This window comes from Streptomyces sp. BL1 (genome assembly GCF_057628045.1).
In genome coordinates this window covers 4521086-4635993 of the sequence record NZ_JBXYWZ010000002.1, presented here as the reverse complement: position 1 = coordinate 4635993, position 114908 = coordinate 4521086, and the positions used below count along the sequence as shown (strand labels likewise).

The 114908-nt window shown below is 71.6% G+C and carries 98 protein-coding genes, 2 tRNA genes and 1 riboswitch (2 of these 101 running past the window's edge); of the genes, 45 read left to right on the top strand and 55 right to left on the bottom strand.

Annotation, left to right across the window (positions count from 1 at the left end):
- A protein-coding gene (locus tag AC3AGO_RS20460) for a beta-galactosidase (RefSeq protein ID WP_487821671.1) crosses the window boundary here: on the top strand, window positions 1-1521 show its 3' portion. The gene continues 489 nt to the left of window position 1, outside the view; only the last 1521 of its 2010 coding nucleotides appear in the window; the start codon falls outside the window, past its left edge; its stop codon occupies window positions 1519-1521.
- A gap of 246 nt (window positions 1522-1767) precedes the next feature.
- Here the strand turns inward: AC3AGO_RS20460 and AC3AGO_RS20455 are convergent, their stop codons facing one another.
- The 4 genes from AC3AGO_RS20455 to galT form a co-directional block, all read right to left on the bottom strand.
- Entirely contained in the window at window positions 1768-2631 is an 864-nt protein-coding gene (locus tag AC3AGO_RS20455; RefSeq protein ID WP_487821670.1) for a LuxR C-terminal-related transcriptional regulator, read from the bottom strand.
- Between the two features lie 308 nt (window positions 2632-2939).
- The gene (galK, locus tag AC3AGO_RS20450) at window positions 2940-4115 is read right to left on the bottom strand and encodes a galactokinase (protein WP_487821669.1); all 1176 of its coding nucleotides are present in this window, start codon (window positions 4113-4115) and stop codon (window positions 2940-2942) included.
- The gene (gene galE, locus AC3AGO_RS20445) at window positions 4112-5086 is read right to left on the bottom strand and encodes a UDP-glucose 4-epimerase GalE (RefSeq protein WP_487821668.1); all 975 of its coding nucleotides are present in this window, start codon (window positions 5084-5086) and stop codon (window positions 4112-4114) included. The genes galK and galE overlap by 4 nt, the downstream gene beginning before the upstream one ends.
- The gene (gene galT, locus AC3AGO_RS20440) at window positions 5083-6183 is read right to left on the bottom strand and encodes a galactose-1-phosphate uridylyltransferase (RefSeq protein WP_487824731.1); all 1101 of its coding nucleotides are present in this window, start codon (window positions 6181-6183) and stop codon (window positions 5083-5085) included. Before galT ends, galE begins: the two co-directional genes overlap by 4 nt.
- A 336-nt stretch (window positions 6184-6519) precedes the next feature.
- Here galT and AC3AGO_RS20435 point away from each other — a divergent pair, with 336 nt between their 5' ends.
- Both AC3AGO_RS20435 and AC3AGO_RS20430 read left to right on the top strand, forming a co-directional pair.
- On the top strand, window positions 6520-8190 hold the full coding sequence (locus AC3AGO_RS20435; RefSeq protein ID WP_487821667.1) for a sodium:solute symporter family protein: 1671 nt from the start codon (window positions 6520-6522) through the stop codon (window positions 8188-8190).
- A gap of 22 nt (window positions 8191-8212) precedes the next feature.
- A complete protein-coding gene (locus AC3AGO_RS20430; RefSeq protein WP_487821666.1) occupies window positions 8213-8575 on the top strand; it encodes a hypothetical protein in 363 nt (120 codons plus the stop codon).
- Window positions 8576-8770: 195 nt separating this feature from the next.
- On the opposite strand, the gene AC3AGO_RS20425 is transcribed toward AC3AGO_RS20430, so the two are convergent.
- From AC3AGO_RS20425 to AC3AGO_RS20395, 7 genes are all read right to left on the bottom strand, one after another.
- Window positions 8771-9502 (bottom strand): response regulator transcription factor, encoded by a 732-nt coding sequence (locus AC3AGO_RS20425; protein ID WP_487821665.1) that lies wholly within the window; start codon window positions 9500-9502, stop codon window positions 8771-8773.
- Between the two features lie 213 nt (window positions 9503-9715).
- Window positions 9716-11440 (bottom strand): PQQ-binding-like beta-propeller repeat protein, encoded by a 1725-nt coding sequence (locus tag AC3AGO_RS20420; protein ID WP_487821664.1) that lies wholly within the window; start codon window positions 11438-11440, stop codon window positions 9716-9718.
- A 160-nt stretch (window positions 11441-11600) separates the two neighbouring features.
- Entirely contained in the window at window positions 11601-13439 is a 1839-nt protein-coding gene (locus AC3AGO_RS20415) for an ABC-F family ATP-binding cassette domain-containing protein (protein ID WP_487821663.1), read from the bottom strand.
- 156 nt (window positions 13440-13595) lie between these two features.
- The gene (locus AC3AGO_RS20410) at window positions 13596-14447 is read right to left on the bottom strand and encodes an EamA family transporter (protein WP_487821662.1); all 852 of its coding nucleotides are present in this window, start codon (window positions 14445-14447) and stop codon (window positions 13596-13598) included.
- A 7-nt stretch (window positions 14448-14454) separates the two neighbouring features.
- Complete coding sequence (locus AC3AGO_RS20405) at window positions 14455-14931, bottom strand: YbaK/EbsC family protein (protein WP_487821661.1); 477 nt, start codon at window positions 14929-14931, stop codon at window positions 14455-14457.
- Window positions 14932-15096: 165 nt separating this feature from the next.
- Window positions 15097-16755 (bottom strand): penicillin-binding transpeptidase domain-containing protein, encoded by a 1659-nt coding sequence (locus AC3AGO_RS20400; RefSeq protein WP_487821660.1) that lies wholly within the window; start codon window positions 16753-16755, stop codon window positions 15097-15099.
- A gap of 289 nt (window positions 16756-17044) precedes the next feature.
- Window positions 17045-18826, bottom strand: a complete 1782-nt coding sequence (locus AC3AGO_RS20395) for a dolichyl-phosphate-mannose--protein mannosyltransferase (RefSeq protein WP_487821659.1) — start codon at window positions 18824-18826, stop codon at window positions 17045-17047.
- 80 nt (window positions 18827-18906) lie between these two features.
- On the opposite strand from AC3AGO_RS20395, the gene rsmI reads away from it, so the two are divergent.
- From rsmI to AC3AGO_RS20365, 6 genes are all read left to right on the top strand, one after another.
- On the top strand, window positions 18907-19752 hold the full coding sequence (rsmI, locus tag AC3AGO_RS20390; protein WP_487821658.1) for a 16S rRNA (cytidine(1402)-2'-O)-methyltransferase: 846 nt from the start codon (window positions 18907-18909) through the stop codon (window positions 19750-19752).
- Between the two features lie 194 nt (window positions 19753-19946).
- Complete coding sequence (locus AC3AGO_RS20385; protein ID WP_487821657.1) at window positions 19947-20270, top strand: hypothetical protein; 324 nt, start codon at window positions 19947-19949, stop codon at window positions 20268-20270.
- Window positions 20271-20298: 28 nt separating this feature from the next.
- Window positions 20299-21138, top strand: coding sequence for a TatD family hydrolase (locus AC3AGO_RS20380; RefSeq protein WP_487821656.1), 840 nt, complete (start codon window positions 20299-20301; stop codon window positions 21136-21138).
- Window positions 21139-21345: 207 nt separating this feature from the next.
- Window positions 21346-22707: a resuscitation-promoting factor gene (locus AC3AGO_RS20375; protein WP_487824730.1), complete on the top strand. Its 1362-nt coding sequence runs from the start codon at window positions 21346-21348 to the stop codon at window positions 22705-22707.
- The gene (gene rsmA, locus AC3AGO_RS20370) at window positions 22704-23594 is read left to right on the top strand and encodes a 16S rRNA (adenine(1518)-N(6)/adenine(1519)-N(6))-dimethyltransferase RsmA (RefSeq protein WP_487821655.1); all 891 of its coding nucleotides are present in this window, start codon (window positions 22704-22706) and stop codon (window positions 23592-23594) included. Before AC3AGO_RS20375 ends, rsmA begins: the two co-directional genes overlap by 4 nt.
- Window positions 23591-24562, top strand: coding sequence for a 4-(cytidine 5'-diphospho)-2-C-methyl-D-erythritol kinase (locus tag AC3AGO_RS20365; protein ID WP_487821654.1), 972 nt, complete (start codon window positions 23591-23593; stop codon window positions 24560-24562). The genes rsmA and AC3AGO_RS20365 overlap by 4 nt, the downstream gene beginning before the upstream one ends.
- 59 nt (window positions 24563-24621) lie before the next feature.
- Here AC3AGO_RS20365 and AC3AGO_RS20360 read toward each other — a convergent pair whose 3' ends face one another.
- Window positions 24622-25410: an SDR family NAD(P)-dependent oxidoreductase gene (locus AC3AGO_RS20360; protein ID WP_487821653.1), complete on the bottom strand. Its 789-nt coding sequence runs from the start codon at window positions 25408-25410 to the stop codon at window positions 24622-24624.
- Between the two features lie 62 nt (window positions 25411-25472).
- Between AC3AGO_RS20360 and AC3AGO_RS20355 the strand changes: the two genes are divergently transcribed.
- Complete coding sequence (locus AC3AGO_RS20355) at window positions 25473-26309, top strand: arylamine N-acetyltransferase family protein (protein ID WP_487824729.1); 837 nt, start codon at window positions 25473-25475, stop codon at window positions 26307-26309.
- Window positions 26310-26340: 31 nt separating this feature from the next.
- On the opposite strand, the gene AC3AGO_RS20350 is transcribed toward AC3AGO_RS20355, so the two are convergent.
- The 4 genes from AC3AGO_RS20350 to AC3AGO_RS20335 all read right to left on the bottom strand — a co-directional run bounded on the left by AC3AGO_RS20350 (window position 26341) and on the right by AC3AGO_RS20335 (window position 30425).
- A complete protein-coding gene (locus AC3AGO_RS20350; RefSeq protein ID WP_487821652.1) occupies window positions 26341-27621 on the bottom strand; it encodes a serine hydrolase domain-containing protein in 1281 nt (426 codons plus the stop codon).
- Window positions 27622-27704: 83 nt separating this feature from the next.
- Window positions 27705-28508: an energy-coupling factor ABC transporter ATP-binding protein gene (locus tag AC3AGO_RS20345; protein ID WP_487821651.1), complete on the bottom strand. Its 804-nt coding sequence runs from the start codon at window positions 28506-28508 to the stop codon at window positions 27705-27707.
- Window positions 28493-29269: a cobalt ECF transporter T component CbiQ gene (cbiQ, locus tag AC3AGO_RS20340; RefSeq protein WP_487821650.1), complete on the bottom strand. Its 777-nt coding sequence runs from the start codon at window positions 29267-29269 to the stop codon at window positions 28493-28495. Before cbiQ ends, AC3AGO_RS20345 begins: the two co-directional genes overlap by 16 nt.
- A 1-nt stretch (window position 29270) precedes the next feature.
- On the bottom strand, window positions 29271-30425 hold the full coding sequence (locus AC3AGO_RS20335; protein ID WP_487821649.1) for an energy-coupling factor ABC transporter permease: 1155 nt from the start codon (window positions 30423-30425) through the stop codon (window positions 29271-29273).
- A 570-nt stretch (window positions 30426-30995) separates the two neighbouring features.
- On the opposite strand from AC3AGO_RS20335, the gene AC3AGO_RS20330 reads away from it, so the two are divergent.
- From AC3AGO_RS20330 to AC3AGO_RS20320, 3 genes are all read left to right on the top strand, one after another.
- Window positions 30996-31409 carry an SsgA family sporulation/cell division regulator gene (locus AC3AGO_RS20330; protein WP_487821648.1) on the top strand — a complete coding sequence of 138 codons (414 nt, stop codon included), beginning with the start codon at window positions 30996-30998 and terminating at the stop codon, window positions 31407-31409.
- A 302-nt stretch (window positions 31410-31711) separates the two neighbouring features.
- Window positions 31712-34999, top strand: coding sequence for a S41 family peptidase (locus AC3AGO_RS20325; RefSeq protein ID WP_487821647.1), 3288 nt, complete (start codon window positions 31712-31714; stop codon window positions 34997-34999).
- Window positions 35000-35143: 144 nt separating this feature from the next.
- The gene (locus tag AC3AGO_RS20320; protein ID WP_487821646.1) at window positions 35144-35323 is read left to right on the top strand and encodes a hypothetical protein; all 180 of its coding nucleotides are present in this window, start codon (window positions 35144-35146) and stop codon (window positions 35321-35323) included.
- Window positions 35324-35431: 108 nt separating this feature from the next.
- Here the strand turns inward: AC3AGO_RS20320 and AC3AGO_RS20315 are convergent, their stop codons facing one another.
- Genes AC3AGO_RS20315 through AC3AGO_RS20305 form a run of 3 tightly spaced genes read right to left on the bottom strand, consistent with a single transcriptional unit; the run spans window position 35432 to window position 38899 of the window.
- Window positions 35432-36319: an SDR family oxidoreductase gene (locus tag AC3AGO_RS20315; protein ID WP_487821645.1), complete on the bottom strand. Its 888-nt coding sequence runs from the start codon at window positions 36317-36319 to the stop codon at window positions 35432-35434.
- Window positions 36300-37331, bottom strand: coding sequence for an alpha/beta fold hydrolase (locus AC3AGO_RS20310; RefSeq protein ID WP_487821644.1), 1032 nt, complete (start codon window positions 37329-37331; stop codon window positions 36300-36302). Before AC3AGO_RS20310 ends, AC3AGO_RS20315 begins: the two co-directional genes overlap by 20 nt.
- On the bottom strand, window positions 37331-38899 hold the full coding sequence (locus AC3AGO_RS20305; protein WP_487821643.1) for a flavin-containing monooxygenase: 1569 nt from the start codon (window positions 38897-38899) through the stop codon (window positions 37331-37333). The genes AC3AGO_RS20310 and AC3AGO_RS20305 overlap by 1 nt, the downstream gene beginning before the upstream one ends.
- A gap of 261 nt (window positions 38900-39160) precedes the next feature.
- Here AC3AGO_RS20305 and AC3AGO_RS20300 point away from each other — a divergent pair, with 261 nt between their 5' ends.
- Window positions 39161-39964, top strand: a complete 804-nt coding sequence (locus AC3AGO_RS20300) for a MerR family transcriptional regulator (protein WP_487821642.1) — start codon at window positions 39161-39163, stop codon at window positions 39962-39964.
- A gap of 136 nt (window positions 39965-40100) precedes the next feature.
- Entirely contained in the window at window positions 40101-42356 is a 2256-nt protein-coding gene (locus AC3AGO_RS20295) for a glycosyltransferase family 4 protein (protein WP_487821641.1), read from the top strand.
- A 73-nt stretch (window positions 42357-42429) separates the two neighbouring features.
- Here the strand turns inward: AC3AGO_RS20295 and AC3AGO_RS20290 are convergent, their stop codons facing one another.
- On the bottom strand, window positions 42430-43233 hold the full coding sequence (locus tag AC3AGO_RS20290) for an exodeoxyribonuclease III (RefSeq protein ID WP_487821640.1): 804 nt from the start codon (window positions 43231-43233) through the stop codon (window positions 42430-42432).
- A gap of 23 nt (window positions 43234-43256) precedes the next feature.
- Here AC3AGO_RS20290 and AC3AGO_RS20285 point away from each other — a divergent pair, with 23 nt between their 5' ends.
- The gene (locus tag AC3AGO_RS20285; protein WP_487821639.1) at window positions 43257-43736 is read left to right on the top strand and encodes a GNAT family N-acetyltransferase; all 480 of its coding nucleotides are present in this window, start codon (window positions 43257-43259) and stop codon (window positions 43734-43736) included.
- A gap of 36 nt (window positions 43737-43772) precedes the next feature.
- Here AC3AGO_RS20285 and AC3AGO_RS20280 read toward each other — a convergent pair whose 3' ends face one another.
- Window positions 43773-44468 (bottom strand): HdeD family acid-resistance protein, encoded by a 696-nt coding sequence (locus AC3AGO_RS20280; RefSeq protein ID WP_487821638.1) that lies wholly within the window; start codon window positions 44466-44468, stop codon window positions 43773-43775.
- Between the two features lie 110 nt (window positions 44469-44578).
- Here AC3AGO_RS20280 and AC3AGO_RS20275 point away from each other — a divergent pair, with 110 nt between their 5' ends.
- Window positions 44579-45406: an SAM-dependent methyltransferase gene (locus AC3AGO_RS20275; protein WP_487821637.1), complete on the top strand. Its 828-nt coding sequence runs from the start codon at window positions 44579-44581 to the stop codon at window positions 45404-45406.
- Window positions 45407-45440: 34 nt separating this feature from the next.
- Here the strand turns inward: AC3AGO_RS20275 and AC3AGO_RS20270 are convergent, their stop codons facing one another.
- From AC3AGO_RS20270 to galU, 10 genes are all read right to left on the bottom strand, one after another.
- Window positions 45441-46280: a putative RNA methyltransferase gene (locus tag AC3AGO_RS20270; protein WP_487824728.1), complete on the bottom strand. Its 840-nt coding sequence runs from the start codon at window positions 46278-46280 to the stop codon at window positions 45441-45443.
- 142 nt (window positions 46281-46422) lie between these two features.
- Window positions 46423-47745 (bottom strand): amidohydrolase family protein, encoded by a 1323-nt coding sequence (locus AC3AGO_RS20265; RefSeq protein ID WP_487821636.1) that lies wholly within the window; start codon window positions 47743-47745, stop codon window positions 46423-46425.
- Window positions 47746-47844: 99 nt separating this feature from the next.
- Entirely contained in the window at window positions 47845-48570 is a 726-nt protein-coding gene (locus AC3AGO_RS20260; protein ID WP_487821635.1) for a GntR family transcriptional regulator, read from the bottom strand.
- Between the two features lie 271 nt (window positions 48571-48841).
- Window positions 48842-48915, bottom strand: a tRNA-Ala gene (locus AC3AGO_RS20255).
- An 85-nt stretch (window positions 48916-49000) separates the two neighbouring features.
- Window positions 49001-50314 (bottom strand): divisome protein SepX/GlpR, encoded by a 1314-nt coding sequence (gene sepX / locus AC3AGO_RS20250; protein WP_487821634.1) that lies wholly within the window; start codon window positions 50312-50314, stop codon window positions 49001-49003.
- 172 nt (window positions 50315-50486) lie between these two features.
- Window positions 50487-51107 carry a GNAT family N-acetyltransferase gene (locus AC3AGO_RS20245; RefSeq protein WP_487824727.1) on the bottom strand — a complete coding sequence of 207 codons (621 nt, stop codon included), beginning with the start codon at window positions 51105-51107 and terminating at the stop codon, window positions 50487-50489.
- Window positions 51104-51610 carry a MogA/MoaB family molybdenum cofactor biosynthesis protein gene (locus AC3AGO_RS20240; protein WP_487821633.1) on the bottom strand — a complete coding sequence of 169 codons (507 nt, stop codon included), beginning with the start codon at window positions 51608-51610 and terminating at the stop codon, window positions 51104-51106. The genes AC3AGO_RS20245 and AC3AGO_RS20240 overlap by 4 nt, the downstream gene beginning before the upstream one ends.
- On the bottom strand, window positions 51607-52131 hold the full coding sequence (gene moaC, locus AC3AGO_RS20235) for a cyclic pyranopterin monophosphate synthase MoaC (protein WP_487821632.1): 525 nt from the start codon (window positions 52129-52131) through the stop codon (window positions 51607-51609). Before moaC ends, AC3AGO_RS20240 begins: the two co-directional genes overlap by 4 nt.
- Window positions 52132-52236: 105 nt before the next feature.
- The gene (gene glp, locus AC3AGO_RS20230; protein WP_487821631.1) at window positions 52237-53613 is read right to left on the bottom strand and encodes a molybdotransferase-like divisome protein Glp; all 1377 of its coding nucleotides are present in this window, start codon (window positions 53611-53613) and stop codon (window positions 52237-52239) included.
- 4 nt (window positions 53614-53617) lie between these two features.
- Window positions 53618-54520 (bottom strand): UTP--glucose-1-phosphate uridylyltransferase GalU, encoded by a 903-nt coding sequence (gene galU, locus AC3AGO_RS20225; protein ID WP_487821630.1) that lies wholly within the window; start codon window positions 54518-54520, stop codon window positions 53618-53620.
- Window positions 54521-54611: 91 nt separating this feature from the next.
- On the opposite strand from galU, the gene AC3AGO_RS20220 reads away from it, so the two are divergent.
- A complete protein-coding gene (locus AC3AGO_RS20220; RefSeq protein WP_487821629.1) occupies window positions 54612-55214 on the top strand; it encodes a 5-formyltetrahydrofolate cyclo-ligase in 603 nt (200 codons plus the stop codon).
- A 96-nt stretch (window positions 55215-55310) separates the two neighbouring features.
- Here the strand turns inward: AC3AGO_RS20220 and AC3AGO_RS20215 are convergent, their stop codons facing one another.
- Window positions 55311-58016 carry a penicillin acylase family protein gene (locus AC3AGO_RS20215; protein ID WP_487821628.1) on the bottom strand — a complete coding sequence of 902 codons (2706 nt, stop codon included), beginning with the start codon at window positions 58014-58016 and terminating at the stop codon, window positions 55311-55313.
- Window positions 58017-58258: 242 nt separating this feature from the next.
- On the opposite strand from AC3AGO_RS20215, the gene AC3AGO_RS20210 reads away from it, so the two are divergent.
- The 6 genes from AC3AGO_RS20210 (at window position 58259) to AC3AGO_RS20185 (ending at window position 64027) form a co-directional block, all read left to right on the top strand.
- Complete coding sequence (locus tag AC3AGO_RS20210) at window positions 58259-59767, top strand: potassium/proton antiporter (RefSeq protein ID WP_487824726.1); 1509 nt, start codon at window positions 58259-58261, stop codon at window positions 59765-59767.
- Between the two features lie 124 nt (window positions 59768-59891).
- A complete protein-coding gene (locus tag AC3AGO_RS20205) occupies window positions 59892-61259 on the top strand; it encodes an MFS transporter (RefSeq protein ID WP_487824725.1) in 1368 nt (455 codons plus the stop codon).
- A 67-nt stretch (window positions 61260-61326) separates the two neighbouring features.
- Window positions 61327-61704, top strand: coding sequence for an FmdB family zinc ribbon protein (locus AC3AGO_RS20200; protein ID WP_487821627.1), 378 nt, complete (start codon window positions 61327-61329; stop codon window positions 61702-61704).
- A gap of 45 nt (window positions 61705-61749) precedes the next feature.
- A complete protein-coding gene (locus tag AC3AGO_RS20195; RefSeq protein ID WP_487821626.1) occupies window positions 61750-62580 on the top strand; it encodes an S-methyl-5'-thioadenosine phosphorylase in 831 nt (276 codons plus the stop codon).
- Window positions 62581-62779: 199 nt separating this feature from the next.
- Entirely contained in the window at window positions 62780-63382 is a 603-nt protein-coding gene (locus AC3AGO_RS20190) for an RcpC/CpaB family pilus assembly protein (RefSeq protein ID WP_487821625.1), read from the top strand.
- Window positions 63383-63442: 60 nt separating this feature from the next.
- Window positions 63443-64027 carry a large conductance mechanosensitive channel protein MscL gene (locus AC3AGO_RS20185; RefSeq protein WP_487821624.1) on the top strand — a complete coding sequence of 195 codons (585 nt, stop codon included), beginning with the start codon at window positions 63443-63445 and terminating at the stop codon, window positions 64025-64027.
- A gap of 43 nt (window positions 64028-64070) precedes the next feature.
- Here the strand turns inward: AC3AGO_RS20185 and AC3AGO_RS20180 are convergent, their stop codons facing one another.
- Entirely contained in the window at window positions 64071-64277 is a 207-nt protein-coding gene (locus tag AC3AGO_RS20180; protein ID WP_487821623.1) for a hypothetical protein, read from the bottom strand.
- 47 nt (window positions 64278-64324) lie between these two features.
- On the opposite strand from AC3AGO_RS20180, the gene AC3AGO_RS20175 reads away from it, so the two are divergent.
- Window positions 64325-65365: a P1 family peptidase gene (locus AC3AGO_RS20175; protein ID WP_487821622.1), complete on the top strand. Its 1041-nt coding sequence runs from the start codon at window positions 64325-64327 to the stop codon at window positions 65363-65365.
- A 499-nt stretch (window positions 65366-65864) separates the two neighbouring features.
- Here AC3AGO_RS20175 and AC3AGO_RS20170 read toward each other — a convergent pair whose 3' ends face one another.
- The 4 genes from AC3AGO_RS20170 to AC3AGO_RS20155 form a co-directional block, all read right to left on the bottom strand.
- On the bottom strand, window positions 65865-68006 hold the full coding sequence (locus AC3AGO_RS20170) for a PTS fructose transporter subunit IIABC (protein ID WP_487821621.1): 2142 nt from the start codon (window positions 68004-68006) through the stop codon (window positions 65865-65867).
- On the bottom strand, window positions 68003-69031 hold the full coding sequence (pfkB, locus tag AC3AGO_RS20165; protein WP_487821620.1) for a 1-phosphofructokinase: 1029 nt from the start codon (window positions 69029-69031) through the stop codon (window positions 68003-68005). Before pfkB ends, AC3AGO_RS20170 begins: the two co-directional genes overlap by 4 nt.
- Window positions 69032-69036: 5 nt before the next feature.
- Window positions 69037-69822, bottom strand: a complete 786-nt coding sequence (locus AC3AGO_RS20160; RefSeq protein ID WP_487821619.1) for a DeoR/GlpR family DNA-binding transcription regulator — start codon at window positions 69820-69822, stop codon at window positions 69037-69039.
- A gap of 217 nt (window positions 69823-70039) precedes the next feature.
- Window positions 70040-71056: a sigma-70 family RNA polymerase sigma factor gene (locus AC3AGO_RS20155; RefSeq protein ID WP_487821618.1), complete on the bottom strand. Its 1017-nt coding sequence runs from the start codon at window positions 71054-71056 to the stop codon at window positions 70040-70042.
- 171 nt (window positions 71057-71227) lie between these two features.
- Here AC3AGO_RS20155 and AC3AGO_RS20150 point away from each other — a divergent pair, with 171 nt between their 5' ends.
- Window positions 71228-71764 carry an N-acetyltransferase family protein gene (locus AC3AGO_RS20150; RefSeq protein WP_487821617.1) on the top strand — a complete coding sequence of 179 codons (537 nt, stop codon included), beginning with the start codon at window positions 71228-71230 and terminating at the stop codon, window positions 71762-71764.
- A 199-nt stretch (window positions 71765-71963) separates the two neighbouring features.
- Here AC3AGO_RS20150 and AC3AGO_RS20145 read toward each other — a convergent pair whose 3' ends face one another.
- On the bottom strand, window positions 71964-73529 hold the full coding sequence (locus AC3AGO_RS20145) for an MFS transporter (RefSeq protein WP_487821616.1): 1566 nt from the start codon (window positions 73527-73529) through the stop codon (window positions 71964-71966).
- A gap of 303 nt (window positions 73530-73832) precedes the next feature.
- Window positions 73833-74591 carry a TetR family transcriptional regulator gene (locus tag AC3AGO_RS20140; protein ID WP_487821615.1) on the bottom strand — a complete coding sequence of 253 codons (759 nt, stop codon included), beginning with the start codon at window positions 74589-74591 and terminating at the stop codon, window positions 73833-73835.
- Between the two features lie 287 nt (window positions 74592-74878).
- Between AC3AGO_RS20140 and wrbA the strand changes: the two genes are divergently transcribed.
- The 4 genes from wrbA to AC3AGO_RS20120 all read left to right on the top strand — a co-directional run bounded on the left by wrbA (window position 74879) and on the right by AC3AGO_RS20120 (window position 78147).
- Window positions 74879-75502 (top strand): NAD(P)H:quinone oxidoreductase, encoded by a 624-nt coding sequence (wrbA, locus tag AC3AGO_RS20135; RefSeq protein ID WP_487821614.1) that lies wholly within the window; start codon window positions 74879-74881, stop codon window positions 75500-75502.
- 19 nt (window positions 75503-75521) lie between these two features.
- Complete coding sequence (mdlC, locus tag AC3AGO_RS20130; protein ID WP_487821613.1) at window positions 75522-77339, top strand: benzoylformate decarboxylase; 1818 nt, start codon at window positions 75522-75524, stop codon at window positions 77337-77339.
- 150 nt (window positions 77340-77489) lie between these two features.
- A tRNA-Arg gene (locus AC3AGO_RS20125) sits at window positions 77490-77565 on the top strand.
- A gap of 81 nt (window positions 77566-77646) precedes the next feature.
- Window positions 77647-78147 carry a hypothetical protein gene (locus AC3AGO_RS20120; RefSeq protein WP_487821612.1) on the top strand — a complete coding sequence of 167 codons (501 nt, stop codon included), beginning with the start codon at window positions 77647-77649 and terminating at the stop codon, window positions 78145-78147.
- A gap of 84 nt (window positions 78148-78231) precedes the next feature.
- Here the strand turns inward: AC3AGO_RS20120 and AC3AGO_RS20115 are convergent, their stop codons facing one another.
- From AC3AGO_RS20115 to AC3AGO_RS20100, 4 genes are all read right to left on the bottom strand, one after another.
- Window positions 78232-78921, bottom strand: coding sequence for a DUF4232 domain-containing protein (locus tag AC3AGO_RS20115; protein ID WP_487821611.1), 690 nt, complete (start codon window positions 78919-78921; stop codon window positions 78232-78234).
- Between the two features lie 246 nt (window positions 78922-79167).
- Window positions 79168-80286 carry a GNAT family N-acetyltransferase gene (locus AC3AGO_RS20110; RefSeq protein WP_487821610.1) on the bottom strand — a complete coding sequence of 373 codons (1119 nt, stop codon included), beginning with the start codon at window positions 80284-80286 and terminating at the stop codon, window positions 79168-79170.
- A 536-nt stretch (window positions 80287-80822) separates the two neighbouring features.
- On the bottom strand, window positions 80823-81659 hold the full coding sequence (locus tag AC3AGO_RS20105) for a transglycosylase SLT domain-containing protein (protein WP_487821609.1): 837 nt from the start codon (window positions 81657-81659) through the stop codon (window positions 80823-80825).
- A gap of 2 nt (window positions 81660-81661) precedes the next feature.
- A riboswitch (cyclic di-AMP (ydaO/yuaA leader) is annotated at window positions 81662-81825 on the bottom strand.
- Between the two features lie 302 nt (window positions 81826-82127).
- The gene (locus AC3AGO_RS20100; protein WP_487821608.1) at window positions 82128-82622 is read right to left on the bottom strand and encodes a hypothetical protein; all 495 of its coding nucleotides are present in this window, start codon (window positions 82620-82622) and stop codon (window positions 82128-82130) included.
- 208 nt (window positions 82623-82830) lie between these two features.
- On the opposite strand from AC3AGO_RS20100, the gene AC3AGO_RS20095 reads away from it, so the two are divergent.
- The 4 genes from AC3AGO_RS20095 to AC3AGO_RS20080 all read left to right on the top strand — a co-directional run bounded on the left by AC3AGO_RS20095 (window position 82831) and on the right by AC3AGO_RS20080 (window position 85650).
- Window positions 82831-83337, top strand: a complete 507-nt coding sequence (locus AC3AGO_RS20095) for a GNAT family N-acetyltransferase (RefSeq protein WP_487821607.1) — start codon at window positions 82831-82833, stop codon at window positions 83335-83337.
- A gap of 153 nt (window positions 83338-83490) precedes the next feature.
- Window positions 83491-84510 (top strand): sphingomyelin phosphodiesterase, encoded by a 1020-nt coding sequence (gene sph / locus AC3AGO_RS20090; RefSeq protein ID WP_487824724.1) that lies wholly within the window; start codon window positions 83491-83493, stop codon window positions 84508-84510.
- A gap of 121 nt (window positions 84511-84631) precedes the next feature.
- Window positions 84632-85060: a TIGR03668 family PPOX class F420-dependent oxidoreductase gene (locus AC3AGO_RS20085; protein ID WP_487821606.1), complete on the top strand. Its 429-nt coding sequence runs from the start codon at window positions 84632-84634 to the stop codon at window positions 85058-85060.
- 203 nt (window positions 85061-85263) lie between these two features.
- Window positions 85264-85650 (top strand): VOC family protein, encoded by a 387-nt coding sequence (locus AC3AGO_RS20080; protein ID WP_487821605.1) that lies wholly within the window; start codon window positions 85264-85266, stop codon window positions 85648-85650.
- Window positions 85651-85792: 142 nt separating this feature from the next.
- Here AC3AGO_RS20080 and AC3AGO_RS20075 read toward each other — a convergent pair whose 3' ends face one another.
- Window positions 85793-89389 carry a D-alanyl-D-alanine carboxypeptidase gene (locus tag AC3AGO_RS20075; protein ID WP_487821604.1) on the bottom strand — a complete coding sequence of 1199 codons (3597 nt, stop codon included), beginning with the start codon at window positions 89387-89389 and terminating at the stop codon, window positions 85793-85795.
- A 237-nt stretch (window positions 89390-89626) separates the two neighbouring features.
- Between AC3AGO_RS20075 and AC3AGO_RS20070 the strand changes: the two genes are divergently transcribed.
- From AC3AGO_RS20070 to AC3AGO_RS20060, 3 genes are all read left to right on the top strand, one after another.
- Window positions 89627-90424, top strand: a complete 798-nt coding sequence (locus AC3AGO_RS20070; protein WP_487821603.1) for a GOLPH3/VPS74 family protein — start codon at window positions 89627-89629, stop codon at window positions 90422-90424.
- A gap of 382 nt (window positions 90425-90806) precedes the next feature.
- Entirely contained in the window at window positions 90807-91667 is an 861-nt protein-coding gene (locus AC3AGO_RS20065; RefSeq protein WP_487821602.1) for a helix-turn-helix domain-containing protein, read from the top strand.
- A 137-nt stretch (window positions 91668-91804) separates the two neighbouring features.
- The gene (locus tag AC3AGO_RS20060) at window positions 91805-92008 is read left to right on the top strand and encodes a DUF397 domain-containing protein (protein WP_487821601.1); all 204 of its coding nucleotides are present in this window, start codon (window positions 91805-91807) and stop codon (window positions 92006-92008) included.
- A 349-nt stretch (window positions 92009-92357) separates the two neighbouring features.
- On the opposite strand, the gene AC3AGO_RS20055 is transcribed toward AC3AGO_RS20060, so the two are convergent.
- Window positions 92358-93215, bottom strand: a complete 858-nt coding sequence (locus AC3AGO_RS20055; protein ID WP_487821600.1) for a hypothetical protein — start codon at window positions 93213-93215, stop codon at window positions 92358-92360.
- Window positions 93216-93385: 170 nt separating this feature from the next.
- Here AC3AGO_RS20055 and AC3AGO_RS20050 point away from each other — a divergent pair, with 170 nt between their 5' ends.
- On the top strand, window positions 93386-94177 hold the full coding sequence (locus tag AC3AGO_RS20050) for an SDR family oxidoreductase (RefSeq protein WP_487821599.1): 792 nt from the start codon (window positions 93386-93388) through the stop codon (window positions 94175-94177).
- A gap of 488 nt (window positions 94178-94665) precedes the next feature.
- Here AC3AGO_RS20050 and AC3AGO_RS20045 read toward each other — a convergent pair whose 3' ends face one another.
- The 3 genes from AC3AGO_RS20045 to AC3AGO_RS20035 all read right to left on the bottom strand — a co-directional run bounded on the left by AC3AGO_RS20045 (window position 94666) and on the right by AC3AGO_RS20035 (window position 99583).
- Window positions 94666-95784, bottom strand: coding sequence for an ADP-ribosylglycohydrolase family protein (locus tag AC3AGO_RS20045; RefSeq protein ID WP_487821598.1), 1119 nt, complete (start codon window positions 95782-95784; stop codon window positions 94666-94668).
- Window positions 95785-95945: 161 nt separating this feature from the next.
- Window positions 95946-98573, bottom strand: coding sequence for a bifunctional FO biosynthesis protein CofGH (locus AC3AGO_RS20040; protein WP_487821597.1), 2628 nt, complete (start codon window positions 98571-98573; stop codon window positions 95946-95948).
- 173 nt (window positions 98574-98746) lie between these two features.
- Complete coding sequence (locus AC3AGO_RS20035; RefSeq protein WP_487821596.1) at window positions 98747-99583, bottom strand: TIGR03619 family F420-dependent LLM class oxidoreductase; 837 nt, start codon at window positions 99581-99583, stop codon at window positions 98747-98749.
- Window positions 99584-99776: 193 nt separating this feature from the next.
- Between AC3AGO_RS20035 and AC3AGO_RS20030 the strand changes: the two genes are divergently transcribed.
- Entirely contained in the window at window positions 99777-101264 is a 1488-nt protein-coding gene (locus AC3AGO_RS20030; protein ID WP_487824723.1) for a CehA/McbA family metallohydrolase, read from the top strand.
- Window positions 101265-101284: 20 nt separating this feature from the next.
- Here AC3AGO_RS20030 and AC3AGO_RS20025 read toward each other — a convergent pair whose 3' ends face one another.
- Entirely contained in the window at window positions 101285-102220 is a 936-nt protein-coding gene (locus AC3AGO_RS20025) for a helix-turn-helix domain-containing protein (protein WP_487821595.1), read from the bottom strand.
- Between the two features lie 115 nt (window positions 102221-102335).
- On the opposite strand from AC3AGO_RS20025, the gene AC3AGO_RS20020 reads away from it, so the two are divergent.
- On the top strand, window positions 102336-103361 hold the full coding sequence (locus AC3AGO_RS20020; RefSeq protein WP_487821594.1) for an aldo/keto reductase: 1026 nt from the start codon (window positions 102336-102338) through the stop codon (window positions 103359-103361).
- Here AC3AGO_RS20020 and pdxR read toward each other — a convergent pair.
- Complete coding sequence (gene pdxR / locus AC3AGO_RS20015) at window positions 103344-104882, bottom strand: MocR-like pyridoxine biosynthesis transcription factor PdxR (RefSeq protein ID WP_487821593.1); 1539 nt, start codon at window positions 104880-104882, stop codon at window positions 103344-103346. The two genes, AC3AGO_RS20020 and pdxR, sit on opposite strands and share 18 nt — an antisense overlap.
- A gap of 28 nt (window positions 104883-104910) precedes the next feature.
- Between pdxR and AC3AGO_RS20010 the strand changes: the two genes are divergently transcribed.
- From AC3AGO_RS20010 to AC3AGO_RS19995, 4 genes are all read left to right on the top strand, one after another.
- Entirely contained in the window at window positions 104911-105780 is an 870-nt protein-coding gene (locus tag AC3AGO_RS20010; RefSeq protein ID WP_487821592.1) for a methyltransferase domain-containing protein, read from the top strand.
- 82 nt (window positions 105781-105862) lie between these two features.
- Window positions 105863-106048 carry a type II toxin-antitoxin system RelE/ParE family toxin gene (locus tag AC3AGO_RS20005; RefSeq protein ID WP_487821591.1) on the top strand — a complete coding sequence of 62 codons (186 nt, stop codon included), beginning with the start codon at window positions 105863-105865 and terminating at the stop codon, window positions 106046-106048.
- Window positions 106049-106050: 2 nt separating this feature from the next.
- Window positions 106051-106401 carry a helix-turn-helix domain-containing protein gene (locus AC3AGO_RS20000; protein WP_487821590.1) on the top strand — a complete coding sequence of 117 codons (351 nt, stop codon included), beginning with the start codon at window positions 106051-106053 and terminating at the stop codon, window positions 106399-106401.
- A gap of 23 nt (window positions 106402-106424) precedes the next feature.
- Window positions 106425-106745: a hypothetical protein gene (locus AC3AGO_RS19995; protein WP_487821589.1), complete on the top strand. Its 321-nt coding sequence runs from the start codon at window positions 106425-106427 to the stop codon at window positions 106743-106745.
- Between the two features lie 71 nt (window positions 106746-106816).
- Here the strand turns inward: AC3AGO_RS19995 and AC3AGO_RS19990 are convergent, their stop codons facing one another.
- The 5 genes from AC3AGO_RS19990 to AC3AGO_RS19970 all read right to left on the bottom strand — a co-directional run bounded on the left by AC3AGO_RS19990 (window position 106817) and on the right by AC3AGO_RS19970 (window position 112821).
- Window positions 106817-108556, bottom strand: a complete 1740-nt coding sequence (locus AC3AGO_RS19990) for an N-acyl-D-amino-acid deacylase family protein (protein WP_487821588.1) — start codon at window positions 108554-108556, stop codon at window positions 106817-106819.
- A 35-nt stretch (window positions 108557-108591) separates the two neighbouring features.
- On the bottom strand, window positions 108592-109719 hold the full coding sequence (locus AC3AGO_RS19985; RefSeq protein ID WP_487821587.1) for an LLM class flavin-dependent oxidoreductase: 1128 nt from the start codon (window positions 109717-109719) through the stop codon (window positions 108592-108594).
- Between the two features lie 157 nt (window positions 109720-109876).
- Complete coding sequence (locus AC3AGO_RS19980; RefSeq protein WP_487821586.1) at window positions 109877-110665, bottom strand: SDR family NAD(P)-dependent oxidoreductase; 789 nt, start codon at window positions 110663-110665, stop codon at window positions 109877-109879.
- Window positions 110666-111592, bottom strand: coding sequence for a TIGR03619 family F420-dependent LLM class oxidoreductase (locus AC3AGO_RS19975; RefSeq protein ID WP_487821585.1), 927 nt, complete (start codon window positions 111590-111592; stop codon window positions 110666-110668).
- Window positions 111592-112821 carry an amidohydrolase family protein gene (locus AC3AGO_RS19970; protein WP_487821584.1) on the bottom strand — a complete coding sequence of 410 codons (1230 nt, stop codon included), beginning with the start codon at window positions 112819-112821 and terminating at the stop codon, window positions 111592-111594. The genes AC3AGO_RS19975 and AC3AGO_RS19970 overlap by 1 nt, the downstream gene beginning before the upstream one ends.
- Before the next feature lie 274 nt (window positions 112822-113095).
- Between AC3AGO_RS19970 and afsR the strand changes: the two genes are divergently transcribed.
- Window positions 113096-114908, top strand: partial view of an SARP-family global regulator AfsR gene (gene afsR, locus AC3AGO_RS19965; RefSeq protein ID WP_487821583.1) — the 5' portion only. Its footprint extends 1139 nt past the window's final position; the window shows 1813 of its 2952 coding nt (coding positions 1-1813); it begins with the start codon at window positions 113096-113098; its stop codon lies beyond the right edge, outside the window.

The following is a 114908-nucleotide window of genomic DNA, read 5'->3' as shown; positions in this document are numbered from 1 at the left end:
GCCGAGCACTTCCGGGGCTGGCTGCGCGACCGGTACGGCACCGTCGACGAGCTCAACGAGGCCTGGTCGACGGCCTTCTGGGCGCAGGCGTACGCCTCCTTCGAGGAGGTGCTGCCGCCGCGGTCCGTGCCCGCGATCCCCAACCCGGCCCAGCAGCTGGACTACTGGCGGTTCAGCAACGACGCGCTGCTCGGCTGCCACCTGACGGAGAAGGCGGTGGTCGACGAGATCACCCCCGGGGTGCCCATCACCACGAACTTCATGGCGCACCACAAGCCGGTGAACCAGTTCGAGTGGGCGGGCCACGAGGACGTCGTCTCGCTGGACTTCTACCAGGACCCGCACGACCCGCACACCCACCTCAGCGCCGCGCTCACCTTCGACCTGATGCGGTCGGCCGGCGGCGGCAAGCCGTGGATGCTGCTGGAACAGGCGCCCAGCGCCGTCAACTGGCGGCAGCGGAACGCCCCGAAGCCGCCCGGCGCGATGCGGCTGTGGTCGTGGCAGGCGATCGCGCAGGGCTCCGACTCGGTCATCTACTTCCAGTGGCGGCAGTCCCGCGGCGGCGCGGAGAAGTTCCACTCGGCGATGGTGCCGCACGGCGGCACGGACACCCGTACGTTCCGCGAAGTGTGCGAACTGGGCCGGGAGCTGGGCTCCGTTCCGCAGCTCGCCGGCACCCGCGTACGGCAGCCCGAGGTCGCGCTCGTACAGGACTGGCACAGCAGGTGGGCGCTGGAACTGGAGGCCCGGCCCTCCACGGCGCTCCAGCAGCCCGACCTGATGCTGGCGCACCACCGGCCGCTGTGGGAGGCCAACGTTCCCACCGATGTGGTGCCGCCCGACCGGGATCTGACGCCCTATCGGCTGGTCGTGGTGCCGAACCTCTACATGATGTCGGAGGAGACGGCTGAGCGGCTGACGGCCTTCGTCCGCGCGGGCGGGCATCTGGTGGTGTCCTTCTTCTCCGGGATCGTCGACGAGTCCGACCGGGTCCATCTGGGCGGCTATCCGGCGCCGTTGCGGAACGTCCTGGGGCTGCGCGTCGAGGAGTTCTGGCCCATGGCGGCCCGCGCGACGGTCCCCGTACGGGGCGGGCCCGTCGGCGAGGCACAGGGCGACCTGTGGTCGGAAGTCATCGACCTGGAAGGCGCGGAGGCGGTGTCCCGCTTCGCGGGCGGCGACCTCGACGGGCTGCCCGCGGTGACGCGGCACGCGTACGGGGAGGGCGTCGCCTGGTACGTGGGCACGCGGCTGCGCGGGGACGCGATGCGGGCGCTGCTCGACGAGGTACGGGAGGAGGCCCGGGTGGAGCCGGTCCTCCCCGGGCTGCCCGCGGGGGTCCAGGCCACGGTGCGGGAGGACGGGGCGGGCCCCTACCTCTTCCTGCTCAACCACGGCGCGGGCGAAGTCGATGTCCCTCTGCGGGAACCAGCCGTGGATCTCCTCACGGGCCGGCCCTCGACCGACTACGTGACGCTCGCCCCACGAGGGGTGGCGGTCCTCCGGCCAGTGGTGTGACCGCGGATGCGCTCAGACCGCCGACACGTCGCGCCGTGGGCGGCTGCGAGGCGCCTCTCTTCTCCGCCGCAGCGGCGGCCCCGCGAACGGGGCCGGCCGGCGGTCTGAGCGCGGGATGCGCTGAGACCGCCGGCCGGTTACGCCGTGGTCAACTGCCGCTGCGGCGGGAAAGACTGGAGCGGGCCCCAGACCTCCGCGGCGGGAAGGAATGGGCTCGGCCCGTCTTGAAGCGGCTGCCCGCCGGGGCTACCTCGCGTGGGCTACCGCGGGGGTGGGCTCCAGTTCGACCGGGCCCACACCCGCCCGGCGCGCGAGCGCGACCGCGGCGAGCGTCGAGTGGACGCCCAACTTGCCCAGCACGTTCTGCATATGCGTACGGACCGTGTGCGGCGACAGATACAGCCGCTCCGCCACGGCCTTCCGCCCCAGGCCCGCGACCATGCAGCGCAGCACTTCCCGCTCGCGCGGGGTCAGCGACTCCACGAGCCGCTCGCTCTCCGTACGGTGCTTGCGCGAAGCCGTCAACTCCCGCAGCACGCCCGTCAGCAGCGCGGGCGACAGATGCGTCTCGTCCTTCAGCACCCCGCGGATCACCTGCAACAGCCGCGACAGCGAGCAGTCCTTGGCGACCCAGCCCCCCGCGCCGGCCTGCAGCGCCGACGCCGCGTGCCGCGGGTCGTCGCGCTCCGCCAGCACCACCGTGCGCAGCTGCGGGTGTTCCTGCCGTACGCGGCTGACGAGGGGGATCCCCCCGACGACCGGGTGTTCCTGCGTCGCGCCGTCGGTGCCGGACAGACTCGCCGTCATGTCCCCGTTGCCCCGGCTGACCGTCGTCAGTATCGGTGGCGGCACCTGCGGCGCCGGCACCTGCTGCGGCACCACATGCGGCGCGTGGGTCCCCGCCTGCGGGACCGGCGCGCCCAAGTCGGCGTCGACCAGCACCACATCGAAGCGGCGCCCCTCGGCGTTCGCGCGCTCTATGGAACGCAGCGCTGCCGGGCCGCTGCCGGCGGCTGCGACCTCGACGTCCTGTTCGGCCGCAAGCGCGGCCGCCAAGGACTCGGCAAATATGCGGTGGTCGTCGACCACCAGCACACGGATCCGTTGCATGACACCCCCTGGAGTGCGGGCACGGCGCCCGTTGCGGGAAGCGACGCTGCGGCGCCACGGCCGCCGCCGTGTCGCTGCGCTGCTGCTGCCCCGCCCCGGGCGTCGTACCCGGCTGACTCGCCCCCTGACAGGCACCGGCCCCCACCGGTGCGCCTGCCCCTCAGCCTACGGGCAGGGTCCGCCAACGGAAGAAGGTTGACGAAACTTTCCCCCAAATCGCGGGCCTGCGCGGCCCTTTCACGGCCGCAGGACCGTTCCGCGGCCCCGCCCGGACCGTCCCGCCGCAGCGCGGCGGGACGGGTGGGGTCTCAGGCGACGCGGCGGGCCCCCGCGTCGGGGGTGGCCTCGAAGACGCGCGGCGCCGCGTACTGCGCGGCGGCGAAGGCGTCCCGGACCGCCGCGGAGATCTTCTCCGTCGCCGCGGCCTCCGCGAGGACGATCGCCGAGCCGCCGAAGCCGCCGCCGGTCATCCGCGCGCCCAGCGCGCCCGCGCCGTTGGCGGTGTCCACGGCCAGGTCCAGTTCCTCGCAGGAGATGCCGAAGTCGTCCCGCAGCGAGGCGTGTCCGGCGGTGAGGACAGGACCGATGGCGCGGGTGCCACCCGCGTCGAGGAGCCGGATCGTCTCCTGGACGCGTTCGTTCTCCGTCACGATGTGCCGCACCAGCGGCACCAGCGCGTCGTGTCCGCCGTCCCGCAGCCGCTCCAGTGCCGCGCCGAGCTCCGCGTACGGAACGTCCCGCAGCGCCGGCACGCCGAGCGCCGCGGCGCCGGCCTCGCAGCCGGCCCGCCGCTTCGCGTACTCGCCGTCGCCCAGGGCGTGTTTGACCCGGGTGTCGACGACGAGCAGCCGCAGCCCCTGGCCTTCGAGGTCGAAGGGGACCTGACGCTGCGTGAGGTCGCGGGTGTCGAGGTACAGCGCGTGGCCCGCCGTACAGCACGCCGACGCCATCTGGTCCATGATCCCGCAGGGCACGCCGACGAAGGCGTTCTCGGCGCGCTGGCACAGCCGCGCCACGCGTTCGGCGTCCAGGCCGAGTTCGTACAGGCCGTTCATCGCGGACGCCGTCGCCACCTCCAGCGCCGCGGACGAGGAGAGCCCCGCACCGGTCGGCACCGTGCTGGTGATGTGCAGGTCGGCGCCGCCCACGGCGAGGCCCGCCTCGCGCAGCGCCCAGACGGTGCCCGCGGGGTAGGCGGCCCAGCCGCCGCGGTCGCCCGTGGCGCCCTCCGGCGCGAGGTCGTCCACGTGCAGCTGGACGACTCCCCCGCCGGTCTCCGCCGAGTGCAGCCGCAGGACGCCGTCGTCGCGCCGCGCGGCCGCGATGTGACAGGTGTGCGGCAGCGCGAGCGGCATCACGAAACCGTCGTTGTAATCGGTGTGTTCACCGATCAGATTCACTCGTCCCGGTGCCGTCCATATGCCGTCGGGGGCGGTTCCGTAGACCGCCTCGAAGCCGGATGCCGCGCTGCCGCCGTCTGTCACTCTGATTCCACCTTCCTGGCGAACTGCCAGGCGTCGTCGACGATTCCGGCCAGGTCGGCGCGGGAGGGGTTCCAGCCGAGCCGCTTCTTCGCGCGCTCGGCCGAGGCGACCAGTACGGCCGGGTCGCCGCCGCGCCGGGGCGCGACGACCTCGGGGATCGGGTGCCCCGTGACCTTCCGGACGGTCTCGATGACCTCGCGCACGGAGAAGCCGTTGCCGTTGCCGAGGTTGCAGATGAGGTGCTCGCCCTCGATGGTGCCCGCGGTCATGGCGTCCATGGCCAGCAGGTGCGCCTCGGCGAGGTCCGCGACGTGGATGTAGTCGCGGACGCAGGTGCCGTCGGGCGTCGGGTAGTCGTCGCCGAAGACGGAGATGGACTCGCGCTGTCCGAGGGCGACCTGGAGCACCAGCGGGATGAGGTGGGTCTCCGGGCTGTGCCGCTCGCCGATCTCCCCGTACGCGCCGGCCACGTTGAAGTACCGAAGGGAGACGGCGGCCAGCCCGTGCGCGTGGCACTCACCGGTGATCATGTGGTCGACGGCGAGCTTGGAGGCGCCGTACGGGTTGGTCGGCGCTGCGGCCTCGTCCTCCTCGATGGGGGACTTCTCCGGCTCGCCGTAGGTGGCGGCGGTGGAGGAGAAGACGAGCCGGCGCACGCCCGCTTCCCGCATGGCGGCGAGCAGTTCGGTGGTGCCGCCGACGTTGTTCCGCCAGTACTTGTCGGGGTCCACGACGGACTCGCCGACCTGCGAGTGCGCCGCGAAGTGCAGCACCCCGTCGTACGAGGAGTCCAGCCAGCGCGCGGCGTCCTGGATGCGCCCCTCGATGAACTCCGCGCCGGCGGGGACCGCCTCGCGGAAGCCGGTGGACAGATCGTCCAGGACCGTCACCGTGTGCCCGGCCTCCAGCAGGTGGGCGGCCACCACGCTGCCCACATAGCCCGCTCCGCCTGTCACCAAGAACTTGCTCACTGGCTCGCTACCTCTCGCAGTCGCTGGGCCGCGGTTTCCGGCGGCACGTCGTTGATGAACACGTTCATGCCGGACTCGGAACCCGCGAGGAACTTCAGCTTGCCGGAAGTACGGCGGATGGTGAAAAGCTCGAGGTGAAGGGCGTAGTCACCGCGTCCCGCCGCATGGAACGGCGCCTGGTGCCAGGCGGAGATGTACGGCGTACGCGGTTCCTCCGGACCGAAGAGCCGGTCGAACCTGCGCAAGGTTTCCAGATACAGCTGTGGGAGATCTGTGCGCTCCTGTTCGTTCAGCGCGGTCAGATCCGGCACGCGGCGGCGCGGGTACAGATGCACCTCGTACGGCCAGTGCGCGGCGTGCGGGACGAAGGCCACCCAGTGCTCGGTCTCGGCCACCACCCGGCGCCCGTCGGCGAGTTCGGCGGCGACGACGTCGTCGAAGAGGTTCCGGCCGCCGGTGCGCTCCTTGTGCCGGGCCACGGAGGCCAGCATCCGCTCGGTGCGCGGCGTGACGAAGGGGTAGGCGTAGATCTGGCCGTGCGGGTGCTCCAGGGTCACGCCGATGTCGCGGCCCCGGTTCTCGAAGCAGAAGACCTGCTCGACGCCGGGGTGCCCGGACAGTTCGGCGGTGCGGTCCGTCCACGCCTCCAGGACGAGCCGGGCCTGCTCGGGCGTGAGGTCGGCGAACGAGGAGTCGTGGTCGGACGTGAAGCAGACGACCTCGCACCGTCCGGCGCCCGGCGCGTGCGCGAACAGGCCGTGCTCCCCGTCCGCGCCCACCGGGCCCGGCCCCCCGGCGAAGGAGGGGAAGCGGTTCTCGAACACCACGACGTCGTAGTCGGGTTCGGGAATCTCGCTGGGCCGGCCCTCACGGGACGGGCAGAGCGGGCACTGGTCGGCCGGCGGGTGGTACGTACGGCCCTGGCGGTGCGCGGTGACGGCCGTCCACTCCGACAGCAGCGGGTCGTAGCGGATCTCGGAGTCGGTACTGGTCACCGGCAGCGGGCGCTGGTCGGCCGCGGCGCGCACGACGTCGTCGCGGACGTCGTAGTAGATGATCTCCCGCCCGTCCGCGAGCCGGTGGGAGGTCTTCTTCACGTGCGGGTACGAGGCCCGTTCCCCGGTAGATCGAAGCACTGTGCAGGCTCCTCAGCCAACGCCCTCAACATTTCTCAACACAATAAATCACGTTCGAACAAGGGCGTCAATCGGTCCGACCACCCCGGCGCCGCCGTCGGCTCCCCAGGGTAGACAACCGGCATTCCGGGCAAAGCACTTCAGGTTGCGCGCCGAATCATCACAATCAAACAAACCTCAGCAACCGAAGTCTTCAAGAAACGAAGGCCGGCGAGTAGGTTCACGACCGTTCCGATCGCGCGAAGAAGCGTGCCCCGGGGGTGACGTTCCCCCGGGCCCCACCGGAAAAGAGTGACGATGCACTACCTCGCCGAGGGGCTACGGCTCCCCATCAACGGGCTCGACTACACACTGCTGGGAATCTATTTCGCCGTCATCCTCGGCATCGGCTTCGCCGCCCGCCGCAGCGTGAAGACCAGCCTCGACTTCTTTCTCTCCGGCCGGTCGCTCCCCGCGTGGATCACCGGTCTCGCCTTCGTCGCCGCCAACCTGGGCGCCACCGAGATCCTCGGCATGGCGGCCAACGGCGCGCAGTACGGCGTCTACACGGTGCACTGGTACTGGGTCGGCGCCATCCCCGCCATGGTCTTCCTCGGCCTGGTGATGATGCCCTTCTACTACGGCTCGAAGGTGCGCTCCGTACCGGAGTTCCTGCTGCACCGCTTCGGCCCCTCCTCCCACCTGCTGAGCTCGGTCATCTTCGCGGTGTCCGCCGTGCTGATCGCCGGCGTCAACCTGTACGCGCTGGCGATCGTGCTGGAGGCGCTGCTCGGCTGGGAGACCTGGGTGGCGATCGTCGTCGCGGGCTTCTTCGTCCTCGCCTACATCACCCTCGGCGGCCTCTCCTCGGCGATCTACACCGAGGTGCTGCAGTTCTTCGTCATCCTCGCCGCGCTGATCCCGCTGACCGTGCTCGGCCTCAAGCGGGTCGGCGGCTGGGACGGCCTCAGCGACAAGCTGACAAGCTCGCACGGCGGCTCGTTCATGACCGCGTGGGAAGGCACCGGCATCGGACAGGGCAACCCGCTCGGCGCCAACTGGCTGACCATCGTGCTCGGCCTGGGCTTCGTCATGAGCTTCGGCTACTGGACGACCAACTTCGCCGAGGTGCAGCGCGCACTGTCCGCGAAGAACATCTCGGCCGCCAAGCGCACGCCGCTCATCGCCGCGTTCCCGAAGATCTTCATCCCGGCCATCGTCGTCATCCCCGGCCTGATCGCCCTCGTGATGGAGCCGGGTCTGGGCAAGCCGGGCAGCGGGCTCGACTACAACCACGCCATCCCGGTGCTGATGCGCGACCTGCTGCCGAACGGTGTGCTGGGCATCGCCGTCACCGGTCTGATCGCCGCGTTCATGGCCGGCATGGCCGCGAACATCTCCTCGTTCAACACCGTGTTCACGAACGACATCTGGGCCCCGTACCTCAGGAAGGGGCAGCCCGACGCGCACTACGTGCGGACGGCCCGCTGGACCACCGTCGTCGGCGTGCTCATCGGCATGGGGACGGCGTTCATCGCCGCCTCGTTCGAGAACATCATGAACTACCTGCAGACGCTGTTCTCCTTCTTCAACGTCCCGCTGTTCGTGGTGTTCATCATCGGCATGTTCTGGAAGCGGACGACGGCAGCGGCCGGCTTCTGGGGGCTGCTGAGCGGCACCGTCGCCGCGATGGTCAACTACTTCTGGCTGTACAAGCAGGGCGTCATCGACATCCCCAGCGAGCAGGGCGCCAACTTCGTCTCCTCGATCGTCGCGTTCGTGGTCGGTGCCGTCGTGATGCTGGTCGTCACACTGGTCACCAAGCCGAAGCCGGTGGAACAGCTCCAGGGCCTGGTGTACGGGACGGTCTCGCCCGGCCTCGCGGAGCCCCCGGCCGAGGGCGACGACGCCTGGTACCGCAAGCCCGCGCTGCTGGGCTGGGGCGCCATCGTGCTCGCCGCCATCTGCTACATCCCGTTCTCCTTCTGAAGCCGCGAGGGTCTGATCCACCATGAGCGAGAGCAACCCCACCAACCCCCAGGGACCGCAGCAGGACCCGACGGCTGTGGCCCACGAGGTCGAGGAGCTGGAGCGGAAGTCACAGACCGCGGCACGGCTGTTCGACGTGCGCCGCATCATCGGCGGGCTGTTCGTGGTCTACGGCGTGCTCGTCACCGGTGCCGGGATCTTCGCCACCGACGCCGACATCGAGAAGGCCGAGAACGTCAACATCAATCTGTGGACGGGCCTGGCCATGCTCGTCCTCGGCCTGGCCTTCCTGCTCTGGCTGCGGCTGAGCCCCACGGTTCCGCCTCCGGCGGCGGATGCCGCCGATAACTCCGGGCCGAACGCCGGTGCGGGCGGCGGCAGCTGACGGGGCGTCCGCGCCGTTCCGCCCTGACCCCTGTGTGCGCTGCGCGGTGCGGTCCTGCTGGGGTTTGCGCAGTTCCCCGCGCCCCTGTGTGCGCTGCGCGGTGCGGTCCTGCTGGGGTTTGCGCAGTTCCCCGCGCCCCTGTGTGCGCGCCGCGCCGCGCCCGTACGTTCGAACGTACGGGCGTGGCGCGGGCGTTCAGGACTCCTCGGCGGGCGGCGCCTCGGAGAACGGGCTCGCCTCCTCGGACTCGCCGCGGTTGACCGGACGGGCCGCCCGGTCGAGCAGACCCGTACGGGCCGCGAGCGCGGCCGCCTCCAGCCGGGAGCCGACGCCGAGCTTCATCAGGACCCGCTGTACGTGCGTACGGGCCGTGCTGGGCGCGATGCCCATGCCGACCGCGATCAGCCGGGTGTCCTCCCCCTCGGCGACCCGCACCAGCACCTCCACCTCGCGCGGGGTGAGCAGCCTGAGCAACCTGGCCCCCTCGTCGTCCGGTTCGGCCGCCGGGTTGAGCAACTCGGCGAAGGACTCCTGGAGAAGCTGCGGCGCGATGGCCGACTCCCCCGCCCGCGCCTTCATCATGGCGCGCTCCACCCCCTCGATGCGCTCGTCGTGCCGCACATAGCCGGACGCCCCCGCCGCGAAGGCGGAGGCGATCCCGCGCGGGCTGGGCACGGGCCCGAGCACCACCACCGCAATCTGCGGCTTCTCTCTCTTGATCCGCACCACCGGGTCGAAAACGCCCGGCTCGGCGGGCGTCGCGGTCCCCAGCAGGCACACCTCGGGCGCCCGGGTCACCACGAGGTCCGCGGCACCCGCGCTGGGCGCCGCTGCGGCCAGCACACGATGGCCGCGTAACTTCAGTGCCGAGGCCAACGCCTCGGCGAGCAGCCTGTGGTCATCAACCACCATCAGCCGAACGCTCATAGACCTCTACCCCCCACAATCCCGGAACCCCTCACTCCCTAATCCCCCCACATTCCGCAGAGGCCGTCCTCACCCCCAAGTCCGGGCCTCTGTCCTGTCCGGGAAGCTACACGCTTGCCCGGATTTCCGCGCCCCTTACCGCGCAGAATGCCCGGCGTAAGACGGCGGCGGCCCGCCGGCCGGGGCCGGCGGGCCGCCACGGCGGACACGGGATCAGTCGTTGCCGAAACCGATCGCCATGTATTTCCCGTACTCCCCAGCGCCCGTCATGGGCTTCCTGATCGAGTCGCTGTAGAGGAAGAACCGGCCATTCTCGAAGAGTGCCGGGGTACCCGAGAGCGAGCCCGCCAAATCGCTCTCGACCTGGGCGGTTTCGGCCGGGTTCCGCAGGTAGAGCTCTTCCTTGTGGCTCTTCGTGTCGATCCCGACGACCTCGCCGCCCTTGTTGTACGTCGGCTTGCGGTAGCCGAGGAGCTTGTCGCCCTCCATGCGCAGCGGAACGATCTCGCGGCCGTCACCGGCCGGTGCCTTCCAGCGTTCCTGGCCGCCGTTGAAGGAGAACGCCATGATCTCGTTGGTCCGGCCGAACTCGGAATCGCCCTGGTGCTGTTGAGAGGGCAGATACACGTACTGGCCGTCCACGGTGATGCGGGAGCAGGACTCCACCTCGGTGCTGCAGCCGGGGTCGTACTTGTGATCGCCGAGCGAGATCTTGCCCTTGAGCTGCTTGTCCTCGCCGACCGTCATCACGTCGGTCGGGGTGCTCTCACCCGCGCCGACGACCAGCACCAGCGGGTCCACGGAGGCCACGCGCGCGGTCTCCACGCCGGCCGGGGCCTCGAACTCCCACTTCTGCTTGCCGCTGAGCGGCTCCAGCTTCTGCACCTTGATCTTGGGCTTCAGATAGTCGCCGCACGCGACCACCGCCACCAGTTCCTTGCCGCCGGCGAAGCCCTCGTCGCGGCACTCGGCGCTCGGCTTGCTCTGCCACAGCGGCTTGTCCGGCTTGCTCGGCGAGACCTTGTACGCCGCCGAACCGCCGATCCACTGCGCTGCCGCGACATTCTGACCGATCGTCACCGTGGCCTGGGTGGAGCGCTCGGCGTTCGGCATCTCGGTGTCCCAGAGCAGCTTGCCCTTGTCCAGGTCGACGACGCCGAGCCGGGTGCACTTGGCCTGGGACGAACGGGTCTCGCCGAACACCACGGCCGTCAGGTGATCGTCCGTCATGTGCCGGGAGGCGCCGCAGACCTGGCCGGGCAGCGGGACGTTCCACTTCTCGCCGCCGCTGTTCACGTCGTATCCCGTGATCTTTCGCAGCCCGGACTTGGCGAAGACCTTCTCCGTCGCCCAGCCGCCCGGCGCCTGCACCGAGTCCTCATCGGGCAGCGCCGGCGTCCTCACCTTGAACAGCTCGTCGCCGTCGGTGCTGGCGGGCTTGCCGTCCGGGCTGCCCTGCGCCGAATCCCCTGAACCGCCGCCCCCGTCGCTGTCGCTGAGCAGCAGCCAGCTGCCGACGCCCAGGACCAGCACCGCGGCGACGGCCGCGGCGATGATCGCGATCAGCTTGCCGTTGCCGCCCCCGCCGGAGCCTCCGGGACCGCCGGGGCCGCCGTACATACCGGGGCCCTGGCCGTACGGAGGCTGCCCGTACGGCGGCTGCTGGCCGTAAGGCGGCTGCTGGCCGTAAGGCGGCTGCTGCCCGTAAGGACCTGGCTGGCCGTACGGCGGCGGGCCCTGCGGTCCGGGCTGCCCGTACGGGCCCTGGGGCGGAGCCTGGGGCGCGCCGAAACCGCCGCCCTGCGGGGGCTGTTGCGGCTGCTGCGGATAACCGTACCCACCGCCCTGCGGCTGCTGCGGGTAGCCGTACCCACCACCCTGCGGGGGCTGGCCCGGAGGTGGTGGTGGCTGATTGGGCGGAGGCGGCGGCTGCGACATGAACATTCCCTCGTTGACTTCGCGAACCGCACGATCAGGGCATATGACCCGCCGACGGCGGCCCGCTGAGCGGACGTTCTTTGTACCACCGGTCACCGACAGCACACGGCCCGGTTCCTGTCCCCGGAACCGGGCCGTTATACGCGTGCGGGACGCCCCATCAGTCCTCTTCGGCGAGCTCCAGCCAGCGCATCTCCAACTCCTCACGCTGGGATGCCAGTTCACGCACCCGGCTGTCGAGACCCGCGACCCGCTCGAAGTCGGTGGCGTGCTCCGCCATTTCGGCGTGCAGGGAGGTCTCCTCCTTCTCCACCTTCTCCAGCTGCCGTTCGATGCGCGCCATCTCCTTCTGCGCGGCCCGCGACAGCCCGGCCGGCTTCGCCGGCTGCGGCGCGGGGGCCGCGGCGGCGGGAGCCGGGGACGAGGCGGCGGGCGCGGCCGGCGTGGACGTCGCCTGCTGCCGCTCGCGGCGCTCCAGATACTCGTCGATGCCGCGCGGCAGCATCCGCAGGGTGCCGTCACCCATCAGGGCCTGCACCTTGTCGGTGGTCCGCTCGATGAAGTAGCGGTCGTGGGAGATGACCACCAGCGAGCCGGGCCAGCCGTCCAGCAGGTCCTCGAGCTGGGTGAGCGTCTCGATGTCCAGGTCGTTGGTGGGCTCGTCGAGGAAGAGCACGTTCGGCTCGTCCATCAGCAGCCGCAGGATCTGCAGCCGCCGCCGCTCGCCGCCCGAGAGATCACCGACCGGCGTCCACTGCTTCTCCTTGCCGAAGCCGAACTGCTCGCACAGCTGCGACGCGGTCATCTCCCGGCCCTTGCCCAGGTCCACCCGGCCGCGCACCTGCTCGACGGCCTGCAGCACCCGCCAGGTCGGGTCGAGTTCGGCGACCTCCTGCGAGAGATACGCCAGCTTCACGGTCTTGCCGACCTTGATCATGCCGCCGGTCACCAGGGGCGAGAGCTCCTCGCCGCCGGTGCGCGCGGTGTCCGCCAGCGCCCGCAGCAGCGAGGTCTTGCCCGCGCCGTTCACCCCGACGAGGCCGACCCGGTCACCGGGGCCGAGCTGCCACGTCAGATGCTTGAGCAGCACCTTCGGCCCGGCCTGTACGGTCACGTCCTCCAGTTCGAACACGGTCTTGCCGAGCCGGGAGTTGGCGAACTTCATCAGCTCGGCGTTGTCCCGCGGCGGCGGCTCGTCCGCGATCAGCGCGTTGGCCGCCTCGACACGGAACCGGGGCTTGCTCGTACGGGCCTGGGGTCCGCGGCGCAGCCACGCCAGCTCCTTGCGGGCGAGGTTCTGCCGCTTGCTCTCCTCCTGCGCCGCGATCCGCTCGCGCTCGGCGCGGGCGAAGACGTAGTCGGAGTAGCCGCCCTCGTACTCGTGCACCGCGCCGCGCTGCACGTCCCACATCCGCGTGCACACCTGGTCCAGGAACCAGCGGTCGTGGGTGACGACCACGAGCGCGGAACGGCGGGCGCGCAGGTGCCGGGCGAGCCAGGAGATGCCCTCGACGTCCAGGTGGTTGGTGGGCTCGTCGAGGACGATCAGGTCCTGTTCGGAGATCAGCAGTTGGGCCAGCGCGATCCGCCGCCGCTCGCCGCCGGACAGCGGCCCGATGACGGTGTCCAGGCCCTGCGGGAAGCCGGGCAGATCGAGCCCGCCGAACAGTCCGGTCAGCACGTCGCGGATCTTCGCGTTGCCGGCCCACTCGTGGTCGGCCATGTCGCCGATGATCTCGTGCCGGACGGTCGCCGCGGGGTCGAGCGAGTCGTGCTGGGTGAGCACGCCGAGCCGCAGTCCGCTGTTCTGCGTGACCCGTCCTTCGTCGGCGGGCTCCAGCTTGGAGAGGATCCGGATCAGGGTTGTTTTGCCGTCCCCGTTGCGGCCGACGACTCCGATCCGGTCGCCCTCGCTGACACCCAGCGAGACGCCGTCGAGCAGGGCACGGGTGCCGTACACCTTGCCGACGGACTCCAGATTGACGAGGTTGACAGCCATTACTCTCCTGTACGAGGACCGGTCGGCTCACCAGCCTAGTCGCCCGCGGCGACAGGCCACCGGCCCCTCCGGAACGTGCGCTTTCCGCCACCCGCGGCCACCCCGGCCGTGCGCGCCCGTACCGGCTCCGCACGCCGCCGTACCGCCTCCGTACGCTCAGCCGCCGTGCAGCATGAGGGCGATACCGCCGACCATCAGCGCCGCGGCGGCGATCCGGGGAGCGCCGAAGCGCTCCTTGAAGAACAGCGTGCCGAACGCGGCGCCCGCGATGATCGAGGACTCCCGCAGCGCGGCGACCGGCGCGAGGGGCGCACGGGTCTGCGCCCAGAGCACCAGCCCGTACGCGGCCACCGACAGCGCCCCGCCGAGCAGCCCCCGCAACGCCACCGGCCGTAGGGCCGCGGCCAGTTGCCGGCCCCGGGTGGCGAACGCGTACAGCGGGATCAGCGCCCCCTGGAGCACCATCAGCCACGCGATATAGCCGACGGGGCTGCCGGAGGCGCGGACGCCGACGCCGTCGACGGTGGTGTACGCGGCGATGGCCAGGCCTGTCGCGACGGCCGCCGCCAGCGCCGGCCACTGCGGCCGGGCGCCCTTGCCGCGGATCCCCCACAGGGCGACGCCGAGCAGTCCGGCCGAGGCCACGGCGACGCCCGCGAGCTGCCAGGCGTCGGGGAGTTCGTGCACGAAGACCGCGGCGAGCACGGTGACGACGAGCGGCGCCGTACCGCGGGCGATGGGATACATCTGCCCGAAGTCGCCCAGCCCGAACGAGCGCATGAGCAGCACCTGGTAGACGACGTGCAGCGCCACGGAGGCCAGCAGCGGCGGCCACGCCGCGGCTGCCGGCGGCGGTACGAGGAGGACGAGGACGACGCCGCAGACCGCGCCGCCCCCGCCGACGAGGGTGAACGCGACCAGCTGGTCCCTGATGCCGTGCGCGACGGCGTTCCAACTGGCGTGCGCGAGCGCCGCGGTGAGGACCGCGGCAACGACGAGCGGGGTCACGCCGCGGTCACTTGACGTCGACGAGCGTGCCGCGCGCGTGCGCGACGAGTTCCTTCGGCGCCATGGGGAACACCGTGTGCGGGGTGCCGGCCGCCGCCCAGACCGTCTCGTGGGCGAGCAGTCCGCGGTCGGCGAGCACCCGCATCTCCGTCGCGTGCCCGAACGGCGGGACCCCGCCGATCGCGTAGCCGGTGGCCTCCCGTACGAGCGCTGCGTCGGCGCGCTTCACCTGCTCCGCGCCGAGTTCGGCGCGTACGCGGTCGACGTCGACGCGGGACTCGCCGTCCATCAGCACCAGGACGGGCTCCCCGTCGGCCCGGAAGATCAACGACTTGACGATCTGGCTCAGTTCGCAGCCGATGGCCTCCGCCGCCTCGACCGCGGTGCGGGTGGCGTCGGGGAAGGACCGCACCTCGGTGTCCTGGAGCCCGAGGGCGGCGAGTGCGTCGGCGAACCGCGGGTGCGCGGAGGTGGGCTGCGTCATGCGCTGACGCTATCGCTCGTTGTACGGGGCACGCGACGGGATTCCGGGGGTGCGGAACGACGGCCCCCGGAAGCCTGGAGCCCCCGGACAGCCGGAAGGGCGGGAACGGACCGTGTCCGTTCCCGCCCTTCACATGTGCGCTTCCGCGTACGGCCGTCGCGGCCGTCAGTTGCCGGCGTTCTCCAGGACCGCGCGGACCACGGGCCCGGCGTTGTCCCCGCCGTGCCCCGACGCCGGGACGACGGCGGAGGCCGCCACGTCGTCCTTGTACGCCGTGAACCACGCGTTCGGCTTCTTCTGCCCGTCGACCTCGGCGGAACCGGTCTTCGCGCCGATGTCACCGCTCAGCCCGTTCATCGCCTTCGCGCCGGTGCCGCTCTGCGCGGTCAGCTTCATCAGCGACTTCAGGTCCTTCGCGACCGTCGGCTTCATGTCCCGCGGCGCCTTCGCGATCTTCCGGTCGTCCAGCGAGGGCGAGACGATGATCGGCTGCTTGAACGAGCCGTCGCTGACCGTCGACGAAACCGACGCCATGGTCAGCGGGTTCATCCGGACGCCGCCCTGGCCGATGAGCGAGGCGGCCATCTGCGCGTCGGACTGCACCGGCACCGCGCCGTCGAAGGTCGTGGTGCCCACGTTCCAGCTCTGGCCCAGACCGAAGACCTCCTTGGCCTCCTTCGACTGGTCGTCGTCCTTCAGCTTCTTCGCCTGCGAGATGAAGGCGTTGTTGCAGGAGGCCGCGAAGCTCTGCGCGAAAGTCCCGTTCTTGATCTCGGACTTGTTCAGGTTCTGGAACTTCCAGCCGCCCACCGTCACGTACTTGGGGCACGGGTGCGGCTTGTTCGGCGCCGTCATGCCCTTGTCCAGCAGCATCTCGGTCGTGACGACCTTCATCGTGGACCCCGGGGCCAACGAGCCGCGCAGCGCGGTGCTGAAGCTGGTCTTCGGGAGGTCCGCGACGGCGAGGATCTCGCCGGTGCTGGGCTTCATCGCGACGACGGAACCCTTGCCCTTGGCCTTGACCGCCTTCTCCGCGGCGGTCTGCGCCTTGAGATCGATGGTGGTCTTGAGCGTGCCGGGCTTGCCCTGCGAGAGGGTCCGCAGCGTGGTGCCGGCGTCCTGGCCCTTGGCGTTCACGACGCGGGTCTCGACGCCCGGTTCGCCGTCGGTCTTGTTGCCGTACCGCTTGCGCAGGTCGTCGAGGACACCCGCGAGAGCCGGGTGGCTCTGCTTGCTGACCGGGGAGCCGTTCCGGTCGACCGCCTTGATCGGCGGGGTGCCCGCCTCACCGGTCTTGATGGACTGGCCCGGCTGCAGCTTCGGGTGCAGCACGCTGGACTTCCAGTGCACCACCGGGTCGCCGGTCTGCTTGTCGCGCACGACGTTCAGCGCGGAGCTGTACTGCAGGGCGGCACGCTGCTGCTGGTAGTCGACGTGGGCCACCGCGGCGAAGGGCACCTTCGCACCGTTGGCCGTGCCCGGCTTCAGGCTGACCTTCGACACGTGAGCGTCCTGACGGAAGCCGGTGAGGGCCTCGTTGGCCGTCGTCCGGTCGTCCGTCATCCTGGCGGCCTTGCGCGTGTCGCCGGATGCCCACGCCGTGAGGAACTCACTGGCGGTTTTGCGCACTTCGGCCGCACTCGGCGGCCCGGTCTCGACCTCCTCACCGGTCTTTCCTTCGGCGGCGGCGGAGACACTTCCACCGGTGTCGCTGCCGCCGGAACTGTCCTCGCCGCCGACCAGTGCATACACACCGAAGCCGGTGGCGCCGACGATCGCGGCGGCGACGCCACCGATCACCGCCATCTTCTGACTGTCACGCATCTGAGAATCTGCCCCTCCACCCCGCCTCAGCCAACCCGACCGAGGACTGTCCGACGCACCCTAGAGCACGTGCGTAACTGCACGTGCCCCGGTATGCCCGTTCGGCGGCATATCGCGGGGATGTGGATTCGAGGATTCACCGGATCCGGGGGAATCGGGCCCGGAGTGGAACCAAAGACGCAGACGTGTTTCGTGGAGCGCCCGGTTCCAGAGGTGCCCATGCTCACAGATGAACTCCGGATAACAACACCGTCGCGCTCCGACAACGGGCGGTGGACTTGTCGCCCCGTCAGATCCAGGTGTCCAGCCACATACGGTGCCGCCAGGCATCCATCGGGATCGTCTGACCGGTGTAAATGGGCCAGAAATAAACGAAGTTCCAGATGATCAGCAACACGAGTACGCCCGCGGCGACAATCCCCGCCGTACGACGTTGCACGGCGACACCCGGCGGTCCGGCCAGCGCACCGATCATCATCGCCAGCGCCAGACACAGGAACGGCACGAAAACGACCGCGTAAAACAGGAAGATCGTGCGCTCCTGGTAAAGGAACCAGGGCAGATAGCCGGCCGCCACACCGCACAGGACCGCCCCGGCCCGCCAGTCCCTGCGGAACAGCCAGCGGTAGAGGACGTACAGCAGCGCGAAACAGGCCGCCCACCACAGCAACGGCGTTCCCAGCGCGAGGACTTCGCGGGCACAGCCCTCGGCCGCGTCCGTACAGCCGTCCTTGCCGGCCTTCGGCGATTCGTAGAAGTACGAGACGGGACGGCCCTGTACGAGCCAGCTCCACGGATTGGACTGGTACGTGTGCCCCGAGGTGAGACCGACGTGGAAGTCGTACACCTCCGCCTCGTAGTGCCACAGGCTGCGCAGCGGACCGGGCAGCCAGCCCCACGGTCCGGCCGCGCCCTTCTCGTCCGCCCAGTTCCGGAAGTAGCCGCCCGATGTGGCGAACCAGCCCGTCCAGGAGGCGATGTACGTACCGACGGCCACCACGACCATCGACACGAAGGCGGGCACCGCGTCCTTGCGGAGCATCGCCCTGAAGGGGTGCGCGGCACCGGCCGTACGGCGCGAGCCGACGTCCCACAGAACGGCCAGGATGCCGAAGGCGACGAGTACATAGGCGCCGTTCCATTTCGCCGCGCAGGCGATGCCGATGCACAGTCCTGCCGCGAGCCGCCACGGCCGCAGCCCGAGCCCCAGCCGGTCACCGACGGCGGGGTCCGGACGGACCGCGCCGTACGGACTGCCCGGCGCACTGTTCGTACCGTTCACGCCGTCCGGACTGTGCTCCGGTGGCAGCGCGCGGGCGAGCCGTTCCCGGGTTCTGTCCCGGTCGACCAGCAGACAGCCGAAGGCCGCCAGCACCCAGAACATGACGACCAGGTCGAGCAGCGCTGTGCGGCTCATCACGAAGTGCAGTCCGTCCACGGCCATCAGCAGTCCGGCCAGACAGCCGAGCGCAGTGGAGCGGAACAGCCGCCGTCCGATCCGGCACAGCATCAGCACGGACAGGGTGCCGAGCACCGCCATGATGAAGCGCCAGCCGAACGGATCGAGGCCGAACAGCCATTCACCGATGGCGATGAACCATTTGCCTATCGGCGGATGGACGACGTACGAGCCCTCCGGCGAGAGCGGGATGTGCTGCGGGGAGCCCAGGATCTGTTCGTTGGCCTTGTCCGGCCAGGTGCCCTCGTAGCCGAAGTGCAGCAGCGCCCAGGCGTCCTTGGCGTAGTACGTCTCGTCGAATATCACCGCGTGCGGGGAACCGAGCTGCCAGAACCGCAGCAGCCCCGCCACGAGCGCGACCAGCAGCGGCCCGCCCCACGCCGACCAGCGCGCCAGCCGTGCGGCAGCCATGGGCGAGAAGCCGAACAGCGCGCCGATCCGCACATCCGGTTCGGGGAACGGCGGGACCAGCCGCTCGGCCGTGCCCGTCCGCTGCCGCGCGCCCTGCCGCCCGGTGTACCCGAAGCGCCGCAGCCGGGCCTGCCAGCTGGGCACACTGCCGCCCGGGGGCTCTTCACTCCGGACGTCTGCCTCGGTGTCACTGGTCGTCACCGGGCCATCGTAGGGAACCCGTTGGGCCCACGCTGCGCCCGACGCCTACCCGCACCTGCGGCTGGTGCGAGGATGTGACGGTGACAGGCACGCTCGTACTCGCAGGCACCCCCATCGGCGACCCCGCCGACGCACCCCCGCGGCTCGCGCGGGAGCTCGCCGACGCCGACATCGTCGCCGCGGAGGACACCCGCAGGCTGCGCCGGCTGACGCAGGCGCTCGACGCGGCCCCGACGGGGCGTGTCGTCTCCTACTTCGAGGGCAACGAGTCCGCGCGCACTCCCGAGCTCGCCGACGCGCTCGCCGCGGGATCGCGGGTGCTGCTGGTCACCGACGCGGGCATGCCGTCGGTCTCCGACCCCGGCTACCGCCTCGTCGCCGCGGCCGTGGAGCGCGGCGTGCAGGTCACCGCCGTGCCCGGCCCCTCGGCCGTTCTCACGGCGCTCGCGCTCTCGGGGCTGCCGGTCGACCGGTTCTGCTTCGAGGGCTTCCTGCCGCGCAAACAGGGCGAACGCCTGTCCCGGCTGGGCGAGTCGACGGACGAGCGGCGCACCCTGGTCTACTTCGAGGCGCCGCACCGGCTCGGCGCGACACTGACGGCGATGGCCGAGGTGTTCGGCGCGGAACGGCGCGCCGCGGTGTGCCGGGAGCTGACCAAGACGTACGAAGAGGTCAAGCGCGGCCCGCTCGCCGAACTCGCCGCATGGGCCGCCGACGGCGTCCGCGGAGAGATCACCGTGGTCGTCGAGGGCGCCCCGGAGCCGGGGCCCGAGGCGCTGGACGCGGCCGAACTGGCGCGCCGGGTCGCCGTGCGCGAGGAGGCCGGCGAGCGGCGCAAGGAGGCGATCGCGGCGGTGGCGCAGGACGCGGGCCTTCCGAAACGGGAGGTCTTCGACGCGGTCGTCGCGTCCAAGAACGCGCGCTGACGGAACACGTACGGAACGCGTATTTGCCGGTCCACGCGCAAAGCCGCCCCTTTTTACGGCAAAGCCTGAGCCGCCGGCGGTGGCTCCCATTCAGTGCGAGCCCAAATCTGGCCCAATACTGAGAAATTCTGCTGCGCCGCACCGCTCCGGGGAGTCCACTGGATTGTGGACCACCTGCTCGGAGAGGAGCTGCCATGCAGCACGCCAGGACCGGTACCGGAAACCCCGCGACACCGGCGGACATACCCAGCAGCAGCAGCCGCCCGGCCACGGCCCACGAGGCCTACTCCTTCGCCTGCATGCGGTGCGGGCACGGCTGGGAGCAGGAATACGAGATCGTCCACCTCGAATACACCGACGGCAGCCCTCTGATCGTCTACTACGCGGACGGCGTCCGCGTTCCTTCCCCGCTCACTCACCCCACGTGCCTCAATTGCGAGGGACACCTCGTGCGCATCATGCGGGCCGGCCGGGTTTCCGAAGCCACGGCCGCGCTCCCCCGCCCCGGGAACCGGTGACTTTCCGCGCCGAATTATCATCGCGGGCATGCCGACATCCGACGGACCCGCGAAGTCCGCGCCGCCGCTGCCCGAACCCCTCCGGGTGCCGGTCGCCGATTCGCACACCCATCTCGACATGCAGGACCCCTCCGTAGAGGAGGCCCTCGCGGCGGCGGCCGCCGTCGGCGTCACCACGGTCGTCCAGGTCGGCTGCGACGTGGAGCGCTCCCGGTGGGCCGCCGAGACCGCCGCCGCACACACGTCGGTGCACGCCGCCGTGGCCCTGCACCCCAACGAGGCGCCGCGGGTGGCCGAACGGGGCGGCGACGCGCTCGACGAGGCACTGACGGAGATCGAGAAGCTGGCGGTACTGCCGCAGGTGCTCGCGGTCGGCGAGACGGGCCTCGACTACTTCCGCACCGGCGAGGACGGCGTCGCGGCGCAGCAGCGCTCCTTCCGCGAGCACATCGCGCTCGCGAAGCGGCTGGACAAGGCGCTGGTGATCCACGACCGGGACGCGCACGAGGACGTGCTGCGCCTGCTGGACGAGGAGGGCGCGCCCGAGCGCACCGTCTTCCACTGCTACTCCGGCGACGCGGCGATGGCCGAAGTGTGCACCGAGAAGGGCTACTTCATGTCCTTCGCCGGGAACGTCACGTTCAAGAACGCGCAGCCGCTGCGGGACGCGCTCGCCGTCGCACCGCCGGAGCTGGTCCTGGTGGAGACCGACGCACCATTCCTCACACCGGCTCCGTACCGCGGACGGCCCAATGCGCCATATCTCATTCCGGTCACACTGCGCGCCATGGCGGAGACCAAGGGCATGACGGAAGACGCGCTGGCCGCACACGTGGCCGCCAACACTGCGCGCGCCTTCGGCTACTGACGGCACGCCAGCGGCCCGGCACACAGGGCGACTTCGGCCACCCTGTGTGGCCGCGTCGCTTTGGAGAGTGAGCAGCCCTCCGGCTACAGTCCCGGCTCGGCATCCCGCAGGACCGCTTGGAGTGCGCCAGTGAGCCAGTCGCAGGGCAGTCTTCACGAGCAGCCGCTGTCCGGTCAGTTGTACGGGCCGTACGGCAGCCCGTACGGCATGCAGGACGCGGAGCACCCGGACGGCTCGGGGCACCCGGACTTTCCGGAGTACGAGAGCCCTCCGGAGTACGTGGGCCCGTACGGATTTCCCGCGCAGCGCCCGCAGGGCACCCCGCCGTACGGCACTCCCGCGCCACAGGACGGCACCCCGCAGGACGGCACTCCGGCGGTCGGCATTCCGCCGGCCGGCGCCCCGCAGACCGGCGGGCGCGCCGCCGCACGGCGGGCCGCACAGACGCGGGCGCAGGCGCGGCGCGGCGGCGCACGGGGCGACACCGCGAACCGTCTCGTACCGCAGGCCCTCGTGATCGCCTGCCTCGCCGGCGGCACCACCGCCTTCGTCGCGCACGACAAGGAGATCGAGCTCGATGTCGACGGCAGCCCCCGCACGCTGCACACGTTCGCGGACGACGTGGGCGAACTGCTGGAGGACGAGGGGCTGCGGGCCGGTCCGCACGACACCGTCTCGCCCTCCCCGCAGGAAGGGCTCTCCAACGGCGACGAGGTCGAGCTGCGGTACGGCCGGCCGCTCGCCCTCACCCTCGACGGGCAGCAGCGCCGCCTGTGGACGACGGCCCGCACGGTCGAAGAGGCACTGAAGCAGCTGGGGGTGCGGCCGGAGGGCGCCTATCTGTCCCTGCCCCGCACCGACCCGCTGAGCAGGAACGGCACGGCCCTGGAGGTGCGCACCGAGCGCAGTGTGACCTTCGTCGCCGACGGGCGGGAGCACACCGTCCGTACGAACGCGGCGACCGTGAAACAGGCCGTACAGGACGCGGGCATCGTGCTGAAGGGGTTCGACACCACGTCCGTGGCGCCCGAGAGCTTCCCCCGTGACGGGCAGACCATCAACATCATGCGGATCACCGGCAGTCAGAAGGTGCGCGACGAGCCGGTCCGCTTCGACACCGTGCGCCGTGAGGACCCGGAACTGAACGAGGGCACCGAGGTCGTCGTGCGGCAGGGCAGACAGGGCGTGAAGCGGGTCACGTACCAACTGCGCACCGTCAACGGGGTGAAGCGGAAGCCGAAGCAGATCGGCGCCGAGGTGGTGCGCAGACCGGAGGCCCGGGTCGTGAAGGTCGGCACGAAGAAACTGCCCGACTCGGTGGCCGGAGCGGACGCGCTCAACTGGCAGGGGCTCGCGCAGTGCGAGTCCGGCGGCAGGCCGGACTCGGTCGACGCGTCGGGCACGTACGGCGGGCTCTATCAGTTCGACACCTCCACCTGGCAGAGCCTCGGCGGCAGCGGCAGCCCCCAGGACGCGCCCGCCGAGGAACAGACGTTCCGGGCGAAGAAGCTCTATGTGGACAGGGGGTCGAGTCCGTGGCCGGTGTGCGGCCGTAAACTGACGCAGTGAGCGCTGCGAACTCCCGGGAGACCGCCCCCGGCCCCGAGGCTGCCCTGCTGGGCGCGGCCGACATCCGTGAACTGGCCGAGGCGCTGGGCGTACGCCCGACCAAACAGCGCGGACAGAACTTCGTGATCGACGCCAACACCGTGCGGCGCATCGTGCGCACGGCGGACGTCCGCGCCGACGACGTGGTGGTGGAGATCGGGCCCGGCCTCGGCTCGCTCACCCTGGCGCTGCTGGAGACCGCGGACCAGGTGACGGCTGTCGAGATCGACGACCAGCTGGCCGCCGGACTGCCCGCGACCGTACGGGCGCGGCTGCCGCACCGCACCGACCGGTTCGCCCTGGTGCACGCGGACGCGATGACCGTCACCGAACTGCCCGGCGGGCGGCCCACCGCGCTGGTCGCCAACCTGCCCTACAACGTGGCCGTTCCGGTGCTGCTGCACATGCTCGCCACGTTCCCGACCATCGAACGCACGCTGGTCATGGTGCAGTCGGAGGTCGCCGACCGGCTGGCGGCGCCGCCCGGCTCGAAGGTGTACGGGGTACCGTCGGTCAAGGCCGCCTGGTACTGCGAGGTGAAGCGGGCCGGCGCGATCGGCCGGAGTGTCTTCTGGCCCGCGCCGAACGTCGACTCCGGTCTCGTCTCGCTCGTACGCAGGGATCCGCCGCGGACGACCGCGACCCGCGAAGAGGTCTTCGCAGTCGTGGACGCGGCGTTCGCACAGCGACGCAAGACGCTGCGGGCCGCGCTCTCCGGATGGGCCGGTTCCGCCGCGGCGGCGGAGTCCGCACTGCGGGCGGCGGGAGTGGCACCGTCGGCACGCGGCGAGGCGCTGACGGTCGAGGAGTTCGCCGCCATCGCCGAACAGAAAGGCAGCACTGCATGACTGAGTCCACGGCAGCAGCCCCCGGGACGGAGCACACGGGCGCCGTCACCGTCCGCGTACCGGCGAAGGTCAACGTGCAGCTGGCGGTGGGCGGCAGGCGCGCCGACGGCTTCCACGACCTGGCGAACGTGTTCCTCGCCGTCGGTCTGTACGACGAGGTCACGGCGTCCCCCGCGGACAGGCTGGACCTCACGGTCGCCGGCGCCGACGCCTCGCTGGTGCCGCTGGACAGCGACAATCTGGCGTACCGCGCGGCCCAGTTGCTCGCCGCGCGCTACGGCATCGAACCGCGCGCCAGTCTGCACCTGGCGAAGGACATCCCCGTCGCCGGCGGCATGGCGGGCGGCAGCGCGGACGCGGCGGGCGCCCTGGTGGCGTGCGACGCGCTGTGGGGCACCAACGCGTCGCAGGACGAACTCCTCAAGATCTGCGCGGAACTGGGCTCCGACGTCCCGTTCAGCCTGCTGGGCGGAGCGGCGCTCGGCCGCGGCAGGGGCGAGCTGCTGACCCCGCTGGAGACCGGCGGCACCTTCCACTGGGTGTTCGCGCCCGCCGAGGGCGGACTGTCGACGCCCGAGGTGTACGGCGAGTGTGACCGGCTGCGCGAGGCCGCGGGCTCGGGCTCGGGCGTGGACGCCGTACCGGACCCGGAGCCGTCCGGCACGCTGCTGGACGCACTGCGCACAGGGGACGCCGTCGCGCTGGCCGGTTCGCTCTCCAACGACCTGCAGGAGGCGGCGGTTTCGCTGCGTCCCGCGCTCACCGACACGCTGCGCGCCGGCCTCGCCGCGGGCGCTCTGGCCTCCCTGGTCTCCGGTTCCGGGCCCACCTGCGCGTTCCTCGCCAACGACTCGGAGGCCGCCACGGAGATCGCCGGAGCGCTGCTCGCCTCCGGCACGTGCCGCACCACCCGCATCGCGACGGGCCCCGTGGACGGGGCGCGGCTGGTCGACCGTACGGACAGCTGACGGTTCGTACGGGTTGACAGTCCGTACGGGCTGCCGCCGCCGGCGAGACCGCCGGACCGTCAGGCGTCGCCGCGCAGGGCCGCGTGCAGGCCCAGATTGCTGCTCGTCAGGCCGCCGTCGACGGGCAGCGTGACGCCGGTGACCCAGGCCGCGTCCGACGACGCGAGGAAGGCGACAGCGGCCGCGATGTCCGCGGGGCGGCCGACCCGGCCCAGCGGGTAGTGCCGGCTCGCGCGCTCCAACGCGTCTTCCCTGCCGTCCCAGTTGGGCGTGTGCACGGTGCCGGGCGCCACCATGTTGACCCGTACTCCGCGCGGCGCGGCGTGTCCGGCGAGCGTGCGGGTGAGCGATCCGAGGCCGGCCTTGGCGGCGCTGTAGGCGTGGTTGCCGAAGTCCTGCATGCCGTTCACGGAGCCGATGCCGACGATCGCGCCGCGTCCGTCCGGTGCCGCGGCGAGATGCGGCAGAGCGGCACGGGAGCAGCGGAAAGCGCCGGTGAGCGTGATGTCGAGATCCCGCAGCCAGCCCTCGTCCTGTTCGTCCTCGAAGAGGGGGGCGTCGGGCGTGCAGGACAGTGCGTTGTTCACCAGGACGTCCAGTCCGCCGAAGCGTTCCGCCGCGTACGCGACGGCCGCCTCGACGGCTTCCCGGTCGCCCACGTCGCAGGCCATCGCCTCCGCCTCGCCCCCGGCGGCCCGTACCCGCTCGGCCGCGTTCCGGGCCCGTACGGCGTCCACGTCGGTCACGAGCACCCGCGCGCCCTCGTACGTGAGCCGCCTGGACACCGCCTCGCCTATGCCCTGTCCCGCACCGGTCACCAGCACCGCATATCCCTCGAATCTCCGCATCGGGCGAGGATACGGCCGGGAATGCCGGAACGGCAGACTGTGCTGACGCCGGTATGGAGCACATGTGGAGCGGTGAACAGCTCGACCTCGACGGCTATCTGCGGCGCATCGGCTACGAGGGGGAGCGCCGTCCGACACTCGCGGCGCTGCGCGCCCTGCACCGCGCGCATGTGCTGTCGCTCCCCTTCGAGAACATCGACCCCGTGCTGGGCCGCCCCGTACCGCTCGAACTGCCCGCGCTCCAGGACAAACTGATCCACGGCGGACGGGGCGGCTACTGCTACGAGCACGTCACCCTGTTCGCCGCCGCGCTGGAACGCTTCGGCTACGAGCTGACCGGCGTCAGCGGACGCGTCCGCATGGGCATGGGGCAGCTGCTGCCCGCGACACACGCGATGCTGCTCGTCCGGACCGCCGACTCCGAGCTGACGTGGCTGTGCGATGTGGGCTTCGGCTCCAGCCCGTTGACGCCGCTGGAGCTGACGGACGGGGCGGAGGCCACCGCCGGCGACTGGCGCTACCGGCTGGAGCGGGCCGAGGTCTCACCGGGCGCGGACGGCTGGATCCTGTACGAGTGGGACGCGGCGGGCGAGCGGTGGTTCGACCGTCACGGCTTCGTGCTCACACCGCAGTACCCGGTCGACTACGTGGTGGGCAGTCACTTCGTCGCCTCCCACGAACGCTCACCGTTCGTACGCCGCCCGTACGTTCAGCGTGTCCTCGACGACCGGCTGCACGTGCTGGACGGTCTGACGCTCCGTACGTCGTACCCGGCGACCGGGACGAAGGAGGAGCAGGAACTCTCCGCGCACGAGGCGGTCAAGTCGCTCACGGACACGTTCGGCATCCACCTCGATGCCCCCACGGCGGAAGCGCTCACCGCCACGCTGACGGCCTGACGCGTGCCGCGGGCCCGCCGGGACCGGGCCGTCAGACGCAGGTCTTCAGGGCGCGGACGAGGGCCTGCGCGCGCGGGTCCGAGGTGACCGAGCGGCGCATGCCGCGGGTGACGTACGCGAACGCCAGCCCCGACTCGGGGTCGGCGAAGGCCAGCGACCCGCCGCGCCCGGGGTGCCCGAACGAGCCGGGACCGAGCATCGGCGACGCGGCGCCGTGCAGCATGTACCCCAGTCCGAACCGGGTGTTGACGACCAGCACCCGGTCGGGGCCCGCCGACTCCTCCGACCGCGCCTGCGTCAGCGTCGCCGGCGCGAACAGCCGCCGCGCGTCCGGCAGCGGCCCGGTCAGCGACGCGTAGAAACGGGACAGCGAACGGGCCGTCGCGACACCGGCGGAGCCGGGCAGGCCCGCGGCCACGTACGCCGGGCCGTTCTCGTCGGGCGCCGGGTCGATCGCGCCGAACGCGCGCCGGGTGAGGGACTCCGGATCCCCGTACGCCTCGGCCACGGACCGTTTGGGCCGGACCCGCAGCCCGGCAGGCGACGCACCCGGGCCGGCCGTGTCCGCCTCCGCGAGCGGCTCCAGCCGTGCCATGCGCCGTACGGTGGCCGCGTCCTCGGGCACCCCGAACCACAGGTCGAGGCCGAGCGGTCCTGCGACCTCCTCGGCGAACCAGCGTCCGAGGGTGCGTCCCGTGGCGCGCGCGACGAGTTCGGCGAGCAGCCAGCTGTAGGTCTGCGCGTGGTAGCCGTGCGCCGTGCCCGGTTCCCACGCGGGCGCCTGCGCGGCGAGCGCCCGCGGACCGCTGACCGTGTCGACTGCCGCTTCCGGGCTGAGCGGTGTGTCCAGCACGGGCAGTCCGGCGCGGTGCGTCAGCAGGTGCCGTACGAGGACGCGTTCCTTGCCGTTCGCCTTGAACTCCGGCCAGTACGTGCCGACCGGTGCGTCGAGGTCCAGCTGGCCGCGCTGGTGCAGGAGATGGAGCACCGCGGCGGCGGGCCCCTTGCCCGCGGACCGGATCACGACGGCGGTGTCCGCCTCCCACGGCGCCCCGCCGTCGGACGGCTCACCGTCCTGCACCCCGCCGTCGGACGGCTCACCGCCGTCCGTACTGCGGCCCGTTCCGCCGGCCCACAGGTCGACGACCGTGCGCCCGTCGCGGTGCACCGCGACCGCCGCACCGGTGTCGCCGCGCTCCGCGAAGTTCCGTACGAATGCGTCCCGGACCGGCTCAAAACCGTCCGCCACCGTGCCCTGGACGTCGACCACGCCTGCTTCGCTCCCGCCGTTTTTCCGTCTGCCGTGCCCCATCTATGGTGCAACGGCTCACGAGCGCCCCCGTCCACCGGCGTGCGCCGAGAGGCTCGCGGACGGCCCGGCGCGCCTCCGCCGGCCTACGGAACGCCCGGTACGGACACCGACCGCGGGTCGAATCCGAAGGGCAGCTCAAGACGGTGCGCGGTCATCAACTCCGTGTCGCACAGCACCTCCTGGGTGCTTCCGTCGGCGACTACGGTGCCCTCGCTGAGCACCACGGAACGGGGGCACAGCTCCAGCGCGTACGGCAGGTCGTGCGTGACCATCAGCACAGTCACGTCCAGGTCGCGCAGGATGGCGGCCAGTTCGCGGCGGGCCGCGGGGTCGAGGTTGGAGGACGGCTCGTCCAGTACGAGGATCTCCGGGCGGGTGGCCAGCACCGTGGCGACGGCGACCCGCCGCCGCTGTCCGAAGGACAGATGGTGCGGCGGCCGGTCCGCGAACTCCGCCATCCCGACCCGCTCCAGCGCCTCCCGCACGCGCGCGTCGAGCGCGGTGCCGCGCAGTCCCGCCGCGGCCGGGCCGAAGGCGACGTCCTCCCGGACGGTGGGCATGAACAACTGGTCGTCGGGGTCCTGGAAGACGATGCCGACGCGGCGGCGCACCTCGGCCAGATTCGGTCCCGCGACGGGCAGCCCGGCGACGGTCACGGAGCCCGCCCCCGCCGTGAGGATGCCGTTGAGATGGAGGACGAGGGTGGTCTTGCCGGCGCCGTTGGGGCCGAGCAGCGCGACGCGTTCGCCCCGCCGTACGGTCAGGTCGACGCCGAACAGCGCCTGTCTGCCGTCCGGATAGGCGTAGGCGAGCCCGGCCACGTCGAGCGAGGCCGGCGCGTCCCGCGGGGCCGTCGTACCGTCCGCTGTCGTCACAGCGTCCACCATCCCGTCAGACAGATCGTGAGCGCGGCGAGCGGCAGCGCGGCCGCGGCCGCCCAGTGCGCGCGGAGTGCGGGCGTCCCGCCGGCGCCCGGAAGGTTCCCCGTGCCGGTGTATCCCCGGCTGAGCATGGCGAGATGGACCCGTTCGCCCCGCTCGTACGCGCGGATGAACAGCGCCCCCGCGGACTTCGCGAGGACGCCCCAGTGCCGTACGCCGCGGGCCTCGAAGCCCCGCGACAGCCGCGCGATCCGCATCCTGCGCGCCTCGTCGGAGAGCACGTCGGCGTAGCGCAGCATGAACGACGCGATCTGGACGAGCATCGGGGGCAGCCGCAACCGCTGGAGTCCGAGGAGGAGTTCGCGCAGTTCGGTGGTGGACGCCAGCAGTACGGAAGCGGCGACGCCGAGGGTGCCCTTGGCGAGGACGTTCCAGGCGGCCCACAGCCCGGGGACGGACGCGGAGACGCCGAGCAGCGGGAGCTCCGTACGGGCGCCGTCGGCGACGAACGGCAGCAGAACGGCGAAGGCCACGAAGGGCACTTCGATGAGCATCCGCTTCAGCAGATGCCCGGCCGGTACGCGGGCGACCGCCGCGACGGCGGCGAGCAGCACGGCGTAGCAGGCGAACGCCCAGACGGCCTCGCGCGGCGTGGAGGCGACGACGAGGACGAAGCACGCGGCGGCCGCGAGCTTGCAGTGCGGCGGAAGCGAGTGCACCGGCGACTCGCGGTGCAGATGGAGCGCGTGCGCGTGCCCGGCACCCACGTCACGCCGTCTCTTCGGTGGAGCGCCCGGCCTGCACGGGTTCCGCGGCGGAGTCCGAAGCGGGGCCCGCGGCGGAGTCCCCCGCCGAGTCCGCGGCGGACGTACGGGCCCTGCGCCGCCGTACGGCGACAAAGACGCCGGTGCCCACGGCGAGCGTCGCGCCGACGCCGATCACGCCGGCGAGGCCGCCGGACAGCCGCGGGTCGGCGACGTCCTCGACGCTGTAGTCGGCGAGCGGGGAGTCCCCGGCGGAGTGCGGCTGTTCCTTCTTCGTGATGCCGTTGTCGGCCGCGACCTTCTCCAGCCCGTCGGGGCTGGCGGAGGCGTAGAAGCTGAGCCCGCCCGCGCAGACGAGAGCGACGGCGAGCCCGGCGAACCACAGCCGCCGCGCGGAGCGCGCGCCGCCCGCCGGCGCGGAGACAGCGGGCTCCGGCACGTCAGCGGGCCGCGCGGCCGTACCGCCCCGGATCACCAGGCGCGGCGCGAGCAAGTCCCGTGCCCCGTACACCAGATCGGGCCGTACGGCGGCCACCGCGCCCACCGTCAGCGCGGTGATCACCGCCTCGCCGATGCCGATCAGCACATGCACACCGGTCATCGCCACGAAGACCTTGCCGAGCGACACCGGCGCCGTCCCGCCGAGCGCGTAGAGCGCGCTGAAGGCGACGGCGGCGGCCGGCACGGAGACGAGCGCGGCGGCGAACGAGGCGCCGGTCACCGAGCGGCGGCCGCGCGGCAGCACCCGCAGCAGCCCGCGGAAGATCCCGTACGCGACGAGCACCGTCACGATGCCCATGTCGGTGATGTTGACGCCGAGCGCCGTCAGCCCGCCGTCGGCGAAGAACAGCCCCTGGATCAGCAGCACGACGGAGGCACAGAGCACCCCTGTGTACGGCCCGACGAGGATCGCGGCGAGCGCGCCGCCCAGCAGATGGCCGCTTGTTCCGGCGGCGATGGGGAAGTTGAGCATCTGCACCGCGAAGATGAACGCGGCGACGAGTCCGGCCAGCGGCGCGGTGCGCTCGCCTCCGGTGCCACCGTGCGGCGCGCCCAGTTCGCGGCGGGCGCCGCGGAGGGAGACCGCTACCGCCGTCGCCGCGACGGCTCCGGTGGCGACGGATACAGGGGCGTCGATGAACCCGTCGGGGACATGCATGGTGCTCCGCTCATCGGCGAGGCCCTCGGGGGCCGCTCAACCCCTGGATGAAATCAGTACGTGCGAATGACTCGCAAGAGCGCCCCGGACCGGACAACCGCAATACACGGAGCAACCGGAAGAAGAAGGGAATACCGGACGGCTCCCGGTGGACTCCCGTCAGCCGTCGCGGTGTTCACGCCGGGGACGGGCGAACCGCAGGGGCCCGAGCACAACTTGGGACGATTCCGGCTTGCGGCCGGAAACCGACGCGGAGCTGTCCCGATGCGGTTTCTCCGCACGGTCTGCCGCGCACTCCCGGGAACCCGGCCGGCCCGTGGGCGCGTCCTTCGCATGCGAACCCCGCGTGGGCGCACCACCCATACCAGAAACTCCCATCTCGACGGACTACACACACTAAATCCCACATATCCCTTTTGGCAGTGCCTTGTGCCATATCCCTGGCACCTGTGGCAGACCTCACCCCCGATGACGGGTGACTCTCACCCCCTTCGAGGCGTCTGACAGAGCGAAGGGGCAACACGGAGCCGTGCGGCTCCGGTCGCGCCCCCGACCACAGAGGAGCAGACGATGCCCGCAGTCATCGATCACGCCGTCCAGGCCCGCCTGATCGTCCAGTCGCCCACCGACCGACCCCTCGCCGCAGCCCTGCGCTACGACGACCTCGACCCGCTCGCCGTACAGATCGTCTTCCCCGCCGAGGCCTCCCTCGACGGCACCGAAGTCACGTGGACGTTCGCGCGCGAGCTGCTCGACTCCGGGCTGCGCGGCCCGGCGGGCCAGGGCGACGTGCGGATCTGGCCGGACGGACTGGGCCGCTCCGTCGTCGAGCTCCACTCGGCCGAGGGTGTGGCCGTACTGGAGTTCCGGGGCGCGGATCTGCGGCGGTTCCTGCGGCAGACGTACGAGGCGGTGCCGGCGGAGGCGGCACTCGGCCTGCTGGACGTCGACAGCGGTCTGGACGCGCTGCTCCGCGGCGTGTGACCGGGCCGTACGGCCGGCGCGCACGGGCCCGTACCGGCCCGGCGCACGCGCGGTGATGCGGAGTTGCCGGGCCATCCGGCGCCGCGAACCATGACATTCATGACCTTCCCGACTGCGCTGCCGCCCGGCCCCCGCTCCGCACACGGAGCCACCCGCACGGATGACCCCCGGCGTACAGGACGCGCCGGCCGGGGAGGGAGGGCGACGTGCTGCGCATTTCCGGGGGACGGGCCCCGGGCCGCCGGCCGGACCGACGGACCGGCGGGGCGGGCAGCGGGACCGCCCTGGCGAGGTGACATCCAGTGAACGGCGCATCCGGCGCGGAGGGCTATCTCCGCTTCCCGCATCTGCACGGCGACACGCTCTGCTTCGTGGCCGAGGACGACGTCTGGCTCGCTCCCCTGGACGGCGGGGGCCGGGCGCACCGGCTGACGGTCGACCGCACCAAGGTCGCCTCGCCGCGGTTCTCGCCGGACGGCAGCCGTATCGCCTTCACCTCGTGGCGCAGTCTGGACGCCGAGGTGCATCTGGCCCCCGCCGCGGGCGGCGGTCCGGCCCGGCAGCTGACCAACTGGGGCAACGCCGACACCCGGGTGTGCGGCTGGACCCCGGAGGGCGATGTGCTCGCGGTGTCCTCGCACAGCATGCCGTTCTCCCACATGACCTGGTCGTACCGGCTGCCCTGTGACGGCAGCCCCGGCATCCGGCTGCCGTGGGGCCCGGTCGGCGAGATCGCGGTCGCCGAACTGGACGGCGAACGGCGTACGTTGCTGCTGACCGGCAAGCCGCCGCACGAGCCCGCCGCGTGGAAGCGCTACCGCGGCGGGGCGTCCGGACGGCTGTGGCTGCACGGCGAGCGGCTGTGGCTCGGCCTGGACGGGCATCTGGACTCGGCGATGTTCGTGGGCTCCCGGATCGCCTTCCTCTCCGACCACGAGGGCACCGGGAATCTGTACTCCTGCCGCCCCGACGGCTCCGATCTGCGCCGGCACACCGACCACGACGGCTTCTACGCCCGGCACGCCTCCACCGACGGACGGCGCGTCATCTACCAGTGCGCGGGCGAACTGTGGCTCGTCGACGACTTCTCGCACACCGGCAAGGCCCGCCGCCTCGACGTGCGTACGGGCGGCCCGCGCGCGGGCCGCCGCCGCTATCAGGTGCCCGCCGCCTCCCAGCTGGACTCGCTCGCCGTGGACACCACGGGACGGGCCAGCGCGGTCTGCGTACGCGGCAGTCTGTACTGGCTCACGCACCGGGACGGCCCGGCCCGCGCCCTCACCGACACCCCCGGCGTACGGGTGCGGCTGCCGGAGATGCTGGGGAACACCGGCCGGATCGCGTACGTGACGGACGCCGACGGCGAGGACGCGCTGGAGATCGCGGACCTGCCGCAGGTACCGCGCGCCCGTCCGCCGCTCCGCTTCGCGGCGGGAGAGCTGGGCCGGGTACGGGAGTTGGTGTCCTCCCCCGACGGCACGGTGATGGCCGTCGCCGCGCACGACGGACGGCTGCTCCTCGTCCGCATCAGGGACACCGAGATCGTGGTCTCCGAGCTGATCCGGTCCGTCAACGGGCCGGTCGCCGACATCGCGTTCGCGCCCGACTCGCGCTGGATCACCTGGGCGCACCCCGGCATCGGCCGCTCGCTCAGCCAGATCAAGATCGCGCAGATCGCGGACGACACGCAGCGCCTGGTCATCGACGTCACCGACGGCCGGTTCGAGGACGAGCAGCCGGTGTTCACCCGGGACGGCCGCTATCTCGCGTTCCTCTCCTGGCGCGGCTTCGACCCGGTGTACGACGTGCACACCGGCGACCTCTCCTTCCCCCTCGGCAGCCGTCCGTATCTGGTGCCGCTGTCCTCCGGTACGCCCTCGCCGTTCGCGCTGCTGCCCGACGGCAGGCCGGCCGCGGGCGGCCTCGACCCGCTGGACGACGACGGCGGCGACGGCTCGGTGCGGGTCGAGGCGGAGGGACTGCCCAGCCGGGTCACGCCGTTCCCGGTGACGGCCTCCAAGTACTCGGCGCTGTACCCGGTCTCCGGCGGCGGCCTGATCTGGCTGCGCTTCCCGATCGCGGGCGCCCTGGGGGAGACCTTCGCCGACCCCGACGACACCTCGGGGCAGCCCACGCTGGAGCACTTCGACCTGAGCAAGGCCAGGCGCACCGAACTCACCGACGACGTCGACTGGTTCGCGCTCAGCGTCGACGGCTCCCGGCTGGTCGTCAACGACGGCGGCGACCTGCGCGCCGTACCGGCCGACGAGATCGCGGAGTCCGGCACGACGACGCACATCGACCTGCGCCGGGTGCTGCACACCGTGGACCCGCCCGCCGAGTGGCAGCAGGCGTACGCGGAGGCCGGCCGGCTGATCCGGCAGTACTTCTGGGACCCGGACATGTGCGGCATCGACTGGGACGAGGTGCTGGAGCGCTACCGCCCGCTCGTCCAACGCGTCGCCTCCCCCGACGAGTTCGCCGACCTGCTCCGCGAGGTGCTGGGCGAGCTGGGCACCTCGCACGCGTACGTCACGGCCGCGCGCCGCGACGAGGGCCCGCCGCACTACCAGCGCGCCATCGGCCTCCTCGGCACCGACTTCGCCCGCACCCCCGACGGCCGCTGGGTGGTGTCCCGGATCCTCCCCGGAGATTCCTCGGACTCCAAGGCCCGTTCGCCGCTTGCCGGTTCAGGAGTGCGGGAGGGCGCCGTGCTCACCCACGTCGACGGGCGCCCCGTCGACCCGGTGGAGGGCCCCACTCCGCTGCTGGCCGGCGCCGGCGGGACGACGGTGGAGCTCGCCTTCGTCCCGCCGGAGGAGGACGGTTCGCCGGGCACCGGCGGGACGCCGCTGCGCATCGCCGTCGTCCCGCTGATCGACGACCGGCAGCTGCGCTACCAGGACTGGGTGAGCCGGCGCCGGGACGTCGTCCGCGAACTCAGCGGCGGCCGGTGCGGCTATCTGCACATCCCCGACATGGGCGGTTCGGGCTGGGCGCAGTTCAACCGCGATGTGCGGATGGAGGTTTCGCGCCCCGCGCTGATCGTCGACGTACGGGGGAACGCCGGCGGCAACATCAGCGAGCTCGTGATCGAGAAGCTGTCCCGCTCGATCCTCGGCTGGGACCTCACCCGCGACGCCCAGCCCGTGAGTTACACCAGCGACGCGCCGCGCGGCCCCGTGGTCGCGGTGGCCGACGAGATGACCTCCTCGGACGGCGACATGATCACCGCGGCCTTCCGGCTGATGGGCCTCGGCCCCGTAGTGGGAGCCCGTACGTGGGGCGGGGTCGTCGGCGTCACGGGACGGCACCGTCTTGTGGACGGCACGGTGATCACGGTGCCGATGAACGCCGCGTGGTTCGACGCGGAGGGCTGGGGCTGGTCCGTGGAGAACCACGGCGTGGAGCCGGACATCCGGGCCGTACGGGACCCGCTCTCCTGGGCCGAGGGCCGCCACGTCGCGCTGGAGACGGCGGTACGGCAGGCCCTCGCGCTGCTGGAGATGCGTCCGGCGGCGAGCCCGCCCGACCGGGCTTCGGCGCCGCCGCCCGACCACAGGCGCCCGCCGCTGCCGCCCCGGTCCTGAACGCCGTCGCCGGGTTCCCGTACGCGGGCCGTACGGGAACCCGGCAACGGCGTGTCACCTTCCGAAATGCGAGCTCTCATACCTCATGCCACTTTTGGTCGTGCCCCATAACAACCCATAACGACACTGTGAGGAGTGCGCATCATGGGTATTTCGGACCAGTTCAAGGACAAGGCCGAGCAGCTTCAGCAGCAGGCGAAGGAAAAGATGGGCCAGGGCAAGGACGAGGCCTCCGAGCGCGGCCAGCAGGCCAAGGACCAGGGCCAGGAGAAGGGCCAGGACGCGCAGCAGGAGATGCAGGACCGGCGCGACGACGAGCGGTAACCCGCTCCCTCTTCCGTCGAGGGGCGCATCCTCTTCGAGGATGCGCCCCTCACCTGCGTCCGGGTCCCGTCGCCGGGGCCCGCCGCACCGTCCGGGCCCCTTACGGGGTCAGGCCTCTGTGCGGGCCTTCTCGTCCGCCTCGCCGCCGGCCCCGACGAGTCCCGTACGGGTGCCGCCGCCCTCGGCGAGCCGGGGCTCGAAGCGCTTCATCTCGCGCTGCCCCACCGTGCCGATGAGCGCGGGCAGATAGCCGCGGATGCCCTGCATACCGCGCAGCCACCACTGCGCGTACACGTGGTGCGAGCGGCGCTCGATGCCGTCGACGATCCGGTCGACGGCCGGGCCCAGCGGGTACGTCTTGTTGGACGGCCACGGCAGCCGCTGCCGCAGCTCGCGCATGACGTCGTCCTGGTCGGCGCCGCGCACCATGTCCGTGTCGGTCCACGACAGATAGCCCACGCCGACCCGTACGCCCTTGTAGCCGACCTCGGCGCGCAGGCTGTGCGCGAAGGCCTCGACGCCCGACTTGGACGCGCAGTACGCGGTCATCATCGGCGCCGGGGTGATGGCGGCCAGCGACGCTATCTGCAGGAAGTAGCCGCGGGATTCGCACAGCACCGGCAGGAAGGCGCGGCCCGTGACGGCGCCGCCGATCAGGTTGACCTCGATGACGCGGCGCCAGGCGACCGGGTCGGAGTCCATGAACGGACCGCCCGCCGCGACACCGGCGTTGGCTATCGCCACATCGACCTTGCCGAACCGCTCCTTGACCTCCCGCGCGACCCGGGCCATCGCCTCGTGGTCGGTGACATCGGCGTGCCACCAGTCGGATTCGGTGTCCAGCCGGGCGCTGACCTGCTTCAGCTCGTCCGGCTCCAGGCCGATCAGCGCGAGCTTCGCGCCGCGCGCCGCCAGCTTCCGCGCGAGCAGTTCACCCACGCCGCGCGCGGCACCGGTGACGACGACGACCTGGCCCTCAAGACTTCTGCGACTCACGGCGCTTCCCCTCCTTGGACGGCTTCTGCGACTTCTGTGACTTCTTCGGCGCGGCCGTCTCCGCGGTCCCGTCCGCGGGAACGCCCGCCGTCGTGAGGTGCTCCCGTACGAGCCCGGCGAGCACTCCGCTCACCGCTTCGGGGGCCTCGATCGGGGTCATGTGCCCGAGCCCGGCGAGTTCGTGCAGGCCGGTGCAGTCGGGCAGCGCGGCCGCCAGCTCCCGGGCGTGCTCGAACGGGGTGAGCCGGTCGGAGGTGCCCGCGACGACGGCGGTGGGCACGTCCAGCTGCCACACCTTGGCGTGCAGATCGAGGTCGGCGAGTACGGCGCCCCACGCGGCCCGCACCCCGGTGGGGCAGGCGTGCACGATGCGCGCGACGACCTCGGACTGCTCGCGGGAGGCGCCCGGGCCGAGCGTCCCGTACTTCAGCGCGCTCCTGGTGAGCGGCGTGACCGGGCCGAGCGGGGCGCGCGCCCCGAGCAGCAGCCGGTGCGCCACGGACCGGCCGCGCTCCGAGCGCAGCGGCAGCACCCGGGCCGCGCTCAGCAGCCGCTGTGCGCCGGTGCTGCACAGCATCAACGCGGCGGCGTGCTCGGTCAGTTGCCGGCGGCCGGCGGCGGCCATGAGCGTCATGCCGCCCATGGAGTGACCGCCGATGACGGCCTTCTCGCCGGGTTCCAGCACCGCGTCGAGCACGGCGCACAGGTCGTCGGCGAGCGACGCCGGAGAGTACGCGTGCGGGACGGCGGCCGGTGAACGGCCGTGCCCGCGCTGGTCGTAGACGATCACGCGGTGGCCCTGGGCGGTCAACTCCCGTATGACCGCGGCCCAGAAGAGGGTGGAACAGGTCCAGCCGTGCGCGAGCACGACGGCGGGCCCGTCCTCGGGGCCGTGCACCTCGATGTGCAGCCGCGCGCCGTCCGCCGAGGCGGCGGTCAGCTCGCGGGAGGCGGCGGGCGGGGCGTACCGGCCGGTCAGACGCGTACCGGCGGACTGGGTGAGGCGGCCCATCAGTTGTCCTCCCCGGCGTGGAAGGCGGCGGTGGGCGCTCCGCGCCCGGCGGCGGCCGGTACGGCGGAGGACGCGGCGCCGGCGCGGGGGCCGCGCAGCACGTCGTACTCCTCCAGCCGGACCTCCTGAGTGACCTTGCGGAACTCCGCTGTGGTGCCCGGCCAGACGGTGGTGTTGCGGCCCTGGTCGTCGAGATACCAGCTGTCGCAGCCGCCGGTGTTCCACACCGTGCGCTGCATCCGGTCCTGCACATGGTCGTTCCAGGCGGTCACCGCCTCCTCGCGCGCGTCCAGCGCGACCTTGCCGCCGAGAGTGTCGAGCTTGCGCACGTAGTCGGCCATGTAGGTCAGCTGCGACTCGATCATGAGGATCATCGAGCTGTTCCCGAGGCCGGTGTTGGGCCCGATGATGGTCATGAAGTTGGGGAAGCCCGTGGCGGTCGCGCCGCGCAGCGACTTGATGCCGTCCTTCCAGTGATCGGCCAGCGTGCTGCCGTCGGCGCCCTTGACCTTCTCGGCGATCGGCATGTCCGTGACGTGGAAACCGGTGCCGAGGATGATCGCGTCGACCTCGGTCTCGGTGCCGTCGGACGCCACGAGGGTGTTGCCGCGGACCTCCTTCAGACCGGAGGCGACCACGTCCACGTTGTCCTGCGCGAGGGCCGGGTAGTAGCTGTTGGACAGCAGGATGCGCTTGCAGCCGATCCGGTAGTCCGGGGTCAGCTTGCGCCGAAGCTCCGGGTCCTTGACGGCGCGCTTCATGTGCGCCGACGCCAGCTTCTCGATCAGGCCGAGCTGGTCGGGCCGCTTCGTGAAGGCGCTGACCTGCAATTCCCGGATGCCCCACAGGAGTTGGCGGCGGGCCGCGCGGGTGGCGGGCACCTTGGCGTGCAGCCAGCGCTCCAGTCCGCTGATCTTCCGGTCGGCACGCGGCATCACCCAGGCCGGAGTGCGCTGGAAGAGCGTCAGCTTGCCGACCTCCGGCTGGATCGCCGGGACGACCTGGATCGCGGAGGCGCCCGTACCGATCACGGCGACGCGCTTGCCGCGCAGGTCGTAGTCGTGGTCCCACTGCGCCGTGTGGAAGACCTTGCCCTCGAAGGCGTCTAGCCCGGGGATGTCCGGCAGCTTCGGGTCGGAGAGCGGGCCGGTCGCGGACACCACGAAGTCGGCGGTCAGGCGGGTGCCCGCGGACGTCTCGATATCCCAGCGCAGTTCCTCGTCGTCCCAGCTCATCAGCTGGACCTCGGTGTGGAACCGGATGTGCTGCCGCAGCCCGAACGTGTCGGTGACGCGTTCCAGATAGCGCCGGATGTGCTCCTGGCCCGAGAAGTTCCGCGGCCACTCCGGATTGGGAGCGAAGGAGAAGGAGTACAGGTGCGACGGGACGTCGCAGGCGCACCCCGGGTACGTGTTGTCGTGCCACGTACCGCCGACGCCGTCGCGCCGTTCCAGGACGACGAAGTCGGTGATTCCGGCGCGGCGCAGCCGGACGGCTGCCCCCAGGCCGCCGAATCCGGATCCGATCACCGCCACCCGTACATGCTCGTGCTCGCGCTCGGCCGCCATGCGCCGCCTCCCGAGGGTCGGTTCACTCACGTTGTCCGCACGGTGCCGTTCCGGAACCCCTGCCGGCCCGCATGTCCGGACGGGGTCCGGGGGTCGCCCCCCGGGAAACGCGGCACCACACTGTGCACTGCGCCAGTGATTACTGGCACGGTTGGAGAGTAGGGCAGACGCATACTGAGCGGTAGGGGTCGCGCAAGGAAAGTTACCGGCGGTATGAAACGCGGGGTCCGGGCGCTGGACCGGACCGCATACGCTGGCTCCGTGGCGACCGGAAACAGCACAGACCCCGCACACGACGACTCCCCCGACCGCGAGTACCGCGCGGCCGAACTCGCCGACGCCGCCGGCATCACCACCCGCACCCTCCGCTTCTACCGCGAGCGCAAACTGCTCCCGCCGCCCCGCCGCGAGGGCCGTATCGCCTGGTACGACGCGCACCATCTGGCCCGTCTGCACACCATCGCGGCACTGCTCGCCCGTGGCCACACCCTCGGCGGCATCGTCGATCTGCTGGGCGCCTTCGAGAGCGCCCGCGACACCCGGGACGCGGCCGAACTCCTCGGCCTGGAAACCGCGTTGACCACGCCGTTCTCCGAGGAGACCCCGGTCAGACTGACCCCGGAGGAGCTCGCCGACTACTACCAGGGCGAGGTCACGCCGGAGAATCTCGCGAGTGCCGTGGACATCGGCTATGTCGCCGTGGACGGCGACGAGTTCGTGCACACCAGCCGCCGCCTGCTGGAGGCCTCCGCCGAACTCGTGCGCAGCGGCGTCCCGTTGTCCGCCGTGCTCGCCGCCGGGCGCGAACTGCGACAGCAGACCGACAGCATCGCGGAGGTCTTCGCGGACATCTTCCGCAGCCACCTGCTGCCCAAGAAGCTCGCCGACGCCCCCGACGGGCTGGACGCGCAGCGCGTCAACGAGCTGCTGGAGCGGGTGCAGCCCATCGCGAAGCAGATCGTGGAGGCCGAGCTGGGGCTCGCGCTGGACCGCCGGGTCCGCGCCGAGCTGGAGGAATGGTTCGGTGTCGCCCCGGACGACAAGGGCGGAGCCGGCCCCGCGTGAGACTGCACCCTCTTGTGACCCCGCGCACACATTAGGCCTACTTGCAACCAAAGTGTCCGGTTTACACTCTCTTCCCGTAGAGCGTCACAGCCGGGAACGGAAGGGTGGGCCGCGGCGCGGACGTGCCGCACAGCGCATGAAGATCAGCTTCCTCATATTCAACGTGCACGGCATCGGCGGAACGATACGTTCCACCGTGAACCTCGCCGGCGCGCTCGCGGAGCGGCACGACGTCGAGATCGTCTCCCTGCTGCGCACCGCCGACTCCCCCGCACTGGACATCAGCCCCCGGGTCCGCGTGCGCTCCCTCGTCGAGGCCCGCAGGGGTGCCCCCGGATTCGACCCGGCTCACGACCCGCAGGGCAACCCGTCCGCGGTGTTTCCCGCGGGCGACGGCCCGTACAGGAAGGCCAGCGCGCTCGTCGACGAACGGGTCGCCGCGTATCTGCGGGAGACCGACGCCGACGTCGTCGTCGGCACCCGGCCCGGCATCAACGTCTACCTCGCCGAGTACGGCACGGATCGCACCCTGCGCATCGGCCAGGAACATCTGACGCACGGCTCGCACCGGGCCGACGTACGGGAGGCGCAGGACGCGGTGATCCCGCGGCTCGACGCGTTCGTCACCGTCTCCGAGGCCGACGCGCTCGACTACCGGGACTCCGTCCCCGGCTCCTCCCGCACCGTCGTCCGCCGCATCCCCAACGCCTGCCCCGCCCCGGACGCCGCGCCCGCGGACGGCGACAGCAGGACTGTCGTCGCCGCGGGACGGCTCGCCAAGGTCAAGAACTTCGGGATGCTGCTCGACGCCTTCGCCGAGGTCGCCGCCGTCCGCCCCGACTGGTCGCTGCGGCTGTACGGGCGCGGCCGCGAGGAGGGCGCGCTGCGCCGCCGCGTCGAGGAGCTCGGCCTGGCGAACAGGGTGACCATGATGGGCGCCCACACCTCCATGGAGGCCGAGTGGCCCAAGGGCTCGGTCGCGGCGCTGACTTCACGCTCCGAGGCGTTCGGGCTGACCATCGTGGAGGCCATGCACGCCGGCCTGCCGGTGGTCGCCACGGACTGCCCGTACGGGCCCGGCGAGATCATCGACGACGGCACCGACGGACTGCTCACCCCGCCGGGAGACGCGCACGCGTTCGCGCAGGGCCTGCTCACGCTGATCGACGACGCGGACCGGCGGCGCGCGATGGGCGCGGCAGGCCGTACGAAGGCGCTCGCCTTCGAACCGTCCGCGGTCGCCGGACAGTACGAGCAGCTCATCGGTGAACTGGCCGCCGCCCGCGGCCTTCCGGCCGTCACCCGGTCCCGGACCGCCCTGCGTCCCGACGGCAGCCGGCAGGGCGGACTGCGCCGCAGGACGGCCGCCGCGTTGCGCCCTGTGCTGCTGGCCGTCGCACCGTCCAACCCGGCGGCCCACAAGTACGCGCCGCTCCGCCCGCGGGCCGACGTCCGCGCGACTGCCGACGGGAGCTTCACCGTCGGCCTGCCGGCGGACGGAGTCCCGGGCAGGCGGCTGGAGTTCGTGCTGCGGCGCCGGGACGTCCACGACGGCGACAGGGAGGAGATCCGGCTGCCGCTGCCGCCGCGCCGCGAGGCCGTCGACGGGCAGCTGCGGGTCACCGTCGAACGCGGCGCGCACCGGCTGGCCGAGGGCCGCTGGGACACGTACGTGGAACGTCCCGCCGACGGTACGCGGCGCCGGGTGCGGGCCCGGCTCGTCGAACAGGCGCCGCTGATGGGCCGCCCGCCGCGCTCGGACGGCGACGGCGTCTCGGCGTGGATCCCGTACACCACGTCGGACGGCTTCCTCGCCGTACGGACCTGGCTGCGGCCCGCGCACGCCGAAGTGCTGAACGTCGGGGTCGGCACCTACGGGACGACCGTCGAAGGGGCCCTGCTGGGCGCGGAGTTCGGCCACGGAAGCGGTGCGCTGCCGGAGGTCGAGCTGCGCCGGCGGGCCGACGAGGACGTGCCCACCGCGTTCTTCCGGCTGCCCGTCGAGCTCGGCACGGAGGGCGCGGACGGCGCGAAGGGCACCTTCCGGTGCACCCTGCCGCACGACGACTTCGTGGAACAGTTCGCCGGCGGCCGGGAGTTGTGGGACCTGTGGCTGCTGACCGGCCGCACGTCCGACGCCCCCGTACGCATCGGCCGGCTGGGCGGCGACATCGTGAACCGGAAACCCACGGACGTGTTCCCCGCGGCACGCCGCGACATGGACGGGGGCGGCCCGGTCACCGAACAGGCGCGGGTACGGCCGTACTTCACGACCAGGAACAGCCTCGCCGTCGCGGTCCGCCCGGAGACAGCCACCGCCACGACTCCCATCCCCCTCTCGCGTGCCACCCCGCCGCACGGCACCCCGCTGCCCCCGGCCGAAGCGGCCTGAGGGGCACACGAGGACGGGCCCGTCCCCCGCGGGGAACGGGCCCGGTAAGGGGCGGCCTCTCAGAGAGCGGGCCTTACACCGTGAAGTCCACCGTCACGGGCGCGTGGTCGCTCCACCGCTCGGGGTGGCTGGGCGCCCGCTCCACGACGGCCTTCACGGCCCGCTGCGCGAGCCCCGGGGTGGCCACGGCGTAGTCGATGCGCCAGCCCGAGTCGTTGTCGAAGGCGCGGCCGCGGTACGACCACCACGAGTACGGCCCGTCCACGTCGGGGTGCAACTGCCGCAGCACGTCGGCGTAGCCGCCGTCCTCGGCGTCGAAGACCCGGGTCAGCCACTCCCGCTCCTCCGGCAGGAAGCCGGAGTTCTTGCGGTTGGCCTTCCAGTTCTTCAGGTCGGCCTCCTGGTGGGCGATGTTCCAGTCGCCGCACACCAGGACCTCGCGCCCGTCGGCCGCCGCGCGCTTCCGCAGCTCCTTCAGATACGGCAGGAAGGCCGCCATGAAGCGCTCCTTCTCGTCCTGCCGCTCGGTACCGACCTCGCCGGAGGGCAGATAGAGGCTGGCGACCGTGACACCCGGCAGGTCGGCCTCCACATAGCGCCCGGAGTCCTCGAACTCGGCCTCCCCGAAGCCGATCCGCACCGCGTCCGGCTCCCGCCGGGTGAGCAGCGCCACACCGGCCCGGCCCTTCGCGGCGGCCGGCGCGTACACCGTGTGCCAGCCCTCGGGCTCCCGCACGGCGGCGTCGAGCTGGTGCTCCTCGGCGCGCACCTCCTGGAGACAGATCACATCGGCCTCGGTGGCCGCGAGCCACTCGACGTAGCCCTTCTTGGCCGCTGCCCGCAGGCCGTTCACATTCACGGTCGACACCTTCAGCATTCGAGCCACTTTACGATGCGGGAATGCAGATCTGCCGCATACCGTACGACCACCCCGACGCCCTGAAGCTCGACGGCCTCGTGCAGCAGGAGTACTCCGACCGCTACGGCGGCCCCGGCGACGTGACCCCGCTCGACCCGGCCATGTTCGAACCGCCGCGCGGCGTCTACCTGCTGGCGTACAACCGCGACGGCGCCCCCGTCGCCACCGGCGGCTGGCGCGCCCGGGAGCTCGACGAGGAGGGGTACGCGGACGGCGACGCCGAGATCAAGCGGATGTTCGTGCTCCGCGAGGCGCGCGGACACGGGCTGGCCCGGCGGATCCTGGCGGAACTGGAGGAGGACGCCCGTACGGCCGGCCGGACCCGGATGGTGCTGGAGACCGGCATCAAACAGCCCGAGGCGATCGCGCTCTACACCTCGTCCGGCTACGAACCCACGGACAAGTTCGGCGTGTACCGCTTCGAGCCCGACAGCCGCTGTTACGCCAAGCCGCTGCGCTGACGCCGGCTCAGGTCCGACGCGGCCGTACGGTCCCGCTCAGGCGCCCGGCAGCGGCTGCCTGCGCAGCCGCAGCGCCGTGCCGATCTCCGTGATGCCGAGCACCAGCAGCCAGCAGCCGCCGAGCACGGTGAGCGCCACGACGGACGGCAGCGGCGACACGACCAGGACGATCCCGCCGAGCACGCTCATCACACCGAGCGCGATCTGCCAGCCGCGGGCCGGAGCCGCCGGATCGCCGCCCGCGCCCGCGATCTGCGTGATGCCGCGCAGCACCCAGCCCACCCCGATCCACAGGGCCAGCAGCACCACGGACTGCAGCTCGCCGCGGAAGCAGAACAGGCCCAGCAGGAACGAGACGGCGCCGCTGATCACGCCGACCACGCGGGTCGCGGTGATGGCCCGCGTCCCGAACGCGGAAACGATCTGCACGATCCCGCTGACCAGCAGGTACGCGCCGAAGACCGCGCCCGCGACGAGCACCGTCACCTGGGGCCAGACGAGCACCAGCACGCCCAGCAGGAGGGCGATGATCCCGGCGGCGAGCAGCGCCTGCCAGGTCCTGCGCGCCGCCAGCTGCACGAGCGGCGAGTCGGGCCACTTGTTGGGGCCGTCCGCCCCCGGCGGGCGGCCGCGAGCTGCGCCGTCCTGGCCGGAGGGGTTCTCGCCGAACGGGTTCTGACCGGGGTGGGCCTGTCCGCGGTGCCCGTCACCCGGAGGGGAAAAATGCGACATACCGCAATCCTTTCCCTGATCGCCAAGCTCCGCACGCCTGCCCGGCGCCGGATCCCTCCGGCATGATGGCGGCCATCGGCAGGCGGCGCGAGGGCTGAGGAGTGGCGGACGTGAGCGAGCGGCACGCGGAGCACGGCGTGGAGACCGACGGGGCCCGGGAGGGCCGGAGCATCGCGCACAACGCGCGCGTGTGGAACTACTGGCTGGGCGGCAAGGACTACTACGACGTCGACAGCGAGGTAGGCGACCGGGTCGCCGCCATGCACCCCGGCATCCGCGATGTCGCCCGCGCCGACCGGGCGTTCCTGGGCCGGGCCGTGACGTATCTGGCGGGCGAGGCCGGCGTACGGCAGTTCCTCGACATCGGCACGGGGCTGCCGACCGTGGACAACACCCACGAGGTCGCCCAGCGCATCGCCCCCGAGGCGCGGATCGTGTACGTCGACAACGACCCCATTGTGCTCACCCACGCCAGGGCCCTGCTGTCCGGCTCCGCCGAGGGCGCGACCGCCTACATCGACGCGGACGCCCACGACCCGGCCACGGTCCTGGCGGGAGCCGCCCGGACCCTCGACTTCTCCCGGCCGGTGGCGGTCATACTGCTCGGCATCCTGAACTTCGTCCCCGGCACGGACCGGGCCCGCGACGTCGTCCGCAGCCTGGTGGACGCCGTACCGTCCGGCAGTCATGTGGCGCTCACCCACCCCACTCTCGAACTGGGCGGCCAGTCCAACGCCGAGGCGATGCGCTTCTGGAACGAGAACGCCACCCCGCCGATCGTCGCCCGCTCGGAGACGGAGATCGCCGGCTTCCTGGAGGGCCTGGAGATCCTGGAGCCCGGCATCGTGTCCTGCTCCCGCTGGCGCCCCACGGCGGAGGACGGGTCCCGACAGGCGGCTGCCGTACCGCAGTTCGGCGTCGTCGCCCGCAAGCCGTGAACGCCGGGAGGAGGCCGGCAGTTCGGCCGTCCGGTCAGCGGGGGCGGTAGACCGACAGCAGGAACGACGCGGTGACCTGTACGGGGGTGTCCAGTCCGGCGGCCCGCTGCCGGATCTCCTCCGGTGCGAGATGGTGCGCCGCGGGGCCCATGGCCACCAGGTGCTCCACGTCCTCGGCTGCCAGCGTCACCCCGTACTCGTACGGCTCCGCGCCCTCGCGCTCGAAGTGGCCGGACAGTGTGCGGTGCAGCCTGCCCTCCTTGGCCGCGTCGATCTGCAACAGTCCTGCGTGGTCGCGCAGTTCGGCCAGATGGCGCTCGGTGGGCGTGACGACCAGCAGTGCGCCGCCCGGCCGCAGGACGCGGTGGAACTCCTCGCCGTTGCGGGGCGCGAAGACGTTGAGCAGCACGTCGGCGGCGCCCGTCCGTACGGGCAGCGGCTGCCACACGTCCCAGGTGGCGGCACCCGCGCGCGGGTGCGCACGGGCCAGCCTGCGGGCCGCGAACTTGGAGACGTCCAGGCCCAGTCCGTACGCGCCGGGCAGCGCGTCGAGGACCTCCGCCAGGTAGTAGCCCGTCCCCGCGCCGGCGTCCAGCACCGTGCCCGCGTCCGGGCAGCTGTCCGCGGCGGTCCGGGCGAGGGCACCCGCCAGGGGCGCGTAGTGGCCGGCCCCCAGGAACGCGGTACGGGCCTGCACCATGGCCGCCGTGTCGGCGTTCGCGGTGAGCGCGCTGCCGGTCAGCAGTCCCGCGTATCCCTGGCGCGCGATGTCGAACGAGTGCCGCGTGCCGCACCGCAGCGCGCCCCCGCCGTCCGTGAGCGCGTCCTCGCACAGCGGGCACCGCAGCACCTCGAGAAGGGCGCTGTCCTGAATCACGGCCACCGTGCTGTCTCCTGGGCTCCTGGGTCCGGCTCTGTCCGCGTTCATGCTGACACGCCGGAACCGGGGCACCGTACGGACGGCCCCGCGCACGGTGCTGACGGTCACGTGCCGGGCCGTCCGTACGGCCGGGCCGTCAGCTCACCCGCACACCGGAACGCACAACCTGCGCGGGGCGCTTGAGGACCGCGGGGTCCTTCAGCGGGTCGCCGTCCAGCAGCACCGCGTCCCCGGCGTACCCGCGTGCCAGCCGCCCGGCCTCGCCCTTGCGCCCCAGCAGCTCGGCGGCGCCCGTGGTGGCGGTGCGCAGAGCGTCCAGCGCGGACAGTCCTGCCGCGTGCAGGAGCGCGACCTCGTGGCCGACGGGTGTGACGGTTCCGCCCGACGAGTCGGTGCCGGCTGCCAGCGGGACGCCGAGTTCGTGTGCCGTCCGTACGGCCTGCTTCAGCACCGGCAGGAAGCGCCGGCCGCGCTCGGCGAGCACCGGGTCGTCGTCGTCCGCCATGGAGGCGATGGGCGTGAGGGTGGGCGTGAAGTACGTTCCCCGGCCGCGCATTTCGTGCAGCGTGCGCTCGCCCACGTACACCCCGTGCTCCAGACTGCGGACGCCCGCCATGACCGCGTCGTGGCAGCCGGACTCGCTGTACGCGTGACACAGCACGCCCGCACCGCCGCGCCGTGCCGCGGCCACCACGGTGGACAACTGCTCGCGGTCGTACGCCTGCTCCAGCGGGTCCTGATCCGGCAGTCCGGCCCGCGGGTTGGCGCGGGTCTTGACCACGTCGGCACCGCGCCGCAGGTTGACCCGGACCACCCGGCGCAGCGCCTCCGGCGAGCGCACGCCGTCCCGCAGCCCTGCGAGCGGGGCCAGTTCGGGGTCGGCGAGGAGGGTGTCGGCCAGATCCGGGGTGACGAAGATGCCGGCGGCGCGCGTCGCGGGCGCCTGCCCTGGCACCCTGCGGGCGATCTCGCGGACGGCGATGTCCTGGTAGAAGTCCGTCGACCCGCTGCGCACCCCGGTGGCGCCGTACCGCAGCGCGTCCCGCGCCTCGCCGACGGTGTTGAGGTGGATGTGCGCGTCGATGAGGCCGGGCAGCACCCAGCGTCCGTGCGCGTCCAGTACGGGCGTGCCGTCCGGCAGCCCGGCGCGCTCCGCGCGGGTCGCGTCGCGCGTGCCCGCGGCCCGTACGGTGCCGGCGGCTATGACGACCACCGCGTTCTCGGTGACCTCGCCCGTGGCCGGGTCGAGCAGCGTGCCGCCCTCGATGACCAGGTCGGCGCCCGATTGGCTGTCCCCGCCCGCGTCCTGACGGTCAGTCGGCCCGGCCGTCGCGGCGGACGCGTTCGGCATGCCGGCCGCGGCCAGGGCCGTCGTCGTACCGGCCAGCGCCGCGGCGCCGGCAAGCACTCCGCGCCGGGTCAGCCGGGGCGGGGGCGGCGGAGCGGGGTCCATGCACATCGGGAACCTCTGATTCCTGCTCGACGGTGACTCGGCACTTTGTATACCAAGCACACGGCGACCGCCAGAGGGTGTACCGAACGGACCGTTCCGCCGGCGTCAGTTCCGGCCGTCGACTGGCCGGCCGTCGCCGAACAGATCGCGGAGAGCCGCCGTACGGCTGTCCCGTACGTGCAGCAGTGTGCTCGCCCCGGCCGCCTCCGCGTCCCCGGCCGCGATGTGCGCGTACATCCCCGCGTGCTGCGCCCGCATCGGCGCCGGCTCCGTGTTCAGCCCGAACAGCAGCCGCAGCTGCCAGCCCAGCGGCTGCATGGTGCGCTCCAGCAGCGGGTTCCCGGCCAGCGCCACCACCGCGTCGTGGAACGAGGTGTTCGCCTGTGCCTCCCGCGCGTTCTCGCCCGCTGCAGCCGCGCGTTCGGCCCCATCCAGCGCCGTGCGCAGCCCCTCCAGACCGGGCGGTTCGGACGGCGCGGCCTCCGCCACGCGGCGTGCGGCCAGCCGGGAGGACTGCACCGCGAGGGGCTCCCACACCTCGTACAGCTGCTCCACGTCGGCACGGCCCAGCCGCCGCACCCGCACGCCGCTGTGCGGCAGCAGCTCCAGCAGCCCCTCCGTGACCAGCGCCCTGAGCGCCTCCCTGACGGGCACCCGGGACATCCGGAGCTCCTCCGCCACCTCCCGCTCGACCAGCCGGGACCCCTGCGGATAGCGCCCGTCGACGATCCGTTCGCGCACGGCCTCGCGGGCCACGCCGCCCAGCGGCGGACGCCCCGGCTGTCCGGCTCCGGCCTCCGTACCGCCCGTCCGCTCGGTTCTGCCCGCCACGCGTACCTGCCCTTCACCCGCCGTGCCGCGCCGGCGCGGGACGCCGGCCGCCTTCACGATACGCGCGCCGCACGGCAGCCTTGGTATACAAATTGCCGGACTCAGAAGGCACAACACCGCACCCCGAACCGACGGCACGTCGAGAGCCCAGACCCGGCCACAGGAAGCCAGCCTCGCCCACCGCTTCGGCCAGGGCGATCGCGACCGTACGTCGCTGCCGTACGGCACGACAAAGTCCCCGCCGGATCTCCGACGGGGACTTCATCTGCGGTGGACCTGAGGGGATTTGAACCCCTGACCCTCTCGTTGCGAACGAGATGCGCTACCGGACTGCGCCACAGGCCCTTGCGACGTGTGAAACATTAGCACCCTCGTCGGCTGACACGGAAATCCGCTCCCGCGGCGCTTCCTCACCGTCCGCGGGAGCGGCTCACTCGTTGGCCGCGCGGGGCCGGTCCTCGTTCTCGTACTGGTCGAAGAGCGGCGTGCGTCCGCGGTCGCGGGTGCGGCGCGGGCGGGGTGCCGCGTCCTCCTCCGGCTGCTCGGCGGGGCGGCCCTGCTGCGGCGCGGGCTGCGCCGGCTCGGCGCCCGCCGCGCTGGACCGCGCGGAGCTCCACGTGTCCGGCGCCTCCAGGTCCACGCCGCGCGTGCTGCGCGGCGCGACCGGCGCGCTGACGTACGTGGGCAGCGGGACGGGCACCGGGTCCCAGCCCTCGCCGTCGGAGTGGTCACGGTCGCGGCCGCGCTGCTGGTCGACCCATTCGGCGTGGTCGGTCTGTTCGACGAGCGCGCGCCTGTCGGCGGCGCCCGCCTCCTGCGGACCGGACTCCGGTCCGGGACCGCCCGTCTCGGGCACCGGACGGCCGCCGGACGCCGCGGGACGGGCCGAAGGGCGGCCGCCCGTACGGCCGTTCGTCCGCGGCGGCAGCTCGTGCTCCTGCGTCGGCCGGTCCGCCTCGGAGTTCTGCTGCGCCGCGGGGCGCCGCGAGCGGCGCTCGTGCAGCCGCTGGGCGGCGGCCTCGGCCTGCCGGCGGTCCATGGTGACGGCGAAGCGCCGCCGCTCCTGCGCGCGCAGGTGGACGATGTACGCGGTGAGCAGCGCGGCCGGGACCGCGGGCACCCACAGGAGACCCAGACCGCCGACGGCAGCGGCGACGGACCCGCAGGTGAAGGCGAGGAAGAGGACCATCGTGGTGCGCCGGCGCCGGGCCAGCACACGGGCTCTCTTCTGCCGTCTGTCGCGCTGCTCGCGGGCCTCGCGCTGTTCCCGCTGCTCGCGGGCCGCGCGACGGTCCTCGTCCTCGTACTGTTCGCGCTGCTGCCGGGCGCCGTCCACGCCGGTCTGCAGTATTTCTGTCGGCGCTTCCTCGCCGCCCACCATGGTTTTGGGGTCGGCAAAGGCCCGGACGTCGACCGCGTTCTCCGCGGCGTCCGGGGAGCGCTCTCCCGCGTCGTCATCGCCGGACGGGGCGGACCCGCCGGTCCCTCCGGACCCGCCTGCGTCCTCGGGACCTCCGTCGCCGGAGGGCCCGTCGGCTCCGGAGCCGTCCGCGGCACGCCGTTCGGCGTCCTTCGCGTACCGGCGCTCCATCGCTCCCTTGCCGGACAGCAGGCGGATGGCGGTGCTGAAGCGTTCCGTAGGACGGGCTTCGTTCAGCTCGTCCTGCCTACGGAGCCACATCGGCACCAAGTAGGCCGCCCAGGCCCCGACGATGACTGCATAGATGAGGCCACTACTGCTCACCCTCACACGGTAGAGGGGATTGCATGAGCCCATCTGCCAAATACCGCGGTGTGTCGCACGTTGTGCCCGGTCTCTCGAACTTTTTTTGTGATGAGCAGCCCCGGTTGCCGCCATTTGTGGTCAACTCATGGACGGAATGGGGGTGTTCAACGCACCATATCGAACGCCTATTTCATTTCTGCGCCGTGTCCGTGTCGTGGCGCCGCGCGAGCAGCCCTTCGGGGACCTCGTCCACGGTCAGCGCGTACACGAGGTGGTCGCGCCAGGCGCCGTCGATATGCAGATAACGGGGTCTCAGCCCCTCCTCGCGGAAGCCCAGTTTCTCCACCACACGTCTGCTCGGTCCGTTCTCCGGACGGATGCAGATCTCGATGCGGTGCAATCCGACCGTGTGGAAGCAATGGTCCACGGCGAGTGCGACAGCCGTCGGCATCACGCCGCGGCCGGCCACCGCACGGTCGATCCAGTAGCCGATATGGCCGCTGCACATCGAGCCCCAGGTGATTCCCGCGACGGTCAACTGACCGGCGAGCCGCCCCTCGTACTCGACGACGAACGGCAGCATGCGGCCCGCGTGCGCCTCGGTACGCAGGTGCCGCACCATCTGCCGGTACGTGGGACGGCGGGGCGGCATCCGGCCGGGCGGCGCCGGCGGAATGGTGGCCTCCCAGGGGCGCAGCCAGTCGCGGTTGCGCTGGTTGACCTCGCGCCACGCGCGCTGGTCGCGCAGCTTTATGGGACGGAGGGCGGTGCTGCCGTCCGTCAGCTCGACTGGCCAGGGAACGGCGTTCAGTTGGGGTCCCCTCTGGGGTGGTCACCGCCGTGGACCTGGTCGACGGCATGGACCAGCAGGCGGTCGAGTACGGCGAGTCCGTCACGCACTCCGCCGGACGAGCCGGGAAGGTTGACGATCAGAGTGCGGCCCGCGACGCCGGCGGTGCCGCGGGACAGTGCGGCGGTCGGCACTTTGGCGAGCCCTTCGGCCCGGATGGCCTCGGGGATGCCGGGAATCTCGTAGTCCAGCACCCGGCGGGTCATCTCCGGGGTGCGGTCGGTGGGCGAGATGCCGGTCCCGCCGGTCGTGAGGACGACGTCGTAGCCCGCCTGCACGGCGGCTCGCAGGACCTCCTCGACGGGCTCGCCGTCCGGGACGACGCTGGGCCCCTCGACCGCGAAGCCCATGGTGGTCAGGCCCTCGACCAGGAGGGGGCCGCCGGTGTCCCGGTAGACGCCGGACGCCGCCCTGTTGGACGCGGTGACGGCCAGAGCGCGGTACTGCTCCTGTGTGCTGCTCACGCGGTGATTCCTTCCCCCGCAGCGGCGTCTCCCGAACGCCGCTGCCAGTCCCCGGACTTGCCGCCGGTCTTCTCCTCCACCCGTACGTCGGAGATGACCGCGGACTTGTCGACCGCCTTCACCATGTCGACGACGGTGAGGGCGGCGACCGTCACGGCGGTCATGGCCTCCATTTCGACGCCCGTACGGTCCGTCGTCCGGACGCGTGCGGAGATCTCCACCGCGTCGTCGGCGACGGACAGTTCGACCTTCACGCCGGACACGGCGAGAGGGTGGCACAGAGGGATGAGATCGGGTGTCCGTTTGGCACCCATGATGCCCGCGATACGGGCGGTCGCGAGGGCGTCCCCCTTGGGAACGCCCTCGCCGCGCAGCAGTTCTACGACGCGGGGCGCGACGAGCACCCGTCCCGTGGCCCGGGCGGTGCGCGCGGTGACCTCCTTCGCGGAGACGTCGACCATGCGGGCCGCCCCGGTCTCGTCGACATGCGTGAGGTGCTGCTGCTCGGCGCTGCTGCTCATCGTTCTCCCGGTCCGCGTCTGTGCCCGCTACGGTACCGGTCGTACGGCCGCGTGGTGCGGCGCAGTCGCGTCGCCCGGCGGCCGGCCGCTCCGTCCCCGGCGGTGTCAGTCGCGCAGCAGGATCACGTCGACTTCCTGGCCCGGCAGGACCTCCGTGGTCTTCTCCGGCACGTCGATGAGCGCGTCCGCGTGCGCCAGCGCCGCGATCAGATGGGAGCTCGCCCCGCCGACCGGGCTGACGGTGCCGGACTTCTCGCCGTCCGCCGCCTCGGTGTAACTGCCGCGCAGGAACTGCCGTTTGCCGTCGGCCGAGGCGAGCGGCTCGTCGGCCGTCAGCCGCGCGCGGACGGGCTGCCGGCGCACAGGCTCGCGCCCCATCAGGGCGCGGATGGCGGGCCGCACGAACAGCTCGAACGACACATAGGAGCTCACCGGGTTGCCCGGGAGGGTCAGGATGGGCGTGCGGTCGGGGCCGATGAGGCCGAAGCCCTGCGGCTTGCCGGGCTGCATGGCCAGCCTGCGGAACTCGACCTTGCCCTCGTCCTCGTCGCCCTCCGAGAGCGCCTCTTTCACCACGTCGTACGCGCCCACGCTGACGCCGCCGCTCGTGACGACGATGTCGGCGCGGATGAGCTGGTCCTCGAGGGTGGAGCGGAGCGTCTCCGGATCGTCGGCGACCGAGCCCACCCGGTACGAGATGGCGCCGGCGGCACGCGCCGCGGCGGTCAGCACGAAGCTGTTGGAATCGTGGATCTGCCCGGGGCCCAACGGCTCACCGGGCTGCACCAGTTCACTGCCGGTCGACATGACGACCACGCGGGGGCGCGGCCGGACAGTGACCGTGCCCCGCCCGATGGCGGCGAGCAGGCCGATCTGCGCGGGGCCGAGGACCGTACCGGCGGTGAGCGCCACCGCGCCCGCGCGCACGTCGCTGCCGCGCGTGCGCACATGCTGGCCGGGGCCGGCCGCACGGTGCACCCGGACCTCGTCCGGTGCCTCGCCGTCCCGCTCCGGGCTGTCCTGCCCCGTCTCCGCGCCGGCTGCCGTACTGCCGCCGGTCCCGGGCGCGTTCTCCCGCCGGGAAGCGGGCGCCATGGAGTCGGCCGGGCCGCCGCCGGTGCCGCCGTCCGTCCACTCGACGGGGACGACGGCGTCGGCACCGGGCGGCATGGGAGCGCCGGTCATGATGCGCACTGCGCGGCCGGGCCCGACAGTGGGCAGATCGCCGCTGCCCGCCGCGACCTCCCCGCTGACGGTGAGGACCGCGGGCGACTCCTCGCTCGCTCCGGCGACGTCGCCCGTACGGACCGCGTATCCGTCCATGGAGCTGTTGTCGAAAGGTGGCAGGGACGCCGGTACGGTCACGTCCTCGACGAGCACGCAGCCCTGCGCCTCCAGCAGCTGCAGCTCGATGGGCTCCAGCGGGCGGATGCCGCCGAGGATGTCGTCCAGGTGTTCGTCGACCGACCAGGTCCTGCTCACAGTCCTACATCTCCTCGTTGACGTATCCGCGCAGCCAGTCCTTGAAGTCCGGCCCCAGGTCCTCACGTTCGCATGCCAGTCTGACAATCGCGCGCAGATAGTCGCCGCGATCCCCGGTGTCGTACCGGCGGCCGCGGAAGACGACGCCGTGCACCGGACCGCCGAGGGACGGGTCGGCGGCGAGGGCCTGCAGGGCGTCGGTGAGCTGGATTTCGCCGCCGCGGCCCGGCTCGGTCTTGCGCAGCACCTCGAAGACGGCGGGGTCGAGCACGTACCGGCCGATGATGGCGAGGTTGGAAGGGGCTTCGGCGGGCGAGGGCTTCTCGATGAGCCCGGTGACCTTTATGACGTCGTCGTCACCGGTCGGCACGGCGGCGGCGCAGCCGTACAGGTGGACACTCTCCGGCGGCACCTCCATCAGCGCGATGACGCTGCCGCCGTGCTGCTCCTGCACCTCGGTCATCCGGGTCAGCAGCGGATCGCGCGGGTCGATCAGGTCGTCACCGAGCAGAACGGCGAAAGGCTGGTCGCCGACGTGCGGTTCGGCGCACAGGACGGCGTGCCCGAGGCCGCGCGGGTCGCCCTGCCGTACGTAGTGCATGGTGGCCAGGTCGCTGGACTCCTGGACACGGTTGAGCTTGGTGGCGTCGCCCTTGGCGTGCAGCACCTGCTCCAGCTCGTAGTTGCGGTCGAAGTGGTCCTCCAGCGGGCGCTTGTTGCGGCCGGTGACCATGAGGACGTCGGAGAGCCCGGCAGTGACAGCTTCCTCGACCACATACTGGATCGCGGGCTTGTCGACGACCGGCAGCATCTCCTTGGGAGTGGCCTTGGTGGCGGGCAGGAACCGCGTACCCAGGCCGGCCGCGGGGATGACGGCCTTGCTGATCTTCGAAGGTGAAGTAGCCATGCCCGCACGATAACCGCACACATTGTGTGGAAGGTAAGTGTCCGCTGTGTTTGTAGCGGTATGCGCACACAGGAAGGGTTTGTACACAACGGTGAGTCAGATTGACGCTAGTAAGCACCAGTTGCGACGCGACATCCTGGCGATGAGGTTCCAGTTGCCGGCAGGTGAATGCCAGGAGGCCGCGGATCTGCTCGCCCAACGGGCCCTGGAACTGCCCGAGCTGGCCGCCGCCGGCACGGTGGCGGCGTACGTGTCCGTCGGCAGGGAGCCCGGGACGCGGCCGCTGCTGGACAGCCTGCGCGCGCGGGGCACGCACGTGCTGCTGCCCGTCCTGATGCCCGACAACGACCTGGACTGGGGCGGATACGAGGGCCAGGAGACGCTGGAGCGCGCAGGCCGCGGCCTGCTGGAGCCGTCCGGTCCGCGGTACGGGCCGGACGCCGTGACGCAGGCGGACGTGGTCCTGCTGCCCGGTCTGGCGGTGGACGGGCGGGGCATGCGGATGGGGCGCGGCGGCGGCTCGTACGACCGCGTGCTGGCCCGTATCGAGGCGGGCGTGCGGGCGGGGAGCTCGCCGGTGCTGGCCGTCCTGCTGTACGACCACGAGGTGCTCGACGAGGTGCCGGCCGAACCGCACGACCGTCCCGTACAGGCGGCGGTCACCCCCTCGAAGGTGCACCGGTTCACCGCATGACAACCGCGGCACACACTGACAGGGGCCCCGCCGCGGCGGGGCCCCTGTCAGTGGGATGCGGGCGTCAACAGGCCCGCGGGAAGTGCGTGATCCCGGTCAGGGGGTCATCGCCATCTTGTCCTTCGTCGACTTCTCGACGGCCTTCTCGCTGAAGGACCACGGCAGGAGTTCGCCCTTGGCCCACTTGTCGGTCTGGTCCGTGTAGTGGGAGCTGCCGGCGTGGCCGGACGCGCCGGTGAGGTTGATCCAGCGGGACTTGTCCATGTTGTCGAGATTGACGACCATCCGCATGGACGGCACCCAGACCACGTCGTAGCCGCCGGCCGCGTTCCAGCCGCTGGCGTTCACGGCCGCCTCGCCGCCGCCGAGGTCCCAGGGACCGCGGTTGAGCAGCCACTGCATGAAGCCCGGGCCGTCCGTGCCGATCGTCTGGTTCTTCAGCATCAGCCGGTGCAGCCGGCCCCAGGTCCAGGTGTCGATGTCCTTGCCGAGCTTGGACGTCAGCTCGAAGCGGGCGTCCTTCATGGAGTGGGCGAGCAGCTGGTCGCGGTTCTTGTCGCCGGGGCGGTTCGGTGTGCCCTTTGTCTTCCACCAGTCGTTGTCCGGCTGCTTGACCAGCTTCCGTACGACCTCGAACCAGCGGTCGCCGCCGTCCGGCTGCGCCTGGTCGGCGGGGCGCTCGCCGCACTCGCGCTCCAGCCGCTCGTTGCCCTCCAGATCGTCGACGGGGCCCGACTCGTCGCTCGGGGCGACGTTCAAGCAGTCGCCCTTGACGCGCAGTTCCTTGGGCAGCTTGTCGCCGAAGGCGTTCTTCAGCAGGTTGCGCCAGACGGCGTTGAAGTACGCGGCGGGCGCGGAGTCGGAGTCCTGGGTGTAGTCCCAGCCCTCCAGCAGCTGCTGGGCCTCACGGACGTACGGATCCTTGACGTTGATCTTCAGCAGGTACGGCACGAGCAGCTTGGCGATCTCGCTGCTGTTGTCGGTCTGCATGGACTGCATGTCGCCCATGGAGATCTTCCCGCCGTCCTTGATCTTCGACTGGATGAGGTCGTTGATCCGCTGGCTGCGGGCGCCGTATCCCCAGTCCTCGGTCAGCTTGTACGGGTACTTCCGCTGGTCGATGACGGCCTGGTTGGCGGTGACGATGTAGCCGCGCTCCGGGTTGTACTCCCAGGGCAGCGCGCCCTTGGGCACATAGCCCTTCCAGCGGTAGCGGGAGTCCCAGCCGGGCGCCGGGTAGCGGCCGTCGCCGGCGCCGCGCACCGGGATGCGGCCGGGCGCCTGGTAGCCGATGTTGCCCCGGGTGTCGGCGTACACGAGGTTCTGCGAGGGCACCTCGAAGTCGCGCGCCGCCTTGCGGAACTCCTGGAAGTTCTGCGCCTTGTTGAGCTCGAAGACGGAGTCCATCGTCTTGCCGGGCTGCAGCGCGGTCCAGCGGAGCGAGACCGCGTAGCCGTCGCCCCTGTCGGGTGCCGCGTTGTCGACGGGTGCCTCGTTGCCGACCTTGCGCAGTTCCTCGTCGCGGTCGGAGACGATCGGACCGTTGTTGGTCTCCCGCACGGTGATCTCGCGGTTGGTGCCGCCGGCGACCTTGATGGTCTCCTTGCGCGTCTTGTACGGAATGCGCTTCCCGTCGTACGCGTACTTTCCGTCCCGGATGCGCTCCAGGTACAGATCCGTCACGTCCGCACCGAGGTTGGTCATTCCCCAGGAGATGCTCTGGTTGTGGCCGATGACCACACCCGGCATACCGGAGAACGTGTAGCCCGACACGTCGTACGGGCAGGAAGCGCTGACCGTTTTGCAGTGCAGCCCCATCTGGTACCAGATCGACGGCAGTTGCGGCGCGAGGTGCGGGTCGTTCGCGAGCATCGGCTTGCCGGTGGTCGTGTGATCGCCGGAGACCACCCACGAGTTGGAGCCGATGCCGTTGCCGTTCGGGCCGAGCTGGGCCGGCACCTGGTCGAGCTTCTTGGAGACCCGGTCCAGCTGTGTGCCGGCGTTCCGCGCGGCCTGCTGTATGCCGGACGCGGAGCTCTGCGAGGACGCCGAGCCGCCGGACGGCTCGAACTCGTCGCTGCCGGGCTGGACCTCGCCCCCGTCGACGATCGGCTTGTTCCGGTCGTACGGGTAGTCCGGGTAGAGGTCCTCGATCTGCTTCTCGGTCAGCCTGCTGGACATCAGTGAACGGTCGATCTCGTCCGACATGTTGCCCCGGAGGTCCCACGCCATGGCCTTCATCCAGGCCACCGAGTCGACGGGCGTCCACTTCTCCGGCTTGTAGTCGTTGGTGATGCCCAGCGCCTCGTACTCCACGGACGCCTTGGAGCCCTTGTGGTTCTGGAGGTAGCTGTTCACGCCCGCCGAGTACGACTTGAGGTTCGCCTTCGTCTCGGGCGACAGCTGCTTGTACTCCCGCTCGGCGACCTTCCGCCAGCCCAGCGTGCGCAGGAAGGCGTCGGTCTCCACCTGGCCCTCGCCGAACATCTCGGACAGCCGCCCGGACGTCATGTGCCGCCGTACGTCCATCTCCCAGAAGCGGTCCTGCGCCTGCACGTACCCCTGCGCGCGGAAGAGATCGGAACCCTTGTCGGCGTAGATCTGCGGAATGCCGTTGTTGTCGCGCTTCACGGTGACGGGGTCGCTCAGTCCGTCGAGTTTCAGTGAACCCGTCGTCTGCGGAAAGGAGTCCCGCACGGTACTGATGCTCCAGAACGTACCGCCGCCGACTCCGGCCACGAGCAGCAACACCACTGCGATCACGATCAGACGGGTGCGGCGCGAGGTCTTCTTGGCGGGCATCGCTGTCCTTCGAGGGGCAGTGTGGACACTGTGCTTGGCGCTGTGCTGGTTACCGGCACGGCCCGTACGGATCCGTGCTGGAGCAACCATAGGCCGAGCCCGTACCGCGCCGTACAGCGAGCCACCTGCCGGGACCGCGGCCCCGGCACCGGCCGCAGATTCAAGCAGTGGTAAATTATTAGCTTGCCAAACGAACTACCAGGCACTCGCACGGCACTTGCCCCCGGACAAAGGATCCGCCCCTGACTGTCGACCGGCTCAACGAACTTCTGCTCCTCGGCGCCGCAGTGCTGCTCGTCGCGGTCGCGGCAGTGCGCCTCTCCTCCCGCAGCGGCCTCCCCGGCCTGCTCATCTATCTGGGCATCGGGATCGTCATGGGACAGGACGGTCTCGGTCTCGAATTCGACAACACCGAGCTGACCCAAGTCCTCGGCTATGCCGCCCTGGTGGTGATCCTGGCCGAAGGCGGCCTGGGTACCAAATGGCGTGAAATCCGGCCGGCCGTCCCCGCCGCCGCGGTCCTGTCGACCGTCGGTGTGGCCGTCAGCGTGGCCGTCACGGCGACCGCCGCGCACTATCTCGTCGGCCTCAACTGGCAGACGTCACTGCTGATGGGCGCTGTCGTGTCCTCCACCGACGCGGCCGCCGTGTTCTCCGTTCTGCGCAAGGTCCCGCTGCCGAAGCGGCTGACCGGCGTACTGGAAGGCGAGTCGGGCTTCAACGACGCACCCGTCGTCATCCTCGTCGTCTCCTTCTCCACCGCCCATCTCGACGGCAGCCACTGGTACATGCTGGTGCTCGAAATAGCGCTGGAGCTCGTGATCGGCCTGGTCATCGGCCTGTTGGTCGGCAAGGCAGGCGAACTCTCCCTGGGGCGCGTGGCGCTGCCGGCCTCCGGTCTCTACCCGATCGCCGTGCTGGCCCTGTGCGTTCTGGCGTACGCCGGGGGCGCGCTGGCGCACGGCTCGGGGTTCCTGGCCGTCTACGTCACCGCACTGATCCTCGGCAACGCCAACCTGCCGCACCGTCCTGCCGTACGCGGCTTCGCCGACGGTCTGGCATGGATCGCGCAGATCGGACTCTTCGTCCTGCTGGGCCTGCTCGTCACCCCGCACGACCTCGGCGACGACATCCTGCCCGCCATCGTCATCGGCCTCGCGCTGACCGTTCTGGCCCGGCCGCTGTCGGTCCTGGTCAGCATGATGCCGTTCAACCGCCCGTGGGCGGACCAGGTGCTGTTGTCCTGGGCGGGACTGCGCGGAGCCGTGCCCATCGTGCTGGCGACGATTCCACGCGTCGCCGAAGTCGAGGACAGCGAGCGGATATTCAACATCGTCTTCGTGCTGGTGGTCCTTTTCACACTGCTGCAGGGTCCGACGCTCCCCTGGCTCGCCCGCACCCTGCGACTGGACGACGGGTCCGAGGCACTCGACGTGGACATCGAGTCGGCCCCGCTGGAACGGCTGCGCGGCCATCTGCTGTCGGTCTCGATCCCGGTCGCCTCGAAGATGCACGGCGTCGAGGTGACCGAGCTGCGCATGCCGCCAGGAGCGGCCGTCACGCTCGTCGTACGCGACGGTTCCAGCTTCGTGCCGCTCCCCACGACAGTCCTGCAGCACGGTGACGAACTGCTCGTCGTCACCACCGACGAAGTGCGGGACGCGGCAGAACGGCGGCTGCTCGCCGTGGGACGCGGCGGCAAACTGGCGGGCTGGCTCGGCACCGGCGGCAGTACGGGCCTCCGGCGCTGAGGCGTCCCGCCCGTCGCCCCGCGCGCGTAAGGCTTCTGGAGTCCCGGCTCTCCCGTTACCCTTCTTGTTGGCAAGCTTCACCCGACTCTGTCTGATGCAGGGCTGGCGCGGCCGCACGGCGGTCATGCGCAAGAGGACAGCCCTCGGTCCGCTTCCGCGGGCTACCAGGCGGCAGAAAGGCCCGGCCGTGGGATCCCCGGCCACCATTCAGGACGCGCGCCCCGGATACGGCGCGCTGCTGCGTACACGCGGCGCATGGACATTCCTGCTGCCCGGCTTCTGTGCCCGGCAGCCTTTCGCGATGCTGATGATCAGCATCGTGCTGCTCGTACAGCACACCACCGGCTCGTACGGCACGGCAGGCGCCGTGTCCGCGACGGCCGGTGTGGCGATGGCACTCATCGGCCCGCAGAGCGGCAAGCTCGCGGACCGGTACGGACAGGCCGCCGTGCTGGTGCCCGGCGTCTTCCTGCACGCCGCCGCCGTCGCCCTGCTCACCGCCCTCGCGCTGCTGGACGCGCCCGCGTGGGCGCTGTTCGCCGCCGCCGTCCCCGCCGGCGCGACCGCCCCGCAGATCAGCCCGATGGTGCGCGCCCGCTGGGCGTCACGCCTCGACGGTTCGCCGCTGATGACGACCGCCGCGGCCTTCGAGTCGGTCACCGACGAGTTCACCTTCGTCGTCGGCCCCGTCCTGGCGACCGCCCTGTGCACGGGCGTTCACCCCGCAGCGGGCCTCGTCGCGGAGGCCGCGCTGATGCTGGGCGGCGGCCTGCTGTTCGCCGTACAGCGCGGCACGCAGCCGGACACCGTACGTACCGCTCCCGCCACTGACGGACAGCACGCGGACCGGAACGCGCGCACATCGGCGCTGTCCGTCCCCGGCGTACGGGTGCTGATCGCCGTACTGTTCGGCATCGGCGTCGTGTTCGGCGGGATGCAGGTCTCCCTCGCGGCGTTCACCGAGTCGATCGGCGAACCCGGCCTGAACGGCGTGCTGTACGGCGTCTTCGCCGGCGGCAACATGCTGGCGGCCCTCGCCGTCGGAGCGGTGCGGTGGAAGCGCGGTCCGCGCTTCCGGCTGCTCGCCGCCTACCCGGTGCTCGTCCTGGCCGCGCTCGCCCTCGCGGCGGTCGCCCGGTTCGCCTCGTGGCCACCGCTGTTGGGCGGCATCGGACTGCTGGCCGGACTGTGCGTGGCCCCGTCGATGATCGCCGCCTTCACCCTGGTGGAGATGCTGGTGCCGGCCGGCGCCCGTACGGAGGCCTTCACGTGGCTGACCGGCGCGGTCGCGCTGGGCCAGGCCGCCGGTTCGACCGTCGCGGGACAGCTGGCCGACGCCTTCGGGGCGGGGGCCGGATTCCTCGCACCGTTCCTGGGCACGGCGCTCGCCCTGCTGGTGCTGCTGCCCTTCCGTGCGAAGCTGTCCGTCCGCCGTGCCGGGCGGAACGCAGCGCGTGGTATCGGTCACCGGACTCCGGTCACGGTGGACTGACGCGCGGGAATACTGCACTATGGACCGTCGTTAGCACTCAACGAGTAAGAGTGCCAGGAGGAAGAACGTGCCGACGTATCAGTACCAGTGCTCCGACTGCGGCGAAGGTCTCGAGGTGGTGCAGAAGTTCACCGATGACTCGCTGACCGACTGCCCGAGCTGCGAGGGACGCCTGAAGAAGGTGTTCTCGGCCGTCGGCATCGTCTTCAAGGGCTCCGGTTTCTACCGGAACGACAGCCGCAGCTCGTCCTCCAGCAGCACGGCGGGCAAGAGCTCCTCGGACGCGTCGTCCAAGAACGGCAGCAGCGACAGCTCGTCGTCCTCTTCGTCCTCGGACTCCTCGTCGTCGTCCTCCTCTTCGTCGGACTCCGGCTCCGCCGGCAGCTCGTCGTCCTCCAAGAGCGACCCCAAGAGCTCCGGCAAGGCCGCCTCTCCCGCTGCCTGACGACCGCCCTCTACGGGCCGCACAGCGGCCCGTAGGGTGTGGCGCATGAGCGCACAGGCAGAGATCGGTGTCATCGGCGGTTCCGGCTTCTACTCGTTCCTGGACGACGTCACAGAGGTCCCCGTCGACACCCCGTACGGGCAGCCCAGCGACTCGCTGTTCCTCGGCGAACTCGCGGGCCGACGGGTCGCGTTCCTGCCCCGGCACGGACGCAAGCACCATCTGCCGCCGCACCTGATCAACTACCGCGCCAACCTATGGGCGCTGCGCGCCGCCGGTGTACGCCAGGTCCTCGCCCCGTGCGCGGTGGGCGGCCTGCGGCCCGAGTACGGGCCCGGCACGCTGCTCATACCGGACCAGCTGGTGGACCGCACGAAGGCGCGGAAGCAGACGTACTTCGACGGTGAGCCCCGCCAGGACGGCACCGTGCCGAACGTCGTCCATGTCGCCTTCGCCGACCCGTACTGCGAGCAGGGCCGGCAGGCCTCGCTCGCCGCGGCCCGCGCGCAGGACTGGGAGCCCGTCGACGGCGGCACCCTCTGCGTCGTCGAAGGCCCCCGCTTCTCCACCCGCGCCGAGTCGCGCTGGCACGCCGCGCAGGGCTGGTCCGTGGTCGGCATGACCGGGCACCCCGAGGCCGTCCTCGCGCGCGAACTCGGCCTCTGCTACTCCTCGCTGACACTCGTCACCGACCTCGACGCCGGGGCGGAATCGGGCGAGGGCGTGTCGCACGAGGAGGTCATGCGGGTCTTCGGCGAGAACGTGGACCGGCTGCGCGGCGTGCTCTTCGACGCGGTCGGCAGGCTGCCCGCGGAGCGCGACTGCGTCTGCGGGCACTCGCTGGACGGCCTCGACGCGGGCTTCGAACTCCCCTGACGGGACGGGGGCTTGGCCTCCTGGGAGACACCGGCGGGCCTGTCGTGTGCAGCCTGTGCCCCCTGTGAGTGACCGGGTTTTCCACAACTGCCCGGTTATCCACGGAAATCGAGCCGGGGCCGCAGAGGGCCTCCGCAGCGTGCACCGTATTCGGAGAAGAACGCAGCAACGGCATCTTCGACGGCAGGCGGTGTGCGTCATGTCCCGGACCTCTCCCTCTCTCCATCCGCCGCGCGCGGTCCCGGAGTTCGACCCCGTTCGTGCGGGCCACGGCCGGCACCGGCTGCGGCACGCGCTGCGCGGCGGCCGGCGCCCGGTGGCCGCGGGCCTGACCGCCGTCACCGCGGGACTCGCCGTGGCAGCGGCCGCGCTGGCCGCCTCCCCCGCGCGCGGCGGCGGTGGCGGCGGACCCGGCGAGGAGCGGGCGGCGGCCGGAGGGGCGGCGACGGACTCCCGTACGGCGGCCGGCGCCCGTATGACGGCCGATTCGCGCACGGCCGCGGAGGCCCGCGCGGCGTTGTCGCGGACCGTCTCGGCACCGCTGCGGATCCCCGACGCGGCCACGGTGCGGCTGCTGGAGCCCGGCGACCGCATCGATGTGATCGCCAGCGGAAATCGGGGCGATCCGACGTCAACTTCTGCGCACTTTGTGGCGCGTAATGTCCGAGTGGCTCAAGTGCCGGAGTCTGACGACACTGTTGCGGGTGACGGTGCGCTGGTCGTGGTCGCGGTATCGCGGAAGACGGCCACCGAACTCGCCGGCGCGGCGGCCACCTCCCGACTGGCGGTGACGCTGTGTTGAGCGGACGCCCCGTCACCACAACGCACAGTGCTGACAGTTGGTCGGGAAAGAGGAAGTCCGTTGAGCGACGTGAAGGCCCCCGAGGCCGAGAAGACGAGTCTCCTGGGGGGATTCAAGGAATTCCTGATGCGGGGCAACGTGGTCGAACTGGCCGTTGCCGTCGTCGTCGGAACAGCCTTCAGCAAGATCGTGAGCGCGGTGGTCGAGGGACTGATCAACCCGCTCGTCGGCGCCATCGGCACCAAGAACCTCGAAGCGTACGAGAGCTGCATCAAGGCCCCTTGTGGCGTGGACAAGGAAACCGGCGAAGCGATCGGCGTCATGCTGAAGTGGGGCCCGGTCGTGGGGGCCGGCCTGACCTTCATCATCACGGCGGCCGTCGTCTACTTCCTCATGATCCTTCCGATGACCCGCTACAAGGAGCGCCGCGCGAAGAAGCTCGGCCTGGACGAGACGCCGGCGGAGATCACCGAGGTCGATCTGCTGACGGAGATCCGCGACGCGCTGGTGCTGCAGAACGCCGGCGGCGCGGACGGCGAGGCCGCGAACACCACGGGCACGAGCCCGCTGGAGCACGGGCACGACGGCGGTGGGGACGACGGCCCGTCCACCGGCGGGTCGACCCCCATGGACAAGCGGCCCTAGCGGGAGACCGCGTCACACGCGGTGGCGTGCCCGGGAGGGCACGTCACAGGTGGTGGGGCGGCTTCTCGTCGAGGAACCGGGCGAGATCGGCCGCCCCTCCGCCGTTTCCGGAGCCCGAACTGCCCTCGCCCCAGCCGCGGTCCGTGTCGTCGGAGGAGGGCAGCGTCAGCGGGTCGTCGAAGTCCAGCGCGGACGCTCCCTCGCGGGGCTGCTCGGCGGACTTGTCGGACTGCGACGGACTCGTACTCATCCCTCCAGGGTACGGCGCGTCCGGCGCCGTCCTGATATCCATGCCCCATGGAGACTCAGGACGCGCTCACCGACGTGCCGGGACTGCGGGTGGGGCACGCACAGCGGACCAAGGGCGGCTGGCTGACGGGCACCACCGTGGTACTGGCACCGGAGCACGGGGCGGTGGCCGCGGTCGACGTCCGGGGCGGCGGCCCGGGTACGCGGGAGACGGACGCGCTCGACCCGCGGAATCTCGTCGAGCGGATCCACGCCGTGGTGCTCACCGGGGGCAGCGCGTTCGGGCTGGACGCGGCCGGGGGCGTGATGAGCTGGCTGGAGGGGCAGGGCCGCGGCATCCAGGTCGGCCCGGGGCCGGGGCAGGTGGTGCCGGTCGTGCCGGCGGCCGTGCTCTTCGACCTCGGCCGCGGAGGGCGCTGGCAGGCCCGCCCCGACGCGGAGATGGGCTGGTCCGCGGCGGACGCGGCAGGCCGTACGGAACCGGGGGCGCCCGTCCCCCAGGGCTGTGTCGGCGCAGGTACGGGAGCAGTGGCCGGCGGGATCAAGGGCGGTATCGGCTCGGCCAGTACGGCGCTGGCGTCCGGCTCCACGGTGAGCGCGCTGGCCGCGGTGAACGCGGCCGGCTCCATCCTCGACCCGGCCACGGGCGCGCTGTACGGCGAGCTGTTCGGGGGCCTCCCGCGCTTCCCCGACGAGGAGCGGCACGCGGAGGCGCAGGCGCGGCTGGCGGAGGCGCGCGAGAAGACGGCCGCACGGACGGCGGGCGGCGCCCGGCCGCCGCTCAACACCACGCTCGCGGTGGTGGCGACGGACGCGGCCCTCACCCGCCCCCAGGCCCAGAAGCTCGCGGGCACCGCGCACGACGGGCTGGCCCGCGCGGTGCGGCCCGTGCATCTGATGCACGACGGCGACACGGTGTTCGCGCTGGCGACGAGCGAACGCGAACTGGTGGAGGGCGAGTTGAACGACCTGCTCGCGGCCGGTGCGGATGTGCTGACCCGCGCGATCGTCAAGGCGGTGCACGCGGCGGAATCCGTCGACGGCCCCGGCGGCACCTACCCCTCCTACGCCGACCTCTACGCCCCGTAACCCCCGGTGTGGGCAGCTGGTCCGCCCTTGGGGGCGGAACGGGTGGGCACACCGGACCGCACCCGCGAGGTCTGTCCCCACGCACCCAACGCACGCGCCGCCGTGAGGGGTTGAGCCCCAGAGCCGCCCCTACCCGTTTCTACCGGGGCTCCGCCCCGGACCCCAGACCGCGCTGACGCGCGAAGAACGGGGCTGCCGCCCCGGACCCCACCCGAGGGTGGTGAGAGGGAACGGGACTGCCGCCCGGGCGCGGAAGGAGCCAGGGCTCCGCCCCGGACCCCACCTGAGGGTGGCGAGAGGGAACGGGACTGCCGCCCGGGCGCGGGAGGAGCCGGGGCTTCGCCCCGGACACCGCCCGGAGGTGGGGAGGGCTCCGCCGCCGCGCTGCCCGCGGAAAGGAGAGGGAGCAGCGCCCGCCCCACGGCGAGACGCACACGCCGCGGGGCCCGCCCCAAGGACGTACCCCGGGCCGGGCCCCACACCGCGCGTGCGCGGAGACTCACGCCGTAACGGAGATCTTCGACTCCGCGGGCTTCTCCACCGGCGCCGACGGCGCCGAAGGCGCCCCCCGCTTGCGCGCGCTCTTCAGCACGATGACCAGACCGGCCGTGACCGCCGTCCCCGCCGCGACGGCGACGAGGTACAGCAGCGGCGAGCCGATCAGCGGGACGACGAAGATGCCGCCGTGCGGCGCCCGCAGGGTGCAGCCGAAGAGCATCGACAGCGCGCCGGTCACCGCGCCGCCCGCCATCGACGCGGGGATGACCCGCAGCGGGTCGGCCGCGCCGAACGGGATGGCGCCCTCGGTGATGAAGGAGGCGCCGAGCACCCACGCGGCCTTGCCGTTCTCGCGCTCGGCCTTGTTGAAGAGCTTGCCCCGCACGGTGGTCGCCAGCGCCATGCCGAGCGGCGGCACCATGCCGGCGCCCATCGCCGCGGCCATCACCATGAGGCTGCCGTTGCCCGGGTCGGACGTGGCGATGCCGCCGGTGGCGAAGGCGTACGCGACCTTGTTGACGGGACCGCCCAGGTCGAAGCACATCATCAGGCCGATGAGCAGCCCGAGCAGCACCGCGTTGGTGCCGGTCAGGCCGCCGAGCCAGTCCGTCATCGCCTTCTGCGCGATGGCGATGGGGTTGCCGATCACGACGAACATCAGCGTGCCGACGATCGCCGAGGAGATCAGCGGGATGACGACGACCGGCATGATGCCGCGCAGCGTCGACGGGATCTTCACCCGTTGGATCGCCATCACCACGGCGCCCGCGATGAGGCCCGCGGCCAGGCCGCCGAGGAAGCCGGCCTCGATCTTGACGGCGATGGCTCCGCCGACGAAGCCGGGTACGAGTCCGGGCCGGTCGGCCATTCCGTACGCGATGTAGCCGGCCAGCACCGGTACGAGGAAGCTGAAGGCGAGGGTGCCGACCTGGTTGAAGAGGGCGGCCCAGGAGTGCAGTTCGGTCCACACGAAGTGGTCGGCGACGGACTTGGCGTCGGCGATCTCGTAGCCGCCCATGGCGAAGGACAGCGCGATGAGCAGACCGCCGGCGGCGACGAACGGCACCATGTAACTGACGCCGGTCATCAGCCACTTGCGCAGCCGGGTGCCGAAGCCTTCGACGGCTTCCCCGGATTCGTCCTCCTCGCCGTCCGCCGACGCGCCGGCGGCGGTGCCGCTGGTCTCGCCGCGCGCGGCCTTGGCGCGTACCTCGTCGATGAGTTCGCCGGGCCGGTTGATGCCGGCCTTCACGCCGACGTCGACGGTGGGCTTCCCGGCGAACCGGGCCCGGTCCCGTACCTCCACGTCGTGCGCGAAGATCACGCCGTCGGCGGCGGCGATGACGGCCGGGTCCAGCCGTTCGAAGCCGGCCGAGCCCTGTGTCTCCACGGTGATCTCGACGCCGGCCTCACCGGCGGCGCGCTCCAGCGACTCGGCGGCCATGTAGGTGTGCGCGATGCCGGTCGGGCAGGAGGTCACGCCGACGATGCGGAACGGTCCGTCGGACGCGCCCCCTTCACCGGCGGCCGCACCGCTCTCCGGCTCCGCGCCACCCGCAGCCGCACCGCCGTCGGCGGCGCCACCGTCCGAGCCGGCTCCGTCCGCGCCCGCGTCGTCATCCGGCTCCGCGGCCCCGTCGGACTCAGCGGCACCGGCCGCGGCACCGGACTCCACCGCACCCGACTCCACGTCGCCGGGCTCCGCGTCGCCCCGTACGAGCGCCGCTGCCTGCTCCGGGTCGCTCACCGACCGGAGTGCGCCCGTGAACTGTTCGTCCATCAGGTGCCGGGCCAGGCTGGAGAGGATGCTGAGGTGATCGCTGTCCGCACCGTCCGGTGCGGCGATCAGGAAGATCAGGTCGGCGGGCCCGTCCGTCGCGCCGAAGTCGACCGGCTCGGCGGCGCGGCCGAACGCCAGCGTGGGTTCGGTGACATGGGCGCTGCGGCAGTGCGGAATGCCGATGCCGCCATCGAGCCCGGTGGGCATCTGTGCCTCGCGCGCGGCCACATCCTCCAGGAAACCCTCGAGGTCGGTCACGCGTCCTTGCGCGACCATGCGCTCGGCGAGCGCGCGGGCCGCTGCGTCCTTCGTGTCGGCGGTCAGGTCGAGGTCGACCAGCTCCGCGTTGATCAACTGGCTCATCTCACGGCTCCATTGACGCTGTCGGGCACAGCGGGGGAAGGGGACAACAGGGGGTGGCCCAGCGGGTGGTCCACGGGGACCTCGGCGGTCACGGTGACCTCGCCCCGGCGCAGATGGGCAGGGGTGGGCATCTGGCTGCCGGGGAGCTGGACGGCGGCCGCACCGTGTGCGACGGCCGCGGCCAGTGCGTCGGGGCCGGCGCCGCCGGCCGCGAGGAATCCCGCGAGCGAGGCGTCTCCGGCACCGACGTCGCTGCGCACGGCGGCAACGGGGGCGCTGCCGAAGTGCGTTCCGCTCTCGTCGACGAGCAGCTGGCCGGTCGCGCCGAGGCTGGCGAGCACCGCACGCGCGCCGCGCTCCCGTACCTCTGCCGCCGCCTTGACCGCGTCTCCGACAGTCGTCAGCTGCCTGCCGACGACCTCGGACAGCTCGTCCGCGTTGGGCTTGACCACGTCGGGCTGCCCGCCGAGAGAGGCGGCGAGCGCGGGGCCCGAGGTGTCGAGGGCGATGCGCAGACCGGTCGCGTGGACGGCGGAGGCCAGTTCCGCGTACCACTCGGGCGCGAGGCCGCGCGGCAGGCTGCCGCAGCAGGCGATCCAGCCGGCGCCGGCGTCGGCGGCACGGGTGCGTACGTGTTCCACCATGGCCGCGGCCTCGTCCGGGGCGACTTGCGGGCCCGCCCCGTTGATCTTCGTGAGGGTGCCGTCGGCCTCGGCGAGCGAGATGTTCACGCGGGTGGAGCCCTCGACGGGCACTCCGGCGACCTCGATGCCGAGGTCCGCCAACAGCCGTTCCAGCAGCGCGCCCTCGGGCCCGCCGAGCGGGACGACGGCCACCGTGCGCAGCCCGGCGGCGGCCACGGCGCGGGAGACGTTGACGCCCTTGCCGCCGGGGTCGACCCGGTCGGCGGAGGCCCGCAGCACGGCTCCGCGCTCCAGCCCCGGGATCTCGTACGTACGGTCCAGGCTGGGGTTGGGCGTGACGGTGACGATGGTGCTGACGTCGCTGACGGTCTTCGCGGTCATGTGGTTCAAACGCGCCTTACGTGCGTGCCCGCGCGCTCGATGGCGCGGGCGTCGTCCGGGCTGAGGCCGGTGTCCGTGATGAGCAGGTCGACCTGGGAGAGGTCGCCGAAGCGCGCGAAGTGCGCCTGCCCGAACTTCGTGGAGTCCGCGAGCAGGACGACGCGCCCGCGGCCCGCGGCCGAGGGGCCGCCGGCTGCCGCGATGAGCGCACGCTTGACGGCCGCCTCCGCGAGGTCCGGGGTGCTCAGCCCGGCGTCCACGGAGAATCCGTTGGTGGCGAGGAAGAGGACATCGGCGTTGATCTCCGCGACGGTGCGCAGCGCCCAGGCGTCCACGGCGGCGCGCGTACGGTGCCGTATCCGGCCGCCGACGACGTGCAGGTCGATGCCGGGGTGGTCGGCGAGCCGCGCCGCGATGGGCAGGGCGTGGGTGACCACCGTCAGATCGGCGTCGAGGGGGATGCCGGCCGCCAGCCGCGCCGTGGTCGAGCCGGCGTCGAACAGCACGCTGCCCTCGGCGGGCAGCTCCTCGACGGCGGCCCGCGCGATGCGGTCCTTCTCGTCGGTGGCCGAAGTCTCGCGCTGGGTGAGGTCGGGCTCGAAGTCCAGCTGCCCGGCCGGTATGGCCCCGCCGTGCATCCGGCGGACGAGCCCGGCCCTGTCGAGGGCCTTCAGATCGCGGCGCACGGTCTCCGCCGTGACCTCGAACTCGGCTGCCAGAGCAGGCACTTCGACCCGGCCCCGCTCACGCGCGAGGCGGAGGATCTCCTGCTGACGCTCCGGTGCGTACATGTGGATCCGTGTCCGTTCGATGCCCGGTCCTGTGGTTTCGCCTTCACGTTAAGACTGCGAGACGGAAAAGTAAACACACCCGGGCATGCCCACGGAAGCAACCAGACATCACCGCCGAGCGCCGGGCCCGCACCCGGACAGCAGAGAGCCCCGACCCTCGGGGGAAGGAGTCGGGGCTCGTCTCGGGGAGGCGGCGGTTACCGCGCGGAGCGCGCGGTCACGCCGCCTCGTCGAAGCCCGTGTCGCGGGCCAGCTTCTTCAGCTCCAGCAGCGCGTGCTTCTCTATCTGGCGGATCCGCTCACGGGTGAGGCCGTGCTGCTTGCCGACCTCGGTGAGCGTGCGCTCCCGGCCGTCGACCATGCCGTACCGCGACTTGATGATCGAGGCGGTGCGGTTGTCGAGCCGGCCGATCAGGTCGTCCAGCTCCTCGCGGCGCAGCACCGTGAGCACGGACTGCTCCGGGGAGTCGGCCGAGGTGTCCTCCAGCAGATCGCCGAACTGCGTCTCGCCCTCGTCGTCCACGGACATGTTGAGGCTGACCGGGTCGCGCGCCCAGTCCAGCACGTCGACGACGCGCTCGGGCGTGGAGTTCAGCTCCTTCGCGACCTCTTCCGGCTCCGGCTCGCGGCCGTTCTCACGGTTGAACTCGCGCTGCACGCGCCGGATCCGGCCGAGCTCCTCGACCAGGTGGACGGGCAGCCGGATCGTCCGCGACTGGTCCGCGATGGAACGGGTGATGGCCTGCCGGATCCACCACGTCGCGTACGTCGAGAACTTGAAACCCTTGGTGTAGTCGAACTTCTCCACCGCGCGCACCAGACCCGCGTTGCCCTCCTGGATCAGGTCGAGCAGCGGCAGGCCACTGCGCGGGTAGCGCCGGGCGACGGCCACCACGAGCCGCAGGTTGGAGCGGATGAAGACGTCCTTGGCGCGCTCGCCCTGGGCGACGACCGCCTCCAGCTCCTCACGGGACGCGCCCGCGCTGGGGGCGTCCGCGGACACGGGCTGCTCGTCGCCGTCGAGGATCCGGCGAGCGTAGACACCCGCTTCGATGTCGAGGGAGAGCTCGACCTCCTTCGCCGCGTCGAGCAGCGGTGTGCGGGCGATCTCGTCGAGATACATGCCGACCAGGTCGCGGTCCGCGACTTCGCTGCCTGCGGTGCGAACACTGCTGGCCGTGTCATTGACCCCGGTGGCGGTGGCCTGACGACGGGCGACGGCACGGGTTGCCATGCGTGCTCCCTTGCGAGTGGACTCAAATCTGGTCGGTGGCTACGTCGGACACCCGCGTCGGGTGCCCTCATCCGATGGATTCAACGAGGGGAATCCGGACAGAATTCCCAACTCGCGCAACTTTTTCCCGATCATGCAGTACCCTGTGCCGCCATCGACGAAGGGGCGGCTGTGACGGAGCACGTGGAAACCGTGATCAGGGCCGGTGGCGAGGCGGATCTCGAGGCGTTGACAGACCTCTACAACCACTACGTCCGCGAGACGCCGATCACCTTCGACGTCGAACCGTTCACCCCGCGAGAGCGACGTCCTTGGCTGCTCTCCCATGGAGAAGACGGTCCACACCGTCTGATGGTTGCGCGGGAGAACGCAACCCGGACGGCGGACCGCGTTCCCGGGAGGCTGCTGGGTTATGCCACCAGCAGCCCGTTCCGCCCGAAGGCCGCGTACGACACCTCGGTCGAGGTGAGCGTCTATCTCGCGCCCGACGCGGGCGGACGCGGCGTGGGCACGCTGCTCTACAAGCGGCTCTTCGCCGCGCTGGAGGGCCATGACCTGCACCGCGCCTACGCGGGCATCGCCGTGCCGAACGAGGCGTCCGTACGGCTGCACCGGCGCTTCGGCTTCCGGCACATCGGCACGCACCACGAAGTGGGCCGCAAATTCGGCAGGTTCCACGATGTGGAGTGGTACGAGAAGGAGCTGTAACTCACACCGTCCGCCCGACCCCTTGCACCGGGGACGTACGTGCGGCAGCGGGCGGGCACGCCCCCTGCGCGTGCCCGCCCGCTGCCGTGACGCGGTGCGGCCGGTGTGACCGCTTGTGCCGTTCTGCCGCTCGTGCCGTTCTGCCGGTACGTCGTGACCGGGCCGGTCCCGCCGTTACGTGGCCGGCCCCGTCAGTGCGTCAGTGCGCCATGACCGGCACCGGGTCGGCCTCGCCCTCGCCCGTACCGCTGTCGCTGTCCTCGGCGGCGCCGGACTCCTTGCCGCCCGCCGTGCCGCGGGTGGTCACCAGCGTGAAGGCGAGTGCCGAGGAGACGAGCAGGATGCCGACGGCCCACCAGATGGCGGAGGTGTAGCCGTGCACCATGCTCTCCAGGACGAGCAGCTTCTGCGCTGCCTTGCCGCCGGTCGCCGCCTCCGCCGCGTGCGCGGCCACGTACGTCGTGGTGGCGCTCGCCGCGATGGTGTTGAGCAGGGCCGTGCCGATCGCACCGCCCACCTGCTGCGAGGTGTTGACCATCGCGGAGGCGACACCCGCGTCCTGCGGGCGCACCCCGATCGTCGCGAGGGACATGGCCGGCATGAACGCGGTGCCCATGCCCAGGCCGAGCAGCAGCTGCGCGGGAAGGATCAGGCCCGCGTACGAACTGTCCGTCTGCAGCTGGGTCAGCAGCAGCATGCCGACGGACGCGAGCAGGAAGCCGGGCGCCATCAGCAGGCGCGGCGGCACGCGGGTCATCAGCCGGGCCCCGATCTGGGTGGAGCCGGTGATCATGCCCGCGATCATCGGGAGGAAGGCCAGTCCTGTGGTGACCGGCGAGTACCCCTTCACGATCTGCAGGTAGTAGGTCAGGAAGAGGAACAGCCCGAACATCGAGATGATCGCCAGTCCCAGGGACAGATAGGCGCCGCCCCGGTTCCTGTCGGTGACCACGCGCAGCGGCAGCAGCGGAGCGCGGACCTTCGACTCGACGACGACGAACGCGCCGAGCAGCACCACCGTCGCGACGAACAGGGAGACGGTGACACTGTCGCCCCAGCCGTGCGCCTCGGCGCGGGTGAACCCGTAGACCAGCGAGACCAGTCCGAGCGTGGAGAGCACCACGCCGGGGATGTCCAGCGTCGAGTGGTTCCGCGCGGCGGCGGGCTCACGGATCACCAGCAGCGCGCCGACGGCGGCGAGCGCGGCGAACGGGATGTTGACGAAGAACGTCCAGCGCCAGTCCAGGTATTCGGTCAGGATGCCGCCGAGGATGAGGCCGATGGCGCCGCCACCGCCGGCGATCGCGCCGTAGATGCCGAAGGCCTTCGCGCGCTCCTTGCCGTCGGTGAACATCACCGTGAGCAGCGACAGCGCGGCCGGCGCGAGCAACGCGCCGAACAGGCCCTGCAGTCCGCGGGCACCGAGCAGCATGCCCTGGTTGACCGCGGCGCCGCCGATCGCGGAGGCGACGGCGAAGCCGATCAGTCCGGTGATGAAGGTGCGCCGCCTCCCCCACAGGTCGGCGATCCGGCCGCCGAACAGCAGCAGCCCGCCGAAGGCGAGGGCGTACGCGGTGATGACCCACTGCCGGTTGCCGTCGGATATCCCGAGGTCGGCCTGGGCGGAGGGCAGTGCGATGTTCACGATGGTCGCGTCGAGCACGACCATCAGCTGGGCGATGGCGATGAAGGCCAGGGCCTTCCAGCGCCGGGGATCGAGCCGGGAGGCGGGAGTTCCTCCGGTCTCGCTGACGGTTTCCGGCATGGGTGTGCCTACCTCACGGTGCGAAGTATCAGAAAAGGGATCATGGCGGGCGTGCGGGGACGCACACCCTCGGTGGTTCAGTGGTCGTCAGTGGCCCGGTCGTTGTCGTGACCGGTGTTGCCGCGCCGTTCATTGGCGGACGGACCGGTGGTGGGCGGTCCGTTGCCGCGCCGGCCGGTGCTGGGCCGGTTGTTGCTGCGCCGGTCGTTGTCGCGCCGGTCGTTGATGGGTTCCGGCCGGGGCGCGGTGTCCGGCTCCGGGCGGAGCCGGGTGGAACGGAGTCGAAGTCGGATCGGCAGCGCCTCAGCAGCGCTTCCGGAGTTCCTCCAAAGTGGCGGCGTGGCCGGGCAGTTCGGACCTTGCCGGGGCGCGGAGCCCGTCGAGGAAGAGCTGCACGTGCCGTTCGATGAAGCGTCCGATCTCGGCGCTGCCGGTCCACGGCAGCGGCCTGGTGAGCTGACTCAGCGCGACCATCAGATCCCCGACCGCGATGTCGGGCCTCAGATGCCCCGCTTCCTGGGCACGCCGCACCAGCTCCCCCGTACGGTCCTCAAGACGCGTGCGCGCCTCGAGAAGTTGAGGGTCGTCCTCGTTGAATCGCCGGGACAGCACGGGGCAGAGCGCGCCGATGCGCTCCTCCACCGCGCCGCTGACGAACCCGCGCACCGCGTCGAACCCGGCGTCGGACTCCGCACCCGCTCCGGGGCCCCCTACGGGCTCCCCTTCGGGGTCCGCCGCGTCCTCGCCGGGTGCGCCTTGCGTACGGGGCGCGGCGAGCGCGTCGAGTGTTTCGAGCGCCGCCTGCGCGCGCTCCGTGATCCGGTCCGTGACGGCCAGCACGACGGCGCGTACGAGTTCGTCACGGTCCGGGAAGTGCCGGTAGAGCGTCGCGTTGCCGATGCCCGCGGCGCGGGCGATCTCATCCAGCGGCACGTCCGGCCCCTGTACGACGAAGGCCTCGCGGGCGGCGGCGACGATCCGCTCCCGGTTGCGCGCGGCATCCGCGCGCCCCTTGGGGGCGGCCTTCCGCTGAGCGCCCTCGGTGGCGGTGCTGCTGCCCATGTCCCGACTCCTTGCCGTCCGGTCCGGATCGAAGCGGGGAAGAGTTCCCCGCTTTGTGCGACACGGGCTTAAACGGGGAGGGGATCCCCGTTTATTTCGCCTCCGGGATGTGACCTGCGCCACCTCCCCCAAGAACGGACAATCGTGACGCATATGAAAATTTCCCCCGGGTTGTCCGGAGTTCCGCCGGGCCGGGCCACGCCCCCTGCGGATCCCCCGGAGAACCCGGAGAGCCACCCAGAGAACCCCGGAGATTCCCGGGGATTTCCCGGAGAACGGAGCGCCCCATGGCCCCCTCAGCCCCCGTGAAGGTCGCCGTCATCTACTACTCGTCGACCGGCACCATCGCCGCTCTCGCCAAAGAGATCGCCGCGACGGCGGAGCAGGCCGGAGCCGAGGTACGGCTGCGCCGCGCCACCGAACTCGCCCCGCAGGCCGCCATCGACTCCAACCCGGCCTGGGCGGCGAACGCCCGCGCCACCGCCGACATCCCCGAGGCCACCCCGGAGGACGCGGACTGGGCCGACGCGCTGATCCTCGGCAGCCCCACCCGCTTCGGCAATGTGTCCTCGCAGCTCAAGCAGTACATCGACCTGCTCGGCGGGCTCTGGGCCGAAGGCCGGATGGCGGACAAGGTCTACAGCGGCTTCACCTCCTCCGCCACACTGCACGGCGGCCAGGAGTCGACCCTCCTCGCGCTCTACAACACCGTTCACCACTTCGGCGGTCTGACTGTGGCCCCCGGCTACACCGACCCCTCGAAGTTCACCGACGGCAACCCGTACGGGACGTCGCACGTGGACGGGCAGGGCAGCAACCCCGTGGACGACACCTCGCGCAAGGCCGCCCGGGTCCAGGCCGAACGCGTCGTCCGCATGACCTCGGCCCTCAAGAGCGGCCTCGCCGCCTGACCCCTGCGGGAGCGACGACATGCCGGCCACGACAGGCTCCTCCTCGAACTCGCCCGACGCGGCGGGCACTTCGCATACCGCGGACACCTCGCGTACGTCGGGGTCTTCCCGTACGGCGGGGTCTTCCCGTACGGCGGAGGCCTCACGTACGTCAGGGGCGCCGACCGTACGGAGGGCGACGTTCGATCTGCTGCGGGCGCGCGGGCTGACGACGGTCTTCGGGAACCCCGGCTCCACCGAGCTGCCGTTCCTGCGCGACTTCCCGTCGGACTTCACGTACGTCCTGGGCCTCCAGGAAGCCGTCGTGGTCGGCATGGCCGACGGATACGCGCAGGCGGCGGGCCGCACCGCGCTGGTCAATCTGCACACCGCGCCCGGCGTGGGCAACGCGGTGGGCGCCCTCGTCAACGCCGCGCACAACCACACGCCGCTGCTCGTCACCGCCGGCCAGCAGGTACGCCCGATGATCACGCTGGAGGCGCTGCTCACGAACACCGGGCCGGCGCCCCTCCCCCGGCCCGCGGTGAAGTGGGCGTACGAGCCGCCGCGCCCGCAGGACGTACCGGCCGCGCTGGCCCGCGCCGTACAGATCGCCGAAACCCCGCCGCGCGGGCCGGTGTTCGTCTCGCTGCCCATGGACGACTTCGACGTGGAACTGACCGGCGCCGAGTACGCCGCGGCCCGGCAGGCCGCGCGGCGCGTCGTACGCGGCGACACGGCCGCCGACGACGGGAGCGTCGCCGCCCTCGCGGCCCGGTTGTCGGCGGCGGCCGACCCCGTACTGGTGACGGGCGGCGCCGTGGACGCCGAGTGCGCTTGGGACGCCGCCGTCGCGCTCGCCGAACGGCTGGAGCTGCCCGTGTGGGCCTCACCCGTCGAGGGCCGCGTCGGCTTCCCCGAGAACCACCCCCTCTACCGGGGAGAGCTGCCCTCCTCCATCGCCTCCCTCTCCGCCGCGCTCACGGGGCACGACCTGGTGCTGGTCGTCGGCGCGCCCGTGTTCCGCTACTACCCGTACGAGCCCGGGCCGTTCCTCCCCGACGGGGCGGAGCTCGTCCAGCTCACGAGCGACCCCGACGAGGCGGCGCGCGCCCCTGTCGGGGACGCCCTGGTGGCAGGCCTGCGCCCCACCCTGGAACACCTCCTGGACCGCCTCCCGGAAGGGCCCGGCGGGCGGGTGGGCGACGCGGGGGCGGGGCACGGGGCCGGGGAGGGCGCGGGGTCCGGCTCCGGTACGGGCGCCGGGTCCGGGTCCGGGTCCGGGGAGGTTGCGGGTTCGGCCTCAGGGTCGCCCTCCGGGGCGATGACGCCCGACACGGCGATGGCCGTACTCGGCGAGCACGCGCCGCCGGACACCCTGTGGGTGCACGAGTCCCCGTCCAACCTGAAGGCGTTCCGCCGGCACGTCCCCGTCACCGCGCCGGAGTCCTTCCTGATGACCACCGGCGGCGGCCTCGGCTTCGGCCTTCCCGCGGCCGTCGGCGCCGCGCTGGCCCGGCCCGACCGGCCCGTGATCGCGGTCATCGGCGACGGCTCGGCACAGTACGCCGTCCCCGCGCTGTGGACGGCCGCGCAGTGGAAGGCGCCGGTCACCTTCGTGGTGCTGTGCAACCGCGAGTACGCGGTCCTCAAGTCCTTCGCCGACTTCGAACAGACCCCCGATGTCCCCGGGCTCGACCTCCCGGGCATCGACCTGCGGGCCCTCGCCACGGGGTACGGCGTCCCCGCCCACCACGCCGACGGCCCCGACGCCCTGGGGGAACGCCTCCGCCACGCCGCGACGGAGCGCGCCACGGGCCCGGCCCTGATCGAGGTCCCCGTCACCGGCTTCGCCTGACCCCAACACGGCCACTCCGTTACGGAGTTCACCCCCACCGCCCCACCCCGGCTCCCCCGGACACCGCCCCGCGCCACACTCCGGAACCCGATCCACAACCACCCCCCACACCCGGTAGGCTGTCCCCGGCCGCGCGTCTCCGCCGGCCCCGCCTCCGTAGCTCAGGGGATAGAGCACCGCTCTCCTAAAGCGGGTGTCGCAGGTTCGAATCCTGCCGGGGGCACCAGTGGAAAGGTCCCCAGCCGGTCATGGTTGGGGACCTTTGACATCCACAGCTGACATCAACGGTGCTGGGGTGCGGTGGAACATGGGCGAGGACGAGGCTCTGGGCCGGCTGCGGTTTCTTGTGCAGTCGCGTGCCTTCGGCTGGTACGTCGGTTCCGGACGACTCATCCAAGCGGCTCTGGACGCGCTCCTCGCCGGAGTCGAGGCTCCGTCCCTCCCGCTCCTGGCCGGCCTCGGACGTTGCGAGGAACTTGAGGCGCCGGAGCTGTTCGAGAGTCTCGTGGAAGAACTGGGCATTGGGTTCGAAGCGCCGGCAGACCGCTCCGCGTTCTGCTGGGCTCATGCCTACTGGCTGGCTGACCAGATCGTTGACGGCTCCTTGGACCCGGGGTGGGGTGCTGACCTGATCTGGATGGAAGCAGCATCACCGCTCGGCTATCCCGAAGAACTCCAGCAGATCGTCAAGTACGCCAGTGAGCTGGACGACTGGCATGAAGGCTGGACCGTCTCCAAGGAACAGCTCACAGCAGGCGCACTTCAAGCAGCGCGTGAGCTGGCCGAACACCCCAGGGAGACTTCCTGAACCATTGCGAAGCCCCGGAGCGATGAACAGCTCCGGGGCTTCGGCAGCGACGAGGAGGATCGCACGCCCGTGCCGCGCACCGTCCTACTCGGTCGTGTGTGTGGGGTAGACCTGGACGTCGGTGTAGGCGCCCTTGATGGCTCCCGCGCCCGCGGGCCACTTCAGGCTCACGGCGTGGGTCTCGTTCGGGGGCGTGACCTGGATGTTGGTCGGGTGCGAGAGGCTTTCGCCGCTCTTGTCGATGTCGTAGGCGAGGTTGAAGACAGCGGCGTCGCCGGGCTTCAGGTTGGTGATACGCGGCTGGGCCTGGCCGCGCTCGACGGGGTTCGAGGTCTTGTCGGCGTCCTTGATGTCGACGCCCGCGAAGCCCGTCGCCGAGCAGGTGGTCGACCCCCGGTTGACCATGGTGATGTCGATCCTGCCGGAGTCCGCGTCGGGCGCGGCGTCCTTGGCGTCGATGGCCAGGTCCTCCGTCTTGCAGAACTTGTCCTTGCCGCCGCCGGTCTTCGTCGCACCGTTCGCGGCGTCGGCGCGGGCCTCGGTGTCCTCACCGGAGCCCGACTTCGCGTTGCTCGCCTCCGAATCGCCGGAGCCCGAACCGCCGGAGCCCGAACCGCCCTCCGACTTCGAGCCACCGCCCGAGGGCGAAGAAGACGAGGACGACGAGCCCTTGGAGGACGTGTCCGTCCCGGAGCCGTCGTTGCCACAGGCGGTGAGCGACAGGGCGGCGGCGACGCTGATGGCAGCGAAAGCGGTGGTGCGGGTGTACTTCACGGTGTTCCCCCATGAGTAGCGCGGTGCATGTGGTCGGAAGTATTTGTATCTCGCACCGAGTTACAGGCGGTCCTCCGCCTCGTCTCCGTTCTGTCACGAGCGTATTGGCCTCACGGCTCGCCAAGACGTCGCCGCACGGTCATCTGCCTGGCCCGAGCTCCGCCTCAACCAGCCCCGCAACCTCCTGAGTTGGTGAGGCAGCCGGGGAAGACGAGGGCCGTGCGGGCAATGGCGGGGCGGTGGCGGTCAGTTGGAGTCTGTACGGCGGGTGGGGCGGAGGGTGGCGGCTGTTTTGAGGAGGCGGTCTGCCGGTTCGCGCAGGGCGGGGTGGGCCAGGACCGTGTTCCGCAGGCCGCGTACCGGGCGGCGCCACGTGCGGTACGCCGCCGACACCGGGTGCGGGCGGGTCGCGAAGCCCTCGCCCACGTGCAGGTCGCGGGTCTTCAGCCAGTCCTTGTACTCCTTTTCGCCGCGGCCGAAGTCGATGAGGTGGATGCCGTTCCGGCGCGCCGCTTCGATCATGCGGAGGTGCATCATGAGGCCCGGCGAGTAGCGGTGGAACTCGGGGTCGTACGTGGTGAACCAGGCGGCGAGCACCGTACGCGACCTCGGTCCGAAGTGCGCGGCCACCGGGCGGTCGCCCGCGTACAGCACGGACAGCACGCCGGTGAAGTGCTCCTCGCGGACCTGGAACAGATGGTCCGTCAGGTCGACGATCCACGGCCGCGCGAACCGGTCCATCCGTCCCGTCTGCCGGTACTGGGCAGACTTCCAGCTCATGAGTCTGCGCAGCATCCGCGGATCGCGCTCGTCGAAGACGAACCGGATCTCGCCCACGTCGCGCGCCAGGCGGCGTTCCTTCTTCAGGGTCGTCTTGGCCTGCCCCGGGTACGCGCCGCGCAGCCAGTCCGCGTAACTGCCGCCGGAATCAGGGGTGTTGTCGTCCTCGTCGGGTGCCAGGTCGACCACCGGCGAGGCGAACGTTCCCGTCACGTACGGGCCGAAGGGCTTCTGCGCGTCGACGAGGTGGTCGAACTCGAAGACGGACAGCCCGCAGGCGCGCAGCAGTTCGTGGGTGTTCCAGGTGACGCCGGGCCGGTGCACGAGGGCCTGGCAGTCGGAGAGACCGAGCCCGATGGCCCGGCCGACGCCGAACGCGCTGCGCTCGTACGGGAGGAAGCCCACCGGCTCTCCGCCCTCGCGCAGAACCGCCACCCGCGCCCCGCTCCGGTGTATGCCGACTCCGGCCGCGAACTCGGGTGCCAGAAAAGGGTTGGCGTATTCGGGCGACTCGTCCATCGCCCCGTGCCAGGCCCGGCGGAGCGACGTACTCAGCTCGTCGGTTCTGTGGATCGTGATGTCCACTTCAGCTCGACCGCCCTTCCGGGGACTCGGCGAGGAACGCGCCGGCTGTGGCGCGGACCCGTAAGGCGTGTGGCTCACTGTTCTCGACTCGCGTGGCCCGCTTGGACCGCATGGACCGCATGGACCGATTGGGCCGCTTGGCTCGCATGGACGACCGCTCCCCCAGTTTCCGTTCCCCGTGCTGCTGCGCTGTCCGTTCCCCCGTGACGCGCTGCCCGTTTCCCCGTGCTGCGCTGCCCGTTCTCCGGGGCGCGGTGTCCACGGGGCTGCGGCCGGGACACGGGCCGTTGAACAGGCTCCAAACTTCGCAAGGCCGAGTGCATTCTGTCCAGAGTGTCCGTTGTAACGGCCATGCGACAGAACTCACTGTGTAATGTCACGACTTGGGGCTTTGTCCGGATACGGCTGCGCGGGGACGGTCCGCGGAGCCGTCGCCCCCCCGGTACAGCAGGCCGAAGGGCACCTCCCGGAGCGGGAGGTGCCCTTCGGTCTGTCTGTACGAGCGGCCGGTTACCGTGAGCGGCCGGCCGCGGCGGTCAGTAGGCGCCCGAGACGTTGTCGATGGAGCCGTACTGGTCGGCGGCGTAGTTGCACGCGGCGGTGATGTTGGCGACCGGGTCGAGGCTGTCCTGCGCGGTGCCGGGCACGTGGTAGCTCTCGAAGGTCGGCGCGATGACCTGCAGGAGGCCCTTGGAGGGCGTACCGGCGGCGGCGTTGGAGTCCCAGCCGTTGGTGGCCTGCGGATTGCCGCCGGACTCGCGCATGATGTTGCGGTGGATTCCCTCGTACGTGCCGGGGATTCCGTGCCGCTTCATGATGTCCAGCGATTCCCTGATCCAGCCGTCGAGGTTGTCGGCGTACGCCGCGGGCCGCTCGGCGCTCCTGTCGGCACGCTTCTCGGCCGACGCGTCCGAAACCCCCGACTGCTCACCGGAGTTCGCTCCGATCGTCAGCTTGAGCCCGGGGTGGATCATCTCCGGATTTCCACCCACGGCCGCACGGTTGTCCTCGTACAGCTCCTTCCAGCCGCCGGGAACGGAATGTTCTTCGGCGATCTTCTGGAGGGAATCCCCCAGCGCCACGGAATACGTCGTGGCACGGTTCTGCTGCGCGGCAACTCCCTTTCCGGACGCGGAAGTCGGGGAACCGGAGCGTGCGGAGGCGGCGGTCTGCGCGGCCGTCTGCTTGGACGCCGCGGTCTGGGCTGCCGCGGGCTTGGCGGCGGTCTGCGCGGGCGCGGCGTGGGCGGACGCGGCGCCGATCGCCGGCAGCGCGAGGGCGGCGCCGCCGGTTCCGGCGACGACGAAACCGCGGTTCAGACGGCCGTTCCTGAACCCGGGCCTGGGACGACGGTGCTTGCCTCGTGCGGGCATGGTGCGTTCCTCTCCGTCGCCTGCGAGGTGAGCTGTCGGGTTCGGGCTGGAGCTGCCCGGCCGCGGTCTCACGGCTTCACCCCTAGCCGTTCCGTGTTCCGGACCGGCGGTCTGCGCGGTTCCCCCGCTCCTGCCGTACGTGGTGGGGAATGGGTGCGGTGACCGGACGGCGGCAGGATTCGGCGTTCCGCCCGGATGAGGCTGAACGTAGGCGAGAAATACGGCGGGAAACAAGGCCCGCATTCCCCTTTCCGGCCCTGTCGGCGGATAGCGGAGACGGATATCCGGGAATTCCCATCACGGCTCTCCGGCCCAACTTTCCTCGGGTGGCGGGGAAATGAGCGGAGGCGGCCCGGGAACTGACGCCGCATAACGTGATGCGAATCACCGGATGCGGGTGGAACCGATGCCCCCAAAAGGCCGTCCAGGGAGAAAGCGCCGGTGAATTCGCGAAGATTCCCTATGCACCTAAACCCGACGATAACGGACAGCCTTGGGTGCTGCCGTGAGCGGGGCGGCCTCGTTTCGGCCCGGAGAGTTAACGCGGTCATGTTCCGTGCGCTCGTGGGGTGTTGAGGGTGCGTGAGAGGTGGGGTGTTCTACGGGGGCGCATCGCAGGTGGGTTCGCTTCCAGCGGGTGGCGGCTGAGGCGCCGGCGCCCAGCGCGGCCGCTGCGAGCAGCGCGGCGAGGGCCGTTCTGTCCACGGGGGCCCAACCCAGGTCGGACATCCGGTTGATGACGAATCCGTCGAGGAACAGCCAGCAGATCAGGGCCGCGCCGAACGCCCTGCGGGGCCCGGCCAGCGCCGCCGTCCACACGGTGAGCGTGGCGAAGAGGGACAGCGCCAGTGTCGGATGGGTGAGGCCTCCGGCGAGCTTGAGGGCGGCGATCAGCACCGCCGACACCGCGTAGGCGCACGGCAGCGCCAGGTCACCGGCCAGGCTGCGGTGGGTTTCCGGCATGGGGACCGCCTCCTGCTGATCTCTTCACCGTGAGTGTGGCGCCGGAAGCCGCCGGAGAACGCGAGGAGGCCGAGACCTTGGCGCCCTCCTGGCGCCGGAAGCGGAATCCATACGGGTCCTTGACTCAGGACGGGCCGGGCCGGCGAGCGCGCTGGGCAGCGGGGGTATCCGGGAGACGTGCGGGGTGGGGGTTTCTAGGATTTGGCGCATGAGTGAGGTGCGAGAGGCGACGGTGGACGACGCGGCCGAACTGGTGCGGCTGCGGCGGGAGATGTTCGTGGCGATGCACGGGGCCGACGAGCCCGGTGAGTGGGAGCGGACCGCGGAGGACGCGGCACGGCGGCAGCTGGCCGTCCCGGAGGGGGCGCGGTGCATGGGTGCCTTCGTCGTGGACGGCGACGTACCCACGACCGGGCGCCCCACCGCCCCGCACCTCGCGGCGTGCGCCGTCGGCACGGTGGAGGAGCGGCTGGCCGCTCCGCTGCATCCGGCGGGGCTCTTCGGGTTCGTGTTCAGCGTGTGCACCGACGACCGGTACCGGGGGCGCGGTCACGGGCGGGCCACCATGGAGGCGCTGCTCGACTGGTTCGCCGCACGCGGCGTTACCCGTGTCGACCTGCACGCCTCCGAGGACGCCGAACACCTCTACCGCTCCCTGGGGTTCGCCGACCACTCCATTCCGCTGTCGCTGGACGTGTCGCGGCGCGCCCATTAGGGCCCACCCCGTACGGCATCCCCTTAGGGCCGCCCCGTACGGCAAGGGCCCGCGGCCGGTGCGCCGAGCGACAGCCGACGGCCTTCACCCGCCCGCTACCGGCAGGTAACGAAGGCTGGTTGGATGTGGGCGGAACCCAAGCCCCCCACACCTCTGGAGTTTCCGTGCGGACGCGTCCACGTATGTCCAGAACCGTCGCCGTGGCGGTCGCAGCCCTCGCGGGTACGGCGGCCGTACTCGGCACAGCCCCCCGCCCAGGCCGCGCCCACGCCCACGACGGCGGAGAACGCGCGGAGCGCGCCCCCGCGGCTGAAGGTGCTGAACTACAACGCCTTCCTGATGAGCAAGAACCTGTATCCCAACTGGGGCCAGGACCACCGGGCCCGGGAGATTCCGGCGGCGGACTGGTTCCGGGGGAACGACGTGGTCGTGCTGGAGGAGGCGTTCGACAACTCCTCCTCGGAGGCGCTGAAGGCCAACGCCGCCGACGGGTACCCGTACCAGACGCCCGTCGTCGGACGGTCGAAGAGCGGCTGGGACGCCACCGGCGGCGCCTGGTCGGGCGCCACCCCGGAGGACGGCGGGGTCACGCTGCTCAGCAAGTGGCCCGTCGTGCACAAGGAGCAGCACATCTACAAGGACGCGTGCGGCTCGGACGCGATGTCCAACAAGGGCTTCCTGTACGCCGTTCTCGACGTGAACGGCACCAAGGTGCACGTCGTCGGTACGCACACGCAGTCCACCGACAGCAGCTGCGGCAGCGGCAAGGCCGTCGCCGACCGGGCCGCGCAGTTCCGGGAGATCGATGCCTTCCTCGACGCGAAGCACATCCCCGCGGACGAACAGGTCATGGTGGCCGGGGACTTGAACGTCGACTCGCGCGGCGACGAGTACGGTTCGATGCTGGAGAACGCCGGCCTGGTCCCGGCGGACGCGCGCACCGGGCACCCGTACTCGTTCGACACGGAGCAGAACTCCATCGCCGCCGAACGCTACCCGGACGATCCGCGCGAGGACCTGGACTACGTGCTGCACCGCAAGGGCCACGCCCGTCCGGACGGCTGGAGCAACGAGGTCCTGCAGCGTCGGTCCGCGCCGTGGACCGTCTCCAGCTGGGGCAAGCGCTACACGTACACGGATCTGTCCGACCACTATCCGCTGACGGCCGGCTGAGCCCCGCCCGTACCCGCCCGGGTCCGGGGTCCCGTGTGCCGCCGCGGGGTCCCGTGTGCCGCCGTGCCGGTCCCGTACGGGGTCCCCTACGGGGCGGGTACGGGCGGGTAGCGTCGGTCGCATGCGGCTGAGCGAGGACGAGGCACGCCGACGGTTCGCGGCGGCCAGGGTGGTGCGGCTGGCCACCGCCGACGAGGAGGGCCGGCCGCACCTGGTGCCGGTGACGTTCGTGGTCCGCGGCGACACCGTCGTGTTCGCCGTGGACCACAAGCCGAAACGGCACCGTCAGCTCAAGCGGCTCGCCAACATGCTTGCCAACAGCGCCGTCTGCCTTCTCGCCGACGAGTACGACGAGGACTGGACGCAGCTGTGGTGGGCGCGCGCCGACGGCTCGGCGCACGTAAGGGACTTCCCCGAGGGGGACCCGGAGCGGGCCGCAGCCGTGGAGGACCTGATGGCCAAGTACCCGCAGTACGGGGCGCACCCGCCCGACGGGCCCCTCGTCGAGATCGCCGTCGGCCGGTGGAGCGGCTGGTCCGCCGCGGAGTAGGGGGCGGTTCCAGGTACGGGTCCGGTACGGGTACGGGCCCCTGGGCCTCGGTCTCCGGTCCCGTGCCGGGGCTCCCGTGCCGGGGCCTCGGGACTACGGCGAAAGGCCGAGCCCCGTACGGGAGTGACCTGCGGCGCGGGCTCGTTGGAGAGGCGAGAAGACAGCAGGCGAACGCCGGCACCGGACCGAAGGAGATCCCCGGTATGTCCATCGCGCTCAACCACACCATCGTGCACGCCACTGACAAAAAGGCGTCAGCGGACTTCCTCGCCACCCTGCTGGGACTGGAAGTGGCGCCGCAGTACGGCCCGTTCCTCCCGGTCGTCACCGGCAACGAGGTCGCGCTGGACTTCGCCGACGCCGGCGACAGTCCGATCACGCCGCAGCACTACGCGTTCCTCGTCTCGGAGGACGAGTTCGACGCCGTCTTCGGGCGGATCCAGGACGCGGGCCTGACGTACTACGCGGACCCGTACCGGACCCGGCCCGGCGAGATCAACCACAACGACGGCGGCCGCGGCGTCTACTGGCTGGACCCCGACGGGCACGTCCTGGAGATCATCACCCGCCCCTACGGGAGCGGGAGTTGAGAGCACCGCCGTCGGATTCACGGCGTTGAGCTGACAGATCCGGGGCAACAGGAAACGTCAGCCGTGGGGCCCGGCACCGGGGGACGGTGCCGGGCCCCACGTACGCGGTCCTGCGCGGGCCCTCGGAGGGCCCGTACGCGCCCTACAGGATGCGGGTCAGCTTCGCGCCGAACCCGGGCTCCTCCATGTCCTTCTGCAGCGCCACCGGCACCTGCACCTGACCCGGCCCGTCGCCGACGGTCAGCTCGCCGACCTTGTCGCCGGCCTTGGCCGCGTGCGGGATGCCCTTGCTGCCGTCGCTCATGCCCAGCTTGACCTTCAGCCCGCCCCAGCCGACGGCCGGCGCGTCCTTCGTCGCGACGACCGGCGTCTTGCCGCCCATCTGGTCGTCCACGTAGCCGACGACGTCGCCCTTCTTCACGACGGTGCGCGACTGCAGCGCGTCCTGCGCGGTGTCGATGAGCTTCTTGCTCTCACCGATGACCGTGTCGAGGATCGACGGCTTGTACTGGCCGAGCATCGTGCCGACGACCAACTGCTTGGTCCCGCCGATGTTCTTCTCGGCCGCGAACATCAGATTGCCGCCGGCCTTGGTGGTCGTACCGGTCTTGATGCCGACGACACCGTCGAGCGGAACGAGCTTGTTCCAGTTGGTCTGCTGCTTGCCCTTGGCGTCCTTGTAGCCGGGCTGCCGCACGACGTCGCGGAACAGCTTGTCGTCCATCACCTTCTTGGCCAGCTTCGTCTGGTCGGCCGCGGTGCTGACGGTGCTGTGCTTCAGACCGCTCGGGTCGGTGTACTCGGTGTTCTTCATCCCGAGCTCCTTGGCGGTGGCGTTCATCTTCTTCACGAACGCCGCCTCCGAACCCGCGTCCCACCGCGCGATGAGCCGCGCGACGTTGTTCGCGGAAGCGATCATGATCGCCTGGAGCGCCTGCTTCTGCGAGAGCTTGTCGCCGGCCTTCACGTCCACCGTCGACTCGTTCTGCGCGCTGAGCCCGGCCTCCTTCTCGGCCTTCTTGTCGACGGGGATCATCTTGCCGTCGGTCCCCTTCTTGACCGGGTGCTCGTGCAGCATCACGTACGCGGTCATCACCTTCGCCACGCTCGCGATCGGCACGGGCTTCTGCTCCCCGTACTGGCCCAACGAGCCCAGCCCGTCGACCTGGAGCACCGCCTGCCCCTCGGTCGGCCACGGCACCGACGGGCTCGAACCGTCGAAGGTGTACGACGGCGACGCGGTCAGCGTCAGGTCCGGCGCCGGCAACGGCCGTACGGCCTGCGCGATGACGAACAGCACCGCCAGCAGCGCCACCAGCGGCGTCCAGATCTTCACCCGGCGCACCGCGTTGCGCACCGGAGTCTCCGGCGGCGGAGGCGTGTTGGTGAGCTGCGCCAGCAGATCCATCGGCGCCTGGTCGGGCCGCGGCTGCTGCCGCGTCAGGTCCGCCTCGCTCAACGCGGGCTGTACGGAGGTCTCGTCCGGCAGCGGCGCGGCCGCCCCCGTACGGGCGCCGGTGGTGGCGCCGGTGTCCTTGTCGGACTGCGTGTGCGGCTTGCCCGACGGCTTCGGCTGCACGGCCGGCTTCGGCTTCGCCGGAGAGCGCGCCTCGTCCGTGGACTTCAGCCGGACGAACTGACTCGTCCGCTCCGACTCCGACTCGGACGTGGGCTCGCCGGACCCCTCGCCGTCCTCGGCTCCGGTCTCGGATCCGGCGGAACCGGGCTTGGTGGAGCGGGACTTGGCGGTGTCGGGCTTGGCAGAGTCCGGCTTGGAGGTGTCGGACTTCGCCGTGTCGGGCTTGGCCGTTTCGGCCTTGGCGGCTTCGGACTTGGCGGTGTCCGGCTTGGCCGTACCGGACTTCGCGGTGTCGGAGGTGGCTGCCACGGAGGCGGAAGCAGCGGCCGCGGAACCGGACTTGGGCTCGGACTTGGCCGTTCCGCCGGTGTCGGCCTGCGACTTGTCCGTACCGCTCTCCGGTTCGGCAGCGGTCTGGGACGTGCCGGCCGTACCGGCCGTCTTCGCGTCCTTGTCCGCGTCTTTGTCCGCTCCCTTGTCCGCTTCCTTCGCCTCGTCGGCCTTGTCGCCGCCCCCTGCCGACGCCGCGGCTGTGGGCTTCACCGCACGGAAGACCCTGGTGGCGTCGGACGCGGGCTCGGCCTCGGCCTCGGACTCGGACTCGGGCTGCGCGTCACGCTCCTCCGAGCCGTCGGTGCCGTCGGTGTCCTTGCCTGCCGCATCGTCGCGCCAGACGCGCGGGTCGCGCTTCCGGTCCTGCGCCCCGGACTTGGGCTCGTCGCCGGAGGCGGAGTCCGACGTGTCCTGCGCGGGTGAACGGAAAGCAGTCGTCGGCTGGTCGACGGGCTGCTCGTCCCCCCGGCCCTGCTCCGAGTCCTGCTCCGGAGACTCCTCGTCCCCGGCCGGGGTCTTGGTCCGGTCCGGAACGCGGAACGTCGTCGTCGGCTGGTCGCTCTTCGCGGCCTGCTCCTCGCCCTCCGGCTCCCGCTCCGTCTCCGAGTGCGGTTCCTGCTCCGGCTCCGGTTCCGGCTCAGGCTTTTCAGATTCGCGCTTGCTATCACTCTTCGGCGTCCCGAAGAAGGCGGCGGTCATCCGCTCGGCCCGCCGTGCGGCCGCGGCCTCGCTGCTCTCGCCCTCGGCGGGAAGCTCTTCCTTCCGTACGACGCCGAACATCCTCGTCGCGTCGTCGGACTCCGTCTTGGACCGCTGCGGCTCCGTGAACCCACCCTGCTTTCCGGTCTGTTCCTGCGATTCCGTTCCGGCCCCGGTCTGCGCGCCGGTCTCCGCCGCGTCCTGCTTCTTCGACTGGGCGCGGGACTTCGACGGCGGCTTCGCCGCGGACTTGGACGCAGCCGACTTGGACCCCGTCGACTTGGACGCAGACGACTTCGACGCGGCGCTCTTGGACGCGGCCGACTTCGATCCGGTCGTCTTCGATCCGGTGGTCTTCGCCGCGGCCGACTTGGACGCGGCCGACTTCGACGCGTTCGACTTCGAGGCCGCCGACTTCGATCCGGTCGTCTTCGACGCCGCGGACTTGGACGCCGCCGACTTCGACGCGGCCGACTTCGGCTTGCCGGCCGGCTTCTTGCGTACGGGCAGGTCGGACGAGGGAGCCTGGTCCGAGGGCTCGCCGGCCCCGTCGGTGGCCGCGCCGGACTCGCCGCCGGCCTCCTCGGAACCGCTCCCGGACGTGCCGTCCTCCGCGGACTCCGCCTTCCCGGCGGACCGCGCTCCGGACCGCGAGCCCGGCTTCGTACCGGACCGCGTACCGGACTTCGCGCCGGACCGTCCCGCGGGCTTGTCCGCCGCGCCGGACTTCCCGGCCCGCGTACCGGAGCCGCCGGACGTGCCCGAGGCCCCGGACGTACCCGTCCCGCCCGCGCCGGACGTACCGGGCGCATCGGGGTCCGCCTCCCGCGGGCGGTCCTCGCCCGCGCGCTCCGCGTCGGCGCCGCCGCTCTCCTCCGCGCCGGCGACCCAGGCCGCGACAGCGGCCTTCAGCCGCTCGTCGCCGCCCTCACGGCCCGCCCCGGCACTCTCGCCGCCCTGGGCCGTCCCGTCGCCCTGTGCGGACGCAGCGGACGGCTCCTGGTCGTTCGCATGGTCCTTCGCGCGCGCCTCTCCGGCGCCGTCCTCGGGGGGAACCGACGCGTGTTCCTCCGTCGTCTCCCCCGACGACCTCTCCCGCTCCGACCTGTCGGGGGACTCGCCCGCCACCGATGCCTCCTGATGTGATGCTCGCCGCTCGCCGTTCCAGTTAACAGTGTCCTGTGCGGCGCACTGGACACGTCTCACCACGGCGCTCCGATGGATCCCGATGGTCCGGCACACGGCCTTCCCACCCGCCAGACGAAGACGACATACCTACTGGTTCCCGTCTATATCGTCCAGGCACTCTCGACAGACCATTGTGAGAGGGGTCACCCTGTCATTCATCCACGCGGGGAGGCATGGATGGGCAGGAGCCGCAGAACAATTCCGGAGGAGCTTCTGTTGCTCGCCTTGGACCCGGCAACGGGAACCACGGCGCAGCCGCAGTCGCTCGACCTCGGCCTGGCCGGGGCACAGCTAGTGGAGCTGGCTCTGGCAGGACGGATAGCCCCTGACGGGGACCGCATCGCCGTGGTGATGCCACGGCCGACTGGAGATCCAACCCTGGACTCCGCGCTCGAACTGCTGCGCAGGCGCGGCAGCCCCGTGCGCGCCGTCCACTGGATTGGCGGACCCCGGCTGGGGTTGCGCCAAACCTATCTCACACACCTGGAGCGGTGCGGCATGGTGCATGCCGTATCAAGCCAGATGTGCGGGGTGTTGCCGACGACTCGCTACCAGGCGACGGACAACGCCATCAGCCGGGAGATCAGGACCCGGCTGGATTCGGCGATCCGCACCGGCGTCCCGCCGGACCCGCGGACCGCGGCGCTGGCCGCTCTGGCCCATGCGGTCGGGCTCGGCAAGCACCTCTATCCCGGTAACGAGGGGCGGTCGTGCCGCTCCCGGCTCCGGGATCTGATCAGGCACGACCCGATGGGCGGTCTCGTCGCGCACGCCGTGATGGATGTGCAGAACGGCGTCGGGGCGCAGCCGAGGCGGGCAGCCGGCGGTCCCGGGGGCAGTTCCCCCGGGGGTGGCGGGCGGGAGCCGGCCATGACCGCGCGGGCGGCCGCGAGTTCGGGTCCCGCGGCCTCGGGGCAGGTTCCCGAGCAGGCCCGTCCGGGCCCGGGCCGGATGGCGCGGGCCGGGATGCACTGATCGGTACGGCCCGGCCGGTCCGACCGGTCCGGCAACAGAGCGGTCGGCAGCCGCCGTTCCGTACGAGGCGTCAGACGTCCCGTACAGAACGGTCCGAACCGCCTCTGAAGTCCGACGGAGAACGACCGAGAACGACCGACGACTGATCCACCGACCCATCGAGCCACACGGGAGCCGCTGAAAACGCGCGGGGTGGCGATCCGACCGCCGAGGACGACGGCCGGATTCGCCACCCCGCGCGTCGCGTGCGGGACCGTACGCCTCGGATGAGGGCGTCCGGGTAGGCGATCCTGCACCCTCTGTTGCCATTTACCAGCGCAGGCGCTCATGTTGGTGGCAATCTGCTGAGCAGTAGTCGTACTTTCCCGGAGGTGCAGGTCCCGTGGCGTCCAGCGTCAATCCCACAGTCCGGCGACGCCGGCTGGGTCAAGAGCTGCGCAAGCTGCGCGAGCTCAAGGGCATGACGGCGGAGGAGGTCGCGGACCGGCTGCTGGTCTCCCAGTCGAAGATCAGCCGGCTGGAGAACGGCAGGCGCAGCATCAGCCAGCGCGACGTCCGCGACCTGTGCGGGGTGTACGAGGTCGAGGACCGCCGCATCGTGGACTCACTGATGCAAATGGCCAAGGAGTCGCGGCAGCAGGGCTGGTGGCACGCGTTCGGCGACATCCCGTACAGCGTGTACATCGGGCTGGAGACCGACGCGGCGTCGCTGCGGGTCTTCGAACCGCAGGTCGTGCCCGGCCTGTTGCAGACCCCGGCGTACGCGGAGGCCGTGTGTGTCGGCGCGCTGCCGGAGGCGACCCCGCAGGACATCGAGAAGCGGGTGCAGGTCCGGATGCGCCGCCAGGACCGGATCAAGGACACGCGCAGTCCGCTGCGGCTGTGGGCGGTGCTGGACGAGGCCGCGCTGCGCCGCGAGGTCGGCGGCGGCCAGGTGATGGTCGAGCAGCTGGAGTATCTGAACGAGATGGGCCGGCAGCCCCATGTCACCGTCCAGATCATGCCGTTCAAGATGGGCGCGCATCCGGGAGTGAACGGGCAGTACGCGATTCTGGAGTTCCCTGACGCTTCGGATTCCTCGGTCGTCTATCTGGAGGGGGTCACCAGTGACCTCTATCTGGAGAAAGCCGGGGATGTGCAGCTGTACAGCGTGATGTACGAGCACCTGCGCGCGGAAGCACTCAATCCGGATGAGACGCGGGAATACATCGAGGCCATGGCGAAGGAATACGCCCGTAGGTGAGCCGAGGAGGCTACACCTTGCCTGTCTGCAGTGTGAAGACCCCACTGGAATATGCCATCCGGTCGAGTGAACGACCGCTTGGCGCCTCGCGATCGGGGCGTACGGTCGCTCACACAGCACCAACTCATGGAGCAGACATGGCAATTCAACAGGGAACAACCGACCACTGGACCAAGTCGACCTACTCGGCGAACGGCGCGTGCGTCGAGGTGCGTTCGCCGGCCTCGCAGGCCGTCGACGTCCGCGACTCCAAGGCCCCGCAGGGGCCGCATCTGAGCTTCCGTCCGGAAGCCTGGACAGGTTTCGTCAGCGCAGTCGGCATGACGTCCGAACTCGCCTGACAGGCCGGGAAGAACGATTGATCCGAACGACCCGAAACGGCCCTCTCGACTGGTCCGCCGTCCCGGCCGAGGGGGCTTCGGCGTCCCGCTTCTCTCCCTTTCTCTCCACTGCCGCTCTGTGATCGCGCGTCATCGCCTTTCACGGAGTTTCACCGTCACCCCGCGCTATCGCTGTCACACCGCGCAATCACCGTCACCCCGCGCTATCGCTGTCACCCCGCACTGTCACCGGATACCGCGTTATCGGTGCCGCGCCCCGCAATCGCTGTCACACCCACATGTCACTTTCGCTTCGCTCCACGGACGTTCCGATGACTGCTCGCCGATTGTGACTGCTCGCCGTTTGTGACTACTCTCCGGCGTCCCGCAGTTCGTCGACGTAGAGGTCCGTTCCGGGAACTGTCGGAATGAACGGCGCGACCAGCTCCACCCGCCCCAGACCGGTCTCCGTCACTTCGTCGCCCAGACCCGTGAACCATGCCTCCCAGCACTCGCGCGGGTCCTGCTGCAGAAACCAGAGCAGGGTGAGCCGGGTATCGACACCCTCCACCTGCTTCACGTACGACATCCGGTCGCCCGGCAGGGGGCGCGGCCGGAACAGCGTCACCATGGCGGCCGGTGAGCCGTCCAGCTTCCGCGGCAGGTGGCTGTCGCGCAGCCAGTCCGCCAACTCCCGCCGCTCGTCCGCGCTCTCCGCGTCGACGACCTCCAGCACGAGCCCCCGGTAGGGGTGGTCCAGCGCGTGGAAGTCCCGGGGGCCCGCGTCGCCGTCCCGGTACACGGTCCCCTCGTGGTTCTGGAAGCTGGTGAAGGCGTGACTGCGGTGCTGGTGGACGCGATCGTCGCTGTTGAGGCGCTTGTTGATGGCGACGGTCCACCTCATGTGATCGTCGTAGCGGCCGTCGGTGATCCAGTACGTACTCAGGTAGCACCCCGAGGTCACTGGCTGGACAACAGATGACTTTTCCGGATACCGCAGGAGTTGGAGTTCGCGGGTGGCCACCCAGCGGCGCCCGGCGTACATCCATGGCATGGCCATGGCTCCTGCGATGTAGTGGTCGTCCTCGTACCAGCGGTTGTACGCGCGCTCGTGCCCCGGATGCGGCTCCACCATCGTGATCAGCGCATGCCCGGGGTGCACCCCGTACGGGCCGTCCGACGCGAGTACGGAGTACATCTCACTGTGCGGCTGCTGCGCCTGCGCCATGCGCGTCCTCCTCTTTCCGTGGGCGAGTGCCCCGTACGGCCGGAGCATGTGTGTCGCCGGCCGGAACATGTGTGTAGCTGACGGGTCTTCAGAAAGGGAGGGGCACGGCGCTATTCTGACGATCCGTCAGATGGGAGCCGGCGGACGCCGGACGGAAGGGGTGGGCCGGGATGCTGCTGCGGGACAGGACCGTGCTGGTGTCGGGAGTCGGGGAGGGACTGGGCCGCCGGATCGTCGAAGCTTGCGTTCGCGACGGTGCGAATGTGGTGCTGGGGGCCCGTACGGAGTCGACGCTGGACCGCGTCGCACAGGATGTGGACCCGTCCGGCGACCGCACGGCGCGGCTGGTCACCGACATCACCGACGACGAACAGTGCACGGCGCTCGCCGCGCTCGCCTCCGACCGCTTCGGCGGGATCGACGCGGTCGTGCACGTCGCCGCGCTCGACACCGTCATGGGCGGACTGGAGGACGCGGGGCCCGACTTCGCCGAATGGCGCGCGGCACTGGAGGTCAACCTGCTGGGCTCCCTGCGGATGACGCGCGCGTGCGTGCCGGCGATGAAGCGGGGCGGCGGCGGGTCCGTCGTCTTCATCGGCACCCAGTCGTCGGTGGCCGCGCCGTCCCAGGTGCAGCAGGCGGCGTACGCGGCGTCGAAGGGCGGCCTCGTGTCCGCGATGTACTCCCTCGCCCGCGAGCTCGGCCCGCACCGCATCCGGGTCAACACCGTCCAGCCCGGCTGGATGTGGGGGCCACCCGTTCAGGGCTACGTCCGGTGGGCGGCGTCCCAGGAGGGCGTCCCCGAGTCCGAGGTCCTCGCCCGCCTCACGTCCCGGATGGCGCTTCCGGAGCTCGCCACGGACGGGGATGTGGCGGACACCGCCGCCTTCCTCGCCTCCGCTCGGGCTCGGGGGATCACGGGGCAGTGTGTGTTGGTGAATGCGGGGGAGGTGATGCGGTGACGCTGCGCTGGCGGGGGCCGTTGCGGGGGGCCTTCCGGGGTGTGGGGCGCAGCCCCGGCTCTTCCGCGCCCGCGCGGTGGGGTGCGAGGGCGAAGCCCCGCCGGGGGTGCGGGGCGCAGCCCCGAGCCCGCGCGCAGCGCGTGGGGTGCAGGGGCGGAGCCCCGCGGGGGTCCGGGGCGCAGCCCCGATTCCTCCCCTCCCCCGCCTCCGCGGTGGGGTGCGGGGCGCCCCGAGCCCGCGCGCAGCGCGTGGGGTGCAGGGGCGCAGCCCCGCGGGGGTCCGGGGCGCAGCCCCGGTTCCTCTTCCCCCCCGCCTCCGCGGTGGGGCCCGGGGCGGCAGCCCCGGAAGAAACGGGTAGGGGCGGGTCTGGGGCCAAGCCCTCACGGCGGCGCGTGCGTTGGGTGCGCGCGGGACGTGGCCTCGCGGCTGGCGGTCCGGTGTGCCCACCCGTTCCGCCCCTTGGGCGGACCAGCTGCCCACACCTCGCGTTACGCCCTGGGGTAGCGGGTTAGCCAGGCTGGGCTGGAGGGGCCGGGGGTGTGGAGGGCGGGGCCCTGCGTCATCTCCATGGCGAAGTCGTCGGCGATCTCGAGGATCGTGGAGCGCCCCTCCAGCTCCGCGACCCACCCCGGCGGCAGGGCCGTCTCGCCGTGGATCGCGCCGAGCAGGTTCCCGCAGATGGAGCCCGTGGAGTCGCTGTCGCCGCTGTGGTTGACCGCGAGCAGCAGCCCGTGCCGTACGTCCTCGGCGACCAACGCGCAGTACACGCCGATCGCGAGGGCCTCCTCGGCGGTCCATCCCGCACCGAGCGCCTCGATGCGTTCCGCTGTCGGCATGCCCTGCCGTACGGCACCGAGCGCGCGCTTCAGCGCGTCCGTCGTCTCCTCGTGGCCGGGGCGCGCCGCGAGTTGGGCGAGGGCCTTCTGTACCGCGTGGTCGAGGGAGTCGCCGCGGGCGAGGGCGTGCACGATGGCGGCGAAGGCGCCCGCCGCGAGGTAGCCCGTGGGGTGCCCGTGTGTCTGCGCCGCGCACTCCACCGCCAACTGGAAGACCAACTGCGGCTCCCAGCCGACCAGCAGGCCGAACGGCGCGGACCGCATGACCGTTCCGCAGCCCTTGGACTGGGCGTTCTTGGGCGCGTCGACGGTGCCCATGCGCTTGTCGGCGAGGCCGGACAGGCACGCGTTGCCGGGTGCGCGGCGCGCGTACAGCCATTCCTGGCGCGCGAGCCAGCCGTCCTCCTTCTTGCGCTCGTCCGGCCCCCAGTCACGCTGGGTCGCGGCCCACCGCAGATACGCCGCGTGGACGTCGGTCGGCGGGTGCCACGCACCGGTGTCCCTGCGGACGTGCGCGCGGATGAGGCCGTCCAGCGTGAAGAGGGTCATCTGGGTGTCGTCGGTGACCGTTCCGCGGCGGCCGAACGCCGGTACATAGTCGGTCACTCCGACCGCGCCGTGCGCGGCACGGATCGCGTCGAGTGACTGGAATTCGATCCCCGCGCCGAGCGCGTCCCCGATCGCTCCGCCCAGCAGACATCCGCGCACTCTGCTGCGGAAGTCCTGCTGCTCGGCCCGGCCCCATATGGCCTCGCTGCCGGACGCGCCCACGGTCGACCCCTCCTTCTGTACATCCGGGGCGCACTCTAATGGACTTCACTTCGATCAGTTGTGGCTGCTGTGTGGACTCTCCGTGTTGTCCGGATGGCGTCGGTTATGCGCCATGGTCCCCGACGCCGGCGGGCTGTCCGGCGTCGAGGACCAGCCACCCGTCAGGTGTCCAGCACCGGCAGCAGTTCCGGCAGATGACCGTCCGAGGCGAGCGCCGCAGTGTGGCGTTCCTCGCCGACCGGCCCGTACAGGGTCGTACGGGGACGGGCCGGGCGGCCCGCCTCGTCGGCGATGGCGATGAGGTCCTGGATGGAGCGGTACGAGCCGTAGGAGGAGCCCGCCATCCGGGAGATGGTCTCCTCCATGAGCGTGCCGCCGAGGTCGTTGGCGCCGGAACGGAGCATCTCCGCGGCGCCCTCCGTGCCCAGTTTGACCCAACTGGTCTGGATGTTGGGGATGTACGGGTGGAGGAGCAGCCGGGCCATGGCCGTCACCGCGCGGTTGTCGCGGGTGCTGGGTCCCGAGCGGGCGATGCCCGCCAGGTAGACCGGCGCGTTGGTGTGGATGAAGGGCAGCGTGACGAACTCCGTGAAGCCCTCCACGCCGTGCTCGATCGCGGACTGCTGGATCTCGGCGAGCAGCCGCAGGTGGCCGAGCCAGTGGCGGGGCTGGTCGACGTGCCCGTACATCATCGTGGACGAGGAGCGGATGCCCAGCTGGTGCGCGGTCTTGATGACCTCGACCCAGTCGGCCGCGGGCAGTTTGCCCTTGGTGAGGATCCAGCGGACCTCGTCGTCGAGGATCTCCGCCGCGGTGCCGGGGATGCTGTCGAGCCCGGCCTCCTTCGCCGCGGACAGCCAGTCGCGGATGGACAGGCCCGTACGGGAGGCGCCGTTGACGACCTCCATGGGCGAGAAGGCGTGCACGTGCATGCCGGGGACGCGTTCCTTCACGGCGCGCGCGATGTCGAAGTACGCGGTGCCGGGCAGGTCCGGGTGGATGCCGCCCTGCATGCAGACCTCGGTGGCGCCGACGTCCCACGCCTGCTGGGCGCGGTCCGCGACCTGGTCGAGGGAGAGGGTGTACGCGTCGGCGTCGGTGCGGCGCTGCGCGAACGCGCAGAAACGGCAGCCGGTGTAGCAGACGTTGGTGAAGTTGATGTTCCTGGTGACGATGTACGTCACGTCGTCGCCGACGGTGTCGCGCCGCAAGTCATCGGCGATGCGGCACAGTTCGTCCAGCGCCGGTCCGTCGGCGTGCAGGAGGGCCAGCGCCTGTTCGTCGGTCAGCCGCGTCGGGTCGTCGGCGGCCTGCGCGAGCGCCGCCCGTACGTCCGTGTCGATGCGCTCCGGCGTCATGCCGGACTGTGCGCGCTCCCGCAGGTCCTCCCAGTCGCCGTACACCTCGTCGAAGTCGTCGCGCCGGTCGCCCGTGCGGCCCTCGGTGTCGATGGTGCGGTGCAGGTCGGTGCGGCCGGACGGGGAGATGTACCCCTCGTCGGGCTCCTGCCACGGCCGGCCCTCGACCGTGACGTCCTCCCGCGCGAGGCCCGTCTCCGGGTCGGCCAGCGCGTCGACGTGCGGGATGACGCGGGGGTCCAGCCAGGGTTCGCCGCGCTGGATGAACTCCGGGTAGATGGTGAGCCGTTCCCGCAGGGTGAAGCCGGACGCGGCGGTGCGCTCGGCCAGTTCGTCGATCTGGGGCCAGGGCCGCTCGGGGTTCACGTGGTCCGGGGTGAGCGGGGAGACGCCGCCCCAGTCGTCGATGCCGGCGTCGATCAGCATCGCGTACTCCTCGTCCACCAGGTTCGGCGGCGCCTGGATGCGGGCCGAGGGGCCGAGGATGTGCCGGGCCACGGCGATCGTGGCGGCCAGCTCCTCCAGTTCGGCGTCGGGCATGCCGCGCATCGCCGTGTCCGGCTTGGCGCGGAAGTTCTGCACGATGACTTCCTGGATGCCGTGGTACGCGCGCTGCGCGCGGCGCAGCGCGAACAGGGACTCGGCGCGCTCCTCGTACGTCTCACCGATCCCGATCAGGATGCCCGTGGTGAAGGGGACGTTGGAACGGCCGGCGTCCTCCAGGGCGCGCAGCCGGACGGCGGGGTCCTTGTCCGGGGAGCCGTAATGCGGGCCGCCCGGCTCGGACCACAGCCGCTCGGCCGTGGTCTCCAGCATCATGCCCATGGACGGGGCGACGGGCTTGAGGCGCTGCAGGTCCGTCCAGGACATCACCCCGGGGTTGAGGTGCGGCAGCAGCCCCGTCTCCTCCAGGACGCGGATGGCCATGGCCCGTACGTACGACAGGGTGTCGTCGAAGCCGTACGACTCCAGCCACTCCTTCGCCTCGGGCCAGCGGTCCTCGGGCCGGTCGCCGAGGGTGAACAGGGCTTCCTTGCAGCCCATTTCGGCACCCTGGCGGGCGATGTCGAGCACCTCGTCGGGCGACAGGAACATGCCGTGTCCCTCGCGGCGCAGCTTGCCGGGGACGGTGACGAAGGTGCAGTAGTGGCACTTGTCCCGGCAGAGGCGGGTGAGCGGGATGAACACCTTCCGCGAGTACGTGATGACCCCGGGCCGGCCCGCCGCCTCCAGTCCCGCGTCCCTGACCCGCCCGGCGGCCGCGGCCAGTTGGCCGAGGTCGTCACCGCGGGCCTGCAGCAGGACCGCGGCCTCCCCGGTGTCGAGGGCGACTCCGTCGCGGGCCCGTTTGAGCGCGCGGCGCATGGCGTTGGCGGTGGGGGCGGCCGTCGGAGTGGCCGGCTGTCCGTTTCCCTGCGCGTTCGAGGTCATCATTCGAGGATAGAAGCGGTGTCCGACATCGGCCGGGAAGGGCCCCTGCGGGCAATGTCACAGGCCGTCAGGGCATTCCGGGCGGGCAGGCCGGGAATACACACCGGGCAACGCGCGCGGTGTGTGCCGGACCGTACGGTCCGATGTCCGCCGCCGGCTGCCCGCCGCCCGCCTCAGAGGAACCGGGCGTACTGGTCCAGCGTGCGCAGCACCTCCTTCTCGTCGCCCGGCGGCACCTGCAGCACTGTCTCCTCGACACCGAGTTCCCGGAAGTGCGCCAGCTTCCCCGCCGACGGCTTGACGAAGGACGGGACGACGGCGGGCCGTTCGGCGCGCCCCGCCTCCTCCCAGGCTGCGTACAGGGCCGGGAGGGACTCCGCCAGTCCACTGCCGCCGATGGGCAGCCAGCCGTCGGCGTACTCCGCGATGTGCGCGAACAGCCGCGGTCCCGCCACGCCGCCCAGCAGCAGCCGGGGGCCGCCGGGGCGCTGCGGCTTCGGATAGGCGTCGCTGGCCTGTACGGACCCGAACTCGCCCTCGTACGCGGTCGGTTCCGTCTCCCACAGTGCGCGCATCAGGGCCAGCCTGTCCCGTACGAGGGTGCGCCGCCGGCGCCAGGCGTCGCCCCGTACGCCGTGGTCGGCGGCCTCCTCCTCGTTCCAGCCGACACCGGCGCCGAGGGTGAACCTGCCGTCGCAGAGCAGGTCGAGCGTGGCGATCTGCTTGGCGAGCGTCACGGGGTCGTGCTGCGCGACGAGGGCCACGCCGGTGCCCAGCGCGATCCGCTCGGTGACGGCCGCGGCGGAGGCCAGCGCCGTGAACGGGTCGAGGGTGCGGCTGTACTCGCGCGGGAGGGGGTCGCCCATGGGCGCGGGCGTGGCGCGGCTGACGGGGATGTGGGTGTGCTCGGGAAGGTAGAGGCCGTCGAAGCCGCGCTGTTCGAGCTCGTGGGCGAGGCGGGCGGGGCGGACGGTCTCGTCGGTGAGGAAGGTCGTGAGGGAGATCCGCATGCGGTGATGCTGCGTCGCGTCACCCGCGAAGTCCATGCGCCGCGCGCGAGTTCGTGCGTTCCCTTCGGCGGGGCGGGCGTTCGCCGGCCTCTCGGCGGGGCGTCCGTTTCCCTTTCCCTTCCCGTCCCGCGCGCGTACAACAGTGGCTCGCGGAACACTCACCACACGGGCAGGGGCGGGCATGGGCGCAGGGGTGCGGAGACGGGACGTCCTGAGGTACTCGGCTGTCGCGGGGACGGGAGCCGCGCTTACGCTCGGCAGTGTGGGCTTCGCACAGGGCGCCGAGGGGTCGGAGGAGACCCGCACCGTGCGCGGGCATCTGGACGCCGGCGCACCGGACTTCGTGTATCTGCCGGTCGAGGTGCCGTCCGGCGTGCGCGAGATCGCCGTCTCGTACACGTACGACAAGCCGCAGGTCCCGGCCGGTACGCCCGGCAACGCGCTCGACATCGGCCTGTTCGACGAGCGCGGTACGGCGCTCGGAGGCCGTGGCTTCCGCGGCTGGTCGGGCGGTTTCCGCGACCGGTTCGCGGTGAGCGCCGAGGAGGCCACGCCCGGTTATCTGGCGGGGCCCGTACGGCCCGGTACGTGGCACATCGCGCTCGGTCCGTACACCGTCGCGCCGCAGGGCATGGACTACGAGGTCACGGTCACCCTGCGGCACGGTCCACAGGGCAGCACCCCGAAGCCGGTGTACCCGCCGCAGCGCGCGAAGGGGCGGGGCCGCGCCTGGTACCGGGGCGACTGCCATCTGCACACCGTGCACTCGGACGGCAGGCGCACACCCGCCGAGGTGGCGTCCGCGGCCCGGGACGCGGGGCTCGACTTCATCGTCACCACCGAGCACAACACCACGTCGGGGCACGGCGCCTGGGACGGACTGTGGGGCGACGACCTGCTGGTCCTCACGGGCGAGGAGGTCACCACCCGGAACGGCCACTATCTTGCACTCGGTACGGACGCCGGAGTGTTCTTCGACTGGCGCTACCGTGCGCGCGACGACGCGTACGAACGGTACGTCGGCAGGATCCACCGGGCCGGCGGGCTCGTCGTACCGGCGCACCCGAGCTGCCCGTTCGTCGGGTGCCAGTGGAAGTTCGGCTACGAGGGCGCCGACGCGGTCGAAGTGTGGAACGGTCCGTGGACCGCGGACGACGAACTGGCCGTCGCCGCATGGGACAACATGCTCGTCGCCGCGGACGAATGGCTGCCCGCCATGGGCAACAGTGACGCGCACAAGGAAGGTCAGACAGTGGGCCTCCCGCACACAGTGGTGCACGCCGCGGACCTGTCCCGTGCCGCACTGCTGGAGGGCATCAAGTCCGGGCACAGTTATCTCGCCGAGTCCTCGCAGATCTCCGTCCGGTTGACCGCGAGCGGCGAACGCGGCGCACACGCCGGCATCGGCGAACGGCTGCCCGTACAGGACGACGGGGCGAAGGTCAGCGTGCGCCTGGAGGTGACGGGCGCGCCGGACGGTGCGACGTTCCGGCTGCTGACCGACGAGGGCGAACTGCGCTCGGGACCGCTGGGTACGGGCCCCGTCACCTGGGAGACGACCGCCTCGTACGCCACGTACGTACGGGCCGAGGTCCGCCGTCCCGTCGCGCCCGGTACGCCGGCCGGAGTGCCGGGTGCCATGGCCGCGATGACCAACCCCGTGTGGCTCGGCGACCGGTGACCGGGTGACCGGGTGACCCGCTAGGACTCGGCCAGGGCCAGCTTCCGCAGCGCCTCCTCCGACGCGGAGCCGGGTTCCGCCGTGTACGTGCACAGCACCTGCTCCTGGTCGGTGGCGACCTGGAAGGTCTCGTACGTGACGGTGATGTCGCCCACCCCGGCGTGCCGGATCAGTTTGGTGCCGGAGAACCTCTCCCGTACCTCCTGCTCCTCCCACAGCTCCCGGAACTCCGGGCTGCGCGCGAGCAGTTCGGACACCACTCCCTTGACCCGCGGGTGGCACGGATAGCGCCCGGTCTCGGACCGTACGGCGGCGACCGTCTCGGCGGCGACGGCGTCCCAGTCGGGGTGCAGGGCGCGGCTCTCCGGGTGCAGGAAGACCAGCAGCGCCGCGTTCCGCTCGCCCTCCGGCACGCTCTCCAGGTCGAAGGCGATGCGCGCGCCGAGCCGGTTCCAGGCCAGGTAGTCGAGGCCGGGGCCGAGCACGGCGGCCGGCACGGCCTCCCCCATCGCGTCCAGCAGCCGCTGGATCTCCGGCCGGACGACGGGCGGGGCCGCGTCGCCGTCCCGGAACCGGGGCGCCGCCAGATTCCGCAGATGGCTGTGCTCGTCGGCGCTCATGCGCAGCGCCCGCGCCAGCCCGTCCACGACGGAGTCGGAGATGCCCTGCGCACGGCCCTGTTCGATGCGCACGTAGTAGTCGACGCTGATGCCCGCCAGCTGTGCCACCTCCTCCCTGCGCAGTCCGGGCACGCGGCGGCGGTTGAGCGCCGCGGGCAGGCCCGCGTCGGCCGGGTCGAGGGCGCCACGGCGGGACCTGAGGAAGGCGGAGAGACCCATCGTGCCCATGACGTCCCGCTTCTGTGCGTCGTCCCGGTTCTGCGCGTCGCCCCGGCTCTGTGCGTCGCCCCGGCTCTGTGCGTCGTCCCGCTTCTGTGCTTCGTCGGCGTGCACCATGTGTCCAGTATCCGCAGGGTGGTACTGGCAGACCCGGGTTGGGCCTGATCTGGTTCCGGACCGCGGCAGGGCGCAGTGTCGTACCGACACATCGGCAGACCTTCAGGAGATGCTCATGCAGCGCAGGATTCTCGGCGGTACCGGCATGTCGGTCAGCGACCACGCGCTGGGCGCCATGATGTTCGGCGGCCTGTCCGGTACGGACGACGACGAGGCGGTACGCATCATCCACCGCGCCCTGGACGCGGGGATCAACTTCGTGGACACCGCCGACGTCTACTCCGACGGCGGCTCCGAACGCGTCGTCGGCAAGGCCCTCAAGGGGCGCCGCGACGACGTGGTGCTCGCCACCAAGGGGCACCTGTCGATGGGCCCTGACGCCAACCAGGGCGGCAATTCCCGCCGTTGGCTGACCCGCGCCCTGGAGGACAGCCTCCGCCGGCTGGGCACCGACCATGTCGACCTGTACCAGGTGCACCGCCCCGACCCGCACACCGACATCGACGAGACCCTGGCGGCCCTCTCCGACTTCGTACGGTCGGGGAAGGTGCGGGCCGTCGGCACCTCCACGTTCCCCGCCGAGCAGCTGGTCGAGGCCCAGTGGACGGCCGAGCTGCGCGGGCACGTACGGTTCCGCACCGAGCAGCCGCCGTACTCGGTGCTGGCCCGCGGCGTGGAGGCGGCGGTGCTGCCCACCGCGCGGAAGTACGGGACGGGCGTGCTCACTTGGGGCCCGCTGTCGGCGGGCTGGCTGTCGGGCCGGATCCGTTCCGCGGCCGACATCGACCTGAGCGAGGGGCGTACGGCGATCGAGCGGCACAAGTTCGACCCGGCCCTCCCGGCGAACGCGCGCAAGCTGGAGGCGGTGACGCAGCTCGCGAAGCTCGCGGAGGACGCCGGGCTGCCCCTGCCGCACCTCGCCACGGCCTTCGTCCGCGCGCACCCCGCCGTCACCTCGGTGATCCTCGGCCCGCGCACGATGGACCACTTGGACAGCCTGCTCGCCGGCGCGGACGTGACACTGAGCGCCGACGTACTGGACCGCATCGACGAGATCGTCCCGCCGGGCACGGACGTCAACAAGGACGACTTCTACTACACGCCGCCGGCCCTCGCCGACGCGTCACTCCGCCGCCGCTAGCGACAACCGCGCCCTCCCCACGGTCTCGACGCCCTCGGCGATCGCGGACGCCGGAGCGGCCGCGTAGCCGAGGACGAGGCCCGGGGCGCCCGGCAACTGCCGGTGCCAGGACAGCGGGTGGACCTTCACCCCGCGCGCGAGGGCCGCTTCCGCCAGCGCCGTGTCCCCGGCGACCGCCGGCCCCGCACCCTCCGGGTCCTCGAAGGTGACGGTCAGATGGAGCCCCGCAGCGGCGCCGTGCACGACGGCGTCCGGCAGGTGCGCGGCGAGCGCCCCGATCATGGCGTCCCTGCGCCGGCGGTGACGGCGGCGCAGGAAGCGCAACTGGCGTTCCAGTTCGCCCGATTCCATCAGCCGGGCCAGCACCAGCTGCGGCAGTGCGGCGTTGCCGAGATCGGTGTGCCGTTTGGCGTCGAGCAGCGCCTCCCTGTGGCGCGCGGGGGCGACGAGCCACCCCAGGCGCAGGGCGGGCGCGAGCAGTTTGGACACGCTGCCGATGTAGCAGACCTGTTCGGCGAGGACCGACCGGAGTGCGGGGACGGGCGGCCGGTCGTAGCGGTGCTCGGCGTCGTAGTCGTCCTCGATGACGAGCCCGCCGTCCGCCGCCCAGCGCATCAGGGCGCGCCGCCGGCCGCCGCCGAGCACCACGCCGGTGGGGAACTGGTGCGCCGGGGTCAGCATGACGGCCGGTACGCCCGTGGCACGCAGCGCGTCGACGCGTACGCCCTCGCCGTCCACGGGGACGGGCGGCGTCAACAGGCCGCCGTGCGCCAGGTATTGGCGGACGCCGAGCGAACCCGGGTCCTCCACCGCCACCTCGCGCACGCCCTCGTCGCGCAGCACCTTCGCCAGCAGCGCGAGGGCCTGTGCGGCGCCGGCGACGATCAGGATGTCGTCGGGGTCCGCCCTGATGCCGCGGTTGCGGGCCAGCCAGTGGGCGACGGCGCGGCGCAGTGCCGGGGTGCCGCGGGGGTCGCCGTAACCGAGTTCCGCGGGCGGCAGCCCGTCGAGCACGGCCCGTTCGGCGCGCAGCCACGCGGCGCGCGGGAAGGCCGCCAGGTCGGGCGTGCCGGGCGACAGGTCGATGCGCGCGGGCGCGGCCCGCAGCCGCTCGAAGACGTCACTGCCGGGCGGCCCGGCGAACGGCGTACGGGACCCCGTCTCCGGCCGCCGCGGCACGGGCGGCGACGTCCCGACCGGCGCGGCGACGACGACCGTGCCACTCCGTCCCCGCCCGTCGACGTGCCCGTCCTCCGTCAGCCGCCGGTACGCCTCCGTGATCACGCCCCGGGACACGCGCAGTTCGGCGGCGAGCACCCTGCCGGCCGGCAGCCGGCTTCCCACCGGCAGCCGCCCGTCCGCGATGGCGCTCCGCAGCTGTCCGGCGAGCCAGTCGGACAGCCCTCCCGCCGGCGCTCCGGCGGTGTCCAGCTGCAGGAAGTCGGCCCCTCGGGCGGGCGGAACGACTCCTCCCCTGGACAGAACGGACCTGTCGACGGCGCCCTCTTTGGACCTGTCCACCGGACCATTGTGGCGGCAGATTGAGGGCATGACGACAGTGACAACGACACAGACAGCCCGGAACTACGTACACGGCTATTCGGAGCGGGAGAGCCGGCGTCTCGGCGAACAGGCCGACGTGCTGGCTGATTTGCTGCACGGCGGTACGTCGTACCCGTCCGGTTCCAGGGTGCTGGAGGCGGGCTGCGGGGTGGGCGCCCAGACGGTGCACCTGGCGGCGTCCAGTCCGGGCGCACGCATCGTGGCGGTCGACTCGTCCGCGGACTCCCTCGCACAGGCACGCACCCGCGTCGCGGAGCTGGCGCCCGGCGCGCAGGTGGAGTGGCGGCAGGCCGACCTCTTCCAGCTCCCCTTCGCCGACGGGGAGTTCGACCACATCTTCGTGTGCTTCGTCCTGGAGCACGTACCCGACCCGGAGCGCGCGCTGGCGTGCCTGCGGCGTGTGCTGCGGCCCGGGGGCACGCTGACCGTGATCGAGGGCGATCACGGGTCGGTGTTCTTCCACCCGGACAGCCCGTACGCCGCCGCCGCGATCGACGGGCAGGCCCGTCTGCAGGCGGCCGCGGGCGGCGACGCGATGCTGGGCCGCCGCCTCCACCCGCTGCTGTCCGGGGCGGGTTTCGGCAGTGTGGAGACCCGCCCGCTGACGGTGTCCGCCGACGCGGGCCGCCCCGACCTGGTGGAGGGCTTCACCCGGAACACCTTCATCGCCGTGATCGAGTCCGTACGCGAAGAAGCCCTGGCCGCGGGCCTCACCACCCCCGCCGACTGGGACCGCGGCCTCACGGACCTCCACCGCACGGCGGAACACGGCGGCACGTTCCACTACACATACTTCAAGGCCACGGCGGTGAAGCCGCCCTGCGGGGGCGCTTTCCGAGGCTTGCCAGAGGGTTAAGGAATTCCTTAACCTGGGTTTGCTGTGCAGCCGAGAGGAGCGCCTTGAGCTGGGCGATCAAAGTCACCGACGAGTACGCCGCGTGGTTCGGGCGCTTGATGAAGGAGGACCTCGACTCCGCCTCACAAGTGGCCCAGGCAGTGGCGGCGCCTCGGCCCTGCTCCTGATCGGCGGCGACAAGGCGGGAAACTGGGAGCGCTGGTACCGCGACAACATCCCCGTAGCCGAGCAGCTCTACCTCGACTACGTCAGCGACACGGAGGAGTAGAGATGCCGAAGAAGGTCCCGCAGGACTGGGAAGACCTCGAACAGCAGCTGTACGACGCCGGCGTCGCCCCTGCGGATGTGGCGGCAGGTGCCCGTCGCCTGCTGGCCGAGGCACGAGGGCATCAGCTGGCCGAGGCACGCAAGCTGTACGGACTGACTCAGCGGGACATCGCCACCCGGATGGCCATCAGCATCGCCCGGGTCTCCCAGATCGAGCACGGTGAGGCCACCACGCTGGACGTGATCGCCCGCTATGTCGAAGCGCTGGGCGGGAGGCTCGACTTGGTTGCCGATTTCGGCGACCACACCGTGCGCATGCCCGCCAGCGAAGACCAGGGCAGCGCCGCGGCGTAGAGGCGCTGGGACAGGATGGAGCCGTGATCCACTCGACCATCGGTGAGTCGGCGTCACTCGCGGACGCCGAAGGCGTCGACGGCCTGCGAGAGGCCCTGGGAACACTGCGGCGTGCGCTGCCGTGGCTGGCGGACCTTCCTGAAGCGGACGTGGAGGAGTTCCTCCACGAGTTCGTGGAGGCGGCCCGCGGAACGACGGCTCTCAGCCACCCCGAACCCCTGGCCACGCTGCTGACGCAGTGGCAGCACACCGCCGAGGTGCACGCGGACCCGGCGCTGCGGGCCCTGATCGAACGGGAGCCGGAAGGCGACTTCGGTGCGGCATCCCCTCGCGCCACTGACTGAACTCAGGCGCGTAAGCCCGTCCCGCCCACCCCCGTGGGGCCCGCCCCGTGCAGGCCCCACGTCGCGCCCCCTCACCGCGTCGGCACTGTCTCCGTGTCGCGGCCCGAGCGGAGGACCGTGCCGGGGACGGCGCCGGTGACCTTGTCGTCGCGGAGGGTTTCGGTGCCGTTGACCCATACGCCGACGATGCCCGTCGCCTCGGAGTCGAGGCGGGGGCTGTCGCCCGGCAGGTCGTGCACCAGGCGCGCGGGGCCCGCGTCGATCCGTTCCGGGTCGAAGAGGACGAGGTCCGCGTGCCAGCCCTCCGTGATGCGGCCGCGTTCGCGGAGGCCGAAGAGGCGGGCCGGATCGTCGGTGAGCATCCGTACGGCCGCCTCCAGGCCGACCAGCTTGCGGCCGCGCAGGCAGTCGCCGAGGAAGCGGGTCGTGTACGGAGCGCCGCACATGCGGTCCAGGTGCGCGCCGGCGTCGGAGCCGCCGAGCATGACGTCCTCGTGTTCCCACGTCCGGCGGCGCAGCTCCCACGAGGCGGGGTCGTTGTCGGTCGGCATGGGCCACAGGACGGTGCGCAGCCGGTCGTTGGCGCAGACCTCGACGAGGCACTCGAAGGGGTCCTGGCCGCGCTCGGCGGCGATGTCCCGTACGACGCGCCCCGACAGGCCCTCGTTGGCCTCGGAGTACGTGTCGCCGATGACGTACCGGTCGAAGCGGGCGAGCCGCCGGAAGATGCCCGCCTCGGGGCTGTCGGCGCGCCGCAGCATCTCCGAACGGACCGCCGGGTCACGGAGTTTCGCGATCCGCTCGTCGACGGGCAGCGAGAGGATGTCGCCCCAGCCGGGTATCAGGTTCAGCGCGCAGAACGTGCCCAGCGACATGTTCATCGGGGTGAGGATCGGCATCGTCAGGGCGACGACGCGGCCGCCGGCCTTCCGCGCCCGTTCGCTCACCTCCAGCTGGCGGGGCACCCGCTCGGGCACCGCGGCGTCGATGGTGAGCACGTTCCAGTTGAGCGGGCGGCCCGCCGCCGCGCTCATGTCGACGAAAAGGTCGATCTCCTCGTCGGCGAACTGGTCGAGGCAGCCGGCGACGATCGCCTCCAGCTGTGTGCCCTCGTGTTCGGCGACCGCGCGGGACAGCGCGAGGAGTTCCTCCGGCTTGGCGTGCCGGGAGGCGACGGGCTCGCCGTCGCCGTCGGAGTGCGTGGAGGACTGGGTGGTGGAAAGGCCCCACGCGCCGGCGTCCATCGCGTCGTGGAACAGCCGCAGCATCTCCCGCATCTGCTCCTCGGTGGGCTGCCCGCCGACCGCGTCCGGCCCCATGACGTGCCGGCGCAGCGCGCAATGCCCCACCATGAAGCCCGCGTTGACGGCCGTACGGCCCTCCAGCGCGTCGAGGTACTCGCCGAAGCCGTGCCAGTTCCACGGCGCCCCCTCCTCCAGGGCGACCAGGGACATGCCCTCGACCCGGGACATCATCCGGCGCGTGTAGTCGGCGTCCTCGGGCCGGTCCGGGTGCAGCGGGGCGAGGGTGAAGCCGCAGTTGCCGCCGGCCACCGTCGTCACGCCGTGGTTCATGGACGGGGTGGCGTACGGGTCCCAGAACAGCTGCGCGTCGTAGTGGGTGTGCGGGTCGACGAAGCCGGGGGCGAGCACGAGGCCGGTCGCGTCCTGGCTGGTACGGGCCTCCTCGCGCACGGTGCCGGGGCCGGCGATGACGGCGATCCGCCCGTCCCGGATGCCGACGTCGGCGTGGTACGACGGTGCGCCGGTCCCGTCCACCACCGTGGCGCCCTTGATGAGGTGGTCAAGCATGTGTTCCGGTCAACTCCCTTCCGGGTGTGCGGTGTTCAGGACCGTGCCGCGTCGCGGAAGCGGGTGGTCCGGTGCACCGGATCGGTGTCGATCTTCGGGATGACGTGCTCGCCGATCAGCTTGATCGAGTTGAGGGTGTCCTCGGACGGGATGCCGATGGGCAGTCCGAACGACAGCTGGTCGGCGCCGGCCTGCTCCCACCGCTTGCACTGCCGCAGTACGTCGTCCGGGTCGCCGCAGATCATGAGTTCCGCGTCGATGAGCATCTCGACGACTTCCTCGGTGTACTCGGGGATCAGCTCGGGCCACTCGGGGATGCCCTCGGGCCGCGGGAACGTGTCGTGGTAGCGGAACAGCAGCGACTGCAGGTAGTTGAGCCCGCCGTTGACGGCGATCCGCTTCGCCTTCTCGCGGGTCTCGGCGCAGATCGCGGTGGAGGTGACCATGACGTTGTCGTTGACGAAGTCGCCGATGGGCTCCGCGTCCTTGACGGCGCCCTTGTACGACTCGACGACCCACTCCATGTCGGAGACCTTCTGCACGCTGAACCCGAGCACGCCCAGCCCCTTGCTCGCGGCCATCGCGTACGAGGAGGGCGACCCGGCGGCGTACCACATGCCGGGGTGCGAGCCCCCGTACGGCTTGGGCAGCACCTTGCGCGGCGGGAGGGACCAGTGCTTGCCGTCGAACCCCGGGTACTCCTCCTGGAGCCACATCTTGGGGAACTCGGCGATGGTCTCTTCCCAGATCTCCTTGGTGTGGTTCATGTCGGTGATGCCCGGCAGGAAGCCGAGGATCTCGTGCGAGCCCGCGCCGCGCCCGGAGCCGAACTCGAAGCGCCCGCCGGAGAGATGGTCGAGCATGGCGACCTTCTCCGCGACCTTCACCGGGTGGTTGACCTGCGGCAGCGGGTTGAAGATGCCGGAGCCGAGGTGGATCCGGTCGGTGGCGTGCGCGAGGTAGCCGAGGAAGACGTCGTTGGCGGAGAGGTGGCTGTACTCCTCCAGGAAGTGGTGCTCGGAGGCCCAGGCGTACTTGAAGCCGGACCTGTCCGCCTGGATGACGTACTCGGTCTCCTCGACCAGTGCGTTGTGCTCGGCCTGCGGGTCGTTCTCCGCCCGCGACGCGGGAACGTACCCCTGTACAAAGAGCCCGAATTCCACGGCCGTTCACTCCCCTTCGGTTTCAGATCTTTCGGTGACTCAGCCTTCGGTTTCCGGCGAGCGTTTCTGACGCACCGTCAGATCGGATCACAGACGACTGTTGCACCGCCTCGGCGGCCGGTCAATAGCTGATGCCCCGTCAGAAACAGGGGGCTGACTAGAAGAGCTGGACCCCTGCCAGCCAGCCGCCGTCGACGACGAACGGCTGGCCCGTGACGTACGAGGAGTCCTGCGAGGTGAGGAACAGCGCGAGGCGCGCGACCTCCTCGGGGCGGCCGGCGCGGCCCTGCGGGACGACCTTCGCGTACAGCGCGTCCATCGCCGCCTGCGAATCGTCATCGACGGCGAGGCCGTTCTCGGCGGCCTGCGCGGGGTTGCTCATGGGGGTGTCGATGGCGCCGGGGCACAGGGCGTTGACCCGGATGCCCTTCGGTGCGAACTCCAGTGCCGCGACGCGGGTCATGCCGAGGATGGCGGCCTTCGTCGCCGCGTACGCCGTGACGAACTGCATGCCGGTGAGCGCCACATAGGAGGCGGTGTTGACGATCGTGCCGCCGCCCGCCGCCTCGATCTCGGGTGCCACGGTGCGCATGCCGAGGAAGCAGCCGATCTGGTTGACGTCGACGACCTGCCGGTAGTCCTCCAGCGTGGTGTCGGTCAGTTCGGAGAAGCGCAGGATGCCCGCGTTGTTGATCAGCCCGTCGATCCGTCCGAAGCGTTCCTTCGCGGTGGCGACGGCCGCCGTCCAGTCCTCCTCCGTGCGCACGTCCATGTGGACGTACGCGGCCCGGTCGCCCAGTTCCTTGGCCAGCCGGCTGCCCTGGTCGTCGAGCACGTCGCCGAGGACGACGTTGGCGCCCTCGGCCACGAACAGCCGGGCCTCCTGCTCTCCCTGACCGCGTGCCGCGCCCGTCACCAGGACGGTGCGGCCCTCCAGCTTGCCCATTCAGACCTCCTGCAGGTGCGGCGCGACGTCCGCGGCGAACGCGGCCATCTGGTCGGTGAGTTCGGTACGGCTGCGGCTGCGGAACCTGACCTGGATCTGGTCGACGCCCATCGCCGCGTACGCGCGCAGCGACTCGGCCAGTGCCGCGGGTTTGCCGGTGAGCGCGTGCCGGCCGGTGTCCCACGCCGGTTCGCCGACGTACAGCGGCTCGGCGATCGCGCCGACCGTGACCGGGTCGGTGATCCCGGCCTCCGCGCGCAACTGCCGCAGCCGGGCGATCTGGCCGGGCAGCCGGTCGCGGGGGTCGCCCTGCGGCAGCCACCCGTCGCCCCGTACGGCGGCCCTGCGCACCGCGGCCGGCGAGGAGCCGCCCACCCACAGCGGGGGCCGCGGCGTCTGCGCGGGCCGGGGCCGCTGGCCGAGGTCCGAGAAGGCGTACCGCTCCCCGGCGAAGGAGGGGAACTCCTCCTCGCCGAGTGCCGCCTTCAGGGCGTCGAGGGTCTCGTCGAGTACGCGGCCGCGCCCCTCGAAGTCGGCGCCGAGCGCCTCGAATTCCTCCCGTACGTGCCCGGCCCCCACGCCCAGGATCAGCCGCCCGCCCGACAGGTGGTCGAGCGTGGCGTACTGCTTGGCCGTGGCCAGGGGGTGCCGCAGCCCGACCACGGCGACGTGGCTGAGTAGCCGTACCCGTTCGGTGGCCGCGGCCAGGAAGGCGAGGGTGGCGACGGGGTCGTACCAGACGGTGCTCATCGCGGACGCCAACCGCCGGGGGATGGCGACGTGTTCACAGCAGGCGATGTACGCGAACCCGCTGCGGTCCGCGGTCCGCGCCATTTCCAGCAGGTCCCCGGGCCCGGCGGACGCCTCCCACGGCTCCGCGTAGATCGCGCTCTGCGACTGGACCGGCAGCTGTATGCCGTACTCCACTACGCACCCCCAGGGCCGGCCCACAGCCCCTCGGGGGTCAGGCCCAGCAGGTCGATGGCGTTGCCGCGCACGATGCGCTCGACCACGTCCGGCGCCAGGTGGCCCATCTGCGCCTCGCCGACCTCCTTCGACTTCGGCCAGGTCGAGTCGGAGTGCGGATAGTCGGTCTCGTAGAGGACGTTGGGGACGCCGATGGAGTCGATGTTCTTCAGTCCGAACGCGTCGTCGAAGAAGCAGCCGTACACGTGCTGCGCGAACAGCTCCGAGGGCGGGCTCAGCACCTTGTCGGCCACACCGCCCCAGCCGCGGTTCTCCTCCCAGACCACGTCGGCGCGCTCCAGGATGTAGGGGATCCAGCCGATCTGTCCCTCCGCGTACATGATCTTCAGGCCGGGGAAGCGGTCGAACTTGCCGCTCATCAGCCAGTCCGTCATGGAGAAACAGCAGTTGGCGAAGGTGATGGTGGAGCCGACGGCGGGCGGCGCGTCGGCCGAGGTCGACGGCATGCGGCTGGAGGAGCCGATGTGCATGGCGATGACGGTGCCGGTCTCCTCGCAGGCGCGCAGGAACGGGTCCCACTCGTCGCCGTGGATCGAGGGCAGCCCCAGGTGCGGGGGTATCTCGCTGAAGCACACGGCCCGTACGCCCCGCGCCGCGTTCCTGCGCACCTCGTCCGCGGCCAGCTGCGGGTCCCACAGCGGCACGAGGGTCAGCGGGATGAGGCGGCCGCGCGCCTCGGGGCCGCACCACTCCTCCACCATCCAGTCGTTGTACGCGCGCACACCGAGCAGCCCGAGTTCGCGGTCCTTCGCCTCGGTGAAGGTCTGGCCGCAGAACCGCGGGAAGGTCGGGAAGCACAGTGCGGACTGGACGTGATTGACGTCCATGTCGGCCAGCCGGTCGGGGACGCTGTACGAACCGGGGCGCATCTGCTCGTAGGTGATGGCCTCCAGCCGGACCTCGTCCCTGTCGTAGCCGACGGCCGTGTCCAGCCTGGTCAGCGGGCGGTGCAGATCCTCGTACACCCACCAGTCGGCGATCGGCCCCTCGTCTCCCCGCTCGCCCATCTTCGGGGCGAACTTCCCGCCCACGAAAGTCATTTCCTTCAGCGGGGCTCGGACGATGCGCGGGGCCGTGTCCTGGTACTTCGACGGGATCCTGTCCCGCCAGACGTGGGGCGGCTCGACCGTGTGGTCGTCCACCGAGATGATCTTCGGGAAGGTCTCCATGGAACATCACGGTAGCGCCGATCTGACGATGCGTCAGCTCCTGTGTCGGGCGCGAAATTTGACGACCTGGTGGAGGTCCGGGCGAAGAGGCCGGTACGGAGCTGACGCAAACGCTCGCGACAAGGCAAACTGACCCCCTGCGGTTCCTGCGACACCCCGGGGCGAGCCCCGGACCCCCAGCGGGAGCGGCAGACCGGCAAGGGCTCGGGAACGGCATCGCGAGGACACCTGAGCACGCCTGCGGTGATGTGGAGCGCACGACCCAGGGGGCACGATGAGCACCGAGGAGCAGACGGGACGCGAGCACGGTCCCGTGCAGCGGGGCGTCCGGCTGCGCTTCGCGCTGCTCGGACCCGTCCGCGCCTGGCGCGGCGACCGCCCCCTCGACATGGGATCACCCCAGCAAAGAGCCCTGCTGGCTGCCCTGTTGCTGCGCGGCGGGCACACCGCGACCGCCGAGGAGCTCATCGACGCCCTGTGGGGCGAGGAGCCGCCCAATCAGGCCAAGGCCGCGCTGCGCACGTACGCCTCCCGGATCCGCAAGGCGCTGGGTGACGACGCCGAGCTGATGGTCAGCGAGTCCGGCGGATATGCCGTACGCACCGGCCAGGACGTCCACCTGGACGCCGACGCCGCGCAGGCCCTCGCCGTCGACGCGGAGAAGGCCGCCGCGGCGGGCGACCGCTGCCGGGCCCGCCAGCTGTACGACGAGGCGCTCGCCCAGTGGGAGGGCGAGCCCCTCGCCCACATCCCGGGTCCGTACGCGGAGAACCAGCGCACCCGCCTGGAGGAGTGGCGGCTCACCCTGCAGGAGCACCGCCTCGACCTGGACCTCCAAGTCGGCTGCCACGCCGAGGCCGTGGGCGAGCTCACCGCGCTCACCGCCGCGCACCCGCTGCGCGAGCGGCTGCGGGAACTGCTGATGCTCGCCCTGTACCGCAGCGGACGCCAGGCCGAGGCCCTCGCCGTGTACGCCGACACCCGGCGGCTCCTCGCCGACGAGCTCGGCGTCGACCCGCGGCCCGAACTGGCCGACCTCCAGCAGCGCATCCTGGAGGCCGACGACAGCCTCACGCACGCCCCCGAGGACGCCGGCGCCGTCGCCACCCCGGCCGTGCCCGCGCAACTTCCGGCCACTGTCAGCGATTTCACCGGGCGCGGCGCGTTCGTCTCCGAGCTCGGCGAGCAGCTGGCACAGCCCGACGGCACGGTGATGGCGGTCTCCGCCGTCGCCGGCATCGGCGGCGTCGGCAAGACCACCCTCGCGGTGCACGTCGCGCACGCCGCCGCCGAGCACTTCCCCGACGGCCAGCTGTACGTCGACCTCCAGGGCGCGGGCGGCGCCCCCGCCGACCCGGAGGCCGTGCTCGGCTCCTTCCTGCGCGCCCTCGGCTCCCCCGAGTCCGCGATACCGGACGGCGTGGAGGAACGCTCCGGCCTGTTCCGCTCGCTGCTCGCCGGACGCCGCGTCCTGGCGCTGCTCGACAACGCCAGGGACGCGGCCCAGGTCCGGCCGCTGCTGCCCGGCACCGGCGGCTGCGCCGCGCTCGTCACCAGCCGCGTCCGCATGGTCGACCTGGCCGGAGCGCACCTCGTCGACCTGGACGTCATGAGCCCCGACGAGGCGATGACGCTGTTCACCCGGATCGTCGGCGAGGAACGCGTCGGCGCCGAACGGCAGGCCGCCATGGACGTGGTGGGCGCCTGCGGCTTCCTGCCGCTGGCCATCCGCATCGCCGCGGCCCGCCTCGCCGCGCGGCGCACCTGGACGGTGTCCGTCCTCGCCTCGAAGCTCGCCGACGAACGCCGCCGCCTCGACGAGCTCCAGGCCGGCGACCAGGCCGTCAAGGCCACCTTCGAGCTCGGCTACGGCCAGCTGGAGGCCGAACAGGCCCGCGCCTTCCGGCTGCTGGGCCTCGCCGACGGCCCCGACATCTCCGTCGGCGCCGCCGCCGCCATGCTCGACCGCGGCCAGGACCACACCGAGGACCTTCTCGAAGGCCTCGTCGACACCTCGCTCCTGGAGTCGGCGGCCCCCGGCCGCTACCGGCTGCACGACCTCGTACGCCTCTTCGCCCGCGCCTGCG

Excerpts from the sequence above, each read along its gene's own strand:
- AC3AGO_RS20070 (WP_487821603.1), top strand. The coding sequence starts at position 89,627 with ATGGGCAGGAGCCGCAGAACAATTCCGGAGGAGCTTCTGTTGCTCGCC.
- AC3AGO_RS20195 (WP_487821626.1), top strand. The coding sequence starts at position 61,750 with ATGAGCGCACAGGCAGAGATCGGTGTCATCGGCGGTTCCGGCTTCTAC.
- AC3AGO_RS20160 (WP_487821619.1), bottom strand. The coding sequence starts at position 69,822 with ATGTACGCACCGGAGCGTCAGCAGGAGATCCTCCGCCTCGCGCGTGAG.
- AC3AGO_RS20310 (WP_487821644.1), bottom strand. The coding sequence starts at position 37,331 with ATGGGCCGCCTCACCCAGTCCGCCGGTACGCGTCTGACCGGCCGGTAC.
- AC3AGO_RS20420 (WP_487821664.1), bottom strand. The coding sequence starts at position 11,440 with ATGTCGCAGCCGCCGCCTCCGCCCAATCAGCCACCACCACCTCCGGGC.
- moaC (WP_487821632.1), bottom strand. The coding sequence starts at position 52,131 with ATGAGCAGCAGCGCCGAGCAGCAGCACCTCACGCATGTCGACGAGACC.
- AC3AGO_RS19980 (WP_487821586.1), bottom strand. The coding sequence starts at position 110,665 with ATGGGCAAGCTGGAGGGCCGCACCGTCCTGGTGACGGGCGCGGCACGC.
- AC3AGO_RS20380 (WP_487821656.1), top strand. The coding sequence starts at position 20,299 with ATGCCGACATCCGACGGACCCGCGAAGTCCGCGCCGCCGCTGCCCGAA.
- AC3AGO_RS20010 (WP_487821592.1), top strand. The coding sequence starts at position 104,911 with ATGACGACAGTGACAACGACACAGACAGCCCGGAACTACGTACACGGC.
- AC3AGO_RS20175 (WP_487821622.1), top strand. The coding sequence starts at position 64,325 with ATGGAGACTCAGGACGCGCTCACCGACGTGCCGGGACTGCGGGTGGGG.
- AC3AGO_RS20105 (WP_487821609.1), bottom strand. The coding sequence starts at position 81,659 with ATGCCCGCACGAGGCAAGCACCGTCGTCCCAGGCCCGGGTTCAGGAAC.
- AC3AGO_RS20415 (WP_487821663.1), bottom strand. The coding sequence starts at position 13,439 with ATGGCTGTCAACCTCGTCAATCTGGAGTCCGTCGGCAAGGTGTACGGC.
- AC3AGO_RS20120 (WP_487821612.1), top strand. The coding sequence starts at position 77,647 with ATGGGCGAGGACGAGGCTCTGGGCCGGCTGCGGTTTCTTGTGCAGTCG.
- AC3AGO_RS20405 (WP_487821661.1), bottom strand. The coding sequence starts at position 14,931 with ATGACGCAGCCCACCTCCGCGCACCCGCGGTTCGCCGACGCACTCGCC.
- AC3AGO_RS20040 (WP_487821597.1), bottom strand. The coding sequence starts at position 98,573 with ATGACCTCGAACGCGCAGGGAAACGGACAGCCGGCCACTCCGACGGCC.
- AC3AGO_RS20435 (WP_487821667.1), top strand. The coding sequence starts at position 6,520 with ATGCACTACCTCGCCGAGGGGCTACGGCTCCCCATCAACGGGCTCGAC.
- AC3AGO_RS20375 (WP_487824730.1), top strand. The coding sequence starts at position 21,346 with ATGCAGGACGCGGAGCACCCGGACGGCTCGGGGCACCCGGACTTTCCG.
- AC3AGO_RS20140 (WP_487821615.1), bottom strand. The coding sequence starts at position 74,591 with ATGGGCAGCAGCACCGCCACCGAGGGCGCTCAGCGGAAGGCCGCCCCC.
- AC3AGO_RS20025 (WP_487821595.1), bottom strand. The coding sequence starts at position 102,220 with ATGGTGCACGCCGACGAAGCACAGAAGCGGGACGACGCACAGAGCCGG.
- AC3AGO_RS20180 (WP_487821623.1), bottom strand. The coding sequence starts at position 64,277 with ATGAGTACGAGTCCGTCGCAGTCCGACAAGTCCGCCGAGCAGCCCCGC.
- AC3AGO_RS20400 (WP_487821660.1), bottom strand. The coding sequence starts at position 16,755 with ATGCGTGACAGTCAGAAGATGGCGGTGATCGGTGGCGTCGCCGCCGCG.
- AC3AGO_RS20455 (WP_487821670.1), bottom strand. The coding sequence starts at position 2,631 with ATGCAACGGATCCGTGTGCTGGTGGTCGACGACCACCGCATATTTGCC.
- AC3AGO_RS20205 (WP_487824725.1), top strand. The coding sequence starts at position 59,892 with ATGCGCAAGAGGACAGCCCTCGGTCCGCTTCCGCGGGCTACCAGGCGG.
- AC3AGO_RS20085 (WP_487821606.1), top strand. The coding sequence starts at position 84,632 with ATGCGGCTGAGCGAGGACGAGGCACGCCGACGGTTCGCGGCGGCCAGG.
- AC3AGO_RS20280 (WP_487821638.1), bottom strand. The coding sequence starts at position 44,468 with ATGTCGCATTTTTCCCCTCCGGGTGACGGGCACCGCGGACAGGCCCAC.
- AC3AGO_RS20145 (WP_487821616.1), bottom strand. The coding sequence starts at position 73,529 with ATGCCGGAAACCGTCAGCGAGACCGGAGGAACTCCCGCCTCCCGGCTC.
- AC3AGO_RS19970 (WP_487821584.1), bottom strand. The coding sequence starts at position 112,821 with ATGGAGACCTTCCCGAAGATCATCTCGGTGGACGACCACACGGTCGAG.
- AC3AGO_RS20020 (WP_487821594.1), top strand. The coding sequence starts at position 102,336 with ATGCAGCGCAGGATTCTCGGCGGTACCGGCATGTCGGTCAGCGACCAC.
- AC3AGO_RS20170 (WP_487821621.1), bottom strand. The coding sequence starts at position 68,006 with ATGAGCCAGTTGATCAACGCGGAGCTGGTCGACCTCGACCTGACCGCC.
- AC3AGO_RS20335 (WP_487821649.1), bottom strand. The coding sequence starts at position 30,425 with ATGCATGTCCCCGACGGGTTCATCGACGCCCCTGTATCCGTCGCCACC.
- AC3AGO_RS20350 (WP_487821652.1), bottom strand. The coding sequence starts at position 27,621 with ATGGGGCACGGCAGACGGAAAAACGGCGGGAGCGAAGCAGGCGTGGTC.
- AC3AGO_RS20360 (WP_487821653.1), bottom strand. The coding sequence starts at position 25,410 with ATGCGGAGATTCGAGGGATATGCGGTGCTGGTGACCGGTGCGGGACAG.
- AC3AGO_RS20060 (WP_487821601.1), top strand. The coding sequence starts at position 91,805 with ATGGCAATTCAACAGGGAACAACCGACCACTGGACCAAGTCGACCTAC.
- AC3AGO_RS20080 (WP_487821605.1), top strand. The coding sequence starts at position 85,264 with ATGTCCATCGCGCTCAACCACACCATCGTGCACGCCACTGACAAAAAG.
- AC3AGO_RS20215 (WP_487821628.1), bottom strand. The coding sequence starts at position 58,016 with ATGCCCGCCAAGAAGACCTCGCGCCGCACCCGTCTGATCGTGATCGCA.
- AC3AGO_RS20095 (WP_487821607.1), top strand. The coding sequence starts at position 82,831 with ATGAGTGAGGTGCGAGAGGCGACGGTGGACGACGCGGCCGAACTGGTG.
- AC3AGO_RS20190 (WP_487821625.1), top strand. The coding sequence starts at position 62,780 with ATGTCCCGGACCTCTCCCTCTCTCCATCCGCCGCGCGCGGTCCCGGAG.
- AC3AGO_RS20000 (WP_487821590.1), top strand. The coding sequence starts at position 106,051 with ATGCCGAAGAAGGTCCCGCAGGACTGGGAAGACCTCGAACAGCAGCTG.
- pfkB (WP_487821620.1), bottom strand. The coding sequence starts at position 69,031 with ATGACCGCGAAGACCGTCAGCGACGTCAGCACCATCGTCACCGTCACG.
- AC3AGO_RS20355 (WP_487824729.1), top strand. The coding sequence starts at position 25,473 with ATGTGGAGCGGTGAACAGCTCGACCTCGACGGCTATCTGCGGCGCATC.
- AC3AGO_RS20100 (WP_487821608.1), bottom strand. The coding sequence starts at position 82,622 with ATGCCGGAAACCCACCGCAGCCTGGCCGGTGACCTGGCGCTGCCGTGC.
- AC3AGO_RS20385 (WP_487821657.1), top strand. The coding sequence starts at position 19,947 with ATGCAGCACGCCAGGACCGGTACCGGAAACCCCGCGACACCGGCGGAC.
- AC3AGO_RS19990 (WP_487821588.1), bottom strand. The coding sequence starts at position 108,556 with ATGCTTGACCACCTCATCAAGGGCGCCACGGTGGTGGACGGGACCGGC.
- AC3AGO_RS20320 (WP_487821646.1), top strand. The coding sequence starts at position 35,144 with ATGGGTATTTCGGACCAGTTCAAGGACAAGGCCGAGCAGCTTCAGCAG.
- wrbA (WP_487821614.1), top strand. The coding sequence starts at position 74,879 with ATGGCCCCCTCAGCCCCCGTGAAGGTCGCCGTCATCTACTACTCGTCG.
- AC3AGO_RS20305 (WP_487821643.1), bottom strand. The coding sequence starts at position 38,899 with ATGGCGGCCGAGCGCGAGCACGAGCATGTACGGGTGGCGGTGATCGGA.
- AC3AGO_RS20290 (WP_487821640.1), bottom strand. The coding sequence starts at position 43,233 with ATGCTGAAGGTGTCGACCGTGAATGTGAACGGCCTGCGGGCAGCGGCC.
- mdlC (WP_487821613.1), top strand. The coding sequence starts at position 75,522 with ATGCCGGCCACGACAGGCTCCTCCTCGAACTCGCCCGACGCGGCGGGC.
- AC3AGO_RS20365 (WP_487821654.1), top strand. The coding sequence starts at position 23,591 with ATGACTGAGTCCACGGCAGCAGCCCCCGGGACGGAGCACACGGGCGCC.
- AC3AGO_RS20295 (WP_487821641.1), top strand. The coding sequence starts at position 40,101 with ATGAAGATCAGCTTCCTCATATTCAACGTGCACGGCATCGGCGGAACG.
- AC3AGO_RS20265 (WP_487821636.1), bottom strand. The coding sequence starts at position 47,745 with ATGTGCATGGACCCCGCTCCGCCGCCCCCGCCCCGGCTGACCCGGCGC.
- AC3AGO_RS20035 (WP_487821596.1), bottom strand. The coding sequence starts at position 99,583 with ATGCGGATCTCCCTCACGACCTTCCTCACCGACGAGACCGTCCGCCCC.
- galU (WP_487821630.1), bottom strand. The coding sequence starts at position 54,520 with ATGGCTACTTCACCTTCGAAGATCAGCAAGGCCGTCATCCCCGCGGCC.
- AC3AGO_RS20050 (WP_487821599.1), top strand. The coding sequence starts at position 93,386 with ATGCTGCTGCGGGACAGGACCGTGCTGGTGTCGGGAGTCGGGGAGGGA.
- AC3AGO_RS20425 (WP_487821665.1), bottom strand. The coding sequence starts at position 9,502 with ATGAGCGTTCGGCTGATGGTGGTTGATGACCACAGGCTGCTCGCCGAG.
- AC3AGO_RS20330 (WP_487821648.1), top strand. The coding sequence starts at position 30,996 with ATGCCCGCAGTCATCGATCACGCCGTCCAGGCCCGCCTGATCGTCCAG.
- AC3AGO_RS20430 (WP_487821666.1), top strand. The coding sequence starts at position 8,213 with ATGAGCGAGAGCAACCCCACCAACCCCCAGGGACCGCAGCAGGACCCG.
- AC3AGO_RS20345 (WP_487821651.1), bottom strand. The coding sequence starts at position 28,508 with ATGGTGGACGCTGTGACGACAGCGGACGGTACGACGGCCCCGCGGGAC.
- AC3AGO_RS20285 (WP_487821639.1), top strand. The coding sequence starts at position 43,257 with ATGCAGATCTGCCGCATACCGTACGACCACCCCGACGCCCTGAAGCTC.
- AC3AGO_RS20155 (WP_487821618.1), bottom strand. The coding sequence starts at position 71,056 with ATGGCAACCCGTGCCGTCGCCCGTCGTCAGGCCACCGCCACCGGGGTC.
- AC3AGO_RS20055 (WP_487821600.1), bottom strand. The coding sequence starts at position 93,215 with ATGGCGCAGGCGCAGCAGCCGCACAGTGAGATGTACTCCGTACTCGCG.